This is a genomic window from Salegentibacter agarivorans (assembly GCF_900113135.1).
GTDB classification, from domain to species: domain Bacteria; phylum Bacteroidota; class Bacteroidia; order Flavobacteriales; family Flavobacteriaceae; genus Salegentibacter; species Salegentibacter agarivorans.
On the sequence record NZ_FOOH01000013.1, the window covers coordinates 1 to 115343 of the forward strand.

Consider the following 115343-nt stretch of genomic DNA (forward strand, 5'->3'; position numbering starts at 1 on the left):
TTGCTAAGATGGCTTCAGAATGGAGCCAGATGCAAGAGATCGACTTTCAATATATTCAACCCGGGAAACCAACCCAGAATGCTTTTATAGAGAGATTCAATGGAACATATCGAAGAGGCGTTCTCAATAAGTACCTCTTTGAAGATCTCAATCAGGTAAGGGAACAAACCGAGACCTGGATGGAAGATTACAACAACGTAAGACCACATAATGCATTGGGAAAAATGGCGCCCGTAGCATACGCGAAAAGTCATTCTCCTGGCGGTACCGCCAGGAGAATGAAAAATGATATTTTTGGACAATCAAGCAGTTCTAATTAGGGGAAGCTTACATTAATAATTTAATACGAGAGGCCTTCCATTCTATATTCCAAATTTACAAATAGACCAATATTCGGTGTTCTCCGGACTTAAGGTTAAAAGCTTTCGCTTTTTGTTTTGATTCAATTTTGTTTCCATCAACTTCAATATTATTTCCTTCTAAAAAAACTGTAGCCGTACTATTGGGAGGAATTACCACATCATATTTTACCACCCCATTTTCTAGTTTTTCCCATTTTGATAAAATTTCTCCATAAGGCCCTTCATATCTGGCTTCAAAATGATCTAAGTCTTTTACAAATTTAGGCTTCAGTAGTACATTCTTAAATCCGGGATTTTCGTGATCAGGAAAAATCCCTCCCAGTGCTTTAAAAAACCAGGCACTGATCTCCCCAAACATGATATGATTCCTGGAAAGATCGGAATCTGCACCAATATCCCAGTTCTCCAGCAAGGTGGTCGCTCCATTCTTAATCCACCATCCCCACGAGGGATAAGTCTCTCTGGATGCTACCTCATAAGCGAGATCTTTATATCCATTTTCACTGAGCGCATTTAAAATAGTCTTTGAACCCAGTAAGCCCACATTGATATGTTTCTCATCTTCTATTACTTTTGCAGCAAGATTCTTCGCCACTAGTTCTTTTTGGTTTGCTGGAACAATCCCCCAATATAATGGAGCGCTTAATTCTGTCTGGAATCCACTTCCATAGATCCCTGTTTCTTTATTCAGGTATTTCTCATTAATAGCTAGTTTGATCTTTTCAGCCAGATCGCTATACTTTCTATTATCCTCTTCTTTACCAAGAAGTTTGGCTGTCTTTGCCAAAATATTTGCATCTACATAATAGTAGATAGAGGAGGTTAATTCAACCGGAGTTTTATCCTCTACTGGAACCCAATCACCCAATCCCCAGTCCGTCAAGCCAGAAGGACTGATTTCTGTAATGTGATCTACATATAGTTTTATATTATCGTAATTTTCTTCCAATGCACGACTGTCTCCATAAAACTGGTATAGTTCCCAGGGTATTATTGCGATGGTACTGGTCCAATCAGGACCATTCCCCCAATCATACCCCCAGCCCCAAGTAGGGATAATAGAAGGCAACACCCCATTTGGCTGCTGCTCATCCCTATGGTCATCCATCCATTTTTCATACACTGTAATTCCGTCATAATTATATAAACCCGTTTCTATGGCTATATGAGCATCCCCTGTCCAACCGTTTTTTTCTCGCTGAGGGCAATCTGTTGGGTAGCCAAAAAGATTGGATAAATATGAAGCATTGGTGGCTTCCCATATTTTATTGATTATCTCATTTGAACTTTTAATTTTTCCCACTTGAGGCACATCACTATGCATAAAAATACCGGTAAGATTCTCTTTATGTAATTCAATAGGTTTATTGCTTTCTACTTCCACATACTGAAAGCCCTTATAATTGAATTTAGGCATAAAGGTTTCTTCTCCATCTCCCTTTAAAGTGAAAATATCGGTTTGAAATGGGTCAGAATCGTCCATAGGCCTGTAGTGAACATTGATATTGGACATATCAATAGCCCCCATGCTATCCAGTTGTTCCGCATGGGTGATCCTTAATTCCGTGTTTGGTTCTCCTTTGAGCTTTATTTTGCTTACACCGGAAATATTACGGCCCAAATCAAAGATGTATTTCGTATCACTAACTTTTTGTACACTGACCGGTTTAATTTCTTCTGTATTTCTAACAGGGTGTAAGCTTTGTGCCACAATGTTATCTGAAGGGGCTTCAGTCTCTATCGCATTTTTCCATGCAGAATCCTCAAAATCAGAAGAGTTCCAGTCGGTTTGTTCTAAATTTGCATTATAATGTTCGGCGGTATAAATACTATTAAAGGTAATGGGGCCGGTTGCGGTTTTCCAGTCGCTATCGGTAACAATATCCTCTGAAGTCCCATCCCTATATTGAATTTTTAAATTCATTAAAAACCTGGGGCGATTACGCCACTCGGCTTCGTGAAAATTCCATACAGCGGTAGATTGATGATTGTACCATCCATTTCCTAAAATAACCCCAAGGGCAATTTCATCTTCCTCCTGAATTTGTTTTGTTACATCGTGGGTAACATAGAGGTTCCTTTTATCAAAACGGGTGTAAGTTGGGTCTAAGCGATTATTCCCTATTTTATCCCCATTAATATGTAGTTCGAATAATCCCGCAGCAGTGATATACGCAGTAGCTTTTGTTACTTCTTTAGTAATATCAATTTCTTTTCTAAAATAGGGCGCCGGTTTTAAATCAATATCATTTAAATCGGTAATCCACGAACCTTTCCACTCTTCGTTCATTATTCCGGTTTCAAAACTGGCGACTTCTGAAGTAGCGCTCACAGCATTATCTTGGTCCAGTACTTTTATTCTCCAGAAATATTTAGTAAAAGGATTCAGAGAGGGACCATCGTAAACAGCAAGATTAACGGAATCTCTTACAGTTCCTGATTGCCAGATATTACCTTCTCCTTCTGAAACTGCTATGGAATCTGTTCCTATGTACATTTCATAGGCTACTTGGTGTACATTTTTATCCTCTGTTGCTATCTTCCATCTAAACCTTGGTTTTTCTGTATCTATACCAATAGGATCTTTTAGGTATTCGCATACAAGGTCAAATACTTTTACATCTTTATTCTCTTCGTTTTCACAAGAACTAAACACCAAAAAGATTAAAATAAATATTCTTAATTTTAAAAATTCAGTCTTCATATTATTTTTTCTAACTCCTTAGAGGTTTACTCATCAGTTTTCTATGGTGAAATTATATATACCTGAACCAGTTTCAACGATCACATTTCCTGTTTCATCTTTATTAATAATTACATCATTAAGTGAGGATAATGATCTATTTCCCTCTTTAATAGATGAAATCTCTTTCGTTGGTAGGTGAATCTTCGATGTAGTATTAACGGGGATTTCAAATTGCATTTTTATTTTTCCTTCATCCTTTTTCCAAAAAGATTTGATTTTTCCATAATAAGTTTCTAATTCTCCATTTACCATAGTCAAACCTTCATTTTCATATTGAGCTTCTACTTTTTCTGATACTAGATTGTTGTTAGTATGAGGTTTAAAAATTATTTTTTTATAACCCACTCCTTCTGGATCAGTTGCGCTATTTATTCCCGAAAGCGTTTTGTACATCCAATCACCAATAGCTCCATAGGCATAGTGGTTAAAAGAATTCATACTGGGGGTTTGGAAGCTGCCGTCTGGCTTTCTCCCATCCCATCTTTCCCATATAGTGGTGGCTCCTACGGTAACAGGGTATAACCACGAGGGGTAGGTTTTTTGCATAAGTAAAGTATATGCCAAATCATGATGACCAAACCTAGTAAGAACATGATTTAAATATGGGGTTCCTAAAAATCCGGTAGTTAAGTGGTATCCATAATTTACAATATTATCAGCTAAGCGCTTTGCCGCTTGACTCCTTAGATTTTCAGGAAGCATATTGAAATTAAGTGCTAGAACATATGCAGTTTGTGAACTTGAAACCAATCGACCGTTTGGTGTAAGATATTCTTTAGCAAACGCTTTTTTTATTTTTTTTAGTAATTCTGAATACTTTTTTACATCCTCTTCTTTTCCTAAAACCTCAGCAGTATTTATAAGATTTTGAGTAGAATGAGCGAAGAAACATTGTGCAATTAAGTACTTATCGGTTAATGCCGCCCTGCCATCGTTATCATCCTCAGGACGGTAAAACAGCCAGTCTCCAAAATGAAAACCAGTGTTCCACAAATTATTTTCACTTTCGTTTTCCATATATTGTACCCAGCCTTCCATACTTTTATATTGTTCTTCCAGTACGCGTTTATTCCCATACATGGTATACAAATCCCATGGAATAATGGTTCCTGCATCCGCCCAACCAGCAGAACCAGTAGCGTCATCTCCTAAAACGTTTGGGATGACATGAGGAATACTCCCATTTTCTAATTGTTCAGAAGCAAGATCTTTTAACCATTTCTCAAAAAAGTTATTGACATGCATGTTAAAACCCGCCGTGCGGGAAAACACTTGTGCATCACCTGTCCAGCCTAATCTTTCATCTCTTTGAGGACAGTCTGTCGGTACATCTAAAAAATTTCCTTTTTGCCCCCATTTAATATTTCGTTGTAATTGATTTAGCGACTCATTTGAAGTATAAAATGAGCCTGTTTCATCCATATCTGAATATAGAGCAACTGCAGTAAAATTTTCTGGTTTTATATATTCATTCGCAGCTTCCACCTTAACATATCTGAAGCCCTGCCAGGTAAAGTGTGGAAAAAATATTTCCTCTCCCTCTCCATTTAAAATATATGTGTTTTTCTGATCTGCTCCTCGAAGGTTTGCTGTATAGAAATTCCCGTCTTTATCTAATACTTCGGCATGGTATAGTTTTATGGTGTCTCCTTTCTTACCATTGACTTTCACCTTTACAAAACCTACTAGATTTTGACCAAAGTCAAGTACAATTTCGTTTTTTGGCGTTTTAATTATCTCTTTAGGCTCAAAAGTTTCTTGCTTTTTAACTGGTTCATTAAGAGTAGCAATTAAATTATCATAACCAAAACTCTCTACTCTTACATTATACCATTCAGAATCATTAAAACCGGGCCTCTTCCATCCTTTTTCAATTTTAGAAGCATCGGCCATTTCACCATCGTATATTTCGGAACTTTGTATGTGACTTTTACTAGATTTCCATGAACTGTCGGTAGTGATTAAATCAGTTGAACCATCGGTATATATAACATTAATTTGCATTAAAAGGCTTATATTATCGCCGTATAAATTATTATTATCCTCCCAGGCTAAAGCACCTCTGTACCACCCGCTGCCTAATATTGCTCCTACTGCATTTTCTCCGTTTTTTACCATTTTAGACACATCATACATCTGATATTGAATTCTTTCATCGTAATTAGTCCATCCAGGAGTAAAGTATTCATCTCCCACACGCTCACCGTTAATATAAGCTTCATACAATCCTCTTGAAGTTATAATGGCAGTAGCAGATTGAATATCTTTTTCTATGTCAAATTCTTTTCTGAATATTGGGCTTGGTCTTTTTCCTGAGTTTTCAGAATAGGATGCACTTATCCACTTCGCATCCCAATCATTTTTATTCAGCAAACCCATTTGCCAATAACCAATTTTACTCCAATTTGAACTTTTCCCATTTTGATCCCAAACTTTAACTCTCCAGAAATATTTATTAAAAGAAGTCACGGTTTCCCCGCTATAAGGAATATGCACTGATTGTGGAGAATTAACTTTACCACTATCCCATAGTAGTCCTTCTTCATTTTCTAAAGAATTTTTAGTACCAGCAACTTGAATTTGATAAGCAGATTGTTTTACATTTCTCTTATCAGAAGATAACTTCCACGTAAACTGGGGATGAACAATATCGATTCCCAAAGGGTTCCTTCTATTTTCCAGTAAAGTTTCCTCAACTTGAATGTTTTGTGCAAATAATATTTGCACAATAAACATAAATGACACTGTATAAATTAATTTTTTCATAATAGTTGGTTTTAAACTCTTACTGAGGGTTTTGTTCTAAATTATTTAAAGTTACTTCTCTTTGCGGAATTGGTAGTAGTAGTGAATTATCATCAATCTCATAAGCTCCAGATGGGACAATATCCCCTCTTATTTCTTTTTCCTCTTCACCATGAGTATTCATTATTTCCACGATATTATCCCTACGAAGTAAGTCATACCATCTGTGATTTTCAAACGCCAGTTCTACTCTTCTTTCTTGAAAAACAGCCTCTCTAAATTCATCTTGATTAGTTACTTCAGTCGAATTAATATCTTCTAAACCAGCTCTATTACGGACTTGATTAACTAAATCAAAAGCTTCTCCATCAGCTGAAAAGCCTTCTTCATTTAAACTTTCTGCCAACATCAACAAAACATCAGCATATCTTAATGTAGGAAAATTAACACTTGTATTTCCACTTAAATCAAACCCAAAATTATATTTAGACACATATGGTTGTTCAACAAACACCCCATTTTCATCCATAAACCCTAACGATAAAGAAGCTTCTTTTCTTAAGTCTCCTTCTTCATAGGCTTGAATCATATCACGAGTAGGGTGATTCCACCCACTTCCTGCTGCCAGAGTAGGCATTTGCGGATCCCCTGTAACAAGGTTACCTGAGTTATTTGGTGCGAACTGATATAGAAATGTACTCCCTAGCCCTTCTTCGGATCCTAGATACTGAACGGAGAAAATAATTTCTGAGTTGTCCGAATAATTGGGGTCAAAGATTTTTCGGTAACTATCGGAATCACCTGATAAAAGGCTATATTCAGTTATTTCTTGTAAAACGTTTACTGCTTCAGAGTAACTCCCCTGAGCCATATAAGCTTTTGCTAACATAGTTTTTGCTGCTCCTGAAGTTGCCCTCCCCCTATTGGCATGACCAACAGTCGGCAAATTTTCAACAGCTATAGTGAGATCCTCAATAATTGAATTAAAGATTTCCTCTTTCGATGCTCTGCCTTCAGAATGAGCATCACTAGGATTTGTCGTACTTACTAATTCTAATGGTATTCCCCCAAATTGTTGTACTAGGTGATAATAATAAAAAGCTCTTAAAAATCTTACTTCTCCTTTATACTCTTTTTTCTGTTGCTCCTCCAGATCAGAAATCCCATCGATGTAATCAAGTACAGTATTGGCTCTGGCAATTCCCGTATAGGATTTTTGCCAAAAAGTTTCAAGTGGGTCTACCGCTGACGCTGGAATTAGAAAATAGTCTACAAGGTCCCTATTCTCAAGACCTCTATCTGCATTATAATACTGGAAAGTTGTGTTATCAGATCTCATTTCTCCAAACAACCAATATTCCAGAGTAGTTAGATCTCTCAAAGGTACATACGCTCCAATTACAGCTTGCTCCATTTGTGCAGCTGTTTTAAAAAAGGAAGCATCTGTAGTATTAGATTCAGGATCTAACTCCAAAAAATCATCACTACAACTGCTTAAGGTTAACATCAAAGTACTAATCCCTAAAAGTTTAAAACAAAACTTAAGTGTTATCATATATTTAGCTTTCATAATCTACTTTTTTAAAATGAAAAATTCAATCCAAGAATAAATGTCCTAGCCAAAGGATAGGAGGTAAAGTCAACTCCAGGAGCAAGTGTAAGGCTCCCACCTCCCCTATTTGCCGAATTAGCAACTTGAGGATTCCCCCTACTATAATCGGTAATAATAAAGGCATTGTTAACACTACTATAAATCCTAGCTTGCTTAATAAAACCATTTTCTTGAAAAAAAGATTCAAAACTATAACCTAAAGTTAAATTCCGCATTCTCAGAAAAGAGGCGTCCTCCACCCAACTCGAATTTACATCGCGATAAGGAACTCTCCCCCCATTGGTGGTAGGTGTCACACCATCACCTGGTTCCTCTGGAGAGCGCCAACGATCCAAAACATCTGTGGTTACATTGAATATCCCATCAATATTCTTTAAGAATTGATTTGCTCCGACTAATATATCCCCACCATACTGACCATCAATGGCTGCGGTAAGGTCAAAATTTTTATAATTAAAAGAATTAGTGACACCAAAGGTGAAATCTGGAGTAGGATCCCCAATAATAGCGAAATCGTTAACTGCTTCAATTAATCCATCATTATTAATATCCTTATATTTTATAGATCCAGGTACTGCAGATGGATATTGTGGAGAATTGTCTAAATCTTCCTGGTCAGTATACACTCCTTCTAACACATACCCATAAAACTGTCCAATTGGTTTTCCTACTTGTGTAATATGAGTTGGATTTCCTTCACCACTTCTTCCGGCTAGAATGAAGTTGTTATCACCTTCTAACGATAACACTTCATTTCTGTTGAATGCTATATTAAAGTTAGTATTCCAGGTGAATTCCCCTTTAATATTTTGAGAATTTAATCCTATTTCCAATCCCTCATTCAATATTTCACCACCATTAATTGTAGCAAATTGAAATCCAGATGTAGACGGGATCTCCGTATCTATTAACATATTATTAGTGGTCCTTCGATAGTAATCAAAAATGAAGCTCAATCGATTATTCAGGATATCTCCTTCAACACCAACATCTAATTGGTTGGATTCTTCCCAAGTTAAATTTGGATTTCCGAGAGAATTTAAAGCCCTTCCATATGCAATGCTGTTTCCTGATACATAATTTGAAGATCCTATTGTTGCTAAGTGTGTGTAATTTCCTATATTGAAATTACCAGATAATCCATAGCTAGCCCTTAGTTTTAAATTTTCAAAGAAAGAGTTTTCCATAAAAGATTCTTCACTAATTTGCCAAGCAGCACCTAAGGAAGGAAATGTGCCATATCGTTCCTCATCCCCAAACCTGGAAGATCCGTCAGATCTTATTGTCGCAGTTAATAAATATTTGCTTTTGAAGTTATAATTCACTCTGGCAAAGTAAGATAATAGAGCCCATTCCTGAATTATTTCATTCCAACCGTTTATACGTCCTGCTGCACCAATTGTTTGGACTTCATCATCTGGAAAATCTGTTGCGTTTAAAATTATATTTTCACTTCTTTCTTTTTGTGTTTCGAAACCAGCCGTTAGATCTAAAGAATGATTATCATTAATATATCTGTTATAGTTCAATAAAACCTGAGACGACTGATTAAGTCTATTTGAACGATTTAAATTTGCACTAGGTACGATTGGAGGAGGGAGATTGGTTGCTCCAATGAAACTAGGGATGAATTGTGAGCTTTGACCATTTGAATAATCTGCCGTATAACTATACTTCGCTTTAAAACCTTCGAAAACCTCTAATTCCGCAAAAACAGTTCCTAATCCTCTAAAATTTTCTATTTCAGTTCCTGCAAATTCGAGACTATTTAAAGGATTAGGATTCTCATATAATCCTGAACCGCCAACGAAAGGAGTCCTATTACCGTTTTCATCGGTAACCGGAACAGTAGGGTTTAACCACTGAGTGGATCCTACCACATCAACAAAATCACTTTCAGTATTATTTGTATCTTGAATACTAAAAGTTGGAGCCAAATCAATTCCCACTTTTAATCTATCAGTCAAGTTGGCTTCTAAACTAGTGCGTATGGTATATCTTTCAAAACCGGTGTATTTTATTACTCCTTCTTGATTAAAATAACCCAATGATAAAGCCCCTCTTAAATTATCGCTTCCTCCACGGACATTAAAATAAACATTATGCTGCGGAGCTGTTTGTAAAATTGTTTCATACCAATCTGTTCCTTCGCCATACATTTCTGGGTTTTGGTATTCCTCTGGAATGTTCGCATCAGAAGCCTGTCCACCTGCAGCTATAGCAGCATCTTCTCTTATTTCTTTTTGAAACTGTGCAAACTGCCTTCCATTTAGTAAATCTGGTCTTCCTTTGTCAGGAACTTGCTGAAAGCCTGTATATGTGTTAAAATCAATTTGTAATTTACCGCTTCTACCTTGTTTCGTTTCTATAATGATTACACCATTTGCTCCCCTAGACCCATATATAGCAGTAGAACTTGCATCTTTTAAAACTGAAATAGATGCAATATCATCAGGATTTAGCAAGTTTAAGGGATTGCTTGTTTGATTAAAAGAATTGCTAATAGGAAAACCATCAATTACTACCAAAGGATCTGAATTAGCTCCGATTGAACCAGATCCCCTAATTTTTATTCTAGCCGCACCTCCGGGTGTACCTGTCACAGTACTCACTTGCACACCAGGTATTTGACCTGCTAATTTTTGATCGACGGAAGCTACAGGAATATCTTTTATCTCTTCTGATTGTACTGTAGCCACGGAACCGGTCAAATCCCGTCTTTGCTGCGAACCGTATCCAACCACAACTACTTCAGATAATTGCTCATCATCCGGAGAAAGAGTTATATCGATATCCGTCCTACCTTCTACTGGAATTTCTAAGGTCTTAAAGCCTAAAAAAGAAACTACTAAAGTAGCATCCGTAGAAGCTTGTAAACTAAAATCGCCATCAAAATCGGTAACGGTACCATTTGTGCTTCCTTTAACAAATACATTTACTCCAGGCAAAGGCATATTGTCATCGATTGATGTTATATTACCTCTAATTGTAATTACCTCTTGCGCTTGTAATGGAATAGCTAGACATATAGCAATTCCTAAAAAGTAACATTTTAACTTTTCTTTTAATTTCATATCCTGTCGATTAATACATTATTTACAAATTCTTAACATTCAAACTTATTTAGTTCTATTCAAGAAGGTATCCTGTACTATACTGCTCTAAGAATTTTTTGAAAAATGTATTCGAACTTTACTGAAAAAGAATAGCTTGCGAAATTAGTACAATGAGTATGAAAGATTATATACCGATAATCCTTTAGAGGTAGGTTTTTAAAATCAAAATTATTACTAGATTAGTAATTCGGAAACTGCAAAACGAAGTATGAATCTTATTTAATTAATATATAGAATTAGATTTAATCCAAATTTAGATTCCTCTTTATCCTAACGATACTTTCTTTAAGATTTCTAAAGATCGATAAAGGGAACAGGCTTGTAACAACTGGCCTCCATTCATTCGATCCTGCTTTTTATATTTATCCGGGTGTGGGTTCCGGCCGTCGTCCACCTATAATTCAGACCACTAAGCCCTTTTTCAAAAGTTTCTAATGTGTTGTTCTTTACAACTCGGGGCCTGAAAATTTTGAAACGAGAATTATTACCACATCCCAGGGAAACATGATTATAATAGCGAGCCTCATATTCATTATCATTTTTTTTCTATTTCTCTTAAACATCCCACATTTTTAAAAAACAATCTTTTCACCGTCAAATCCTAAGATTTCTGCTTTCCAAATGATTAATTGCAGATCACGCTTTTTGAAGACGGCCTTTAAAGCTTTTTCCGTAACTATTTAGATGAATTTTTTGTCACCTATATTCCATCCAAACTTTAGTAAGGGTTTAAAGATTTACCATCCATAAAAAATTACGAAGGCCGTGAAACGAATTTTTCGCCTATCAGGGTTACATATAACTTCAAATTGGTCACCATCTACTGCCATTTGATCTGAATTTCTAAATATCGGTAAGCAAACTAGCTAAAGCAGCACAGTACAGGATGAAGAAGATTTTGCTTTTTCCTTTTTTTAACATCTGTTATCTGGATGAATTGGGTATATTTTAACTTTTAAGATATATCTACCTTCAATAGAGATGTGGATTAAAAAGCTCAATAAAAATCGAAAAATTAAAATAAACAATGAAAGCTATATTGACCAAATATCTAGTGAATAAAGTAACCGTATTGCTTCTGGTTGTATTACCACTTTATGCGTGCAACGATAAAGAAGACCTGAAAAATGATTATCCAGCAGTTTCTATTGAAGAGTTAAGGACGAACTTTAAAACACCTCCTGAAAATGTAAAGCCTTGGACCTATTGGTATTGGATTAATAATCATATTTCTAAAGAAGGTATTACTAAAGATCTGGAAGCGATGGCTGAGGTAGGGATTGGAGCCGCTCTTATAGGAAATATTTTTCTAGATGATATAGCTGCCGAAGAAGGGGAAGTGTCAGTGTTAAGTCCGGAATGGAAAGAATTAACCCAACATGCCATACGGGAAGGTGATCGAGTGGGAGTAGATATCGGTTTGTTCAATAGTCCAGGCTGGAGTCAGTCTGGCGGACCCTGGAATGATGAATCCAATTCAATGCGGTATCTTACTTCTTCAGAATTAAAAGTTGAGGGAGGTAAGAGGATAGAAAAAAAATTAGAAGCTCCAACTGATGATTTTGAAGATGTTAGTGTTTTGGCAATTCCTTCGAGAAATGTAAAAAGCTATCAGGAAGCCTTTAACATTTCTTCAGATAAGAAAATTTCCAATTTAAATAATTTAATGGATAATGATACAGCCACCACTGTTTCACTTTCTGATCTGGAAAATGTGACTTTGCTGCTCGAGGCTGAAGAAAATCAAACTTTGCGAAGCTTAAAAATTTATCCCTCCAGATCCACTTTAATGATGGATGTAAAACTCCTGGCAGAAATAAATGGTAGTTGGGAAGAAATTCGCAACTTTGAATTTGATCGCAGAAGTGCAATGGATCAACTTGGATATGATGATTATCCGCCTGTTGTGGTTTCCTTTCCAGAAGTAAATGCTAAAAAGTTTCGGATAGAATTGAGGAATATTAACGCCACTCTTAACAGTAAAGAAATCGGTCTTTCAGAAATTCAAATTTCTTCCATACCTCAATTGGAATATTACACTGAAAAACAACTTGGAAAAATGCATCAAACCCCTTTGCCTTTGGATGATGCTTATAGATGGCCTGATCAACAGGAGCCTTCTGGTGAAGGTTTGCTCCTTACCAGCGATAGCATTATTGATATTTCGGATAAACTTTTAGAAGACGGAACATTAAATTGGGATGTCCCTGAAGGGGAATGGACTATTCTTAGAACGGGGATGACAACCACGGGCATAACCAACTCCCCTGCCGCATCTAATGCTAAGGGATTGGAGGTAGATAAGATCAATAAAGAAGCGTTGCAGCAACATTTTGATGGTTTTGTAGGAGACATTCTTGAGTCTATGCCGGCCGAAGAACGTAAAGCCCTTAAATATGTAGTGGCCGATAGCTACGAAACCGGGAGTCAAAACTGGACTAATGACTTTGAAGATACTTTTCAGGAAACCTATGGCTATGATCCTATAATTTACCTGCCGGTAATGACCGGGAGAATAGTGAATTCCGTGGGAGAATCTAATCGTTTTCTATGGGATCTTAGAAGACTTATCGCGGATAAAGTTGCAGATGAGTACGTTGGCGGACTAAGGGAAATAAGTGAAGAAAATGGATTAAAATTATGGCTTGAGAATTATGGCCACTGGGGCTTTCCTTCTGAATTTTTAAGGTATGGTGGGCAATCGCATCTTGTAGCAGGTGAATTCTGGGCTGAAGGAGACCTAGGAAGTATTGAGTGTAGGGCAGCTTCATCGGCTGCCCATATTTACGGGAAAACCCAGGTTTCTGCAGAATCCTATACTGCTGCCGGAGGTCATTTCATGAGGCATCCGGGTAGGCTGAAAATCAAGGGTGACTGGAGTTTTACGGAAGGAATAAACCATCCCGTTTTTCACGTTTATATCCAGCAGCCCTATGAGGATAAGGTTCCAGGAGTAAATGCCTGGTTTGGGACAGAATTTAACAGGCATAATACATGGTTTACTAAAGCTAAACCCTGGGTAGATTATCAACGTAGAAGCCAATATATGCTTCAACAGGGAAAATATGTTGCAGACGTTGCTTATTTTATAGGTGAAGATGCTCCAAAAATGACAGGGGTAATGAATCCTGAATTGCCTGCCGGGTATTCCTTTGATTATATTAATGCCGATGTAATAATGAACCGTTTAAGTGTAGAAGATGGAAGGCTCACGTTGCCGGATGGCCTATCCTACAAGATACTTGTTTTGCCTGAGGTGGAAACGATGCGTCCAGAGGTCCTTGAAAAGATAGAAGATCTCGTGTCTCAAGGAGCTGTAATAATGGGCAATCCACCGAAAAAATCGCCCAGCCTTCAAAATTATCCTGAAGCCGATGAAAAGGTTGAGAAGCTTTCAAAAGAATTATGGGGAGAAAATGATGAAAATATAGAAGTAGTAGATTATGGAGAGGGCAGAGTTTTTCCATATAAAGATTTGGATCAGACTTTGGTGCAGCTTGGAACTGTGCCGGATTTTAAAACAGATACAGAACAACCTGTTCTTTGGATTCACCGACGTTTGGCTGATAAGGATATATATTTTATTACCAATCAAAGTGAGGAAAGAATCTCATTTGATGCATCTTTTAGGGTGAAAGACATGCAGCCTGAAATTTGGGATGCTACCACAGGTACTACTAGAGCCTTACCCGAGTTTTCTGAAACTGACCACTACACGCAAATTCCCTTACAACTTGAGCCTGCTGAAAGCGGATTTATTGTCTTTTCTAAAGGTAAATTCAAGAGTGAAAGTGATCAGCCTCAAAATTATGAGTCGGCCAAAACTCTTACAACAATTGATGAAAAGTGGGATGTACAGTTTAAAAATGAAAAAATTGGTATCAACAAAGAAATCGCGATGGATGGGTTGGAAGATTGGATAGAGTCTGAGGACAACGATATCAAGTATTTTTCAGGAACTGCGAATTACCGAAATACCTTTAATTTGGAAAAAATCCCATCAGCAAAAAAAATCTTTCTGGATATCGGTAAGGCAGATGTCCTGGCAAATATTAAAATAAATGGATCTGAAGTTGGAGGCTTATGGACAGCTCCCTGGAGAATTGACGTAACTGAGTATTTAATTGAAGGCAAAAACGATGTGGAGATAGAGGTTACAAACCTCTGGATAAATCAATTAATCGCGGATGATAGGAGAAGGGAAGGTGAGAAGAAGACCTGGGTTTTAGTTGAAGAAACCTATAACAGCGCAAATTCATTGCAGCCATCTGGGTTAAAAGGACCTATAAAACTCGTGAGCTTTGATGGAATGTATAGTCGTCAGGTTTCCGATAAGGAATATTAAATAAACTTAAAGTTTAATTCTATTTTTTCCGGCTATTGCTATGCTTAGATTAATATTTTTACAAGAAATAATGAAAATGCCCATTCAATCTCTTTATTTATTCTAGGAGGGTAAATATCCCGAGGCTTGCCTCGCATGATAAAATAGTAATCTTTGAGCGTGAGTTAAACTAAACATTTTCATAAAAGTAAGAATGTATCTTTGTTTCCATTTGGTATGTTCAACAAAGTATGACCGATTAGTATTGAGTACCAAAATTGATCACGTATTAAAAAGGACTTGCATTGAAATTGAAAATAGATGAAGTTCCCTCTGAAGGTCAAAATGATATTTATTGGCATTTTTTTCGGCGCGAAATTGTTATGTCGATTTCAGGTGCCGATGGCTGGCAGATCGGACCAATGGCATGGCTAAGTTAATATGCGCTAAGGTTCAATGTTTTGTATGGTAACGAATCTATCAAAATAGAATCTTATGGGAGTTCTTGAACTGGCTGAAAAAAACCTTCCAACTAGATTATGGAGTATTGAGGGTGAGTCATCTAAAAGATTTTAGCGTGAATATTGAAACTGAAATAGAAACCCCTGAAAAGCTAAAATAATTAAGTAGAATTTCAATTGCTAAACACGCTAAAGAGCTTTGTGAGATTTTAATGAAATCAGACAGAATTTCTTTCTATATACTTGAATACGTTTTTAACCTGCTCTTTTTTATTTTTTAAAACCATATAGGCTGCAGATTCTCCCATAGTTTTAAAATCTGTACTAATCACCGAAATCCCTAAAAGCTCTTTTAATGGAGTTTCATTGTACGATATTATACCGATATTTTTACCAAGGACCAGCCTCTTTTTTCTAACCTGACGTACTAAATTAACCAAATCTCTCTCTTGAATGGTTATGTAAACATCTTTACTTTGAAGATCCATATCTTCGTATATTTCTTCTAGAATTTCAAAATCCAAATCATTATCCCAGCAAAATTCCTGAAAACCACGCAAAATCCTCTTTGGATATGGATTAGAATTTTTGCTGGGATACACTAATATTATCTTATCGTATTTATTAATTTTTTTTAGACCTTCCTTTAAAGCATTATAAATATCATTTTTAAAATCCTGATAAATGGCACCATATTCACCTGAAATACCGGGTTTGGTGTTATCCAACATAACAAGTCTGTCCTTGGGAATTCGTTCCAGCACTTTTAAAACATTAGCTGTATAACTAACGTGCTTAGAGTTTTCATCCCTGAAATGAGGCATAATTACATAATAGTCATAAGCACCAATGTTTCTTTCTAGTGCTTTAATAAATAAAGATTCATCACAATGATAAATAAACATATTTACATGGCCGTTTATCCCTAGAGTGTTTACGAATGAGTCGTAAATCATCATTTTGTATGTACTCGGCTTATTAACTAAGAAAAAGACATTAATTTTTGCTACAAGATCAGTTTTATTGATATAGAAACCTTTTCCTTTAACAGAAACAATTATTTGACGGCTCTTTAATATTTTATATGCTTTATCTACTGTGTCTCTAGAAAGATAACAGGTTTCACTAAGTTCATTTATTGAGGGTATCTTTTCTCCTATTTTTAAATTTCCTTTCGAAATATCATTAATAACAGAATCTACTATCTGTTTGTATTTTGGAACCCTTGAATTATCGTTAATTTTTATCTGAAAAGTATGAATCATGGGAATAGCTAAAGCATTCGTATATATCATTAAACGGTTATCAAATTTAATATAATTTTTAAGAGTAAAGTTTAAAATATAAAAGTGATAAATGATATAGCAGTACACTACAGGATACTACCCTATAATTTATAATTTACTTTTGAGGTATTAAAGAAATTTTTTGAAATAATTATGGAAAAAACTTTTAAGTACGTAGACTATCTCTGGGACGATAAAAAAGCTGCAGACCTGGGCGATGACCAGGTTGCATTATTTCTATATAGATCTAATATCCTCGGTGCAGATTTAAGAATTACTAACTACGGCGGTGGAAATACCAGCTGTAAAACAATAGAAAAAGATCCTTTAACCAATGAAGATGTTGAGGTTATGTGGGTTAAGGGGTCTGGTGGAGACATCGGCACTTTAACCAGGGAAGGTATTGCCGGATTATATACCGAAAGATTAAGAAACCTTAAAAAGGTTTATAAAGGTATTATGGATGAAGATCGTATGGTGGGGCTTTTTAACCATTGTATTTACGATTTAAACAGTAAAGCACCATCCATTGATACTCCTTTGCACGGTCTTCTTCCGTTTAAACATATAGATCACTTGCATCCAGATGCACTTATTGCTGTGGCGGCAGCAAAAGATAGTGAACAAGTAACCAAAGAAATTTGGGGAGATACAATGGGTTGGGTCCCATGGCAACGTCCTGGCTTTGATCTTGGTCTTCAGTTAGAAAAATGCCTGGAGGAAAATCCAGGAATTCGAGGAATAGTACTTGGAAGTCACGGACTGTTTACGTGGGGAGATACTTCTTATGAATGTTATATTAACAGTCTTGATGTTATAGAAACTGCTTCAGAATATATTGAGAAAAAGGTAAAAAACCAGGGAGAAGTTTTTGGAGGAAAGAAGGTAGACAGCCTTCCTTCGTCTGAAAGAAAAGAAAAAGCAGCAGAGTTGCTACCGTTGCTTCGCGGTCTGGCCTCTTCCGAAAATAGAATGATCGGACATTTTACAGATAGTGATGCCGTACTGGAATATATAAATAGTAATGATCTTGAAAGGCTAGCTCCTATGGGCACCTCATGTCCAGACCACTTTCTGCGAACAAAAATTCAGCCTCTAATCCTGAAATTAGATCCGTCTGCCGATCTTTCCGATCCAGAGGCAGTTCTTAAAAAATTAGAACCAGATTTTAACCAATACCGTAAGGAGTATAAAGAATATTACGAAAATTGCAAACATGCTAATAGTCCGGCAATGCGAGACCCTAATCCGGTAATTATTATTTACCCGGGGGTTGGAATGTTTAGTTTTGCTAAGAATAAACAAACGGCAAGAGTTGCCAGTGAATTTTATGTAAACGCCATAAATGTAATGCGTGGTGCAGAGGCTATAACTGAATATACTTCCCTGCCTCGCCAGGAAGCATTTGATATTGAATACTGGCTTCTGGAAGAAGCAAAATTGCAAAGAATGCCTGCTGAGAAACCACTTTCCAGAAGAGTTGCTATTGTAACTGGAGCAGCTGGTGGTATTGGTAAGGCAATAGCCGATAAAATGGTAGCCGAAGGCGCAAATGTGGTGCTAACCGATATCACCAAAGAATCTTTAGAAGAGGCTGTTAAGACTTATAAAAAAGACCAGGTGAGCAGTGTGGTTTGCGATGTGACGGATGAAGCTTCAATTATCGCTGCTTATAAAGAGGCGAATCTCGCTTTTGGTGGAGTGGATATAATTGTACATTCTGCCGGCTTGGCAATCTCAAAATCTTTAGAAGATACTAGCATGAAAGACTGGAACCTGCTTCAGGATGTGTTGGTTAAAGGTCAGTTTTTAATGGCACAACACGGAGCTGCTGTGATGAAAAAGCAAGGATTTGGAGGTGATATTATCAATATTGCCAGTAAAAACGGAATTGCCTCAGGGCCTAATAACGTAGGCTACGGTACTGCAAAAGCGGCACAACAGCATATGTCCAGATTATTGGCAACAGAGTTGGGCGGAGATAAAATTAAAGTGAATATTGTTAATCCCGACGGTGTTATTGTCGGTAGTAAAATATGGGAAGGAGCCTGGGCAGAAGGTCGTGCCAAAGCTCACGGTATTAAGGTAGAAGACTTACCTAAGCACTACGCAAAACGCAACCTGTTACAGGAAATTATTTTACCCGAAGATGTGGCAAACGGAGTTTTTGCATGTATTGGAGTGCTTGATAAAAGTACCGGAAACACAATAAATGTAGATGGAGGAATGGCCAATGCTTTTGTGAGATAATTAGAGATAATCAAATAAAAAACCTCATAGATTTTATATCTCTGAGGTTTAATTTTAAAAGAAAATATCGCATAGGAAATGAAAATAACCACTGATAGGATTTCAGAATTCAATAAAAGCAATCATTCTTCTTATAAGACTGAACTTGATTTTCTTAAAAATAAATTTGTCAAAAAAGGAATTGATGCTGAAGAAATCATTTCAAAAGTAGCCGATTTCCAGGTAGCCATTCCCAGCTGGGCATTAGGTGCAGGTGGCACGCGATTTGGAAGATTTTCTTATGGTGGGGAGCCTTCTTCATTGGAACAAAAACTGGATGATATTGGTGTTTTGCACGCGCTTACCCAATCGGCTGGAGCGGTTTCTTTACATATTCCGTGGGATATTCCTAAAGATGTAAATGCCATAAAGGAGAAAGCCCAAAGTCACGGGATTGTTTTTGATGCAATGAATTCCAATACCTTTCAGGATCAACCCGATGCAAAAGAAACTTACAAATATGGTTCCTTAAGTGCAGTAAATGATGCCTCGAGAGATTATGCTGTTCAGCATAACCTGGATGTAATTAAAATAGGGAAAGAATTAGGTTCAAAAAGCCTTACCGTATGGTTGGCAGATGGGGCTAATTTTCCAGGACAAAATAATTTTCAAAAAGTATTACAAAATACAGAAAACAGTTTAAAAAGCATTTACGGTAAAATGCCTGAAGACTGGAAAATGTTTATTGAATACAAACCCTACGAGCCTAATTTCTACAGTACCGTTATTCAGGATTGGGGCACTTCTTTTATGCTTGCCAACGCTTGTGGGGACCGTGCCCATACATTGGTTGATTTAGGACACCATCTACCAAACACCAATATTGAACAAATCGTAGCCACTTTAATGCTGAAGGGGAAACTTGGAGGTTTTCATTTTAATGATAGCAAGTATGGCGATGATGATATTACCGTTGGTTCCATCAAACCATATTCTTTATTTCTTATTTTTAACGAATTGGTATACGGGATGGAAAACAATCCGCAAAACCCGGATTTGGCCTGGATGATAGATGCCAGCCACAATACCAAAGATCCGCTGGAAGATCTGTTGCAATCCCTTGAGGCTATATTAATTGCTTATACTCAGGCGCTTTTAGTAGATCAAAAAGCTTTAAAACAAGCTCAGCAGGGAAACGATGTTGTTACCTGCCAGGAGATTCTACAGGACGCCTATAGGACTGATGTTCGTCCTATTATAAGAGCAGCCCGGGATAAATCTGGCGCCGCCTTAAATCCTTTAAGTGCCTATCGAAATTTAGAAGTTCGAAAAAATCTAATTAAAGAGCGAGGAACAAAATCAATAGCAACCGGACTTTAAAAAGGATTATAAAATGACAAAAGTTAAAGTAACCGCTGTTTTTGATATTGGTAAAACCAATAAGAAGTTCTTTCTTTTCGACAAGAATTATAAAGAAGTTCTCCGTGAATATAAGCGTTTACCAGAATCTAAGGATGAAGATGGTTATCCGGCAGAAGACTTAGTGGAACTTCAAAACTGGATGAAATCTATTTTTGAAACAATTCTGGAGAAAGATGAATATAATGTAAAAGCTGTGAATTTCTCTTCCTATGGCGCCAGTTTTGTTCATTTAGATCATAACGGCAAAGTGCTTACACCCCTTTATAACTATACAAAATCGATTGAAAAATCGGTAGCTGAAGAATTTTATAAAAAATATGGCGATGAATTATCTATTGCAACCCGAACCGCATCACCACAGTCTGGATTTTTAAACTCCGGAATGCAACTATACTGGCTTAAAAAAACTAAGTCTGAACTATTCAGCAAAATAAAATATAGCCTTCATCTTCCGCAGTATTTATCTTATTTATTTACCGGTATTCCGGTAAGTGAATACACCAGTATTGGCTGCCACACTAATTTGTGGGATTATAATAAAAAGGATTATCACGATTGGGTTTATAAAGAAAATATAGATAGAAAATTAGCTCCTTTAGTGCCAACCTCGGCGAGTATAAATACTTCCTATAAAGGTCAGAAGTTAAAAATTGGGGTAGGTATTCATGATAGTTCTTCAGCATTGCTGCCTTATATTCTTAGTAAAAAGAAACCATTTTTATTGTTATCTACCGGAACTTGGAGTATCGCTTTAAATCCATTTAGCAAAGATGAGATTACCAGAGAAGATATAAAACATAACTGCTTAAATTATCTTCGGGTTGATGGAAAACCGGTAAAAGCATCTCGATTTTTTATGGGTAATGAATATAGGTTGCAAGTAGAAAAATTAGGTCAATATTATGGAAAGGAATATGGTTATCATCGCGAAGTTAAATTTGATAGAGAACTTTATTTAAAATTGATTGAGAGTCCTTCTATCTATTTTAAATTTGAAGGTATTTCTCTTCAGCGTAAAAAATTACATAAAACTGATCTTGAACCATTCAAAACTTTTGAAGAAGCTTTTCATCAATTGATGATCGAGTTAATGGAATTGCAGATACAAACGATTAGAAAAGCCATAGGAAATTCTGAAATCAAAACGATTTACATCGATGGTGGATTTACAGATAATGATGTTTTTATGAAATTAATGTCCCATCATTTTAGTGAATTCAAAGTTCTTGCTACTCAATCTCCCTTAGGTTCAGCCCTTGGTGCGGCTATGGTAATATCAAATAAAAAAGTGAAGGCTTCCTTTTTAAAGGAGAATTACCGCATGAAGAAACTTGTACCTTTATTACTCAACCAAGACTAAAAATTATGGCTTTTCCTTTTAATACTGAATATCCATCTATTGAATCCCTGCGGGAACGTGCGAAAAAAAGAATGCCTGGATTTGCCTTCGAATATCTTGACGGTGGATGTAATGAAAATATAAATATTCGCCGTAATACCGATGAAATCAGAGAGATTCAGCTGAAGCCACGATACCTTAAAAATTACAATACCTCAAAACTTGAAACCGAACTATTCGGGATAAAATATGATGCCCCATTTGGGATTTCTCCCATTGGGTTGCAAGGAATGATGTGGCCTAATGCTCCGGAAATTCTTGCAAAAGCATCTTTAAAGCATAACATACCATTTATTTTAAGCACGGTAACCACAACAAGTATTGAACGGGCCAGTGAGCTTACAGAAGGCCGCGCCTGGTTTCAATTATATCATCCTACAGAGGAATGGTTACGAGATGATATTCTAAAACGTGCTCACGCTGCCGAAGTTCCTGTCTTAGTGATTTTGTGCGATGTGCCAACTTTTGGTTACCGTCCCAAGGAAATCAGGAATGGTCTCGCAATGCCACCACAAATGAATTTTAGGAATATTCTGCAGGTTATGGGAAAACCGGCCTGGGCCGCCCAAACTTTAAAACTTGGTCTTCCCAATTTTGCTACGATGAAACCTTATATGAAAAACGGAATGAGTATTAAGCAGTTGGGAAAATGGATGAACGCAACATTCTCCGGTAGGCTTAATGAAGAAAAAATAAAGCCTTTGCGCGATTTGTGGAAAGGTAAATTAGTCCTAAAAGGAGTAGTTTCCGATGAAGATGCAGAAGAAGCTATCCGTCTTGGTTTTGATGGAATTATCGTTTCAAACCACGGGGGACGACAGCTGGACGCGGGAGAATCTACTATAAAACCTCTGGCTCATATTTCAGAAAAATATGGAGATCAAATAAGTGTGATGATGGATAGCGGAATTCGTTCCGGACCGGACATTGCCAGGGTGATGAGCAGTGGAGCCGATTTCAGCTTTTTAGGAAGATCTTTTATGTATGGAGTTGGCGCCCTGGGTGATAAAGGAGGGGATCATACCATTGCCATGCTTAAAATGCAGTTGCAGCAAGTTTTAGAACAGGTATGCTGCGAGAACGTAAAGGATTTACCAAGTTACTTAGTGAAATAGTAAACTGGATAGAAATTGAATAAATATAGACCATAAAACCCAACAATAAATAAAATGAGTGAAGCCCAAACTGAAACGGAAGTCTCAGGCGAATTTGAACGCCAAAGTGTACCCAAATCCAAATGGAAGGACTGGAAAAGTTTTTTGGGAATGTACGCCGGGGAGCATGCTGCCGGAACGGAATTTGTTATTGGACCATTATTTCTAACGACTGGCGTTAGTGCTTTCGATTTGATTGTAGGCTTATTGATTGGTAATTTTTTAGCGGTTTTGAGCTGGAGATTTTTAACAGCGGAGATTGGAACAAAATTTAGGTACACGCTATATTTTCATCTGGAAAAAATATGTGGTACTCGTTTAGTCACCCTTTACAACCTGGCCAACGGACTCTTATTCTGCTTCCTGGCCGGTTCTATGATTACTATTTCAGCAACTGCAGTGGGTATTCCCTTTGATATGCAAATGCCCCGTCTAACAGATACCATGCCCAACAGCTTGACCTGGATTATAATTGTTTTATGTATCGGTGCGGTTATTTCAGTTATTGCTGCCAAAGGTTATAATACCGTGGCAAAAGCGGCGAATTGGATGTCTCCCATCATTGTTTTGGCATTTATAGTTTGTGGAATTGTAGCTTTATTTCAACTTGAGGTAAATAGCTTTACTGATTTCTGGAATATTTGGGGGGAAGGTGGTGAGCCATTCCCCGGGCAGATAAAATATACATTTTGGCACGTAGTACTTTGGTCCTGGTTTGCCAATGCCGCGATGCATATTGGAATGTCAGATCTTTCTGTATTCAGATTCGCAGAGAAACCGAGCGTGGGCTGGACCACTGCGGGAGGAATTTATGTGGGTCATTATATTGCATGGATTGCCGCTTGTTTATTATATGCAGTTTATTTACAATCGCCCGAAGCTCAGGTTTTTGTGACCAATGGGGAAGCACCACCGGTAGCTCCCGGTCCATTGGCTTATAATGCGATTGGGGTATTTGGAATTTTAGCAGTAATCCTGGCCGGTTGGACGACCGCAAATCCAACTATTTATAGAGCGGGACTTGCATTTCAGGCAATTATGCCCAAAGCATCTACTTTTTGGGTAACCATCACTGCCGGCGCGGTTGCTACAATTGCCGGTTTGTTTCCTGCCTTCGCAATGAAATTACTCGATTTTGTGGCCATTTATGGTTTTATTCTCGCACCAATTGGGGCGGTTATCGTCTTTGAATATTTCTTCGGAAAAAAAGTAGGAATTCAAACCTTCTATGCTGAAAAAACCGGCATAAAATTTAACCAGGCTGTATTCTGGGCCTGGGCGATTAGTTTTGGTGTCTTTTATACGTTATCAGTTCAGTTTGATATTTTTCTCTCCTTCTTAACTTTACCCGCCTGGATATCTTGTGGAATATTATTTCTGCTATTTAGTAAATGGTACCAGAAAAATATGACGTAGAAATTTTAAGTGTTTTTTTTACGCTCAAATTTTTCACTATGAATTTTGAGCTGAAATAGAGGATCAATCTCAAAAGTTAAGGAGGAATTGAAGTAAAGTTTGATATTTGCAAAAAAATAGACTTGGATAATTACCTTGATTTAATAAAGAGTAAGAAAGAAATAGAGACCCTTCATCTCTATTTTTAAGAACGTAATATTCCCCCCAAAGAACAATTCTCCCAGGTTTTAATCTCAAACTTTCATAAGGAAAGAACTCTATTCAGGACTTTTCCTTGCGGGGAAGCACGGTATATCTCCGCGTAAAACGCTGAAGATGAACTAATAAAGATAACGGAGAGATCCCCCCAAAGAGATCGGAAATTAGTTGATCAGGGAACTCGTACGACCACACAGTTTGTTGCTATTTTAAAACAAATTAATCAATAATAAAGCGCTCCCTTTAGAGTCAACGGTAAAGAATTAAAACGGTAGAATAAAAATTATCTCAGTGAATTTAAAAAGGGGAAGGAAAAGAAACACGCCAGAGAATGGCTGGTTTTCCCTAGAACCAGTTAAGAGGTATTTTTAATGAAAACACGGAGGTTAAAATAGCTTACACCAAGCTGGTTCATTGGTATTGAGATGCCGAAGAGTCAGGCTTCAAAGCATATAATACCGCTAATTCCTTTGGTTTGAACCACAGATCCACCTTAAACTACTTCAAGACCAGAAATACAAATGCTTCTGCAGAATCTTTTAATGCCAAAAATAAAGCCTTTAGAAGTCAATTTAGCAGAGTGAACAATGTAGAATTCTTTCTGTATAGATTAACTATTATTTTTGCTTAAACACAACAATTAGGCCTGATTCAATAAAAGGCTTCCTAAATGTTGTACATATGTTGTACCCAAGAAGAAACAAAAAAGCCTTACATCTCTGTAAGGCTTGATTTTGTTGGTGGTCCCACCTGGGCTCGAACCAGGGACCCCTTGATTATGAGTCAAGTGCTCTAACCAGCTGAGCTATAGGACCAATTCAGGTATTTCAACAATACCCGAATTTTAGGAGTGCAATATTATGATATATTTTTAACTCCTGCAAGGTGAAATGCAATTTCTTAATTTCTTGCTCCTTCTCCTTTGGGGAGGGCTGGGGAGGGGCTTTTTTCCTGGCATAATTCTACCAAAACCCCGTGAGAACTTTTAGGATGCATAAAAGCCACCAGCTTATTATCGGCGCCCTCTTTAGGTTCAGTATTTATCAGCTTAAAACCTTCATTCTCGAGTCTGGCAATTTCAGCTTTAATATCATCTACCGCAAAAGCTATATGATGAATTCCTTCGCCGCGCTTGTCAATAAACTTAGCAATAGGACTTTCAGAGTTTGTAGCCGCTAATAATTCAATTTTACTTTCTCCAATTTTAAAGAAAGAAGTGCTAACGCCTTCACTTTTTACTGTTTCGGTTTTATAATGCTTACTGCCAAAAACCGCATTATAAGTGGCATTGGCCGCTTCAATATCCTTCACTGCAATCCCAATATGTTCAATTTTCTTCATTTTTCATTTTTTAAATAGATAAAGCAAGTTAAACTTCTAATTTTATATATTCAAAATGGGTAAACTTCTATAAATTTAAAAAGATAACACAACATCTTTACTACAATAGGTTAGGTAATACTTAGGTTGCTTTTGAATAAGTTCACTTTGGCCTATCGAAAATTTATCGTGAAATTTGAAGTGAAGTTTCCGTAAAATTTTAGGCTGTTTAAGCCAACATAAATTTTCATGTAAACAGCAGCTTAATTGGCGAGTTCTTAAAATTTAGATAAAGATTCGCAAGCCTAGATTTTTTTGGTTCGTTTTTTCATCAATGGAAAAAATGAACAAGTCAAATATTTAAGAATAGTATAATTCAAAATTAAGACTTGTACGCATAGTTTTTTACATTTAGGAGTATACCAATTTATTATAGTATTTTTGCCTTATGGAAGAGACAAACAGACAAAAGAAAATAGGAGGAGTTTTGCAACGCGATCTAGCCGATATCCTGCAAAAGAACCTTAAAGATGCCGGGAGAACAGGAGTGATTATTTCGGTCTCTAAAGTGAAAGTAACTACAGATCTTTCTATCGCGAAGGCTTATATCAGTATTTTTCCGCAAAAACACGCGCAGGAAGTTATAGAGGAAATAAACCTTGGCAAGTCTAAGATAAAACACGAAATGGCACAGCGCACCAAAAACCAGTTGCGAAAAATGCCGGAAATTAATTACTACCTGGACGATTCTCTGGATTATATAGAAGGTATAGAAAAATCTATTAAAGGCGAAGAAAACCCAATCACTGATCCCGATCTTCTGGAACGCCGGAAAAAATCTTAATTTGAAGTTCCCCTTCTACATCGCCAGGCGCTATCTTTTTAGCAAAAGCAGCAATAATGCCATTAATATTATTACCATTATTGCCGCCATAGGCGTTTTTGCAGGGGCTTTTTCATTATTTATCGTTCTTTCAGGGTTCGCCGGACTAAAGGATTTTAGCCTTTCGTTTTCCAATAAATTTGACCCCGATTTAAAAATTCTCCCGTCAAGCGGAAAAACCTTTCAGTTCCCTGACAACAAAGCCAATCAACTCGCTGAAATTGAAGGAATAGCCAATTTCAGTAAAACCATTGAAGAACGAATTTTTCTAGATTACCGAAATAAAAATCACACGGCTTTTATAAAAGGAGTTGATGACAATTTCCGGCAGGTCACCCAAATAGACAGTGCGGTTTCGGGCTCTTGGTTAACCAATAGTGAGGCCCAGGTGGTTGTGGGAAACAGAATTTCCCGAAAACTGGGACTTAGTATTTTTAATTACCAAAATCTTTTAAATGTAATGGTGCCACGCCCAGGAAAAGGGCAAATTACCGGTTTAAATCCAGGGCAGGCGTTTAACCAGGAAAAAGTGATTGTTAGCGGAATTTATAGTGTAAACGAAGAACTGGACGATAAATATGTATTCTCCAATCTTAATTTTGCCCGAAATCTTTTAGAATTAGATGAAAATACATTTTCTGCCATAGAAATTAAAACAACTCCAAATGCAGATACCGAAGCGGTAACCGCTGAAATAATAAACCTTTTTGGCGACGATATTATCGTAAAAAACAGGGCACAACTCAACGAGACTCTTTATAAAATGCTGAACACCGAAAATCTAGCGGTATATCTTATTTTTACGCTGGTTTTGATAATCGCACTTTTCAATGTTGCCGGTTCTATTATTATGGTGATACTCGATAAACGGGATAACATTAAAACACTATATAACCTTGGCGCTTCAGAAAGTCAGATCAAGCAAATTTTCTTTACCCAGGGAATCCTTATGACGATTACAGGTGGGGCCATTGGTTTATCAGCTGCAGTTTTATTGGTTTACCTACAACTACAATTTGACCTTGTTATGATCACTCCCAGCCTGCCCTATCCCGTAGCCATTACTTTTGAAAACATTCTAATCGTGATATTTACCATAGGAATTCTAGGGCTTATCGCTTCATTTATAGCGGCGGGTAGTAGTAGAAAAGCTTTAAAAGCGGTTTAGATTAAGCTTAGTGTTTCTGCCACGAATTCACGAATATTTTTCCAAAAAGCTCCCCTACTTTTTGAGGAGGGGAATGAATTCAGCGTAGCTGAAGAAAGGGGTGGTTGTACACCAACAAATAAGAACACAAAAATTCTGCAACATGGAACCCCTCCGGCCCACGGCCACCTCCCCTTGAAAATAAGGGGAGGAGCTTTTCATATTTTTCAAATGAATATTCGTGAATTCGTGGCTTAAATTGATTAAGCAAACTGGAAATCTGAAAAATCCCTTTCTACCTCATCAAAGGCGGCAAAGACATCTGCAGCATCGTCGCTGGTTACCATTTTCATGCGGTGTTCTTTGAAGTGGGGGATTCCTTTGAAATAATTGGTATAATGGCGGCGGGTTTCAAAAACACCCAGCTTCTCCCCTTTCCAGTCGATAGCCATTTGTAGGTGACGCCTTGCAGCATCCAGGCGTTCCAGCATATTTGGAGGCGGTAAATGTTCTCCGGTTTCAAAGAAGTGCTTTACTTCTCTAAAAAACCAGGGATATCCAATACTGGCGCGACCAATCATTGCACCATCGAGTCCGAATTTATCTCGCATCTCTACCGCTCTCTCGGGCGTATCAACATCGCCGTTTCCAAAAACCGGAATATGCATTCGTGAATTATTCTTTACCTCGGCAATTGGTGCCCAATTCGCTTCGCCCTTATACATTTGAACACGAGTTCTCCCGTGAATAGAAATGGCCTTGCAGCCCACATCCTGAAGTCTTTCTGCAACTTCAACGATTTTAATAGAATCGTTATCCCAACCCAAACGGGTTTTTACTGTAACGGGTAAATTGGTATGTTTTACCATGGCTTCGGTAAGGGAAACCATAAGATCTATATCTTTTAAAATACCGGCACCGGCACCTTTGGAAACCACTTTTTTCACCGGGCAACCAAAATTAATATCAATAATATCGGGGCCAGATTTCTCTACAATTTCTACCGATTGTAGCATAGATTCCAGGTTGGCTCCAAAGATTTGGATGCCTACCGGGCGTTCTTTTTCGTAAATATCAAGTTTCATGGTACTTTTCGCTGCATCGCGAATAAGCCCTTCTGAAGATATAAATTCGGTATATACCACATCGGCGCCCTGCTCCTTGCAAAGCGCACGGAATGGCGGGTCACTCACATCTTCCATCGGTGCCAACAGCAACGGGAAGTCTCCTACATCTATATTTCCTATTTTAGCCACTTCGGTTTATTTTGGAGTGCAAAAGTACAAAAAGCCCCCTAACCCCCAAAGGGGGAATTTAAGTCGGCTCTTCTATAAATCCTCATCCTGTTCCGAAGCTTCGGGATATTTCAGGATCTAACAAGATATAATTGTAGTATAGGCTTAAGAGCTGAAACAAGTTCAGTTTGACGGAATAAAGGATATCCGGCCTTTTATAACCTATTCCTTTCAACGGCGTCTATGCTGCGTTGGTTGTCTTCCAGTCTAAAGTTTCCGAAGTTATATTTAAATCCAACCCGCACATAGCGCATTTCTTCTTGCGCGAAATAGGAATTATCCTGGTTTAGATATTGCGAAGTTAACCTGGTATTGGTATTATTAAAAATATCGTTGATATTCAGGCTTAATTCTGCGCGATTATTCCATAAAGTTTTTCTTACTCCAAGGCTTAAAGTTGAAAACGGGTCAAAATTATAAGAACCGGTAATATAATCTGAAACGTAGGTAAAGCTTAAATTTCCTGAAAAAGTTCCGTCTTTTGACAGCGTAAATGAATTATACAACTGTCCAAAAACAGCATCAATTTCGTTGGTAACTTCTGCATTATTGCTTTCTACCGCTAAAAATGTATTCTCTTCGTGAAAAAGGGAAGCATATAATTGTGCATACCACCAGCCGGTAATTGATCTGCCGTGCAAAATGTCGAGTCCGTAGCTTTTACTTTCCAATAAATTGGCCTGCAACCTTCTAATGGTTAAGTTCTGATTGTCCTGAAAAGCTAAACTTGCAGGTGATCTTCCATTATCACGATAATACACATCGAAAAAATACTGCCCTAAAAGCGTATAATTCAGATTAATATTATTGCTAATTGCCGCACGTAAATTCGGGTTTCCGGCGTTAAAATCGTTTTCATTTAAAAAATATCTAAACGGGTTTAAACTTTCATAACGTGGGCGTTCAATTCTTCGGCTATAATCCAGCGTAAAACTATGATTATCTGAAGCTCGATATTGCAAATATGCCGTTGGGAACAATTCAAAATATTCCTGACGGTTTCGCTGATTTGTTGATAAAGACACTCCCAAAAGATCGGTATACTCTCCTCTTAAACCAACTTGCGCACTCCATTTTTCCCAATCCCTGGAGGTATTAATATAAACCGCAGAAACTGTTTCGTCATAATAAAAATCGTCTGAAAGATTATCATACAAATCGTCCAGGCTTTCTGCATTAGAAAAGTTGATCCCACTGTTAGAATTTATATTTGAAACCTTTGCCCCGGCATCGAAACTCATTTCGCCTAACGAACTATTAAAATCCAGTTGACCGGTAAAAATCTCTATATTTTGTCCCGAGGAAGTATTGAAATTGATATTTTGAACATTTTCACCGGCTGAATCAAAATAATTAGTGGCGACCTTTTGGTCACGCTCCTGGTTAAACCTGGTATAATGTGCCGCTGCCGAAAAACTACCTCCATTTTCAAGTTTATGGGTATAAGTTAGATCTAAGCCAATGTTATGTTCATCGGTACCAACCTCACTATCGGTCATAAAGTTTGAAAAAGCCGTATTTCCCTGTGTAGTAATATCGGTTCGCACCGAATTATCAAAAGTCTTGTCGGGTGAGAAAAAGAGGTTCGAAGAAAAACTTAGTTTATTTTTTTCATCGAAATCATAATCCAAAATCACATTCGCATTATGTGCCTGCGAGCGCGTAACTCTTTCAAAATCGCTTTCCCATCTTTGACCAAATTCTTCATTTGGACTAAAATTTATATAACTATCGTCTCGTTTTATCTCTTTCCGCGGACTAAAAGTATAATTCGCAAAAACGTTAAGCTTATCGCCTTTCCAATAGTGACTGGTTCCAAATTGGTATTTTGGAACAATTCCCTGCGTGTAAGCACCTTCTAAACTTCCCTTATAACCGGGTGAAATGGCAGATGTGGTATTGATATTTAGAATAGCACCACCTTCAGCTTCGTAACGTGCCGGCGGATTGGTAATCACTTCAATAGACTTTATATTTTCTGCCGAGTAACTTTGTAAAAGGGTTTGTAATTCATCTGCAGTAAGTTGCACTTTTCTGTCATTAATATAAACCGTAACTGAAGAATTTCTAACCTGTAATTGGCCTTGCGCTATAATCACCCCCGGGGTTTGTCTTAAAATATCCCAGCTGCTTCCACTGGAAAGCGTAGAATTTTCAACATCAAAAGTAATGCGGTCTATGCTTCGGGTAATTTTTGGTTTACGGGCGTTAATGGTTACTTCCTCTAAATTTGAAGCGCCCTCTTTTAAGGTAATCTTTCTTATTTTTTTATCTGAATTGACCGAAATTTGCTGAAGATATTCTTCATAGCCTACAAAACTTACTTTTAACAAATAATCGTTTGATGCAATTTCCTCAAACAAAAACTCACCATTATCTTCTGAAATAGTTCCCTTATATACCGATGTAGAATCTTCGGCATTTAATAATATAACATTCGCAAAAACAATAGGCTCATTGGTTTCGGTAACCAATTTACCCTGTATAGTGTGCTGGGCAATTAGAGAATTTGTAAATAAAAAAAGTAGGGTAACTGGAAGTGGGAAAAAAGTTTTGGTCATATATATTGAATGGTCTTTAAGGAAAAATCAAACAAATATATACTTTCTTAAATAAAATGTAAAAGTTTTAAAGAATCTATTCGCTAATTCAGAATTATTCTCAATGGCAGCAATAAGACTGGGAGATTTATTCTATCGCATCATACAAAACCTGCTGAATATTGGTTCTGGTATTTAATTGGTAAAGCCTTGTGTTTTCCCGTGAAGGCAAAACCCTGTTTGAAAGAAAAAGATAGAGTAAATCTTCTTCGGGATCTACCCAGGCGTAAATTCCGGTAAATCCGGTGTGTCCAAAACTGGCTTTGCTGGCATCTTTTGCAGTGTTGCTACTTTCTCCCTTGTATTCTAAATATGGCTTGTCAAAACCTACCCCACGGTGATTATCATTTTCTGGAAATTGTGCCGTACTCCATTCTTTTAAAGTTTCTTCTTCAATATAGCGCTCTCCGGCATATTCGCCCATGTTCAGGTACATTTGCATCAGTTTTGCCAGGTCGTTGGCATTAGAAAATAGCCCGGCATTAGCCGAAACTCCACCCATCATAATCGCACCTTCATCGTGTACCATCCCATGAATGGTTTTTTTTCTGAATAAATAATCGTGTTCTGTAGGTACAATTCTACTTTTTTCAAAGCGTTCCAGCGGATTATAACCTAGAGTTGTAGCGCCAAGTTTATCGTAAAAATTTTCATTGATATATTTTCTGAAATCTTCTCCACTAATTTCTTCAACTATAGAAGGAAGCAGGTAAAAAGTTAAACCCGAATATTTATATTTTGCCTCGTCTTCCAGCTCAGATTTCTTGATGGCTTTAAACATCTTCTTTTGGTAATTACGATGTAGCCAAAGATCTTCACTCACTTTAATAGGAAACCTGGCAGAAGAATCTTTCTTAAAAGTATACCATTTAAAGCTTCCATTTTTGCGCAAGGTGTTTTTCCAATAAGGAATCCAGGGTTTAAACCTGGCCTGGTGCGTTAGAATTTGCCGAAAAGGAACGCCCGCTTTATTCGAGTTTTTGAAGTACGGCAAGTAGTCATCTATCCCGGCCTCTAAATCAAATTTTCCCTCGTCCTGTAATTTCATTAAAGCCGGTAAAGCCGAAGAAATTTTTGTTACCGAAGCCAGATCGTACAAATCGGTTTTCTTAACTTTTATGGTATCGCTGTATTCGTGGTAACCGTAAGCTTTGTGTAAAACGATTTTCCCATCTTTAGCGACTAGAATTTGCCCTCCCGGCGTCGCTTTTTTTTTAATAGCTTCCTGCATTAAGGAATCTACACCGCCAAAAAGTTTTTCAGAATTCATCCCTGCATCTTCGGGCAGGGTATATTTAAATCTTATTTTTCCTTTAACATCCATCCCGTCTCCCGACTTGAATTTCTCACCAATACTCACCGGAAGTCTTCCGTTTGCTCCTACTCCACCAAAAATAAGTTGGGCTGCGAGGTCTTGTGTGGTTTTGGTATCCTGATAAGTTAAAATTAAACCGGCTGCATTTTCAATTTTATCCAGTTTATTTATGGAATATGGATTTTTAAAATAGCTGAAAATTGTAAGTTCTTTTGCGGCAAGTTCTGCAATGAAATCCTGTACAGGTTTCGAAAATTTCATGGTGTTTCTAGGAAAACGGCTATCGTCGTGAATTCCACCAATTACAAGGTTATATTCTGAAAGTTTTTCTTTGATTTTTTCGATTTCCGAAGCTTTTGCATCAGCTTTTAACTGAAAGTTTTTTACTTCGGTATATAAATTCAGCGTTTTCTGAAATTCGGTTTGTTTGGAAGCTCCAAAAGAGACTGAAGCTATCTTTAAAGTATCAAGCTTTCTTAAAGGCAGTATACTTTTTTCGTTTTTCAATACGGTGAGTGAAGCTTCAACCAGTTTTCTGTTAAGAAAGTTAGCTTCCGCTGTATTGATCTCTTTCAGGATATTTTTAGGACTTTGCGCTTTAAATTCATTCAAACCAACCCATTGTTTTACCGCCAGAATTTTTCTTACCCGTTCATCTAACTGTTTTTGAGAAATTAATCCTTGCTTAATGGCTTTATTTACTTCCTCAATAGCTTTTGGAACATCTTCTGTAAACTCTAAGAGATCGTTACCCGCTAAAATAGCGTCTTTATCTACAATCCCGGGTTCGTTTCCCTTGGTTACGCCTTTCATATTCATCGCATCGGTCACGATTAAACCTTCAAAACCTAAACTATCTTTTAAAATTCCGGTGATGATAGATTTTGATAAGGTAGAAGGAACCCCGGTAGAATCCAGTGCCGGAATATTTAAATGCGCCACCATTACGCCGCCAATCCCGGCGTCTATCAATTCTTTAAAAGGGTACATTTCTAAGGAATCCAATCTTTCAAAAGGATGATTTATCTGCGGAAGCGCATAATGGGAATCAGTATCGGTATCTCCGTGGCCGGGAAAATGTTTAGCTGTGGTTAGCAGATTCGCATCCTGCATCCCACGCATATAAGCGATTCCTTTTGCGGAAACATTTTCTTTATTTTCCCCAAAAGAGCGGTAATTAATCACCGGGTTATTCGGATTGTTATTTACATCTACTACTGGGGCAAAATTAAGATGAAGCCCCGTACGCTTTATTTGGCGGGCCACTTCCTGCCCTAAATCGTACACTAAACTATCGTCACGAATTGCACCGAGGGCCATTTGATAAGGATAACTAATGGTATTGTCCAGTCGCATTCCAAGTCCCCATTCGGCGTCAATCGCTCCCAATAATGGAACTTCGGAAGCTAACTGGTAATCGTTCATCAACTTTAATTGAGTTTCAGGATCACCCTGGAAAAATATTAATCCGCCAATTTTTTGTTCGTTAATCAGTTTTAGAATTTCTTCTTTATGAGCATTATCCCGGTTAGAATAAGCCGCCACCATAATAAGTTGCGCAATTCGCTCTTTTGGAGTAAGCTCTTGCATTATAGAGTCAACCCATTTGCTGTTGGTATATTGAAGAAATTCCGGAGATTTCTTAACCTTTTCCTGGGCCTGAAGTGTAAGCCCGAAAAAGGCCATTAAAAAAATGAATAAGCGTGATATTTTATTTCTCATTATTCAGCAATTGAATTTATACTTTAATATAGATACGTTTTTTATGTAACCAGTAACCCAACAACCACATAAGCAGCATATAAGAAATGGCAAACAGCAGCGAGGCGTTATAATTGTTTAGCCAGCTAAGATATAAGTTTTCATAAAGCCATGGTTTGAGTGCCTGCCCATTAACATAAATAATATTCATAAGCATTACTACCAGGCCAGACATTACAAAAACAAACAAAGGATTTTTTCCAAAAGCCTCGAAGAAAGTCGTCCATTTCTTAAAATTGAAAATTTCAATGATCAAAATTAAGGCCGAAAGTATTAAAAGCGTCCACCCCGTACTGTAAATTACGTAAGAGCTGCTCCAAATAGGTTTATTTATAGGAAACCAAATATCCCAAATTTGCGCTATAATCAATAGCACGACTCCGTAAACACTTAACTTGATTACCGTAGAAATATTATTTCCTGATCTTTGAATAAAAACGCCAGCCACATAGCCAGCAATTACATTCACAATTGCGGGAAGCGTACTTAATAAACCTTCAGGATCAAACGAGAGGCCATAACCTTTATAAAGATTGGCATCGTTAAATATTAATCGGTCAAACTTCAGCGCAGCATTATGCTCTAAAGAAAGCGGATTAGGCTGATCGCCAAAAAACCACATAACAGCCCAATAGCCAAGTAAAATTAGGCTTCCAAAAATGATAGATTTTTTCAGTTTTAAATAATGAAGAATTAGCGAGCCAAAAAGATAGCAAAGAGCAATGCGCTGCAAAACTCCCATAATTCGCATATTCGCCAAATTCTTAAAAACCAGTTCGCCTTCCTGTCTAAATACAAACGGAAATGCGTTTAAAAATAACCCGATAAGAAAAATAAGTGCCGCCCTTTTAAAGACCTTTCTTAAAAATACGCTTTCAGAAATGCTTTCATATTTACGTAGGCTAAAGCTCATCGCGTTGCCAATTACAAATAAGAAAGAAGGAAAAACCCAATCGGTTGGGGTAAATCCATCCCAGGGAGCGTGTTTAAACGGCGCATAAATATGTGACCAGCTCCCTGGCGTATTTACCAGTATCATTAGCGCTACGGTAAGTCCGCGCAATACATCTAAAGCTAAATAACGCTGGTTTTTTCCGGTTTTTGCTTCCTTAAATAGTTTATTGACTTCAGTCATTCTTCTTTATGGTACTCCTAAAAGCTGAGGTTTAGATTTAAAAATTCAAGTTTATAATACCCTATAAAAGTATAAATTTCGATTAAATAATCAATCTTTTATAAAAAAATCGAAAAAGTATTTTTAAAAATAATTTTTTTATATACTTTTAAATTCAAAATAAATTCATTTTTTTAAAAGCTTAAAACAAACTATTAATGCTTTTATTTTAAAATATGACAACTCAAACTATGCCAACAGATCTACATGACTTTTTTATAGATGAAAAGAAACTATCTAATATTAATAATGTAGAGCGAAAGAAATTCCTTCAGAAATTAAAGATTATAAAACATCTATTTCTGAATGGTGAAACCTCAAACGCCGAAGTTTGCCAGCGCTTTAATGTAAGCCTACCTACTTCCATGTCTCTGCTCAATCAACTTATTGAGGAAGGCATAGTGATAAAAAAAGGTAGGGGGAAATCTGAAGGTGGCCGTAAACCAGACCTTTACGGACTTGTAGAGAATTCGTTTTTTGTGGTGAGTATTCATATAGAACGGTTTAGAATTAAGTTGGCAGTAATTGATAATAACCATACCATTCTACACGAACAATCCTGGCCCGCAGAGATTTCTACAGATTCTAATATTGTAGATCTCTTATTTGAGTGGACCCAGAAATTATTAAAAGAAGCTAAAGTGAAACTGGACCAGGTAATGGGTGTTGGTATAAGCATGCCTGGACTGGTTTCGGCTGAAGCGGGCAAAAACTTCACCTATTATCTAAGCGAACAGGAGCCCGAATCACTTAAAAATAAATTTGAGAAAAAGTTTAAAAAGCCGGTGGCTATTTTAAACGATGCAAAAAGTGCTTGTTTAGCTGAATTTCGATTTGGTACAGCCAAAAACAAGAGTAATGTTCTGGTAATTTCTATGGACTGGGGTATTGGCCTGGGAATTATTATGGGCGGCAGGATGCACAGCGGCGAATCGGGTTTTGCAGGCGAATTTGGACATATCCCAATGACAGAAGATGGGCTGCTTTGCCACTGCGGGAAACGCGGTTGTTTGGAAACAGAAGCATCGGGACTTGCCCTTGTTAGAAAAACCAAAGAAGGTTTAAAAGCGGGACAAACTTCGGTATTAAATAAACTTAAGAAGGAAGAGTTAGAAAAACTGGAGCCAGAAACTATTATTAATGCCGCAAACCGTGGCGACCAGTTTGCGATAAATGTACTTTCTGAAATAGGAATAAACCTTGGAAAAGGTATCGCAATCCTCATTCAAATCTTTAATCCCGAATTAGTGATTTTAGAAGGAAAAATAGCCGAAGCTAAACAGTTTATCACCACTCCAATTCAACAATCAATGAACACTTACTGTATGATGCAGCTTAAGGAACGCACCAAAATAGAACTTTCTACCCTGGGTGCAAATTCCAGTTTATATGGCGGTACCATAGCAGTAATGGACGATATTTTTAAAGACCAGGTTAGCCTGGTGAAATCCCAAATTAGTTAAAAAATTATGGCCAGATTAAATCTTTTAGAAGAAACACGTTTTGAAAAACTACCGGTAAAAGTTTATGAAGATGAACATATTGCCTCAAAAAAGGTAGCTAAACGAATTGCAGATCTTATTAGACGTAAACAAGACAAGCATGAAAATGCCGTGTTGGGCCTGGCTACAGGCGCCACCCCGGTAGAAGTTTACGAAGAGCTAATTAGAATGCATAAAGAAGAAAAACTTAGCTTTAAAAACGTGATTACTTTTAACTTGGACGAATATTACCCCATGCAGCCTGATGCTAAACAGAGCTACGTGAAGTTTATGGACGAAAACCTTTTTAACCATATAGATATAAAAAGGGAGAATATTCATATTCCAGATGGAACCCTGGCCAAAGAAGATATTACCGATTATTGTCTCGCCTATGAAAATCAAATAGGTGCTGTTGGCGGTTTAGACCTTCAATTATTGGGAATTGGTAGAACCGGTCACATTGGTTTTAACGAACCGGGTTCAGCACCAAATTCAGGAACGCGTTTAGTAACATTAGACGATCTTACCCGAAGGGATGCTTCGCGAGATTTTGGCGGAAAAGAAAATGTACCTACCAAAGCCATTACTATGGGAATTGGTACTATTTTTAAAGCAAAAGAGATTATTTTAATGGCCTGGAGCAAGAAAAAAGCTCCAATTATTAAAAAAGCGGTTGAAGGAGAAATGTCTGGAAATGTCCCAGCAACTTACCTTCAGCTTTCAGATAATGTAGAATTTATTTTAGATGAAGATGCGGCTTCAGAGTTAACAAGATTTAATACGCCGTGGTTAGTAAAAGACTGTTCCTGGAATAAAGCGCTTATTAAAAAAGCGGTAATCTGGCTTTCTTCCGAAGTAAAAAAACCAATCCTAAAACTTACTGACGAAGATTACAATAATAACGGAATGGCGCAACTTGCCACCGAGCAAGGCCCCGCCTACGATATTAATATAGATGTATTTAACCAGTTACAGCACAGTATAACCGGTTGGCCAGGAGGAAAACCAAATGCTGATGATACCCAGCGCCCGGAACGTAAAAGCCCTGCAAAGAAACGTTCTATTATTTTCTCCCCACACCCAGATGATGATGTGATTTCTATGGGCGGAACTTTTATTAGGCTGGTAGACCAGGGCCACGATGTTCACGTAGCTTACCAAACTTCAGGGAACACCGCTGTTTGGGATACCGATGTGTTACGTTACGTAGAGTTTGCCATAGATTTTAAGAAAAGTACCGGGGAAGATACCGAAAAGCTGGAGGCTACTTACGAGAAAATGCGTGACTTTATCGATAAGAAAGAGCCTAACGAGATAGATTTAGATGAAATAAGAGATGTAAAAGCTTTTATTAGAAAATCTGAAGCGATTGCAGGTGCCCGTTATGCCGGCTTAAAAGATAAAAATATTCATTTTATGGCCCTGCCTTTCTATGAAACCGGGAAAAAAGTAAAAAATCCAGTAACCAATAAGGATGTTGAACTTACCATGGAATTATTGAAAGAGGTAAAACCTCATCAAATATTTGCCGCCGGCGATTTTGCCGATCCTCACGGGACTCATATTGTATGTTTTAGGATTATCCTGGAAGCTATGAAAAGGCTTAGAAAAACTGAATCCTGGACCAAAGACTGCTGGTTATGGATGTATCGTGGCGCCTGGCAGGAATTTGAAGTGCACGAAATTGAAATGGCCGTACCGCTTTCTCCCAAAGAAGTACAACGCAAAAGAGACGCTATTTTCCAACACCAGTCGCAAAAAGACAGGCCGGTATTCCCTGGCGATGATGAACGGGAATTCTGGGTACGAGCAGAAGAGAGAAATCGCGAAACAGCCGAAAGTTATGATAAACTGGGATTAGCGAATTACGAAGCAATGGAAGCCTTTGTAAAATGGAAATTCGAATAGATCAATGAAAAAATTAATTCCTGTTTTTTATTTAATAATGGCCTTGGCTATTATTTCCTGCGGAAGTAACCCTTACGCAAAAACCAATCGTTTACATAAAAAACAGGCAAAAGCTTACGGTAAACAATTACAGCAGTTCCCCACCCCCGAAAACCAGAAAGAATCCGCACTCAATTATGGTGACTACTGGGTGGGAACTACTAATTTTAACCTGAGAAAACCTAATTACGTGGTAATTCACCACACCGCTCAGGATTCTCTTGGACAAACATTAACCACTTTTACCCTTCCCAGAACACAGGTAAGTTCGCATTATGTAATTGCCAAAAACGGTGAAATTTTTCATATGCTAAATGATTACTACCGCGCCTGGCACGGTGGAATTGGGAAATGGGGAAATAATACCGATTTAAATTCTTCTTCCCTGGGGATTGAAATTGATAATAATGGGAAAGAAGAATTTACCGATCTTCAAATAAATAGTTTAATTGAATTGCTTAAGGAAATTAAGGAAAAATACAGTATTCCTGATGAAAATTTTATTGGCCATTCCGATATTGCACCCTCAAGAAAAGTAGACCCCAATGCTAATTTCCCCTGGAAACGTTTAGCCGAAGAAGGTTTTGGGTTATGGTATGATGAAGCTGAAGTAGAAAATCTAAAACTGGAAGCCGAATTTTTTAAACCGAATCCATTGGCGATTAACCTCAACAGCCGACTTAATACCCGAATTCCTTTTATAGATAAATTAGTTTTCCCTGAAGTAATTCCCGCCGATTTCAATGTTGAAAATGCTCTTAAAATTATAGGCTTTAATACGTCAGATCTGGAGGCTGCTAAAAGCGCTTTTAAATTGCATTTTATTCAGGAAGATTTAAACCAACCTTTTGGTAAGCACGATCTTAAAGTACTTTACCAGCTGCATAAGAAGTATTTGTAGGCACCTATTTTTCAGAAATAAAACAATTTAAAAATTAAATAAGGCAATTTTATGAGTCATATTGGTAAGTTTATTTTGCTTCTTTTGTTTTTCAGTAGCTTTTCACTTTTTGCACAGCAAATTTCTGAAAATGAATTAGCTATTATTCAAAGAAAAGATTGGAATGCCCAAAAACCGGTTATGAAAATGAAGTCGCATAAACCGGAATTTATTACCATTCACCATACAGGGATGCCTCAAAAACCGGAACTTTCTATAGAAAAGAAACTGCAGGCATTGCAAAATTTCTCCCAAAAAGATTCCCCAATGGCCGATGGTAGTATAAAAAAAGCCTGGGCAGATGTTCCTTATCATTTTTATATTGCAACCAATGGTAAAATTGCTGAAGGAAGGGAGATAAAATTCCAGGGCGATTCTAATACTGACTACAACCTTGAAGGGCACGTACTAATTGTAGTAGAAGGGGATTTTAATAAAGAAAAAGTGCTACCTCAACAATGGGAAAGTTTAAAAGAACTTATCTTTTATATTTCCAGCGAATACGAAATTTCCCATAACACAATTAGCGGCCATAAAGACCAGGCCGAGACCAGTTGTCCCGGAAACAACCTATATCAAAAATTGTCTCAATTAAGATAACCTCCTAAAATTTATTGTTATGAAAGCACCTAAATTAATCATCAGCATTTTAGGTCTTTTACTTTTTTTACCCCTGCAAGCCCAGGAAATAAACCTCAACTGGCAGCCAAGAAAAGATCTAAACATTAACCTACCGGCATCCATAAAGATTTATGATGCTTATGGAACTTTACCCGATAATAATCCCGTAAGAGCAATGTATGCTCTCGTAGACTTGAGTGACGAAAATCTAAAATTACGTTCTCTTGGCAGCAATACCATTAGGGAAACCACTAAAGAAACTTATAACAGAGGAAATGGAGTTTTGGCAATAAATGGCGGTTATTTTGCTTCAAATTCTTCGGTAAGTACTATTATTCAGGATGGGGAGGTTATTTCACCTGGACCCAGCGGTGAAATTTCCAGGGGTGCATTTGGAATGAAAAACGGAGAGCCGGAAATCGCCTGGGTGAATTCCGGGGAAAATGATATTCCAATGAAATTTGCTTCTCCAGATATTAATTCAGCTTCAGAAAATTGGGATGTAAGCCAGGCAGTTGGTGGCGGGCCAGTTTTATTGAAAAACGGAAAAATAAATGTAACCGATAAAGAAGAAGGGTTTAAAGGAAGCCATTTAGACCGGCATCCGCGAAGTGCCATTGGCTACAAAGACAAAAACACCCTAATTATTATGGTGGTAGACGGGCGGCAGGAAGCCAGTGCGGGAGTAAGTTTAGGCGAATTAGCACAATTAATGTTAGAGGTTGGTGCTAAAGATGCAGTAAATCTAGATGGTGGCGGATCTTCGGCAATGATCGCTGCCAACGAAATAGTAAATATTCCTGCAGATATTACCGGCGGAAATCGGAATAGTTTAAGGAAAAATGCGGGAGCTTTAGTAATCGCTGAAACCCAGGTGCCGCAACGCCCAAAACCAATAATTTTTGATACCGAAGACAGGAATTATTCTGAAACAGGAATTTGGAACAGCTCAAACCATTCAAATTATTATGGAGAGAGCGCCTCCCGGGTAGCCACTTCAAACAATCTAAATAAAGCTTTTTATACTTTTGAAGATATTAAGCGAAATAATTACCAGTTAGCCGCCTGGTTTAGCGTAAACACTCAAAGAAATTCTGAATTTGTAAATTATATTTTACATAGCGAAGGCAAAATCGATACCCTTAGCATTAATCAAAAATCTCTCAATAATTTAGGGAAATGGAATGTATTGGGAAATTTTGAAATTGGCCCCAGGGATACCCTGGAGATTATAGGAGCTGCCGAAGGAAAATTTATTACAGATGCTATAAGGTTAGTCGCCAAAAAAGATTCTCCAGTACTACCCAAACGCGGAGATTTACGTATCGCTGTAATTTCAGATTTAAATTCTGGATTGGGTGCTGCTAATTACGAATGGCAGGTTGATAGCATAATAAATAGAATTCCGAAGGTTTGGCAACCAGATTTAGTTATTTGTGGTGGCGATATGGTAGCGGGAATGGGAGTTTCTGAAACAGCCCAACTACAAAAAATGTGGAATGGCTTTAAAAAACATATTATAGAACCCCTTCATAAAGAAAAAATTCCTTTTGCTTTTACACTGGGCAATCACGATGGCCCAAGAAGCTACCCCGTAGAACATAAATTTGCCAAAAACTTCTGGAAAGAAAATATTGACAAAACAGGCCTGCATTTTATAGATGAATCTAATTTCCCAAACTACTATTCGTTTATAGCCAAAAACAACTTTTTTGTTTCCTGGGAGGCTTCTTCTTCAAAAATCACGGAAGAAAACCTTGAATGGCTGAAAGAACAATTTCAAACCCCTGAAGCTAAGAATGCACCAAATAGATTTGTAATAGGCCATATGCCACTTTACAGCGTAGCCCAGGAAAGAGATTCAAAAGGTAATGTACTGGAAAATGCTAAAGAACTCCAGCATCTTCTTGAAAAATACAAGGTGAAGACCTATATAAGCGGGCACCAGCATGCTTATTACCCGGGGAAAAGAGGAAAAGTGGAATTCTTAAATACGGGCGCTGCCGGTTCCGGCCCTCGTTCCTGGTTAACCCAGAGCCGAGAACCCGTAAATACTATAACGATTATGGATATTTTTAATTCAAAAGATTCTATTGTTTATAGTACTTATGATATAAAAAAAGACAAAGCTGCAGAGATGAGCTTATTTGAAGAAAAGACTTTACCTTCTGCAATGATAGGTGTAAACGGCTATATGTTGCGTAGGGATATCCCAGACAGTCAAAAATTTAAAGCTTTCCTATCTTCTTTAAATTCCAATGCAGAAAATATTGCCGGCATAGCTCAGGTTGAAGCTAAAATTAAAAACGATAAGCTTAAAATTTCAGGAAGCTACTTCAATATAACTTCAAAATTTTCTGATAAAAAACCCATAGGTATCTATAAAGGAAGACATACCGAAAAGGGCGAATTGCTGAAAGAAGTGAAGCTCAAAGCATCTTCTCCCGGAAGTGGTACCTTTTCTACTGAACTAAAACTTACTGAAGAAATTAAGAGCTATCTTAATTTTGGTGGCATTTATATTCAAATAAATACCGAAAAAGGAAATTTAAGAGCTCAATTATTACCGACTCAAAATAAAGCACCAGAACCTGCTAAAATCACTTCTCATTACCCGAAGAACACTTATGCAATACGCGATATTGAGGCTCTCTACGAAATAAAATGGAGCCAGGCCTTAGATGAAAACGGGGATTTTGTAAGTTATATCTATCAACTATCACCTAATAAGGATTTTTCAGAAATAATTCTTCAGAAAAAAACAGGTAGGGAAACCAGTTTGAAAATGACAGAAAAACAATGGTATGACCTCCTTGAAGATTCTGAAATTGGTGAACAGGTAAGCTTTTACCATCGTGTGTTGGCAAGTGACGGTAGCAATTTTTCCTACTCTGCTCCTACCACTCTAAATTTGATAAAAACTAATGAAGCCTTAGATGATCTTGCGCAAATACCCGCTCCGAAATATGCCTACAAAGGAAAAACAGCTGAATCTGGTGCTGGCTATGGCGCCGAATGGGATCACGAAGGCAAACTATGGCTGGCTGATTACAACCGTGGGTTGATTATTCAAAATTCAAATGATAAAGAGACAGATTTTTCACCCTTAACTTCAGTAGAGATAAAGGGCGAGGTCTATAATTTAAATCCTGTCAACGGAATTGGAGTAGATGTGGACGGAAATATTTTAGTAGGAATTAACCGCAGATTAATTAAGATTGATTCGAAAACCGGGAAAGGGCTTGCTGTTTGGGAAGCACCTAAAGGCGCACGAGCAATTACAGCACCACGCGCAGCTAAAAATGGAGAAATATACGCGATGTCGCTCTTTGGAGAAGATCCAAACTATGTACTAAAACAGCAAGGAGAAACTTTTAAACTGCTAAGAACTCTTGAACTAAAAAATAGAAATTTATCGCGAACTTTTGCTATGACTCAGGATGGCAAAACACTTTTTTTTCCCGATCCTGGCAGCCCTAAGATCCAGGTTTATAGTAGCGAAAATGCTAAAGACTATACTAAGAAGGAGGATATTACCAGCATTTCTGCAGGCTCTAGTGCAATACAGGTTGTAGATAATGCCATTTATTCCGCTGTACGTTCCAGCGGAATTTCGCCTTCGAGTATTCACTATAGAAATGAAGAAAAACAGCAAATGTGGACTTTAGAATTACCTGAGGTTAATGGTGCAGAGCCTCGGGGCATAGGAGTTTCAAAAAATGGGAATACTATAATTTTCTGCAGCTGGGATAAAGGTGGCGGTTATTACGTATTTGAAAAGCTTGGAGAATAAATAGCAAAAAAAACCTCACAGGTTTCGGAAACCTGTGAGGTTTGAGTAAATAACATCGTAGATCTTGAAACGATTTCAGGATCAAAGCTATAAGAGCTTCTTTAAAAACTTCACATCTTCACTTCTTCAGCTTCTGAAGTAGTAAAAAGATCGGTATTTTTAAGGTAGATTAAGCCTTTATCTTCTTTGTTTAAAATCCGTTTGGTTCTTAAGTAGCGATTGTAATTATATTCATCAAAATCTTCGGCTTCGGTATCAAAATTACTAATATGAACCTCGCCCATTGAATGAATAAACTTGTTATCACCAATCCACATTCCTACGTGAATTACGCGTTCTGAAGTAGAATCGGTGGCCGGTTTTCCAAAGAAAAGCAAGTCGCCTTTTTCAAGATTTTCAAAGTTTTTATCGGTATCTACTACATCTCCGGTATGAATTTGCTGCGATGCATCACGCGGAATCACCATTCCGTTTAGAAAATATATGGTTTTAGTGTAACCGCTGCAATCTACTCCTTTAGGAGAAGTACCGCCCCATAAATAAGGTAATCCCATCAATTTATGTGCAGTAGCCACCAAATCTTCTTCAGTTTGATCTAAAGATGCCAGCCATTCTTTATAAGGCTGAGCGTAGGCTTTCTCTACAAAGGCTTTTTTCCCATTTGGATATTCTACCTTATAAAAATTATTTTGTTCGCTTATAAGCTCTAAAATGTTCCCAGCTACAAGATCTGAAACTGTTTGAGAGTCTGAATTTGCTTCGGAATAAGAATTACCCGTAGGCTCGGTAAAAATTAATTTTTCCTGAGATTTCCAATTAGCAAATTCTTCTTCAGTCATATTTTCAATTCCGCCGTAATCTACCCAGGCTAAATAACCTTCCGGAGTTTGAACAAAATACCAACTTCCTTCTTTTTTATAAACCTTAAGCGGCATTCCCAGGGTTGCCTGAGTTACCAATTGCGCCGAATGTTTTGGTTCATCTCTTAGATTTGCCACTGAAATTTTTACAACTCCACGAATCTTATCTTCCAAAGCTTCAGTATCTGGAAGTACCTGAATGCTATCGGTAAACTTGATATTTTCTGACTCTAGCTTTTCTTTTAAAGAATTTACCGCTTCAGGGTCATTAGATTCTCCTCTCAGAATATAGGTTTCTCCATTTTTTTCGGCTGTAACTTCAAAGAGTGCAACCCGTCCATCTGGTGCGTAGTTTTCTTCTACTTCTACTATTTGGTTTTGAAGCGGATTTTCTTCTTTTTTCTCTTCTTTCTCATCGCAGGAAGCGAATAAGAAAAGCGTTAGTAAAAAGGGTAAATAAGGTTTTATTAAATTCATTATTTCAATTTTAGTTTCTTGTTTTCGCCACAAATTCACGAATGATTTTTACTTTTTGGGAAGCTTAGATTCTGAAACGATCCCGAAGCTTCGGGACAGAATGACGTAATATTTCTATTTCTCATACAATTCAACCCCGGTGCCGTTTCTTTTAGGGAAATGTACTTTTTCGTCATAGACTTTTACGCCATCGGCGATATCATTTTTAATTAAAAGTCCGCCGTCCATATCTACATAATCCAAGAGCGGCAATAATTGTGCGATGGCTGAAATTCCCACGGTAGATTCGGTCATACAACCCACCATTACTTTTAAACCGAGTGATTTTCCCTTTAGAATCATTCTTTTTCCGGGCGTTAGTCCGCCGCATTTGGTAAGCTTAATGTTTATTCCGTGAAAATAGCCTGCGCACTTTTCAACATCGCTTTCTTCAATACAACTTTCATCGGCAATAAGTGGCAAAACCGATTCTTTATAAAGTTTTTCCATTCCCTCCCAATCATTGGCTTTTAAGGGCTGTTCCAAGAATTCAACATTTAATTCTTTTAAGGCTTTGGCATTTTCAATAGCCTGATCTACCGTCCAGGCGGCGTTAGCATCTACCCGGAAAATTGAATTTGTATGTTTCCGCAGTTCTCTAACAATAGCTACATCATCTTCGGTTCCGAGTTTAATCTTGTAAAGTGGCCACGGAAATTCTTTAATTTTCTGAACCATCTTTTCTACAGAATCTATCCCGATAGTATAGTTGGTAAGCGGAATATTCTTTAAATCCAGCCCCCATAATTGATAAAGCGGTTGGCGATTTCTTTTTCCGTGGAGGTCATGCATAGCCATATCCAATGCACATAGCGCAAATGGATTTTCTTTTAAATGCGGATAGGTTAACTCCCATAATTCCTCAGGTTCCAGGAGAATATTTTCAGCAATTAAGTCTTCAATATTAAGAATATCGGCCTGCATTTTTTTAATCGTAACCCCGTAATAGGAAGTTGCTGTAGCTTCTCCATAACCGGTAAACCCACGGTCGCTTAAGGAAACGATTAAAGTTGGCTGAACATCCCTGGAACCGTGACTTATGGTAAAGGTGTTTTTTAGTTCCAGGTTGTATGGATGAAATTTTAGTTCCATTTTCTTAAAAATTTAGTCAATAGAAACCTCATCGGTTTTAGCTTTGTATAGGGCGAAAAGGCCTAACATGGTAATTGCGGCGTTGACCAACAAAATTTCAAAACCAAACTGATAGCCGTTTAACCAGGCTTCAGAATTGAAATCTAAAATTACTGAAATTACCGGTGATAAAATGCATACTACGGGTACCCATTTATCCCTAACCGGATTTTTACTCAATAAACCATAAGCGAATAGCCCCAGAAGTGGTCCGTAAGTAAAGCCGGCAACTTTAAATACGGCGCTTACCACGCTGCTATCATTTAGCGAATTAAAAACTATAATTACAATAAACATTAATATGGTAAAGCCAATATGAACCAGTAACCTGGTCTTTTTCTGATTTTTTTCCTTTTTCTGAATATCTAAAATATCAACACAAAACGAAGTGGTAAGTGCTGTTAATGCTGAATCTGCACTGGAAAATGCCGCGGCGGTAATTCCTAAGAGGAAAACAACACCGGCGAGAATTCCAAAGTGATTTAAAGCTAGTAACGGATAAAGATCATCTGTTCTTTCGGGAATGGCTATTCCCTGGTCCATCGCGTATTTGTAAAGTAAAACTCCCAGGGCTAAAAACAATACAGTAGAGAAGAAAAATACGATAGAAAACCAAAAAATATTCTTTTGTGCTTCCCCTATACTTTTACAGGTTAAATTTTTCTGCATCACATTTTGATCAAGTCCGTTCATGGCGATGGTAATAAATATTCCCGCCAGAAAACTCTTGAAAAATGCATTATTAGAGCGCCAATTCCAGTCGAAAATCGTAGATTTTTCGCTGTTAGCCACCGTTGCGAATACATCGGTAAATTTAAGTCCCATATGGTCTACGATCATAAAAATACTGATCACCACAGCTAACAATAAGAAAGTGGTTTGTAGGGTATCTGTCCAAACAATGGTTTTAATTCCTCCTCGAAATGTATACAACCAGATTAAAGCAATGGTGATCATTACCGTTACCCAAAACGGAATTCCAAAAGCATCAAAAAAAGCGATTTGCAACACCAATGCCGCTAAAAATAATCGAAAAGAAGCACCTATTGTTTGGGAAATAAGGAAAAACGAAGCCCCTGCATAATAGGAGTTTTGCCCGAAGCGATCTTTTAAATATTCATAAATTGAAATTAATTTCAATTTATAGAACAACGGAATTAAAACAAGAGCAATCACCGCATATCCTACCATATTCCCCATCACAAATTGCAAATAGGTCCAGTTGGAATTACCGACTTCCCCGGGAACAGAGATAAACGTAACGCCAGAAAGGGTTGCGCCAACCATCCCATAGGCTACCAGGAACCAGGGCGATTGCCTGTTTGCGGTAAAAAAGGTATTGTTATCGGCTTGCCTTGAAGTAAAATGACTAATAGCCAGTAATAAAACAAAATAACCGGCGATTACTCCAAAAACGAGGATAGGGCTCATAAATGATTAATTTATTTCAATTTCTATAAATTCGCTCTGATTACCGGTGCGATCTACAGATGTAATTCCAATTTTTTGAAGTTTAGTTTTCTTCCCTCCTACTTCTTTCTGCAAATCCTGACTTCTTTTTTCGGAATTTAAAATTTTATAATCCCAGTTTCCGGTTTCGTATTTAAAGTATAGCACCCATTTGTGAATATCTTCATCATTTTCAACTCCCCAGGTCATTTCAATCTTATCAAGATTTTCATTCACCGTGACATTTGGAATTTCCGGTGGGGTGTTATCTAACCAGGGACTTGGCGGAACCAGGGTTTTCTTTCTGTAAGGTCCTTCTTTTATAGCTTTTGCCAATTCCTTATTTTTCAACAAGGGACCTATACTCCAATGCACGGCCCCTTTGCTCTGCGGAAGCATTCCGCGGGTAATCATAATTTGATTGATCACTTCGGTAATATGCATTTCGTCACCTTCCCCACCAACATTCATTCCCGGCCATAAATGGCGTTGTTTGGTGTTTTCACTTTGCCACCAGCCCAATAATTCCGGAAAACTCTGCCCAAGCTGACTTATTTTCCAGTATAACTGTGGGGTGTAGTAATCTATCCAACCTTCGTTTAACCAAAGTTTAGCATCGGCATATAACTTATCATACTGGTCGTAACCCTGAACAGATTCAGGATATCCCGGGCGCCAAATCCCAAAAGGACTTAAGCCGAATTTTACATGGGGTTTTTCTGCTTTAATTTCCTCGTAAATTCTTTTGATAAAAACGTTAACGCTTTCTCTACGCCAATCGCCACGAGAAAGTTCCCCGCCAGCAGCCTGGTAGGCCCTCCAGCTCTTATCATCTGGGAAATCTTTGCCGTTATTATAAGAATCGTAGGGATAAAAATAATCGTCAAAATGAATCCCGTCAACATCATAGCGCTTTACAATATCCATCACTACTGCCGAAGAACGATCTTGTGTTCCTTTTTGAGCAGGATCCATCCACCACATTCCATTTTCCAGTTCCACAACAAGACCAGGATTGGTTTTAATGACCGATTTTTCACTGATTTCTTTCCCGGTTGTATGATGAGCACGATAAGGATTTAACCAAACATGTAGCTCTAAACCGCGTTCATGAGCAGCATTAACCCAAAATTTAAGCGGGTCGTAATAAGGATCGGGAGCTTTTCCCTGTTCTCCGGTGAGATAATAAGACCAGGGCTCTATTTCACTGTCGTAAAGAGCATCGGCCTGCGGACGTACCTGGAATACTACTGCATTAAAATTGTGTTCTTCTAAAAAATCTAAAAGTTCAAGGGCTTCTTGTTGCTGTGCTGAAGTTGAAAGACCGGGTTTACTGGGCCAGTTGATATTGGCAACGGTGGCCACCCAGGCTGCCCGGAATTCTTCAATATTTTTTGGAGTATTTGGATCCCATTTAACCTCATCTTCTTCTGGAGTTGCTGGAGCTTCAATTTCCTCTGGGATTTCTTCAACAACCTCTTCAGGTTCAGGTTTTTCCTGTGGTTGAGGTTGAGGTGCATCTTTCGCAGTTTTACAGGAAAAGAAAAACATACATAGTACAAGGAGGCATAGAATGGATTTTTTCATAATTAGGGATTTGGAATAATTAAAGAAAAGTCCTTCAGAATTAATTCCGAAGGACTTTCTAGCTAACTCATATTAAATATATTACCAACCTGGGTTTTGTTCCAGTTCTACTCCCTGATCTCTATACAATGTAATTTGATCTAATGGAATAGGTTCAAGATAAACTCTGGGGTCGTCAAAAGTTCTTAAGGATTCTTCGGCTGAAGCTGGGATTAAATAACCTTCATCTCCTTCTGTTACTTCAAGGTTTTCAAGATCTGCATCAGGATAATTTGATTTGTCTATCCAGGCTCCACGATTGATATCCGGGTACTGAACCATATCTGTATATTCCAGTTTTTCCCAGCGCTTAAGATCGTCTAACCTAAATCCTTCAAATATCAACTCTACCCTTCTTTCTCTACGAATTTCCCAAAGAATAGGAGCAACATCTGGATCTCTTTGGGGATCATCGTAAGTTTGGCCGTTAACGGCCGGCTGATCTCCAGAAACTTCAAGATGCGGAATATTAATTCCAGGTCTGTCTCTTAATACATTAATAGATTTGTCTAAATCTTCCTGGGTAAATGCTGCCCCGCCTACTGTAGAAAGCTCGTAAGCAGCTTCTGCATAATTAACAAGGATTTCTCCATAACGAATAATTGGTGCATCAGTAGGGTTTAAGTTAGAGTTTCCTCTAGGCTCATCTTTAATATCTTCATTTAAGAATTTGTGAGCAGCATATCCTGTGGTAGAATAATTTGCATCTATACCATTAATTCTTAATTCATCTGAAACAAAAGTTTCATAAATTCTAGGGTCACGATTAGCCATTACGTTTTCTATACCTCTGTCTCCCTGATATTGATCAGAAATACCTATAGGTAATCCATCATCTGCTAAGTAAGCTTCAATTCCATCTTTAGAAACACCTGTTTGAGGCTCCATGTTATTGTAACTATTTAGAGCGTGGGTTATCATACCCTCTTCATATTCTCTGTAAAGTAGAACTTCAGGGTTTCCTGAAAGATCTAAAGAATTGAAAACTTCTCTATAATTTCCTAATGAATAGTTGCCGGATTCAATAACCTGTTCAGCTGCCCATTTTGCTGCTTCCAGATATTCAGCGGCTTTTTCATTATTATTCTCATGGTATTTTTGCCAGGTTCCTTCATATAAGAAAACTCTTGACATAAAACCTAATACCACATCCCTGTCCACTTCAAGACCATCATTCTCCACATTTTCTCTTACATTTTCTGCCGCAAACCGGAAATCTTCCAAAACCCGATCCATAACAAAGGTTCTATCATCACGTTTTTTATATAAAACCTCATCTTCATTTTCAGAAAGTTCTTCTTCATAATAAGGAACATCTCCAAAATCTTTTACAAGGTCATGATATTCTAAACCTCTAAAAAATCTACCAATACCTGTCCAGTGGTTAATGGCTTCTTCTTCCATATCTACCCCCTGTACACGATCTATAAAAATGTTTGCTTTACGCACCCAGGCAAAGGTCCACCCTCCACCGGAAGTTGGAACCTGAAGCGTAAACCTTGGTGGATTTGTAGGTGCAAAATCATCATTTAACGATTGTCCTGTAAAATATTTTCCCCAGGTATAACCTGAGCCATACCCTGAAAAATATGCGGTATAAAATCCGTAAGCAAAGGTTTTCACATTCCCTTCACTGGACCAGTAAGTCTCGTCTACAAGGACATCCTGTGGAGGAGTATCCAGAAAATCTTTTTCACAACTTGCAACACCTACCGCAAGAAAGAAAAGAATGAATATTTTATTTGTTATTTTCATTTCAACTAAGTTTTTAAAATTAAAGCGTTACCTGAACTCCAATAGAAAATGATCTTCTAAAAGGATATACACGGCCAAAAGTTGATGTATCATTTAAACCTGCTGTAGTATAATCTACTTCTGGATCTACAGGTATCTGAGCTCCTGTAAATTCAAACAGGTTTTCACCACTTACATAAAGTCTAAATCTTTCTACCTCAAATTTTTCGGTTAGAGAAGTTGGAATGGTATACCCAAGGGTAATGTTCTTCATTCTCAAATAAGACATATCCAACAAATATTTAGATTGTGGTAAAAAGTTCATAGCGTTATTAGACTGTCCCTGGTCATTAGGTCTTGGATAATATGCATTTGGATTTTCTGGTGTCCAATAGTCTAACTGATGCTCATACCAGGCTTCTCCATAACGATATCCCGGAATGAAAACTGGTCCATTAGCCCAGAAATCACGTTTTCCAACACCTTGCATAAACATATTAAAATCAAAACCTTTCCAGTTTGCTCCTAATTGTAATCCATATTGGTATCGAGGTGTAGAATTACCAATTCTTTTCATATCCCCGCTATCACCTACTGTTCTAGAACCAAAATCTACAACGCCATCACCATTTAAATCCTTGTATTTTATGTCACCGGGTCCATACTCAAACCAACCGTTTGTTTCAAAAATTTCCTGAGAAGGAATTCCATCAACTAAATTTCCATCTGAATCAAAATCGTCTTCGGTAAAAAATCTATCGGTTTCGTAACCCCAAATTTCTCCAAGCTCTTTACCTTCATAATAAGAATTAATTCCTTCGGTAGTATTGGCAAATTTGGTTACTTTTTCAGTGAAATCGGTTAAATTTCCTTTTGCATTAATGCTAAGTCCGTTATCAAAAGTATGATTAAAATCAACTTCCAATTCCCAACCGCGGGTTTGGATTTCACCAAAATTCCTTATTGGAGCCGAAGTTCCAAATGAACTTGGTAAAGTTACACCGGCACTATGCATATCACTTATGGTACGCTCATACCAGCTAAAACTTGCTCCTAATTTATCTTTAAAGAATCTGGCATCAAAACCAAGGTCTAAAGTAGTAACAGTTTCCCAAGTTAAATCTGCCGGTAATGCACCCGGTGTACCGGTAGCTAACTGGTTTTCACCATCTATTAACCATCCAGAATTATACGAAGACATTGTTCTGTAAATATTAGAAATTAATGCATTTTGATTACCTACAGAACCATAAGAACCTCTTATTTTAAAGAACGATAAAGTAGGCTTTAAAGAATCCATAAAGTCTTCCTGGGTTACAATCCAACCGGCAGACATTGATGGGAAAAAAGCCCATTTTTCATCTGCAGAAAGCCTGGAAGAACCATCATATCTACCATTAAGATTTAAAAGATATTTATCTTTATATGAATAGTTTATACGAGCAAAAGCACCTAAAGTGGTCCAGTGTTCTCTGTCTCCACCTACAAACTGATCACCTGTAGCTAAGTCTAACTCTCCCTGTTCAGGATTTAAAAGGTCTCTTCTTTGAGAAGATTGAGCCCATAATTCAAATTCTTCAGCATCACCACCCACTGTAACTTCAAAATCGTGATCATCAGCTATATTAAGATCATATGTGGCAAAAGCTTTTGCCGTATTCCTTCTACTCCAGGAAGAATTATAAACTACCCTGTCATAAGCAGGACTGGTGTAAGGTTCATAAACCAAATTTGGACCAGTAGCCCAGAAGTTATAAGCCGAAACAGAGCCTCCAACCTGGTGTTCATGTCTATCTACACCATCATGAGTATAATCAAAATTAATTGCCAGATTTTCTATTGGATTAATAGTAGTTCCTAAATTAATTCTGGTTAGTGCCCTGTTATTCTCGTTCATATTAGCTTGGGTAACTTCATTAATATGGCTTCTAAAAGGATTACCTTCATATGTTCCATATGGATAGTATGCCGGCCATCTGGTAGTATAATACCAGGCATCATAAGTTGCAGAGCCAAAAGCAAAAGGCTCTGTAGTTCTGGTATTTGTGTAAAGGACCTTAGCCCTTACATCCATCCAGTCAGTAATAGAAGTGTTAACACTTAAGTTAAGGTTATATCTTTCAAATTCATCAGGGTTTGTTTTATAAACACCTCCCTGTTCTAAATAACCCAAACCTACGTAGTAATTTGTTTTTTCACTACCTCCGGAAACTGACACATCATGTTTTTGTTGTGGAGCCCATTCTTTAACAAACATTTCCTCCGGGTTCCATGGTCGATAGAAAAATAATCTACCATCCCTAATTTCAAAATCACGTCCTTCTACCATTTCTGGTCCAAGATCCTGACCTCCATAATTAGTTTCCCAATCCCTCATTCTTTCAATAGCGGTATCATCTAAAAACATATTAACCAGTCCAAATGCATCCAAGGAAGGGATTCTTCTTCTCACCGCAGCAAAAGCCATTTCAGCTCCCTCAGCCGCAGGTGCTACCGTGGGTGTATTAGTTGGTGTAGACCAGGAAATGTTATTTGAGTAATTTACAGTTGGTGCCTGGCTTCTTCTACCATTTTTAGTAGTAATCAAAATAACCCCCCAGGCAGCTCGCGCTCCATAAATAGAAGTGGATGCCGCATCCTTTAAGACAGAAATATCTTCTATATCCTGTGGGTTAATAGATTGAAGGCTCGAAACCTCTACGTTATCTACTAAAATTAGAGGTTGAGCTCCACCACCACCGGGACTTAAGGTTCCTACATTACCACGTAGTCTAATGGTTGGGTTCTGACCTATTTGACCCGTTGGAGCAGTAATTGTAACCCCGGGGCTTGCACCCTGCAATCCTCGTGCAACATCTGTAATTGGTCTTGAATCTAAAACCTCTGCATCTACAGTAGAGATTGCGCTTGTTACATTACTTCGTTTTTGACTACCATAACCAACTACTACAACCTCATCGAGGCCTTCGGTATCGGTTTGCATAGTAATGCTAAAGTTAGTTTGATCTTCTACGGTAATTTTTTGTTCTTGAAATCCCAAAGACGAAAAAACCAGTACTATACTGTTATCATCTGGAATACTCAAAGAAAATTGTCCGTCAAAATTTGTAACAGTTCCTGTTGAAGTGTTCTCTACAAATACATTTACCCCTGGAAGAGGTATCCCGTCTGTATCAAAAACTTCACCAGTAACTTCTCTCTCCTGTGCCCAAGCCTGAATTGAAAATAAGCAGACTAACACTAAAATAGATTTACGAAAACGTTTTCCCATCATAATACATTAACAATTAATTATGAAACAAACATATCATATAAATTTTTTAATAGCAACTAAAAATTGCAATAATCTACTTATTTTGCCGTTTTTTTTGCTCTAGTATCCTAATTTTTGCTATTTTTAATTGCACACACGGAATTTTAATAAAAAAATAGTTTTATTTTAAAAACTCTTAATTCAGAAATTTTAACATATTAATTTGATTCAAATTAATTTTGTTATATACTGTTCTTTAATCCAAAAACCAGTTTCAAAGATCTAATATGAAAAAAACAGAGCGCCATCGAATTATTCTTGACGAAGTACATTTACATAACAGGGTTCTACTAAGTGATCTAACCAGAACTCTTAATGTATCTATGGATACTGTACGAAGGGACCTTATGGAACTGGATAAATTAAAACAGCTTAAAAAAGTTCACGGAGGTGCGGTTTCAAATGGATTTAATATTCATTCCGATAATACTCGGGAGGTGTACGAATATGAAAATAAATCTATTATTGCAAAGAAAGGAGTCGAACTTCTAAACCATCGCGATGTGGTGCTTATTAGTGGGGGGTCTACTAATTTAGAACTTGCAAAATTGCTTCCTAAAAAGATGAATTTAACTTTCTTTACTCCAAGTCTCCCTATGGCTGTAGAACTGCTTAATAACACCTCCAAAAATGACGAAGTACATCTTATTGGAGGAAAATTATCCCGCGGCTCGCAACTTGCGGCAGGAGGAAGTGCAATTAACCTTTTATCGGAAATCACAGTCGATATCTGTTTTTTAGGCACAGGTTATATGGATATAAAAAAAGGTGTTACCGAACTGGATTGGGAGGTCGCCCAAATGAAAAAGGCAATGGTTAAATCTTCCAAAAAATTAGTTTCACTTACCATTTCTAAAAAGCTAAACACCTATAACCGTTTTAAAGTTTGTGATACGATTGCTGTAGATACACTAATTACAGAGTTAGAACCTAACTCACCAGAACTACAAAAATATAGAAGTATAGGCCTGGACTTATTATAGAGATATTAAAAACAATTAATACCTGAAATTAAGTAATGCCATTGTAGAAAAGTTACAACATTATATTTCGTAAAATATTAATTTTCATATTTTGCCAGTACATTTCGTACACTTTTGTATGTTTGAAGCAATCGTGCGGCTTCAGCTTCATCTACATTTAGTTCCTCCATGATCATCCTAGTTCCGCGACCTACCAATTTCTTATTGGAAAGTTGCATATCTACCATTTTATTGCCTTTTACCCTACCTAGTTTTATCATTACACTGGTTGAGATCATATTCAATACCAGCTTTTGCGCAGTACCTGCTTTCATTCTTGTACTGCCGGTTACAAACTCAGGGCCAGTAACCACCTCTATAGGGAATTCGCTTGCTTTGGCCAAGGGACTTCCGGAACTACAGGTTATACACCCGGTAACAATTCCTTTAGATCGCGCATCCTTAATTCCGCCAATAACGTATGGAGTAGTACCTGATGCAGCGATCCCTACCAACACATCTTTTTCTGAAACATCAAACTTCTGAAGATCTTTCCAGGCCTGATTGGTATCATCTTCAGCATTTTCTACAGCATTTCTTAACGCAATATCACCCCCAGCAATTAAGCCAATAACTAATTCATCTGAAACACCAAAAGTAGGAGGACATTCGGAAGCATCTAAAACACCCAGTCTACCACTTGTTCCAGCTCCAATATAAAGTAATCTCCCACCGGCCTCCATTTTAGGTACTATAGCATCAACTAATCTTTGAATTGCAGGAAGTTCTTTTTCAACACTTTCTGGAACGGTTTTATCTTCCTTGTTTATATTGTGAAGCAGAGTTGAAGTACTCATTTTCTCTAAATCATTATATTTAGAAGTTTTTTCAGTTTCGGGATTATTATTCTCCATTTTTTAGGTTTAATTATAATATACCTCGATCTATAATTCGAGGGTAAATTTTTTAAATAAAATATCTGAAATAATTTAAAATTTAGATTTAGGCATAAATTCTGAAAAAACACCTTTATTTCTATCGCTGTTCCATTCTACCTCTGGAGTTCGAAAGTAATGCACATCCATAAGGTCCAGTCGCAATCCATGTTCACTTAATCTTTTTATAAAGTTTTTATAATCTTTATTTTCTTCTTCACTCCAACCCACTTCTGCCATCGCAATTGTTCGCGGCCAAAACCTATCATCGGCAGCTTCATTAGAAAGTACCATCTCGGTCCAAACCGGAGCCTCTACCCCTATTGTATTTGGGTTTTTCACCTTAAAGGTATAAGCATCTTTTAAAGAAACTCCATCTTCCTTGCACCAGTTATTGGTCATTTCCTGTCCCGGCACGTTGGCGTGATCATAATAAAAACTTGAACAAATAGATTCTATTATAGGCGTATTCACTACACTATTGGTTTTCCCATTCCAACGCTGACTAATCAATGTACTATCTACCTGTGCCTGGGTTACTTCTTCCCATCCAATGGTTGTTTTTCCTAAACCTCGAACAATAGAATCTGCTTTTATCACAAATTCTTTATAGCGTTCATCTTCAATTTCATCTCCTCCAATATGCAAATAATCTCCCGTAGTAATTTCGGCCATTTCGCTTAAAACCGTTGCAACAAAATCGTAGATCTCCGGTTTATCCAGGCATAATTTGCTCCAGCCCACTGTGTACTCGTGGAAAAGTTGTGGAGGAGTTGCCAACCTGGGTTCAATATTTGCAAATTCGTCGCAATTCAATTCAGGATACGCCATTAATGCAGAATAAATATGGCCGGGCATATCAATTTCAGGAACTATTACAATATTTCTCGCTGCGGCATATTCCTGGATTTCTTTATATTCTTCCTGGGTTAAATACCCGGAACGACCGCCTTTTACAGCGCCTTTACTTCCCAGTTCAGTTAGTTTGGGTTTTTGTTTTATTTCTATTCGCCAACCCTGGTCATCGGTTAGGTGCAAATGAAGTCGGTTTAATTTATAAACAGCCATTCTGTCTAGATGCTTTTTAATATAATCTGGGCCAAAAAAACTACGGGCAATATCCAGCATGGAACCACGCCACTCGTATTTTGGACTATCTGAAATACTACCCTGCGGAAGTTTAATTTCTTCTGAAACTTTTTTATTTTCAATTTCAGCCGGGAACATTTGTCGTATGGTTTGAATTCCATAGAAAAGTCCTGCTTCCGAAGCTGCTTCTAAACTAACCACACTAGAAGATATATTCAAATTATAACCTTCTTTCCCCAGGGTTTCTTCAAGATTTGGATCAAGATTAAGGCTAAAACCGTTACAGTTTTCGCCTTTCATAGTATAACTTTGCGTATAAGTATTTTTCAACAATCGCTGCAGCCAGGCAGCCGATGCTTCTGCACCGGAATTAAAACAAACCACTGTCCTTTCCTGGAGTGTAAAGAAACCTTCTTTCCACTCAATTTCTGCCGGCTGCGGAATGATTGCCGGTTTTTCAGTTTGGGATTCTTGTGCGGATAAACCCCACTGAAATAACACTAAAAAAACTAAACTAACACTTAACTTTAAACTTTTCATTATAACAATATTTTACTCGATAATCGAAATTTATAAACTCCAGGACCAACCCAGAAATCAGAGATTATTTCTCCGAGGTAATTTACTTTATTTTATGCCCTTTTGCAGCAAAAAACCAGATATAAAGGTAACTTGGGATAACTATCCAGTAAGCCGATTGCGGATCAAAAGTATCTGCCAGGTAACCATAAATTAGCGGTAAAATAGCTCCACCGGCAAGGGCCATAATTAAAAATGAAGATCCCATTTTAGTAAATCTTCCCAGGCCGTGAAGTGCTAAAGGCCAGATAGCCGGAAATACCAAAGCATTTGCCAAACCTAAAAGGGAAATACAAAGCACTGAAATATACCCATCAGTAAAAATTGCAGCTAACCCGAGTATAATTCCAAGTATCCCCGAAATTTGCAAGGCTTTCTGCTGACTTATATATTTTGGAATAGTTACCGTACCAATTAAGTAACCTACAATCATTGCAATTAAAGTATAAGTGGTAAAATATTTAGCCACATCTGTTGCAATATCATGCCCATCACGTGCATAACTTATTACAGTATCTCCTGCAATTACCTCTACTCCCACATACAGGAACATCGCCAGAGTTCCTAATAATAAATTTGGAAACTGAAGCACACTGGTCTTGCTTTTATTAGCAGCAGCAAGGGTATCATCTTCTCCATCGGTTTCAATTTCAGGCAAAGCTGAATAATAAATAAGCACCGATAATCCTACCAAAATTACAGCCATAATTATATATGGTGTAATCACGAGTGAAGCGAGTTCATCTAATTCAGCAGCTTTTGCGGCGGCACCCATTCCTTCTAGCCTTGCTTCTACCGCATCCATATTTTTCAGCAAAATTGCACCGAAAATAATTGGAGCTAAGGCACCTGCAACTTTGTTACAAATTCCCATAATACTAATTCGCTTCGCTGCACTTTCAATTGGCCCCAGAATAGTGATATACGGGTTGGCAGCAGATTGTAGTAACGCCAATCCTGTTCCCTGAACAAATAATCCAAAAAGGAACATTGCGTAGGTTCTGGACATTGCAGCTGGAATAAAAATTAAAGCACCTATGGCCATAACTATAAGTCCCAGGGACATTCCGTTCTTAAAACCTATTTTCTTTAAAACCCAGGCTGAGGGGATTGCCATTACAAAGTAAGAAATGTAAGATGCAAAAGCTACGAGGTAAGATTCAAAATTGTTTAACTGGCTGGCTGTTTTTAAAAAAGGAATAAGCACAGAGTTTAGCCAGGTAACAAAGCCAAAGATGAAAAATAACACCCCAATTATAACAATAGATCTACTGGTGTTGTTCTGGTTGGTTGCGGTTTTAGCTGCCATAGGTATTTATCTTATATAAGTTGAGAATTTATTTTTGGGTTAAACTTAACGCCTTTTAGCAAAATTCTAACATAATTGTTTCTTACAAAAAAAAGAAACTTTTTTACAACCACTACACACTTAAGTAAGTTTTTTTATAATTAACTAAAAGATTAACCATTTTTTTATTTAAATGAATTATTCGAAAAGCGATAATTTCTAAAATCGGTTTTCCATATTCTTATTATCTATCTTTCTTTTTAGGACTATGAAATAAACTATATTTGTAAACTTAAATTTGTTGATTACCTTTTAAGGCATTCAATTATTAAAAATACCCGATGAAGCATATTAGAAACTTCTGTATAATCGCCCATATTGACCACGGAAAAAGTACCCTGGCAGACCGTTTACTGGACTTTACCGGTTCTGTAACCGATCGTGAAAAGCAGGAACAGCTCCTGGATAGTATGGATCTGGAACGTGAACGTGGCATTACTATTAAAAGTCACGCCATACAGATGGATTATGAATATGAAGGAGAAAAATATGTTTTGAATCTTATTGATACTCCGGGACACGTAGATTTTTCTTACGAAGTTTCCCGTTCTATCGCAGCTTGTGAAGGTGCTTTATTAGTGGTTGATGCTGCTCAAAGTATCCAGGCACAAACTATTTCTAACCTTTATTTAGCCCTGGAAAACGACCTTGAGATAATTCCCGTACTTAACAAAGTAGATTTACCAAGTGCAAACCCAGAAGTGGTAAGCGATGATATTGTAGATCTTCTGGGGTGTGAATATGAAGATATTATTCCTGCAAGTGCAAAAACAGGGCTGGGAATAGAGGAAATTCTGAAAGCGATTATAACCCGCGTTCCGGGCCCACGCGGGAAAGTAGATGCTCCTCTAAGAGCGCTTATTTTTGATTCGGTTTACAATCCATTTAGAGGTGTAGAAACCTATTTTAGAGTTATTAACGGATCGATTAAAAAAGGCCAGAATATTAAATTTGTAGCTACCCAGAAAAATTATTTCGCCGATGAAGTAGGAACTTTGCGTTTAAAGCAATTCCCGCGGCAGGAAATAAAAACGGGCGATGTAGGTTACCTTATCACAGGAATTAAAGATGCCCGCGAAGTAAAAGTTGGGGATACTATTACCGATGCTAAAAATCCTACTACCGAAGCTGTAGCAGGGTTTGAGGATGTAAAACCTATGGTTTTTGCCGGTATTTATCCAGTAGATACAGAAGATTATGAAGAACTAAGAAGTTCTATGGAGAAACTTCAGCTTAATGACGCTTCCCTGGTATTTTTACCGGAAAGTTCTGCTGCATTAGGTTTTGGTTTCCGTTGTGGATTTTTAGGAATGTTACACCTGGAAATTATTCAGGAACGGTTAGAACGTGAATTTGATATGACGGTAATTACTACCGTACCCAACGTATCTTACCACGCTTTTACAAATAAAAACCCAGATGAATTAATCCTGGTTAATAACCCATCTGATCTGCCGGAACCTTCGTCACTTAACCGTGTAGAAGAACCTTATATTAAAGCTACTATAATCACTAAAGCTGATTATGTAGGGAATGTAATGTCGCTTTGTATTGAAAAAAGGGGTGAAATTACTAACCAAACGTATCTTACTACAGAAAGGGTTGAACTTTCTTTTGATATGCCTTTAGCTGAAATTGTTTTCGACTTTTACGACAGGTTAAAAACCGTTTCCCGAGGTTACGCTTCCTTCGATTATTCGCCAATAGGAATGCGCCAGTCAAAACTGGTTAAAGTAGATGTTTTATTAAACGGAAATGTTGTAGATGCGCTCTCTGCACTACTCCACGTTGATAATGCTTACGATATTGGTAAAAAAATGTGTGAAAAACTGAAGGAGTTAATTCCAAGACAACAATTTGATATTCCAATCCAAGCTGCAATTGGTGCAAAAATTATTGCTCGTGAAACCGTAAAAGCGCTTAGAAAAGATGTTACCGCAAAATGTTACGGGGGTGATATTTCCCGTAAACGTAAACTTCTAGAAAAGCAGAAAAAAGGTAAAAAACGTATGCGCCAGGTAGGAAATGTGGAAATTCCTCAGGAAGCATTTATGGCAGTTTTGAAGCTAAATGATTAGAAAATTAATTATAAGCTAATTTTGTATCTTTAGTTTAAAATGAAGGACTATGGATCTTGTTACCAGAAAATATAACTTAATTCAAGAGCTCACTAAAGTCAAAGATGAGCATGTTATAGAAGTTATTGAAAAAATTCTATGTCCAGAAATTACAACTTCTCAAAAAGAAGAACTGGATAAGAGAATTAAAAGTTTTGAAAAAAATCCCGAAAATCTTTCAGATTGGGATAGTTTTAAAGAAACCTGGTAATGGCTTTTTCGGTTAAATTCTTACCTGAGGTTAAAACCGATCTGACGGAAGCCAAAAAATACTACTTTAAAAAAGGAGGAAATCCACTTTCAGAAGATTTTAAAGCAGAAATAAATTCTGAAATCGAATATATCCGCAAATTCCCTGAACATTATCAGGTTCAATACCAAAATCTAAGGCGAGCTTTGGTTACAAAATTTCCTTATGCAATTTTCTATCAAATTTCAGAAAATACATTAATTATTTTCGCAGTTCTTCATACAAGTCAGGAGTATAAAAAAGTTCACAAAAGAAATGATTAATTTCAAATCTCCCTGAGAGCAGGGATGTTTTTCTGTTTTATACATTTTCTTAATTTTGTAAGTCTACCATCTAAAAACTAAAAAAATGGCCGGACATAGTAAATGGGCAAATATAAAGCACCGCAAAGGTGCACAGGATAAGAAACGTGCAAAGCAGTTTACCCGAGCAATTAAAGAGATTAGTGTGGCTGTAAAAGAAGGCGGCGGACCCGATCCTGAAGCTAATCCCGCGCTGCGTAATGCCATTTCTAATGCCAAGGGTGTGAATATGCCCAAAGACACTATAGAACGCGCTATAAAGAAAGCCAGCGGCGCTGATGCCGATAATTATGAACTCGTAACCTTTGAAGGTTACGGACCCAACGGAATCGCGTTCTTTATTGAATGTACTACCGATAATACCAATAGAACCGTGGCTTCAGTTCGATCTACTTTTTCTAAAAATGGTGGAAACTTAGGAACCAATGGTTCACTGGAATTCCTATTTGATAAAAAAGGAGTATTTACCATTGAACGGGAGAAAATAGAGATGAATCTCGAAGAATTTGAACTCGAACTTATTGAAGGTGGCGCTTCAAAAATTGAAAAGGAAGATGATTATATCACTATTTATACCGATTTTAATGATTTCGGCTTAATGGCTTCTAAATTAGAAGAATTGGAAATTGAAGTAAAATCTTCTGAAGTTCAAAGAATTCCTATGAATACTGTAGAATTACCTGTGGAAGACGCCAAAAAAATCCTGAACCTCGTTGAAAAATTTGAAGACGACGACGATGTTCAAAACGTTTATCACAACATGGAAATTACCGATAACTTAATGGAAGAAATGGAAAAAGAAGCTTAATTATTTTTCCTGCTCCTGTTCTTCTCTATCACCCTCTAAAGCGTCAACCGTTTCCTCTTCATCTATGGTTTCGTTGTAATCTTCTTCTCCTTTTTCTTCACGCTGAATTTTCTTTCCTAGGTAAACTAACTGAAATCCTTCCTCAATCTCCACATCTGAGCTGTGCGAAGGTATAATAGTTAACCCTCCCTTGTTATTTTTTACAAATAGCGGAATAATATCAGGATCGGTCTTAGAAATTTCAATTAAGCCTTCATAATGTTCCTTACTGTTAAGTACTAATTCATGGATCTTAGGATAACTTCTGGAAACTTCGGTTAGCTTTATATAATCATCGGTATGAGAAAATAAACCTTCAGCCGGGTTCTTCTCGGGATTATTCATTTCATCGGCAGTAATAACCCTAAACGACCCGTTTTCTCCAAACTGCTTTTTAAATTTTGTTATCGCCGTTTTATTAATATCACTGTTTCCGGTCATGGCCATTAAATAACCAATATCATTCAGTTCAACATTATTCATTAGATCATCTGAATAAACGCTGCCTTCAATGGCATCAATCCCCAAATCCCGGGCTTTCTTTACATTATCAGAATTATTATCCAGGAGCACTACGTGCCGCTCATTATCGTGTAAATATTTTCCTATTAATCTTGCTATAGATGAAGCTCCAATAATTAAAATTCCCTGTGAATCTTTTATAAAAACTCCTACCAAACGTGCAAAAAGCCTTGCCGTGGCTGCATTTAATAAAACCGAACAAAGCACGATCATAAAAACTAAAGGAGTAATATATTCGGCGCCGGCAATACCTTCACGCGCCAATCGTAAGCCGAATAAAGAGGCAATACCGGCGGCTACAATACCGCGAGGTCCCACCCAGCTAACAAATGCAATTTCATTGACTTTTAAACCTGAACCCAGGGAACTTAAAATTACTCCCAGGGGCCTTATTAGTAAAACCACCACTCCAAAAAGAATAAGAGAATTCCAGTTAAAAACCAGCAACAGCTCTTCAATTTCAATATTTGCTGCTAATAAGATAAAGAGTATAGAAATTAATAAAACACTTAGTGACTCTTTAAAATACAGTAGTTCTTTTATATTGGGTAATTTTTGGTTTCCCATAACCATTCCCATAATAACCACAGCCAGAAGTCCGCTTTCGTGGGCAAATGTATCGGCTAATACAAAAACTCCCAGTACGGTTGCAAGGATAAAAACATTGAGTAAATAGTGCGGAATTATCTGCCTTTTTATTAAAAAAGCCAACAAATGGGCGAATGTGAACCCAAATGTAAATCCAAAAAGTAAAATCTTACCAAATTCAATTAATGCTGTTTGAGTAAAATCCTGTCCTCCTTCAACCCTAATAAATTCAAACATTAAGACCGAAATAAGCGCACCAATGGGGTCAATTAGAATTCCTTCCCATTTTAGAATCGAGGAAACATGTGATTTTAAAGGAATATTCCGAAGAATTGGGGAAATAACCGTAGGACCGGTTACAATAATTAAGGCTGAAAATAAAAAGGAAATTTGCCAGGAAAGATCAAATATAAAATGCGCGGCTAAACCTGCACCTAAAAAGGTGACCACTGACCCAACGCTGATAAGTTTTAAAATTACCGGACCAATATTACCAACTTCACTCCTTTTAAGGGTTAATCCTCCTTCAAAAAGAATAACTGAAATGGCTAGAGAAACGAAATAAAACAAACTTTCCCCAGGGAATAAGCCTTCAGAGCCGTTCCAAATAGGTTCTACCCATTTGGTACCATCTTCACTAATTAAAGTTGAAATGGGCCCAACTAAAAGGCCAATTAAAATAAGTGGTAAAATTGCCGGGGTTTTAATCTTCCAGGCTAACCACTGGGCCAGGATTCCCAATATTACCAAACTTGCAAGTTCTAACATGCGTTAATTATTTGAGCTATAAATTGCTATTTACAAAAATAGGTTGATTTAATGGCAACTCTCTAAGGATTTCAGGCTTTTTACTGAATAATTGAGTTTTAAATGTTTCACTTCCTTCCTCAATCTTTCAATATTTCTTGCTTCGAATCAGATTATTTTTCTTTGAATATCTCTTAGAGGTACTCCGTTTAGTTTAATTTCAGAATATCTAATAAATACGATTTATAGTCATTTAACATAAATAAATATCTGTAATTAGTGAAAATATTGATATTTTGTAGGTTCAACCACCAAAATATTCTTTATGGAAGAATTAAATATTCTTAGTCTCCTAATTATTTTATTCAGTGCATGGTTAGGAGGCTCTGCCGCAAAAAAATTAGGATATCCCGCAATTCTGGGAGAGCTGATTATAGGAATTTTACTTGGTCCCGCCCTATTGGGAATAATGGAAACTTCTGAAATGATTAACGTCCTGGCCGAAGTCGGTATCATCCTGCTTATGGTTTATATAGGGATGGAAATTAATTTTAGGGACCTTGGAAAAGCTTCCTGGCCCGGGCTTTTAGCCGCTATTGGTGGTTTTATCGTGCCTTTTGCACTTGGTTATTATTCCATAATTTATTTTGGAGGGACGCAAATGGCAGCAATTTTTGTGGCAATTGCGGTTGCCGTCACCTCGCTCGCAACTAAAAGTAGAATACTCGTAGATTTAAAACTTCTCAATACCCGAATTGCTTACGTTCTTATGGCCGGTGCCCTTATTTCTGATACGCTCGCTCTGGTGATTTTCGCAGGAATTGTAAGTTATGTAGACGCCGGGAGTATTGATACTCTTGGCTTGGTTTGGGTTGCGGGCAAAGCAATCTTATTCTTTGTTTTTACCGCACTTGCAGGAATTTATTTATTACCGCTATTAGGTAAATTTTTAATGAAGTCTAACTATACCAGTAGAACGCTACATTTTACCATAATTCTAATTATTGTACTGGGTTTTTCTGAATTAGCAGAAGTAGCTGGATTACATAGTATTCTTGGAGCTTTTATGGCCGGTTTGTTTATTCGTGACGGTGTTTTTAACAGGCAAATTTCAAAAGATATTAACCATATATTTCACGATATTTCTATAGGTTTTCTGGCGCCTATCTTTTTTGTTTCAGCAGGATTTAATGTCACCCTTGAGGTCTTTCAAACAGATTTACTTATGCTTATAGTTGTAACAGTGGTTGCTATGGTAGGTAAAATCCTTGGTACTGCACTTTTTTACCTTCCCAGCGGTTATGGTTGGCGAGAAGGTATTGCCGTAGGGACCGGAATGAATGGGCGTGGCGCCGTAGAAATTATAATTGCAGGAATTGGCTTACAAATGGGCATTATTACAAGCGAAATTTTCTCTATACTCGTTTTTATGGCCATTTTCACCACCCTTACAGTCCCACTTTTCTTAACCTGGACTACAACCTGGCTAAGAAATAGAAACGAATTAGTACATCAGGAATCAAGATCAGGTTACATAATTTTAGGTGCCAATCCGCTTGGTTTGTATATGGCGAAACAACTTCAGCAAAAAGATGATGATGTGATTATTATAGATGCCAACCGCGAAATGGTTGCCGAAGCTAAAAAACAGGGCTTTAATAGTATGTACGGTAACATTTTAAAAGAAGAAACCCTGGAAGATGCCAAAGCCATAGAAAAAGGCACTTTTATAGGACTTACCGGCAATAGCGAAATAAACTTCCTGGCCGCACAACTGGCAGACGATGCATTTTATATCCCAAATAAAATTGTATTGGTTTCCCCAAGTGAAAGCGGCACCGATGTAGATATGCTTGATAAAATTAATGCTACATCCCTTTTTGCCAATAAAACTGAATTAAAACCCTGGGCAGCAAAAATTAGCAATGGTAATTTTGAAGAGAAAACATACACGGTAGAAGAAGAAATTTCTACTCGTGAGTGGGTAAAACAGCATAAAGACGATAAAAACTCTATTCTTCCATTTTTTATTGTTAATACCGAAGGAATTAAAAGACCTTTCCATTATAACGATACTATAGATGAAGGAGAAAAAATAATTTACCTGGAATAGCATAAATTTTAACCTCTTAAATTTTTGAAACATGCCTGCTAATAGAAATTTAGCAGCGCATGTTTTTTGCTTTTAGTAATTTGCAGAACCTAAACTGAATATTATGAAATTATACCCTATAGAATCTGGTAATTTTAAATTAGATGGTGGTGCTATGTTTGGTGTAGTCCCAAAAAGCCTGTGGAGCAGAACAAATCCTGCTGATTCTAATAATATGATAGATATGGCAGCCCGTTGCCTGCTTATAGAAGACGGGGATAAATTAAGTCTTATAGACACCGGAATGGGCGATAAACAAAGCGATAAATTCTTTGGTTTTTATTATCCCTGGGGTGATCATTCTTTAGATAAGTCGCTTAAAAAGTACGGATTGCACCGTGATGATATTACCGATGTTTTCCTAACACACCTTCATTTTGACCACGTTGGAGGCGCCATAAAATGGAATAAAGACAAAACCGGGTATGAACCGGCTTTTAAAAATGCGAAATTCTGGAGTAATAAAGATCACTGGGAATGGGCAACAGAACCTAATGCCAGGGAAAAAGCTTCGTTTCTTCCTGAAAATATCCTCCCTATGGAAGAAAGCGGTCAGCTACATTTTTTAGATCGAACTGAGAACAAAAATTTCATACAATCTCAGGAATTTGATTTTGGCGTGCTGTTTGTTGATGGACATACCGATAAACAAATGATTCCGCATATTCAGTATAAAGATAAAACCCTTGTTTTCATGGCAGATTTATTGCCCACAGCCGGACATATTCCTTTACCATACGTTATGGGATTTGATACCCGGCCGTTACTAACTTTAACCGAAAAAGAGACAATTTTAAAACAAGCGGCAAATAAAGGTTATTATTTGTTCCTGGAGCACGATGCTCACAACGAAATTATCACTTTAAAAAACACCGAAAAAGGAGTTAGGTTAGACAAAACCTTTACTTTTAATGAACTTTTTAATTAAGTTGAATTCTGTATAAAATCAAATTAATTTTTCAGATAAATTAAATTCAATAGAATAAATGAAAATACCCTTTTTAAAACCAGCATTAATAATGGGAAGCGCCCTTATTTTAGCTTCCTGCGGAAGCGGCTCCCCAAAAATTGTTTCTACCCCAATTGCGAATATAGATTCTATTCCGCTTAAAATTACAGATCTTACTGATACTCAACTCCAGGGTTGGGGCGGGGCCGATCTTGTAAATGATACTATTCCGGGAATGAGCGTTGATAAAGCTTATTCAGAAATTATTAAAAATAACAAAGGACAAAAAACTATCGTTGCCGTTATAGACAGCGGCGTTGATATTGAGCACGAAGATCTTGATGGTGTAATCTGGACCAATACCGATGAAATTCCCGGTAATGGAAAAGACGACGATAATAATGGCTATATAGATGATATGCACGGCTGGAACTTTCTTGGTGATGCTGTAAAAGAAAATATGGAATACACCCGTATTTATAAGCGTTTAAAGCCAAAATATGAAGGTAAATCGGCTAGTTCTATAAGTACAGCAGATCGTGCCGAGTATATATACTACCAGGAAGCTAAAGAAGAATACGAGAAAGAATACGCTGAAACGGTACAGAGCAAAAACCAGTACGAGCAAATTAAAAAGCAATTGGTAGCAGCCCACCAGGCTGTTTCTTCGCAACTTGGTAAAGAAGATTATACTAAAAAAGAGCTTAATGAAATGGAAGCTACCGGGCAATTGGCACAGTATAAAGCCATGTTGCAGCAAATTCAAAATAATGTAAACGAAAATATTCCTGAAGCCTTAGATGAATTGGATGAAGGTATTGACTATTATGCCGGTCGTTTAGATACTCATTTTAACTTAGAATTAGATGGCCGCGCGCCGGTAGGTGACGATCCATATGATATTACCGATACAAACTATGGGAACGCCAATGTTATGGGACCTTCACAAGATAAAGAAGATCTTAAGCACGGCACCCACGTTGCGGGAATTATCGCTGCAGAAAGAAATAATAATATGGGTATTAACGGTGTAGCCAATAATGCTGAAATTATGGTTTTACGTGCCGTACCAGATGGTGATGAATACGATAAGGATATTGCCCTGGCAATTCGTTATGCCGTAGATAATGGCGCAAAAGTGATTAATACTAGTTTTGGAAAGTATTTTTCACCTAATCCAGAGTGGGTTACAGAAGCCATTCAATATGCTGCAGAAAACGATGTTTTAATAGTAAATGCCGGAGGAAATGAAGGTCTTAATTTAGACGAAAACACCGTTTATCCCAACGATCAAACCCCTGAAGCACCCCAGGAAATTTCCGATAATTTCTTAACGGTTGGTGCTCTTAATTTTGACTACGGTTCTCAACTGGTAGCCGATTTTTCTAACTACGGAAAAACAAATATTGATGTTTTTGCTCCGGGAACTAAGATCTGGTCTACAACGCCAAATAATGAATACGAATATTTACAGGGTACCTCTATGGCTTCACCAGCCGTGGCCGGGGTAGCTGCAATTATTCGTTCATTTTATCCAAAATTAAGCGCTGCGCAGGTTAAACAAATTATTATGGACAGTGGTTTAACCACTAATGCCAATGTAATTGTAGGTGGCGATAGAAGCAATACTAAGGATTTTAAAGAATTATCTACATCAGGTAAAATGGTAAATCTTTATAATGCCCTTATTTTAGCTTCACAAACAAATTAGAATTCAAGTAAACTACCTCTGTGCAAGCCAGAGGCATAAATAGGAAAAAATATTTTAATTTCGAGGCAAGCCTCGGAGCATTTAAATCTCGATTATCGAGTAATATTTTGATCATAAAAACCACAATTAAATGAAGAAATTATTATTAAGTCTGGCCTTTGTTGCAACCTCCCTGGCCAGCGCCCAAAACAACACCAGCTACTGGCAACAGCACGTAGATTATAAAATGGAGGTTAACATGAATGTTGAAAACTTTCAATATACCGGTACACAGGAATTGGAATACACCAATAACTCACCTGATACTTTAGATCGCGTTTTTTATCATTTATATTTCAATGCTTTTCAACCCGGAAGTGAAATGGATGTGCGCTCTACAAGCATACAAGATCCAGATAGAAGGGTAGGAGACCGTATTTCTAAATTAACCGAAGATCAACAGGGTTATTTAAGAGTTTCCAGCCTTAACCAGGATGGAAATGAGCTTTCCTATGAAGAAGTTGGAACTATTTTGGAAGTAGAACTGGACGAACCTATTTTACCGGGAGAAAAAGCTACTTTTAATATGGAATTTAAAGGCCAGGTGCCCGAGCAAATTCGCCGTTCCGGTAGAAATAGCTTAGAAGGTGTAGCGCTTTCTATGAGCCAGTGGTTTCCAAAAATGGCAGAATATGATTTTGAAGGCTGGCACGCAGCGCCTTACATTGGCCGTGAATTTCACGGAGTTTGGGGCGATTTTGACGTAAAACTTACGATTGATAAAGACTATACTGTAGCTGCTTCAGGATATCTTCAAAATCCAGATGAAATTGGTCACGGCTATTCAGATGAAGAAATAGAAGCAAAAGGTGACACGCATACCTGGCATTTTGTAGCACCAAAAGTGCACGATTTTACCTGGGCCGCAGATCCTGATTATATTCACGATAAAAGAACTGCTGAAGACGGAACTGTACTTCATTTTTTCTATAAAGACAATGATGAAATAAAGGAAAACTGGAAAAATCTTCAGGAGAAAACCGAAGATTTACTAATATTTTTCAATGAAAATATAGGCCCTTATCCGTGGGATCAATATACCGTAGCACAAGGTGGCGATGGGGGAATGGAATATGCCATGTTAACCTTAATTACAGGAGAACGTAACTTTGGAAGTCTGGTAGGTGTAACTGCTCACGAACTTGCACACGCCTGGTTTCAACATTTAATGGCTACAAATGAAAGCAAACACGAGTGGATGGACGAAGGTTTTACCAGCTATATTTCCAGCCGCGGAATGAACCAGGTTATGGAAACTTATGCTGAAAACCCACATACCGGTTCTTACCGCAGCTATATGGGATTAGCAAATTCCGGGATGGAGCAACCACAAACCACCCAGGCAGATCGTTATGCACTAAACGCCGCTTATGGAGCATCAGCTTATTCTAAAGGCGCTGTATTTTTAGCGCAATTAGGTTATGTTATTGGAGAGGATAACCTTGATAAAACCCTAAAACGTTACTATGACGAATGGAAATTTAAACATCCAACGCCAAACGATTTTATAAGAATTGCCGAGAAAGTTTCAGGAGCAGAGTTAGACTGGTATTTAAACGACTGGACGCGTACTACTAATACTATAGATTATGGAATTAAAGAAGTTACCGAAACAGATGAGAATTCGACTAAAGTAACTTTAGAAAGAAAAAAATTAATGCCTATGCCTATAGATCTTACCGTTCGTTATACCACTGGCGAAGAGGAAATGATCTATATCCCGTTGCAAATAATGCGTTGGGAAAAATATGCAGAACACGAAAACTGGACCGTAGCAAAAGATTGGGCCTGGGCCTATCCAACTTACGAATTGAACATAGATAAACCACTTAGTGAGATTGAAAGTATAGAAATAGACGAATCTCAACGAATGGCCGATGTAAACAGAGATAATAACCTTTATACTGCCGAAGAAACTTCAGAAGAAGAAGAACAGGAGTAGTTTTTCGAAATATTTAAATTAATATTTAGACCTCACAGGTATAAAACTGTGAGGTCTTTTTTTATATCAGTTTTCCAATCGTCCTTCTGTCCCGAGGCTTCGGGATTATTTCAGAATCTAAGCCTGTTAGAACTCCGAACAAATTTCGGAGCAGGCTCTGAAACAAGTTCAGGTTGACGTAGAAAATAACTATAACTAAATAGGCTCTGAATTCTATTTATTTCCGCTTAAATTCTTCATTTCATCATAGAGAACTTAAAACTATCCTTACTTTTGAATTATGGATGAAAGTTTTGGAAAAGACGAAAAATTAAAGAGCATAAAGCTCATAGATATATTATTTCAGGAAGGGAAATCGGTTAAAAAATATCCTTTAAAACTCATCTATCTTCCCATTACCAATCCTGAAATTAAACATTTTAAAACCGGGGTTTCAGTACCTAAAAAGCTGGTAAAAACTGCTGTTGGCCGCAACCGTATTAAACGTTTGATGCGGGAAGCTTTCAGAAAAAATAAGTATCTTGTAACCAGCAACTTCACACAACCTTATGCTTTGATGTTTATTTATATTTCCAGGGACGAAATTAGTCTGGAAGACCTAAATAAAGCAATGATAAAAGTAATGGAGAAGTTTAATGAATCGGAAAATAAAATAAGCTGAATTTCTATAAATCGGCTTAAATCACCTCAGGAAATTTAATCTCGATTATCGAGTAAAAAATATTGAAAAATGAAAAAGAAACTCGCCAAAAAAATTGCGGTAGTTACGATGGGTGCTACATTAATTTTCAGCAGTTTTGGTTTTAAATCTGATTTCTTTGAGATCGCCAAACAGATTGAAATTTTTACCACGCTTTTTAAGGAAATCAACATGAACTATGTTGAAGAAACCAATCCCGCTGCTTTAATGGATACCGCGATTAAAGCGATGCTGGCAGATTTGGATCCTTATACCAATTACTGGAACGAGCAGGATGTAGAAGCCGCAAGAATCAATAATTCTGGTGAATACAGCGGTATTGGAGCCACAGTACAGGTAATAGAAGATGCTTTATTGATTATGGAACCTTACAGAGGTTATCCCGCCGATGAAGCCGGTTTAAAAGCCGGGGACGAAATTATTGAAATTGAGGGAATAAAAGTAGCCGATTATACCGATGATGTTGGAGAATTACTCAATGGCTCTCCAGATTCGCAAATTAATATCAAATATCGTAGACAGGGAGAAATAAAGTCAACCGAGCTTACCCGGAGTGCCATTAACTTAAAAGCAGTGCCTTTTTATGAACTTTTGGACGAAAAAACCGGGTATATAGTACTTTCCCGCTTTAACGCCAAAGCTTCTTCAGAAACAATAAGGGCTTTAAAAGATCTAAAAAACCAGGGTGCAGAAGAAATTATCCTGGATCTTAGAGGAAATCCCGGAGGCTTATTAACTGAAGCTATAAACGTGAGTAATATTTTCCTACCAAAAGGTGAATTGATCACCACCACCAAATCGGTTATAGAAAAATATAACAAAGCTTACCAAACCCAAAAAGAACCTATAGATACGCAAATTCCGTTGGTGGTTTTAGTGAACGGACGTAGTGCTTCCGCTAGCGAAATTGTTGCTGGCGCTATTCAGGATCTGGATAGAGGAGTGGTTGTAGGTGCCAGAAGTTTTGGAAAAGGCCTAGTGCAGCGCCCTAAAGAACTCGCTTACGGTACCCAGCTTAAAATTACTATTTCCCGTTATTATACGCCTAGCGGAAGGTGTATACAGGCTTTAAATTATGCTGAAAGAGATGAAGAGGGGAAAGCGATAAAAAGAGCTGTAGAAGATTATAACGAGTTTAAAACCCGTAATGGACGCAGCGTTTTTGATGGCGGCGGAATTTCTCCCGATGTTAAACTGGAAACCTCAGAATACAGTAATATTACCAATGCACTGCTAGCACAGAATGCCATTTTTAATTTTGCTACCGAATATTATTATAAAAATGACTTGAAAGATCCTGAATCATTCGAGTTCACCGATGCAGATTTCAACAATTTTAAATCCTTCTTGAAAACCTCTAATTTCGACTATAAAACCGCTACAGAACAGGAACTTGAAGAACTACTTGCCATTGCTTCCAAAGAAGGTTATGAACAGGATATTTTAGGTCATTATAAAAGTATTTCTACTGAAATTGAAGCTCAGAAGAAGAAAGAATTAGACGAGAAGAAACACGAAATAGTAAGTATTTTAACCGATGAGATTATAAAGCGCTATTTCTATAAAGAAGGCTTGTATGAGTATTATGTAGATCACAATCCTGAGATCCTGGAAGCTAAATCTATTTTAAACAATAACCAGCGTTATTCAGAAATTTTGCAATAATTATTTTACCATCGCGATATGTGGAATTCCATCTTCAAGATAGCCTTCGCCTATTTGTATAAAACCATGGCTTTCGTAGAAATCGGTTAAATATTGTTGCGCAGAAAGTTTGATATTATCGGTTTTAAAACGCTCTTTAATAGCTTCTACAGAAGCTTTTAGAATAAGATGCCCATAAGCATTTCTACGTTCCGATTCTTTAACCAGAACCCGGCCGATAGCGGCTTCTTCAAAATAAAATCCTTTATCAAAACAGCGAGTATAGGCAATTACTTTTCCATTCTTAACTCCTAAAATGTGTAATGCATTTTGATCTTTACCATCTATATCCTGGTAAACACAGTCCTGTTCTACTACAAAAACTTCAGACCGAATTTGTAATATCTGGTAAAGCTCTTCAAGACTAAGTTCGTTGAAATTTTTAATAAGAATCTCCATATGTTTCTAATGAATATTTTATTCAGAAATAATAAAAGAAAAGACTGTTTAAACAGTTTTAAACAGTCTTTTCTATACATACAATAATATATCTATTTTTCAACCGGAATCTTATCCACTCGTTTTTGATGTCTTCCACCTTCAAAAGAAGTTTCCAAAAAGATTTGAACCATATCTACTGCCTGGTGTTCTGAAACAAAACGAGCGGGAATACTCAAGATATTAGCATTATTATGTTCTCTGGCCAGTTTAGTGATCTCACCCGTCCAGCACAAAGCAGAACGCACACCCTGGTGTTTATTAGCAGTCATATTTGCACCATTACCACTACCACAAATAATAATTCCAAAATCTACCTTATTGGTTTCAACATCATCGGCTACGGGATGTACAAAATCTGGATAATCTACACTATCATCACTGTTAGTACCATAGTTAATAACTTCTATACCCTTGTTTTTCAGGTAATCAACAACTCTTTTCTTGTATCCGGTACCGGCGTGATCGTTTCCTATTGCAATTTTCATAATTAAGTTTTTAGCTGTCACAAAGGTAAAAAAACCTCTTAGTAACAAGGTTATTTTCAATTGTTAATTACTTTTTAAATATCCTTTAGTATCAAGGGTTTAGTATTGACATAGCATTGTGGATAAGCATTGATGAGAAACTGAGAAACTTATTTGCGGTATTCAAATTAAATTTCAATAGCAAAATATCTACGAGTAAATCAAATTATAAGTCTGTTATTTTTAGCAAAGTTATCAGCATATAAAAACAGGTTGTGAACACTAAATTCATTTCAATTTATCCCGATTAGATATTAAGATTTGGTTATCAACTTTTGTTAAGTAAATATTAAAATAGTAAGATTTCCAGTCTTTTAGAACTTTAGAAGTATGTTAATAAGTTGTTATCAAAATAAGCTAACTTAAAAACCAAATAAACCTCAAAAAAATTATTCTACAAGTTAACAGACTATAATAATCATTAGTTTTAATTTTTATAAAAAGAAGAAAAAAGAATAATAATATATAATGTTGATAACATTGAATGCTATCTGTAAAAATTGAAATTTGAGTTTGGAATTTTAAAGTTTAACCTTATAAAATATAAGCCTCTGGAAATGAGTTAAATTGGGAATTATAACTTTTAAAATAAAAAAGCTTAAAAAACTAAAAATCAGTTATTTAAATGTATTTTGTATAGGATATAGTTTCTACTGAAAAACTTATTTTTTCATCCGTATAGAGCTTGGCAGATTTAATATCTACCTGGCTTTTTTTATTTAAGGTGAGGTTTATAGAAGCTATAAAACCTATTAATCCAAGTAGGAAGATTAAAACGAAAAGGAACGATATTTTATGGGCTTTTTTCATAGCAACTTGATTACCAAATGTTGCAAATATATCGAATATGTATTGCAGCAACTTTAAATTAAAATTAAGAAAAAATTAAGATTTGAGATATGTAATTTATTTGAAGTATCAAAAAACGGGGGATTTTACCCAGTACGAAATTTATGTTAAGGAAATGTAAAAATATTTTGTAATAGAATAATTTTCAGAGCGCTTAACAAAACTTTAATCGCAAATAGATGTCATGTAATGCAGAAGCCGTAATTTTATACTTTAAATATTGAAATGAGTAAAAAGAATAAAAATAAATCCCAACACCAGGGTGACCTTGCCAAAAGTATAATAGATATCCTTAGAAAGGAACCTGGAAAAACCTTTAATCATAAGCAAATTGCCGCTAAACTTGGAGTGAATGATGCTACAAGTAGAAATAATATTATTAAAAAATTAGCCCAGTTAACTGCAAAAAAACAGATTGAAGAAGAGGAACGTGGAAAGTTTAAAATAAGTAAGAAAAGTAACGATTATTACAACGCCGTGATAGATATGACCACAAAGGGTTATGCCTATGCCCTGGTAGATGAGTTAGAAGATGATGTTTTTATCTCTCCCAAAGATCTTAATACGGCTTTTAACGGTGATGAAGTAGAAATATATATTTATAACAGAAAGCGAAATAAAAAATCTGAAGGAGAAGTAACCCAAATTTTAAAGCGTAAAAGAACCGAATTTGTTGGTGTGCTTGATATGCAAAAAGATTTTGGTTTTGTTGTTATTGGCGATCCAAAAATGTATACAGATGTTTTTGTGCAGAAAAACAAAGTGGGCGATGCTAAAAACGGCGATAAAGTAGTTGTGGAAATTGAAGAATGGCCAGAGAAAGCCGACTCTCCTTTTGGTAAAATTATTCAGGTTTTAGGTACTCCCGGTGAACATCATACCGAGATACATTCAATCCTGGCACAATACGGTTTGCCTCACGAATTTCCGAAAGAAATAGAAGATTTTGCCGATGAAATTGATACTTCAATTCAACCCGAAGAAATTAAAAAACGTCGCGATATGCGCGATGTTTTGACGTTTACCATAGATCCTGCAGATGCAAAAGATTTTGATGATGCCCTGAGTTTTAAAAAACTGGATAATGGAAATGTGGAAATAGGAATTCATATTGCCGATGTTTCGCATTACGTACAACCGGGAACCATTTTGGACGACGAAGCTTACGAACGTGCAACATCGGTGTATTTAGTAGATCGCGTGGTACCAATGCTGCCTGAAGTACTTTCAAACAACGCCTGTTCTTTAAGGCCAAACGAAGAAAAATATACTTTTTCGGCAGTTTTTGAAATCGATAAGAGTACAAAAGTGGTGAATGAGTGGTTCGGGAGAACCGTAACATATTCTGATGCACGGTTTGCTTACGAAGAAGCTCAACAGATCATAGAAACGGAAAAAGGAGAAATTTCTGAAGATATTTCTATCCAGGATAAAGCTTATACGGTGAAAGATGAAATTGTTGATGCTGTTTTAACTATGAATTCAATGGCTAAAAAGATGCGTTCCGCAAGAATGCGTCAGGGTGCAATTTCTTTTGATAAAGTGGAAGTTAAATTTCAATTAGACGAAGAAAATGAACCTGTAGGTGTTTATTTTAAAACAGCCAAAGATGCCAATAAACTTATTGAAGAATTTATGCTTTTAGCCAACCGAAAAGTGGCTGAATTCATTGGAAAACGAGAACAAAAGAAAACCTTTATTTATCGTTGTCACGACGAACCCGACGAAGAAAAACTTGTTTCTTTAAATAGCCTGGTTTCCAGGTTTGGTCACGGATTAAACCTTAAAAACAGGAAAACTGTTTCTTCTTCATTAAATCAATTGCTACAGGATGTTCAGGGTAAAAAGGAGCAAAACTTAGTAGATACACTGGCCATTAGAACAATGAGTAAAGCCTATTATGGCACCGAGAATATTGGTCATTATGGTTTAGCTTTCGATTATTACTCGCATTTTACTTCGCCAATTAGAAGATATCCAGATGTGATGGTGCATCGTTTATTGCAGCGTTATTTAGATGGGCAACCTTCAGCAAAAGAAGAAGAATATGATGAAAAATGTCATCACAGTAGTGAAATGGAGAACCTTTCTTCTAATGCCGAAAGGGATTCTATTAAATATATGCAGGTGAAATTTATGATAGATCACCAGGATAAAGAATTTGTGGGTGTAATTTCTGGAGTAACCGACTTCGGGATATTTGTGGAAATTATAGAAAATAAATGCGAAGGAATGATTCGTCTTCGCGATATAAAAGGCGATCATTATGATTTTGATGCCGATAATTACGCTATTGTAGGTAGAAAAACCAAAAAGTCTTACCAATTGGGAGATGAAGTAATAGTAAAAGTGAAAAATGCCGATTTAGTAAAAAGACACTTAGATTTTACACTTATCGGAAAAAATGAAGAGTAAATAAATTTCAGAAAAAATAGAACCTTATCCTGTCCCAAAGTTTCGGATTATTTTAGGATCTAAGTTGACGAACATCTTAGAATTTAAAAATAAATTCAGGATAAAGGAAAAGACCTTCGGGCAGACTTAACTATAAAATTTTTTAAAGATGAAAAAATATCTTTTTATACTGTTTTTAATGAGTGTTGGTATGCTAAGCGCCCAGGAACTCACCCAGGATTTAGAAGATTTTAATGAAATTAAAGTCTATAATGGTTTGGATGTGATTTTAAAAGAAGCAAACCAGAATAAAGCCACCATAACCGGTGAAAACCGCACCGATGTAAAATTCAAAATTGATAATGGCGTTTTAAAAGTGCGAATGAGTATTGATGAAATATTAGATAATGATAATACTCAGATCACAATTCAGTTTAAAAAACTTGATAAAATTGATGCCCGCCAGAATGCTTCCATAAAAGTTGATTCTAAATTAAAACAGGATCTTCTTCATTTAAATGCTTCAGAAGGGGCCGATATTTTTGCTGATGTAAAGCTTAATAAACTATATGTTGATTCAAATACTGGAGGTGAAATTGAGGTTGAAGGTAAAACCGAAGATCAGGAAATAGCTATTAATACCGGTGGAAAATTCTTCGCAAAAAATTTAAAGTCTGTAAATACCAAAATTAGTATCAAAGCCGGTGGTGTTGCAGATATTACTGCCAGCGGAAATGTAGAAGCAAAGGTAAGGGCGGGAGGTACCGTAAACGTATATGGTAATCCTAAAACTTTAGATCAAAATACCCTGTTTGGCGGCAAAATAATTAGAAAAAACTAAAAAGTCTACATTTGTAAAATAATACAATTGTATGTTTCAGGATGTATTAGCAGCCCTACCCTTAGGTCTTTTTTTGGCATTTTTACTTGGTCCGGTATTCTTTGTGTTACTGGAAACTGCTGCTATTAAAGGCTTTAGAGCCGCTTTTGCATTTGACTTAGGTGTTATTTTAGCCGATATTGTATTCCTTTTTGTCGCCTATTTAAGTACTACCAAACTACTCGCCAGCATAAAAGATGATCCTGCACTGTTTATCTTTGGTGGTATGATTCTAGCCACTTACGGGGTAATGAGCTTTGTACAGACCAAAAAAGTACTTAGGCAAGAAGATGATACCCCAGAGATAAGAAAACTCAGTAAAAGCGATTATATGGGTTTAGCAGTAAAAGGATTTCTGTTGAATTTCATCAATATTGGTGTCCTGGGTTTTTGGTTAGGATTAATTATCGTTTTTGGGCCAAAACTGGATATGGAACAGGATCGTATAATGGTTTTCTTCGGAAGTGTTTTAGGAACTTATCTCGTTTTAGATGTTTTTAAAATTTTACTCGCCAAAAAGTTAAACCGAAAATTAACCCCAAACCGAATCTATCTTATGAAAAAGGGGATTAGTATAATGCTTATCGTTTTTGGCGGAATGCTTATTTTCCAGGGACTCTTTCCTAACCAGGTTAATGGAATTAAAGATCAAATTGAAACGATTACTCCAAACGATACCATTAAGAATTAAGTATAAACCTTGAATTTTGCGTATAAAAAAAGCCCCTTAGAAAAGGAGCTTTTTTTGAGGCATCGAGCGGATTCGAACCGCTGTACAAGGTTTTGCAGACCTCTGCCTAGCCACTCGGCCACGATGCCCTGTTTATTTAAGGGTTGGCAAATGTAATAAAAATTTATAGTTTAAAAAATAAAACTAATCAGTGCTATTCAGGAAGATTTAGTAAACTAAAATTAATAAAATTTAGTTCTTAAAATAATCTTTTCTAAATATTGAAAACCAAAAAATTAGCGTGATTTACTTCTAATTACACTAACCATTGCCACATTCCCACCAATAGGCGGATTTATTTTTGAAACTTCAACCTTTGCTTTTTGTACTAAAATTATTTCATCTAAAACTCTTTTTAAAATACGTTCGGCTACGTTTTCCAGAAGTTTAGACCTAATTGCCATTTCTTCTTTAACAATTTTGTTTAAATGTACATAGTCTATGGTATCTCCAAGAGAATCGGTCTTGGCAGAATGAGATAAATCGCCTTTCACCTTAAGATCTACCCGATAATCACTTCCTATTTTTCCTTCTTCATCAAGACAACCGTGATAGGCAAAAACCCTGATGTTTTTTAATTTTATACTTCCCAAAAGATTATTTTTTACTCAATTATAGAGATTATCTTATTTAAATTATTCCTGAAATTCAGGGATCCTCAGCTTGCGCGATGGAGTTTACAAAGATAAGCGGGTAGGTGCTTTAATTCAATTTTATTGCCCTGGATTTTATTATTTTCCTCAAAGATTTGAATTTGAGTTCTACTTAATCAAAATATATTATTTCTTGTCTGGCAAAGCTTGGGTGCGGCGACCTATTTTTTGGTAACTTTGTGGCTTATACCATGTAGGGTTTAATATTTTGAACCCGGATCGAATCTAAAAATAAATGTCTGATTTTAACCTCTTTTACGAGGTTTTTGATTTTAATAAATTATGGCTGAAGAAAAAAGATCGCTCAATTTTATTGAGCAAATTATAGAAGAAGATCTTCAAAATACCCACAAAAAAGAAGAACTAAAATTCAGGTTTCCGCCTGAACCCAATGGTTATCTTCATATTGGGCACGCGTCTTCTATTTGCTTAAATTTTGGTTTAGGAGAAAAATACAATGCGCCCGTAAACCTTAGATTTGATGATACAAATCCTATTAAGGAAGAGCAGGAGTTTGTAGATGCTATAAAAGAAGATGTTTTGTGGCTTGGCTTTAAATGGGAAAAAGAATGTTATGCTTCAGATTATTTTCAGCAGTTGTATGATTGGGCTGTAGAAATGATAAAAAATGGAGATGCTTATGTAGATAGCCAGACATCAGAAGAAATTGCGCTTCAAAAAGGGACTCCAACCGATCCAGGGAAGGAAAGTCAATATAGAAATCGTTCTGTAGAAGAAAACCTGGACCTATTTGAGAAAATGAAAAACGGGGAAACTCCAGAGCGAGGTCACGTTTTACGTGCAAAAATAGATATGACTTCCCCAAATATGTTAATGCGCGATCCTGTAATGTATCGCTGTTTGCATAAAAATCATCATCGTACTAATGATACCTGGAAAATTTACCCAATGTACGATTGGGCACACGGCGAAAGTGATTTTATAGAAAATATTTCGCACTCTTTTTGTACGCTGGAATTTTTACCGCACCGCGAATTATATAACTGGTTTGTTGAAAAAGTAAGTAAGGAAGGCGAATTAAAACCGAAACAAAGAGAATTTGCTCGCAGAAACCTAAGCCATACAGTTGTTAGTAAACGTAAACTGATGCAATTGGTAGAGCAAGGCGTGGTTAACTCCTGGGACGATCCCAGAATGCCAACAATTTCGGGTTTAAGAAGACGAGGTTATACACCAAATTCAATCAGGAAGTTTGCCGATTCTATTGGGGTTGGAAAGCGTGAAAATATGATTGATGTTGCACATTTAGAATTTTGTGCGCGGGAAGACCTTAATAAAACAGCACCAAGAGTTATGGGTGTTTTAGATCCTGTAAAATTGGTGATTACCAATTATGAAGAAGGAAAAGAAGAATGGTTAGAAGCAGAAAACAACCCGGAAGATGAGTCGGCCGGAAGCAGGGAAATTCCATTTTCAAGAGAACTTTATATTGAAAAAGAAGATTTTAAAGAAAGCGCAAATCGAAAATTTTTCAGGTTAACCCTTGGGAAAGAGGTGCGATTAAAGAACGCTTATATTATTAAAGGTGAGGAAGTGGTAAAAGATTCCGAAGGAAATATTACCGAAATTCATTGTACTTACGATCCTAAAAGTAAAAGTGGTAGTGGCACCGAAGAATCTAAGCGAAAAGTAAAAGGAACCTTGCATTGGGTTTCTGCTAAGCACGCATTAGAAACTGAAATAAGGCTTTACGACCGCTTATTCAGCGTAGAAAATCCCGATGGCGATAAGGAAAAAGATTATATGGAATTTGTAAATCCAGATTCACTGGAAGTAATTAAAGGTTTTGTAGAACCTAGTTTAAAATCGGCAGGAATTCAGGATAAATTTCAATTTCAACGTATAGGATATTTTTGTGTAGATAAAGATTCAAAAGAAGGGGAACCAATATTTAATCGCACCGTTGGCCTAAGAGATTCGTGGGCAAAAATTAAATAAGCTGTAATCCATTTGGTTAAGTGGCTTTTTAAGAATATTTTAGTAAAGCATTTTAACATATTAACCGGTTATTAACAGCATAGCCTTAACCCATCTTGTATCTTTGGGTTTAGTATTAACTTAACTAAAAACTATTATGGCAAATACAGGAAGTACACTATTAGCATTAATTACCGGAGCTGCAATTGGAGCAGGAGTAGGTTTATTATATGCTCCAGATAGCGGTGAAAAAACCCGTAAAAAATTAAAAGACGAGTCTAAGAAAGCTCAGGATAGATTAAATAAAAAGTACACAGAGACTTCTTCTAATCTAACCGAAAAAGCTAAGCAGGCTCGTGTAGACTTTGAAGCAAGATTAGAAGAAACTCTTTCTTCGGCAAGTCATAAAGCAGATGATATTCTAACTGCAATGGAAACTAAATTAGAAGAGCTTAGAAAGCAAAACGCCAAATTACAGAAAGATGGTAAAGGAGGCGATTCTAAAGACAAACCAAATAAAGCAGTAGTATAGAAATAATTTTATGGCATTTGAAAAACTATCCAGAAGTATTGACGAGCTAAATTATAATTTGAAGGCATTTGCCCACAGCAATGCTGAATATTATAAACTTGAATTCTTTAAACAAGCCATGAAAGGGGCCATTGGTCTTGTTCAGGGGCTTTTGTTGGGTATTTTTTTCATCTTTGCCTTAATTTTACTCTCAGTAGCTGTCGCTATACTTATTAGTGAGGCTATTGGTACACCAAGTTCCGGTTACTTTATTGTAGGCGGATTCTATTTTCTATTATTCCTGGGAATATTATTCTTCGGAAGAAAACCAATTGAGAAGATTCTGTTAGTAAAAGTTTCAAGAAAATTTTTTAACGATTAAGCACTATGAAGGAATATAGTTCATTCAAAGAAATAGATCGGGATTTAAAAATTCTGAAACTTCAAACCAAAATAGACCAGGAGGAGATCAAATTGAATATAGAGCGTACTAAAAGTGCTATGTCTCCCTTATCTCTTATGGGAAGTATGGCAGGATCTATTTTGCAAAAAGCCTTTATCCTTAAAGCTGTAACAAAGCTTACAGGGCTAAAAAAGGTAACTGCTAAAGTAAAAGGTTAGAAAACTTCTTATAGATATTATAAGGGTTTGAAAGTTTGTTTATTATTCCCGTCAACCAGAACTTGTTTCAGGTTCTAAAATGTTAGATTCTGAAATAAATTTAGAATGACGTAGGATTCAAAAACAAACTTTCAAACCTTTTTTATTTAGGCAGGAAGAGGTTTTAATTATTACCTTCTCGAATCATCCTGATTCTTTTTCTCCTGTTCAATTTCTTCGTTTTTCTTACGCATAGCTTCCCCGATCTGATTAGAAGCCGTAAAAGAAGCCACCATATTATTTAGCATATCGCTACCGGCCTGGGGCGAATTCGGTAATAAAATAAGGTTACTGTTGGTTTCTTCACCAATGGCTTGCAGTGTATCGTAATGCTGCGTCACCACAATTAAAGCCGAAGCTTCCTGGGAGTTTATCCCTACATTATTCAGCACATCCACGCTTTCTTCAAGTCCGCGGGCAATTTCCCTTCTTTGATCGGCAATTCCCTGTCCCTGTAAACGTTTACTTTCTGCTTCAGCGCGTGCTTTAGCAACAATTCGTATTCTTTCGGCCTCTCCTTCATATTCTGCAGCCACTTTCTCGCGTTCTGCCGAGTTTATTCTGTTCATAGCATGTTTTACCTGCTCATCTGGGTCAATGTCTGTTACAAGCGTTTTAATGATGTCGTAACCATAATCCTGCATAGATTCGTTGAGTTCTCTATTAACAGCGATGGCGATATCGTCTTTTCGTTCAAAAACATCATCTAAGATCATTTTAGGAACTTCAGCCCGCACCACATCAAAAACATAAGACGTGATCTGGTCTGACGGACTTTCAAGTTTATAGAAAGCGTCGTAAATATTAGTTCTAATTACCTGGAATTGCACCGATATTTTCAGCTTAACAAACACGTTATCCTTGGTTTTGGTTTCTACCAGAACATCCAGCTGTTGTACTTTTAAATTGATTCTACCGGCAATTTGATCTATTACAGGAATCTTTAAATGAAGACCGGAATTTTTAATGCTTTTAAATTTTCCAAATCGTTCAAGGATCGCAGCTTTTTGCTGGCGCACAGTGAAAATTCCGCTGAAAAGAATCACCAGAAATAAAACAATAATAATGGGGATGAAGACGTAGCTAAGCATAATTTTTAGGAGATATAAGTTGATTCTCCCAAGATAGTGAAAGTTTGCTTAGGTATACTGAAGAGGTGATAACAAAAAAGGCTGTTTAAAAAATATATTAAGACGTCATCCTGAACTTGTTTCAGGATCTAACATGTTATAATTTGAAACATATTAGAAGCTGAAACAAGTTCAGCTTGACGAAGTTTTGTAACCCCTCAAACAGCCTACTTTTATAAGTATACCTAAATTATTTTAACCTAAAGTTTTTATCGCTTTTTCCAGACGGGAAATGGTTTCTTCTTTTCCAATCATTTCCGCGATTTCGTAAAGGTCTGGGCCTTGCATAGCCCCAACTAAGGCTAATCTAAAAGGTTGCATTACTTTTCCAAAACCAACTTCTTTTTGTTGGATCCAGGCTTTTACTTCGGCCTGAACGTTTTCAGCCTTAAAATCTTCCTGTTTTTGTAAAACCTGAATTAATTCCTGCATTAGATCGGCTGTATCATCCTTCCATGCTTTTTTTGCATTTTTAGGATCGTAAGAAGTAGGGGCGAGGAAGAAAAAATAACCCTGGTCCCAAATATCGTTTACGAAAACAGCGCGTTCTTTCATCAAACTAACTACCTTTAGAACGTAGTCTGAAGAAACTTTAACTTCTTTTTTCTCAATTATTTTTTCCAGCTTTTCAGCGACTACTTTTTCATCTGCCTCGTGCATATAATGTTGCTGAAACCACTTGGTTTTTTCAGGATCAAATTTAGCTCCGCCTTTATGCACACGGTCTATTTCAAAAGCTTCAACCAGTTCGTTCAGTTTAAAGAATTCCTGTTCTGTTCCCGGGTTCCAACCTAAAAAGGCCAGCATATTGGTAACGGCTTCGGGGAAATATCCATCTTCTCTATAACCTGCAGAAATTTCTCCGGAATTAGGATCTTTCCATTCCAGCGGAAATACTGGAAAACCTAATTTATCTCCATCTCTCTTGCTTAATTTTCCTTTTCCCTGCGGCTTCAAAATGAGCGGTAAATGCGCAAATTTAGGAGCGTCCCATCCAAAAGCTCTGTATAACATAAAGTGAAGCGCCAGCGAAGGCAACCACTCTTCCCCACGTATAACGTGGGAGATTTCCATTAAATGATCGTCAACAATATTGGCCAGGTGGTAAGTTGGCATTCCATCACTTTTAAATAAAACCTTATCATCTAAAGTGCTTGTGTCAATTTCCATTTCACCACGAATTTCATCTTTAATATGAAGATTTTCGTCTTCAGGAGATTTAAACCTGATCACGTAATTCTCATCGGCATCTAATTTTTCTCTAACCTCGTCTTCAGAAAGTGCAAGGGAATTTTGCAATTTCATTCTATTATGCCAGTTGTAGATAAAGGTTTTGCCTTTCTCTTCGTGGTCTTTTCTATGTGCGTCTAATTCTTCAGCGGTATCAAAAGCATAATAAGCCTGGTCTTTTTTCAGGAGTTCTTCGGCATATTTTCTATAAATATCTTTGCGTTCACTCTGGCGGTATGGGCCGTAATCACCTTCTTTTCCGGGACCTTCATCAAAAGGAATTCCGCACCAATTAAGAGATTCAACAATATAATCTTCGGCACCTTCAACGTATCGGTTTTGATCGGTATCTTCTATACGCAACACAAAATCTCCCTTGTGTTTTTTGGCAAATAAATAATTATATAAAGCTGTTCTTACCCCGCCAATATGCAAAGGGCCGGTTGGACTTGGCGCAAAACGCACGCGAACTTTAGCAGACATATCTAGTTTTGTTTTTAACCACAAAGATACAACCTTATTAAACGAAACCTAATGAGAGTCGCATCAATACTCCGGAAATCACTCCGCCAAAATTGTTGTATTTTTAAGCTTCAATTATGGAAAATTACAATCAAATAAAAAGAAAACTGGCGGCCTTTATCAGGAAGTTTTACCTGAATAAATTGCTGAAAGGAATTATCTTATTTCTGGCCATTGGCTTGCTTTATTTCCTAAGCGTCTTGGCGATAGAACATTTTCTATGGTTAGAACCTTCAGCAAGAACCTTTTTATTCTGGATTTTTGTTGGAGTTGAGATAATGCTGTTGGGATATTTTATTATAATTCCGTTGACGAAACTTTTTAAATTTTCCAGCGGAATAAATGATGAAGATTCTTCAAGAATTATCGGCGCGCATTTTCCTGAAGTAAACGATAAATTGCTGAATATTCTTCAGCTTAAAAAATATTCGCAACAATCTGAATTATTATTAGCGGGGATTGAACAAAAGTCGGCCGAACTAAATAAAGTTCCATTTACCCGCGCTGTAGATTATAAGGAGAACCGGAAATACTTAAAATACGCCTTATTTCCAGTAATATTAATTTTAGGACTTTTAGTAACCGGAAATATTAAGTTGATTGCTTCGCCATTAGATAGGCTCGCAAAATATAATACCGAATTTGAAGCACCGGCGCCTTTCCGGTTTATAATTTTAAACGATTCTTTGAAAGCCAGGGAGAATTCAGAATATAAAATAATAGTAAAAACAGAAGGAAATATCACTCCCGAAAAGCCTGAAATTTCTTATAACGGACAAACCTATTTTTTAAAGCAAGTTGCCCCGGGAAGTTTTGAATATACTTTTAAAAGACTTCAGAATAGTGTGAATTTTAGGTTGAGTGCCAACGGCATAAATTCTAAAGAATTTACCCTTGAAACCCTAAAAGTACCTAAACTTTTAGATTTTAAAATGAAGTTTGAATATCCTAATTACATAGGAAAGCTTAACGATAGTTTAAGTGGTTCAGGGAATGTAAATGTACCGGAAGGCACAAAAATCACCTGGAATTTTAATACAAGAAATACCGAAATTCTCAATTTTAAGACTGAAGATTCTTTAGTAAAACTTTCTACTGAAAACTCAGATTTCCAATATTCCCAGGCGGTTTATTCCCGCTTGGATTATAGTGTTAGCACTTCAAATAAGGCTATTAAAAACTTTGAGGGTTTAGATTATTCCATAAACGTGAACAAGGATGAAAATCCGGTAATTGAAATTCAACAGAAACTGGATAGTATAGATAATAGTACACAATATTTCTATGGAAAACTTTCTGACGATTACGGTTTAAATAGGTTGAATTTGGTTTATTACATTGAAAATAAAGAAGATAGCCTTCGAAAAGATGAGGTTTCGATCTCCAAAGCCGCTTTTGATGATTTTCATTACACATTTCCCGGAAATTTGGATTTGGAACCCGGAGAAACCTACAATTTCTACTTTCAGCTTTGGGATAATGATGCGGTGAATGGAAGTAAAAATACAAAAACTTCAACCTTTAGTTTTAGAAAGAAAACAAGTGAAGAAATAGAAGAGGAGAAGTTAAGACAACAAGGTGAGTCTATAAATAATTTGAGTGAAAGTTTAAAAAACATTAAATCTTCAGAAGAAGAATTAAATGAACTAAACCGCTTGCAAAAGGAAAATGAAAACCTGGATTATAATCAGCGTAAAAAGCTTCAAAACTTTATTCAACGACAAAAGCAACAATCTGAAATGATGCGTAATTATTCTGAAAAACTTAAAAATAGTTTTGAAGAAAATGAGCAGGAATTAAATTCAGATTCTCCTGAAAAAGATGAACTCAAAAAACGGTTGGATAGAAATGAAAAACGCCTTCAGGAGAATGAATCGCTATTGAAAGAGTTGCAAGAAATAGCCGATAAGATTAACCGGGAAGAGTTGGGAGAAAAACTGGAAGAACTTTCTAAAAGAAATCAGAGTGAAGAAAGAAGTTTAGAGCAGCTTTTAGAATTAACCAAACGCTATTATATAGAAGAAAAGCTTCAAAAATTGGCGAGAGATTTGGACAAACTTTCTGAAAAGCAAAACCAATTGTCAGAAAATTCTGATGCAGAATCTTTAGTAGAACAAAAGAAAATTTCTGAGGAATTTGAAAAATTTCAGCAAGAAATGGATCAACTGGAAGATGATAATAATGATCTACAAAAGCCGACAGATTTACCGCGTGAGGAAGTTGATGAAGAAAGTATAGAAAAATATTTGAATGATGCCGAGGAAAATTTAGATAAAGGAGACAGGGAAAAGGCAAAAGAAAAACAGAAGAATGCTGCGCAGCAAATGAAGGAAATGAGCCAAAAAATGCAACAGCGTGCTATGCAGCAAAGTGGAGAAGAACTAAAGGCCGATATTGAAACCCTTCGACAAATATTAGATAATTTGGTAACATTTTCATTTCAGCAGGAGGAGCTTTTGGAGGATTTCAGTAAAATAGATATCAATAATCCGGGATATGCTGCCAGGCTTAGAAGACAAAACGATCTCAGGGAAAACTTTAGCCATATTGATGATAGTTTATATACCCTTGCGCTTAGCAATCCTATGATCACCGAAAAAATTACTAAAAGCTTAACCGATATTGAATTTGATATCGATAAATCTCTTGAGCGGCTTTCCGAGAATCAATTACCCCAGGGAACCGCGAGCCAGCAATATGTGGTAACCGGCGCAAATGATTTGGCTTATATGCTAAGTGAAATTCTGTTGATGATGCAACAACAGGCCAATCCGCAGTTAGGAAAAGGGCAGGGGGAGAATTCGGAATTTCAGCTTCAGGATATTATTAAGAAGCAGCAGGAAATTAATAAAGAATTTCAGGAACAGGGAAAACAGCAAAAAGGAAAGCAGAATGAAGGGAAGACACCCGGAGAAGGAATGGGAGAAGGGGATATGGAAGGCTTGTTTGAGATTTATAAGGCTCAGCAGGAACTGCGGGAAAGCTTACAAGAATTAAATGAGAAAGAAGGTTCGCAACAGGGAAAGCAAATTGAAGAGCAAATGAAAGATGCCGAGGAACAACTTTTGGACAAAGGTTTTGATCCTGAAAACCTTCAGAAATTGCAGCAATTGGAACACGAATTGATGGAATATGAAGACGCGCGTTTGCAACAGGGAGAAAATAATAAGCGAGAGTCTGAAACCAATCTTCAGCAGTTTGATAACACGACTAAAGATCAAAGTATTAAGGCTAAAGAATATTTTAATTCTATAGAAATTTTAAATAGACAAAGCTTACCTTTGCGCGAAATTTATAAACAGAAAGTAAGAACCTATTTTGAGCGAACAGATAATTAATTTTTATTCGGAAAATGATTTCGAGTTTCAGGAGGAAAAATCTTTTGATACCTGGATTAGAAAAGTAATCTCATCAGAAGAGAAACAGCTTGGCGAGATAAACTATATTTTTTGTGACGATCATTATTTGTATAAGATTAATCTCAAATTTTTGGACCACGATACTTATACCGATATTATCTCTTTTGATAATTCTGAAGGAGATGAATTGAACGGTGATATTTTTATTAGTACAGATCGTGTTACTGAAAATGCAAAGGAGTATAATGTTGATTTTTCTGAAGAACTTAAAAGGGTTGTGATTCACGGGATTTTGCATCTCTGTGGTTATCCAGATAAAACTGAAAGTGAAGCCGCTTTAATGCGACAGAAGGAAGACGAAAAGATTGCATTGTTCCACGTGGAACAATAAATTTAGAAAGAAGAATTTTTATGTTCGAAAGTGAATATGATGTTATTGTAGTAGGTGCCGGTCACGCTGGAAGTGAAGCCGCGGCCGCAGCCGCCAATATGGGTTCTAAAACCTTGTTGGTGACGATGAACCTGCAGAATATTGCGCAAATGAGTTGTAATCCTGCGATGGGTGGGATTGCAAAAGGTCAAATTTTGCGTGAAATTGATGCGATGGGTGGTTACAGCGGATTGGTTAGTGACACCAGTGCCATTCAGTTTAAAATGCTTAACAAATCTAAAGGGCCTGCGATGTGGAGTCCAAGAGTGCAAAGCGACAGAATGATGTTTGCCGAGCATTGGAGACTTAGATTGGAGCAAACACCTAATCTAGATTTTTATCAGGAAATGGTTGCTGGTCTGATTTTAGAAGGCAACGAACTTAAAGGTGTAAGAACTTCTTTAGGGTTGGAAATTCGTGCTAAATCTGTGGTGCTTACCAACGGTACCTTTTTAAATGGATTAATTCATATTGGAGATAAAAATTTTGGTGGTGGTAGAGCGGGAGAAAAAGCTGCTACTGGAATCACAAAAGATCTTGTGGATGCAGGTTTTGAATCTGGTAGAATGAAAACCGGAACACCTCCTAGAGTAGATGGCAGATCTTTAGATTATTCTAAAATGGTGGAACAGCCAGGGGATGATGTTCCTTCTAAATTTTCTTTTTTAGATGAAACCCAACCATTAAAAAAACAGCGTTCCTGTTATATGACTTACACCTCTCCAGAGGTACATGAAATTCTTAAAGATGGCTTTGAAAGATCGCCAATGTTTAATGGACGTATTCAAAGTATTGGACCTAGATATTGCCCAAGTATAGAAGATAAAATAAACAGATTTGCAGATAAGGACAGGCATCAACTTTTTGTGGAACCCGAAGGATGGAATACGGTAGAAGTTTATGTAAATGGCTTTTCTACTTCGCTTCCCGAAGATGTTCAATTTAAAGCTTTAAAATCTGTAGCCGGATTTGAAAATGTGAAATTTTTCAGACCTGGTTACGCTATAGAATACGATTATTTTCCACCAACACAGTTGAAACATACATTGGAAACCAAGTTGGTTGAGGGACTGTATTTCGCGGGTCAAATTAATGGAACTACAGGTTACGAAGAAGCCGCTTGCCAGGGATTAATGGCTGGAATAAATGCGGCTCTAAAAGTTCAAGAAAAGGAGGAATTTATCATTAAGAGAAATGAAGCATACATAGGTGTTCTTATAGATGATCTTATTACAAAAGGTACAGAAGAGCCTTATAGAATGTTTACTTCCCGTGCTGAATACAGAACTTTATTACGTCAGGATAACGCCGATTTTAGATTGACCGAACGCTCTTATAAATTAGGTTTGGCTTCTGAAGAACGTATGCGAAAAATGGAAGAGAAGAAAGAAAAGTCTTCTGATTTTGTGAATTTCCTTAAGAATAAAAGTGTTTCTCACGAGGATGCAAATCCTATTTTAGAAGAGAATAATTCCTCTCCAATGAAGCAGAGTGATAAGATCTTTAAAATATTTTCTCGTCCAAATATTACGATGGAGGATGTTCGAAATTTCCCCGGAGTAGAGGAATATATTCAGGAGAATAATTTGAATACCGAGATTTTGGAACAGACCGAAATTCAAGTAAAATATTCTGGATATATTGAAAAGGAAAAGAACAATGCCGATAAATTGAATAGGCTGGAAGATGTAAAAATCCCTAATAGTTTTGATTATTCTAAGATCAAATCTATGTCTTTTGAGGCACGGGAAAAACTAAATAAAATTCAACCAACATCAATTTCACAGGCATCAAGAATAAGCGGGGTAAGTCCTAATGATATTTCCGTTTTATTGGTTTATATGGGAAGATAATTTTAAAAGTTCCACGTGGAACAATTTTCTTTTTATCAATTAAATCGCTATCAGATTTTAAAATAATTCGAGAAAGCTTTTAATTTTTTTAGTAATTATACTTTGCCAAATTCCTTTTAATGAGCGATAAAAATTTTCATTTAACCTGTAAAGATCATTTAGTTTCTGGGGAAGAATTTCAATTACAAAAGAGAAGTGATTTTGAAATATTAGAAACGATTCCAAAACCCGAAAATCTTTCGGCTTACTACGAAAGTGAAAATTATATTTCTCATACAGATTCAAGTAAAAGTCTTACCGATAAAATTTACCAGGCGGTTAAGAATTTTATGCTGCTGCAAAAATTGAAATGGGTCAATAAAGTTGCTAAAGGAAATAACTTATTAGATATCGGTGCCGGAACCGGAGATTTTTTACAAACTGCCAAAAGAAAGAAATGGAATATTGAAGGCATTGAACCAAATGCACAGGCAAGAAAGTTAGCGGCTGAAAAAGGGATTGAGCTTCAGCAAGAATTATCTTTCTTTGATGAAAATTCTTTTGATATAATTTCTATGTGGCACGTTTTAGAGCACGTTCCAAATTTCGATTTTCAGGTAAAAGAATTGTATCGCTTATTAAAACCAAATGGGGTAGCGGTTATTGCGGTTCCGAATTTTAAAAGTTTTGATGCCGAATACTACAAAGAATTTTGGGCGGCTTACGATGTGCCCAGACATCTTTGGCATTTTTCTCAAACTGGAATTACCTGGTTGTTCGAAAAACATAATTTTGAAAAGATTAAAACCAAACCTCTTCTTTTTGATTCTTTCTATGTGAGTTTACTTTCAGAAAAAAACAAAACAGGAAAATCAAATATGCTAAAAGCTTTTAAAACTGGTTTGGAATCAAATTTAAGAGCACAACGCACTTCAGAGTATTCTTCTCTTGTTTATTTCTTCCAGAAAAGCTAAAAAACGCATTTTAAGCTCATTTAAGCCTGTTTCGGCTTCATTATCATATACAATCAGGTTTATTTTGAGAAACAAGTTTATTTCTAAGCTATTTAATTCATTTTTTATCTATTAAATTTATTATTATAATTTTATATATAAGAATTTCTTATACATACTTCATAAGTCAGTTTTGATTTAAATCGAAAATTTAACTTTCATACATTTGCGGCAAACAAATTCAATTAATGATGAAAAAACTTTTAATGATTTTGGTAGTTGCTGTTTTGCTTACTTCCTGTGACCAGGAAAAAACGGCTTATGTAGATACCACAAAACTTATCCAGGAGTACAAAGAAATGAAAGATGTTGAAGCTGACTTTACTTCTAAATCAGATTCGGTAAAAAAACAATTAGATTCTATTGCCAGAGGGTTTCAGCAGGAAGTTCAGGCTTATCAACAGGAAATGAATTCTATGTCCCAGGCGCAACGCCAGGAAAAAGAGCAGGAATTAATGCAGAAGCAGCAAAGAATCCAACAGCAACAGCAAATGCAAGGCAATCGTCTTAGAGAGCAGAGCGATGCTGTTATAGATTCTATTGTAGATAAAGTAAAGGAATATGTAGCAGATTACGGCGAAGAGAATGGCTACACCTACATTTTTGGTTCTAACGAGTCTGCCAACATTATGTATGCGAAAGATGGGAAAGATCTAACCCAGGAAATCCTTGATAATTTGAATGAGACTTATAACAAGAACTAGGCTTAAGTTCTGAGTTTTTAAAAAAGGTCTGAAAAGTAATTCTTTTCGTCAAGCTGAACTTGTTTCAGCTTCTAAGTTAATTTTAACCTAGATCCTGAAATAAATTTAGGATGACGGGTTTAGAAAACTTCTCAGACCTCTTTCTATTTTAAGACATTAAGTAAACTCCAAAGATCACTACGATAAAGTAGCCGGTTAAAGTAAAAGCACCAGCGTAATCTTTAGCAATTCTTTGTCCGAATAATAACATTAAAAGCGTGATAGCAGCCAGGACGCAAGAGTAAAGCGCTATTGTAGGATCATTATAAGCGATTAGCCAAATTATTCCCAGGATAGTGGCAAAACCTGTAATGATTTCAATTATCATAATTATTCCCACCATAAGCGGCACCTGCCCGGCAAGAAATGTTCCTGAAAAATGATCTTTTAACCAGCCGGTATTTCCTTTCCAGTCTGCAGCTTTATCTATCCCAGATTGCAAAAATGTAATTAGAATAAATAATAGAATAAGGATTTCGGTAATATTTGCGTAAAGGTTCTCCATAATTTTAAGCGGCTTTTTTATGTAAATATCGGGTTAGTCTTATAGAAAGATCGGTGAGTATAATTTTTGCATTTCCGTTTCTTTCAATATGATAAATGGCTTCTTCAAGAGCTTCTATAATATCTTTTATATTATTTCCGTGAACAAAAGGCGCAAATTTCTCCAGTTTAAATCCAGGCGTCGCCGGTTCAAGATATACCAGTTTTTCGGCTTTATAATTCAGCATTAGGGCCTGGCGGAAAAAGTCTATACAATACAATAAAAAGCTCTTTTGAGATTCCCTGCCCATTCCTGCAATTTCTTCGCTCCAGGCGATAAGTTCAAGAACTGTAGATCGATTTCCTTTAGCTTTAAATGCACTACGCACCCAATTGATAAACCAGGTTTCAAATTGCTGATCTCCGCTATCTTTTTGCAATAAATGCAAAGCGCGGGTATAACTACCGTTGGCCTGGTGGGCAATTTTTAAAGCCTCGGGCTTACTACAATTTTCATTTTTTTCTAAAAATGCGGCAATTTGATCTTCCGGTAAAGGAGGGAAGTGTAATTTCTGGCAACGAGACCTTATGGTTTGTATAATTTGCTCTTCATCTTCGGTAACTAAAAGAAACAGCGTATTGTTTGGTGGTTCTTCTATTAATTTCAGCAATTTATTGGCAGCCGCGGTATTCATCTTTTCGGCCATCCAAATAATCATAATTTTAAATCCGCCTTCATAAGCTTTTAAGGAAAGAGATTTAACTACTTCCTGGGCTTCATCTACACCAATTTGACCTTGTTTATTTTCTATTCCAAGTTTTTGGTACCATTCAAATAAACTTCCGTAGGGATTGGTTTTTACAAATTCCCGCCATTCTTCTAAAAAGTAGGAAGAAACAGGATGTTTTTTTATTTTTTGATTGGCAGCAACTGGAAATGCAAAATGAAGATCGGGATGCGCCAATTTTTTAAATCGTTCATTACAATTGCTGTTTCCAGAATTGTTTTCTCCTTCCTTATTTTTGCAAAGTATGTATTGCGCGTAAGCAATAGCCAGAGGTAAAGTACCACTACCACTTTTTCCTACAAACAACTGTGCGTGGGGAACCCGGCCATTCTCTACCGCTGTGGTAAGATGTTTCTTTAAATGCTGTAAACCTATTATTTCTTCAAAAAGCATAAGCAAATATAAAATTTATATACACTTTAATGTCTTCGGAAAAATTTATATTTGTAAATAGCGTATGCTGAATAAAAGCCGATTGGGCTTAATCTTAATCAACCAAACCATATTTTTGGTTCTAAAAAATGAAATGAAAAATGAAGACTTTAAACGATTTTAATTTTAAAGACAAACAGGCATTAATAAGAGTAGATTTTAATGTTCCATTAAATAAAGATCAGGAAGTAACTGATGCTAATAGAATTGAAGCTGCAAAGCCTACTATTCTTAAAATTTTGGAAGATGGTGGGAGCGTTGTTTTAATGTCGCATCTTGGCAGGCCAGAAGGCAGAGAAGAAAAATATTCTTTAAAACATATTGTGAAAAAAGTCGCAGAGGTTATTGGGGTAGAACCCAAATTTGTGAACGATTGTGTTGGAGATGAAGTTAAAACTGCAGCCGATAATTTACATCCAGGTGAAATTTTATTACTGGAAAACCTTAGATTTCATAAGGAAGAAAAAGGTGGGGACGAAGATTTTGCAAAACAACTCTCGCAACTTGGAGATATTTATGTAAACGATGCCTTTGGTACCGCACACCGTGCTCACGCATCTACTACTATTGTTGCCAAATATTTTGACGATAAATGCTTTGGATATTTATTGGAAAAAGAAATTAAAAACCTTGATAAGGTACTTCACAGTAAAGAAAAGCCGGTAACTGCGGTTTTAGGTGGCGCTAAAGTTTCATCTAAAATCACCGTAATTGAAAATATTCTTGATAAAGTAGATCATTTAATTATTGGTGGGGGAATGGCCTATACTTTTATCCTTGCCAAGGGAGGTAAAATAGGAAATTCTCTTGTAGAAGAAGATAAACAGGAATTAGCTCTGGAGATTCTTAAAAAAGCCGAAGCCAAGAATGTACAGGTTCATCTTCCCGTAGATTCTATAATTTCCGATAGTTTTTCTGAACAGGCTTCTACAGATACCGCTAAAATCAATGAAATTCCCGATGGTTGGATGGGACTTGATGCCGGGCCAGAAAGTATCCAAAATTTTGATGCAGTAATCCAGGAATCAAGAATTATTCTTTGGAATGGGCCGCTTGGTGTATTTGAAATGGATAAATTCTCAAAAGGAACTATTGCTTTAGGAAATTCTATTGCTGAAGCTACCCAAAATGGTGCTTTCTCTTTAGTAGGAGGTGGAGATTCTGTAGCCGCGGTTAAAAAATTCGGTTTTGAAGATAAAGTAAGCTATGTTTCTACAGGCGGTGGTGCTATGTTAGAAATGTTAGAAGGAAAATCATTGCCCGGTATTGAGGCAATAGGGAAATAAAACGTACTAAAATCTAAGATTTTACGTTCTTTTTTAAATATTGAATAATTATGGGCAGGTATATAATTTTATCTCTTGTATTCCTTTTTGGGATTAGCCTTCAGGCGCAGGAAGAGGAGAAGGGGAAGCAGGTAGAGAAAGCTAATTTTAGGGTGCAGATCTTCCAGAAGGTAGATAGCAATGAAATTATTCTTGCTCATCCCGACCCGGAGTTCAAAAATAAGTTACCAATTTCGGCTGTGATCAGGGATTCTTCTGCGGTTTCGTTAGAAGATCTTCCCCGCGCAGCCAAAATTGATTCTGTTTGGAAAGCACAGCTAACCAATTCAGATCTTTTTGATGAGATGTATAAAAGCATCAGGGAACAGGATTATGAAGATGAAGTAAACAAAGAGCTTCCCACCGATACTTTAAAAGCCAGGTTAGCGAAATTAAATGCCCGCACGCCGTTTAACGTAGAATACCATCCCGTACTGGAAAGTGTTATTAATTCCTATTTAAAACGCAATAAGAAGGCTATGGAGCGTCTTATGGCGTTAAGTGAATACTACTTCCCAATGTTTGAGCAACAGCTGGATCGTTATGATATTCCGCTGGAGATAAAGTACCTGGCCATTGTAGAATCGGCTTTAAACCCAAGAGCAAAATCCTGGGTGGGCGCTACGGGCCTTTGGCAATTTATGTACAGAACAGGAAAAGCTCACGGACTTGATGTAAGCAGCTATGTTGATGACCGTATGGATCCGCAAATGTCTACGGAAGCCGCTGCAAAATACCTGGCAAACCTCTATAAATCTTTTGAAGACTGGGATTTGGTTTTGGCTTCTTATAATTCTGGTCCGGGAAATGTTTCAAAAGCAATTAGACGTAGTGGTGGCTCGAACAATTATTGGGAGTTAAGACGATTTTTACCACGAGAAACTGCAGGATACGTTCCTGCTTTCCTAGCCACACTTTACCTTTTTGAGTATGCCGATGAACACAACTTCCAGCCGCAAGGGCCGGACATTGCCTTTTTTGAAACCGACACAATAAAAGTAAAAAAGTTGATCACCTTCGATCAAATTTCTAAGGTTACCGGGGTAGAAAAAGAAATGCTTCAGTTTTTAAATCCTAGTTACAAACTGGATGTTATTCCATTTGTAGAAGATGAAAATTATATGCTAAGGCTTCCGGCCACCGTAAGCGGTGCTTTTGTAAGTAATGAAGCTGCTATTTATAATTTTGCCGAAGAAGATATTAAAAATAAAGCAGCAGCTTTTCCTGAGTTTGTAAAAGCAGATGAACAAATAAGGTATCGTGTAAAAAGCGGTGATTATTTAGGAAAAATTGCAGAACGTTACGGGGTTGGAGTAAGCAGTATTAAGCGATGGAATAATTTAAGAGGTAATAATTTAAGAATAGGGCAATATATTACTATTTATCCGCGAAAGCTCGGTACAGAAGCTCAAAATACATCTACGGCAAGTAGCCAAAACAATAAAGAAAAAACCTATACCGTGAAGAAAGGAGATTCGCTTTGGAGTATTTCCCGTAAGTTTCCGGGAGTTACGGTACAGAATTTGAGGGCTTGGAATGATATGGGTAATAACAGCCTAAAACCCGGGATGGAACTTAAACTTTCCAAGGGTTAATCATTTCAAACCAAACTAATAAAAATGAAAAAAACATTATTCCTTCTATTCAGTTTAGTTTTTCTCGTTTCATGTAACGAAAACGGCGATAAAACAGAAGAACGTATCCTTTCAGACTCTTCCGGAAATATTAATCAAATCACCCTAATTATTGAGAACGAATTATGGGAAGGCCCGGTAGGCGAAGCCATTAGAGATAATTTTGCAGCTATGGTAGAAGGATTGCCCCAGGAAGAACCATTGTTTTCTTTAAGCCAGATACCGCCAGAAACCTTTAGCGGATTTGTTAGAAAAAATCGTTCTTTTATTTCCGTTCAGGAAGGGAAAGAGGCTGAAGCCAGAATTATTAAAGATCTTTATGCCCGGCCACAAACCGGTGCAATAATCTCTGGAGAAAGCGAAGAAGAACTAATTCATATAATTAATGAAAGTTCAGAGAAAATGGTTTCTGCCTTTAAAGAAACTGAAATGAAGGAGAAGCAACGCCGAATGAAAAAATCGCTTAAAAAAGATGGAAAGCTGGAAGAAAAATTCGGTTTATCCTTAGATTTTCCATCGGCTTATAGATACGCCTTAGAAGAAGAAGATTTTGTTTGGATTAGAAAGGAAATTCCAAAAGGAAATATGGAAATTCTTATTTATGAGGTACCCATCAGTCAAATTGAAGCCGACACCAATACTATTGGAAATATTATAAAAATGCGCGATTCTATTGGAAAAGCTCATATTCCCGGCCCTACTGAAGGAACTCATATGATTACCGAAGAAGCTTACGCTCCTTATCTTTTTGAGACAGAAATTGATGGTAAATTCGCGTATGAAACCCGTGGAACCTGGGAAGTAAAAGGCGCTTTTATGGCGGGACCGTTCTTAAATTATGCAATTAAAGATGAAGCCAATAATCGCTATTTGGTAGTAGAAGGTTTTGTTTTTTCTCCCTCAAGAGGCAAACGTGATAATATGTTTGAAATAGATGCTATCCTGCAGTCTGCAGATATTAAATAGCACAAATTAAAATACAAATAAAAAGCCCGAACTTTAAAATTCGGGCTTTTTTTATAAGGTAGTTATTGTCTATTTCTTTTCTTCTGAAAAGTTCTTATCATCAGAAGTAACTGGCTTTTCGCCGTTTTCGTCTTTAGAAGCGTCTTTAAATTCTTTAATTCCACTACCTAAACCTCTCATCAATTCAGGAATTTTTCGACCTCCAAATAGTAGCAATATTACCACAACAATTAAGATAATTTGCGGGGCACCAATAGCTAATGGTAAAATAAGTGCATTCATAACGTATAATTTTGATATTACAAACTTAACAAGAATTAAATAATTACAACGTTAATATGGCTTAAATTTAAGTTTTAGTTGTGGGGTATTATAAAACGGGAAGGCAATTTTATTGAAAATCTTATTTTTTCTCTCTAAAAGATCCAATTTGGACCTAAGTTTGAGAACTTCACTAAACAGCCGAAAATTTTAATTTAACTTTGTAAATGTAATATGGCAGAAAATAAAAAAGAGAGAAAAAAATTCACCAAAAAGTTACTTCATAAATACCGAATGGTAGTTTTGAATGAAGATACTTTTGAGGAAAAGCTTTCTTTTAAATTAACCCGCCTCAATGTTTTTGTAACGATCACGCTAAGTGCAATAATTTTAATTGCAGCCACTACTTTTATAATTGCTTTTACTCCGCTTAAAGAGTACATACCCGGCTATTCTTCGGCCCAGTTAAAAAGACAGGCTTCTGAGCTGGCTTATAAGTCAGATTCCCTTCAGCAGGTTTTAAAGCTGAATAATCAATATTTAAGTTCAATTAAAAATGTACTTACCGGGAAAGCAGATACCTCCAGTTTAAGTAGAGATTCTATGGTAGAAAACCCTATAATGGGCCAGGAAATTGAAGCTATAGAACCTTCCCGGGCAGACTCCCTGTTACGAGAAGAAGTAGCGCAGGAAGACAAATACAATGTTTTACCCTCGGCTACAGATAATATTGACTTTTCTCTATTTCCGCCGGTAAAAGGTTCAATTTCTGAAGCTTATGATGCTAAAGAAAAACATTACGCAGTAGATATTGTAGTTGCAAAAAACACTCCGGTTAAATCGGTGGCCGATGGGCGTGTAATTTTTGCAGAATGGACTACAGAAACCGGTTATGTAATAATTATTAAGCACGAATATGGCTTATTGTCGGTTTACAAACATAACGCATCTATAGCCAAAGAACAGGGGGAGAATGTAAGAAGGGGAGAGGTAATTGCCACTGCAGGATCTACCGGAGAATACACCACCGGCCCACATTTGCATTTTGAACTTTGGAACGAAGCCGTGCCTGTAGACCCTACAGATTATATTGATTTTGATTAATAAATCACGACCTTTGTAGCACCAAAGGTATTTCTGAAATTTAAAATACCAATTAATTCAATAAACCTATGTCTTTAAAGTCGTTTGGAGCAAAGATTTTTGCCAATTATATACGCAAAAAAATAGATAAATGGGCTTCCCAACCTGAAGCCACTCAGCACAAAGTATTCAGGGAGCTTATTGAAAAAGGCAAAGACACGCAGTTTGGCAAAGATCACGATTTTAAAAACATCAAAACTTATAAAGATTTCATCCAAAATGTACCAATTCGCGATTACGAAGAATTGCGCTTTTATATAGATAAAATGGTAGCTGGCGAAGAAGATATGTTATGGCCGGGTAAACCTTTATACTACGCAAAAACTTCTGGTACTACAAGTGGTGCCAAGTATATTCCACTTACAAAAGATTCTATGCCTTCGCACATTAACGCGGCCCGAAATGCGATTTTATGTTATATCGCTGAAACCGGAAATGCAAAATTTGTAGATGGAAAAATGATCTTCCTCCAGGGAAGTCCGGAGATGGAAGAGAAAAATGGAGTAAAATTAGGTCGCTTATCAGGGATCGTGGCGCATTACGTGCCTTCCTATCTTCAGAAAAATAGAATGCCCAGCTGGGAAACCAATTGTATTGAAGATTGGGAAACCAAGGTAGATGCCATTGTAGAAGAAACCCGAAACGAAAATATGAGCGTTATTAGCGGTATTCCATCCTGGGTGCAAATGTATTTTGAAAGACTTCAGCAAAAAACCGGGAAGAAGGTTGGTGAGCTTTTTCCTAATTTCGATTTGTTTATTTATGGCGGCGTAAATTATGAACCTTACCGTTCAAAATTTGAAAACCTAATTGGTAGAAAAGTAGATAGCATTGAACTTTACCCGGCTTCAGAAGGATTTTTCGCTTTTCAGGATAAACAAACCGAAAAAGGAATGTTACTGCAACTCGATTCCGGTATGTTTTATGAATTTGTAAAAGCCGATGAATTTTATGAAGAAAATGCGAAACGGCTTACTATTGGCGAGGTAGAAACCGGTGTAAATTATGTAATATTGGTTTCTTCAAATGCCGGTCTTTGGGCATATAATATTGGCGATACGGTGCAGTTTACAAGCACAAAGCCTTACCGGGTAATTGTTTCAGGCAGGATAAAACATTTTATTTCGGCCTTTGGAGAGCACGTTATTGCCAAGGAGGTAGAAGAAGCTATTCAGGAAGCCACTGCAGCTACAAATGCAAGAATTAGCGAGTTTACCGTGGCACCGCAAATTACCCCAGAAAATGAAGAATTACCTTACCACGAATGGTTTGTAGAATTTGAAAAAGAGCCTGAAGATTTATCTAAATTCAGTAAAATTCTGGATAAAAGTCTTCAGCAGCAAAATTCTTACTATTTTGATCTTATTAAAGGAAAAATTCTTCAGCCATTAAAAATATCAAAAGTTCCGGAAAATGGTTTTCAGCAGTATATGAAATCTATTGGAAAACTGGGCGGACAAAATAAGTTGCCGCGCCTGGCCAACGATCGTAAAATTGCTGAAGTCCTGGAAAAAATTATAAAAGCATAACAAAAAAATGATAAACCTAAAATTACTAGGCCGTACCCGCGCCCAAGAGAGTACCCACGCGATAGAGCGTATGTATATTACAATGCGCCACCTTTTTAATCGTGGTTTTTATAAACCTATGGGCGTTTCGGGAGAGACCTTAAGGGAAGCTTTACTTATACTTCGCCCCGAAATTTACGGCTCTATAGCCGATGATAAAGCTGAATTAAGCGGATTACTTTATGTTATAGACCGTTTACCAAAAGGAATTGAAGAATGCAGGTTTATAAATCTTACCAGTGATGAAGGCTATGGGAATTCGCATTTTAAGCCTATTGTTCCGCCAAAGCGCCGGCGAAACTGCTATAGGATAGACGATGAGCAAATGAATATTGAAATAACCCGTGGCCGTTCTGAAATCTATGATATTCTTACACACCTTACTTTTCTGTTCGTAGAATCTCATAAAATAATGCGTCGCGTAATTATAGATGAAGAAGGTAGCGTTACCAGAGATTGGCAGAAACTGGAAAAAGCTGTTTTGCAGGAAGAACCTTTAGACCAGGCACAACGCGAAATTGCTTTAACTCACACCGCCAATATTTTAGGCCGAACTTTCTTTGAAGTTCAGGATATTTATCCAAAATTCTCATTACCGGGAAATCCAGAACGTTTCTTAAATATAATCTACTGGTTAGGGAAACTCGCTATTGCAGAAACCATAAATAACGATAAAAGGATTATTACTTTTAGTCCCGTTTTAAGAGAACGCTTAGGGCACCATATTCACGGTGAAATTTGGGCCGATAACATTAAGCAACATCTCATAAAAGAGAATTTAATGCACCGCCCTTTACACATTATTAGTGCGAATATGCATAGTGTAATGAACACGCTTTATACTCCTTCAGCCTTAAAAACCGAACTTAAAAAGAAAAAACCACTGGAGATTTACGAATTGCTTAGTAATACTGCCAACGGCGATTTACGCAGCAAAGTAATGAAATCGGCTTTAGATAATGGGATGACGTTTTTAGATGATAAAAGCGGAACCAATATAGATGTGCAAATCTTTGATACAGCTAAACTAAACGGTAAATACGGAAGCTGGGATATTAAAACCGAAGAAGAAGCTCCGGTAATTATCGTGATGGATTATGCTTTTGGTGAGCAGGCTTATGAAACTATGGATGAACTGCTGAAACCATACAATTTTGAAGGAAATGAGATAAAAATGAATGTAGAATCTATCTCCATTATGGGAAAAGCCGGTATCCTGGAAGGAGGAAAAGGAGATATTATGATTCCTTCTGCACATTTATTTGAAGGCACCGCAGATAATTATCCGTTTAAAAATGAACTTAGTCCGGCCGATCTTGAAGGTAGCGGAATTGATATTGTAGACGGTGCTATGATCACTGTTTTGGGAACTTCGCTTCAAAACCGGGATATTCTTAAATTTTTCCACGATTCTACCTGGAATGTTAGCGGGCTTGAGATGGAGGGCGCACATTACCAAAAAGCCATACAGGCGGCTTCCAAATTACGCGGAAGCATAGATAGCGAAGTTAAAGTTAGATATGCCTATTACGCCTCAGATAATCCGCTGGAAACCGGTAGCACCCTGGCATCAGGAGGACTTGGAACTACCGGGGTAAAACCCACTTATTTAATTACTGAAAAAATCCTGGAACAAATCTTTAAATCTTAGTTTATGAAAGTTGAAGAATCACCATTAAAAGACTGTTTTATTATAAAACCCGATATTTTTCGGGATAAAAGGGGCCTTTTTCTGGAGAGCTATCACAAGAAAAAATTTATAGAATTAACCGGGATAGAAAAGGAATTTGTTCAGGATAATCAATCTATTTCCAAAAAAGGGGTTTTACGTGGGTTGCATTATCAAACCGGGGAATTGGCACAAACCAAGTTGGTACGTGCTATTTATGGCAAAGTGCTGGATGTGGTGGTAGATTTACGGCCAGAATCGCCAACTTTTAAACAAAGTTTCAAAATAATTCTTGACGATGAGAATTTATATCAGCTCTATATTCCAAAAGGATTTGGGCACGGCTTTGTAACCCTGTCTGAAACTTCGGTTTTTGCTTATAAATGCGACGAATATTACTATCCGGGTTACGAAGCAGGTGTTATTTTTAACGACCCCGATTTGGCAATAGACTGGGGCTTTCCTGAAGAAGATATGATAATCTCAGATAAAGATTTAAAACAACCGCGATTAAAAGAGATTTTTAAATGAAAAATATTCTCGTTACCGGTGCCAATGGACAATTAGGAGCTTGTTTTAAAAAGATTTCGGGGAATTATCCTAATTTTCATTTCGTTTTTAAATCTTCTGCAGAAGCTGATATTACCAATAAATCGAAATTACAGAGACTTTTTGCTGAGGGGAATTTTGATTGGGTTATTAACTGCGCAGCTTACACGAATGTTGAAAAAGCCGAATCTGAAGAAGAGAAAGCCTTTAAAATTAATGCTGAAGCTGCCAAACATCTCGCTGAGCTTTGTAATGAAAATCAGGCGAAATTAGTTCATTTTTCCACCGATTATGTTTTCGACGGGAAAGCTGAAAAACCTTATATAGAAACCGATAAGACAAATCCTATTAACGTCTATGGCGCTTCAAAATTAAAGGGAGAACAGTTAATCGCTGAGGTTTTAAAAGAACATTTTATTTTAAGGACTTCGTGGCTGTATTCAGAATTTGGTCATAATTTTTATAAAACTATCCTTCGAAAAATAGACGAAAAAGCTGAATTAAATATCACCACTTCTCAAACCGGAACACCAACAAATGCTAATGATCTGGCTAAATTTGTTTTGGAAATAATCGCTTCAGAAAATAATGATTTTGGCTTGTATCATTTCAGCAATTTGGGCGAAGCTACCTGGTATGGTTTTGCAAAAGCAATTTTAGAATTTACGGGAAATTCAGAAGAAATTCGGTTAAACGAAAGCAACAATTTTAAAACTATTGCCGCAAGACCGGAATATAGCGTGTTAGATAAAAATAAAGTTCAGGAGAAATTTCATAAGAAAATTCCGGAATGGAAGGCAAGCCTTAAAGCACTCATCCTTTCGTAAATCTCATAAAATTTGAGTAATTTTCACACAAACTTCAGGAATGGCAAAAAGAATACTCATTACCGGGGCTGCCGGCTTTTTAGGCTCTCATTTATGTGATAGGTTTATTAAAGAAGGTTATGAAGTTATTGCAATGGATAACCTTATTACCGGAGATTTAAAGAATATCGAGCATCTTTTTAAACTGGATAATTTCGAGTTTTTTCATCACGATATCACCAAATTTATTCACGTTCCCGGTGAGTTAGATTATATTCTTCATTTTGCTTCTCCTGCAAGTCCCATAGATTATTTAAAAATTCCCATTCAAACCTTAAAAGTAGGTTCGGTGGGGACTTTACATTGCCTAGGTTTGGCAAAAGAAAAGAATGCCAGGATTTTGATCGCTTCTACCTCTGAAGTTTATGGGGATCCTCAGGTTCATCCACAAAATGAGGAATATTACGGAAATGTAAATACAATTGGACCACGCGGAGTTTATGATGAGGCCAAGCGATTTCAGGAATCTATAACAATGGCTTATCACAGATTTCACGGTTTAGAAACCAGGATTGCGCGTATTTTTAATACTTACGGTCCCAGGATGCGATTAAACGATGGTCGGGTAATTCCTGCGTTTATTGGTCAGGCCTTGCGGGGTGAAAACCTCACCATTTTTGGTAATGGCTTGCAAACGCGCTCGTTTTGTTATGTAGACGATCAAATTGAGGGAATTTATCGTTTATTATTAAGCGATTATCCAGATCCTGTGAATATTGGAAATCCAGATGAAATCACTATTAAAGATTTCGCCGAAGAAATTTTAAAACTTACCGGAACCGAGCAAAAAGTGGTTTATAAAGAACTTCCGGAAGACGATCCTTTAAAAAGACAGCCAGATATTAGTCGGGCAAAAGAGGTTTTAGGCTGGGAGCCTAATGTTTCCCGTAGTGAAGGAATGAAAATTACTTACAATTATTTCAAAAATCTAAGTCCCGAAGAATTAGAGAAAAGCGAGCACAAAGATTTTTCCAATCATATAAGGCGATAATCAAGTTATGGAGAATCTCCTGGTTTCAGTAATTATGCCCGCTTTTAATGCGGAAAATTTTATTGAAGCTGCGGTAAATTCTGTAATTGTTCAAACTTACTCCAACTGGGAATTGTTTATTATCGATGATGCCTCAACAGATACTACGCTTTCTAAAGCTGAAAAATTTGCAAAGCAAGATTTCCGAATTAAAATACTTCAAAATCAAAATAATTTCGGCACAGGAATAAGTCGAAATAAAGGAATTAAAGCCGCTCAGGGCGATTTTATAGCTTTTTTGGATGCAGATGACCAATGGAAACCGGGAAAGCTGGAAATTCAGCTTAAATTGATGCAGCAGCAGGATGTTGCGGTTTGTTTCTCCAGTTATTTACAAATAGATGAAAATGGAAATACCAGAAACGAAATTATAGAAGCACTGCCCGTTTTAACTTATCAAAAATTGCTTAAATCAAACTACCTCGGCAACCTCACGGGGATTTACAATACTAAAAGACTAGGAAAGATCTACGCCCCTGAATTAAGGAAAAGGCAGGATTGGGCACTTTGGCTGGAAGCCGTTGAAAAAGGTGGGCCGGCGATAGGAATTCAAAAGTGTTTAGCAAAATACCGGGTGAGAAAAGGCTCTATTTCAAGAAATAAAGTTGAGATGCTTAAATTTAATTTCAACATTTATCACAAGTTTTTAGGTTTTAGTTTCCCTAAAAGCCTTAGTTATATGCTGGTTTTTCTAAAGGAACATTTCTTTGTTAAGCCTAAACAGGTAAAAAAGATTTAGAATAATTTACGTCATCCTGAATTTATTTCAGGATTTATGTTTTGGCCAACCACCCTTTTCTTCAGCTTCGTTAAATTCATTCCCTCCTTTATAAGTAGGGGAGCTTTTTATAAATATATTCGTGAATTCGTGGCCGAAAAACCGGGGGAGTTTTTACCAGGAAATGCTACAAATCTGAAGTAAACTGCTTTAATTTCCCGCTTTTACTACGGGTAAGTTTATCCTTTCTTTCAAAAATCACCTTTAGATTTTTACCCACGTAGGTTTCAATGGCCATTAAAATTTTTTGCTTTTGGTTTTCAGAAAAATCAATTTGACTCACATACTCAATTTTAAAAGAATCCTGGGTATTTTGATTAATCACAAACTCCTTGATACTGCCATTATCTTCAATAATGCTTTTGGTTACATAATAAAAAGTAAGTCCCGGCACCACTTTCCCATCGGGAAGGGTGGCGATATCATTTGTTCGCCCAATTAATTTCTCAAGAATTGGCTTTTTCAAGGTGCTTTTTTTTGAAAGTACGCCGGTATCTCCAATATCGTACCTAATCATTGAATGGGCTTTATTATACAATGAAGTAATTACAATTCGTCCTTCAGTGCCATTTGGTACAGGATTGTTATTCTTATCAAGAATTTCAACAAAAAGATCTTCTGAATTTACTATCCATTCATTTTCCTTATTTTCAAAGGCTATAAGGCCAACTTCACTGGCGCCATATTCGTTCACTACAGGAACTCCAAAAACTGCTTTCATCAGTTTTTTATCTTCTTCAAATAACCTTTCAGAAGTGACTATAGAAAGTTTTAAATTGGGGCAAACTTCTTTTAAAATTAGGTTTTTGTTTTTAAGAAATTTTGCGAAAAGCAAAACTGCGCTGGTGTACCCGTTTATATAGCTAAAGTTTGATTTTTGAAAACGCTTCAGAAATTTTTCCATTTTCTTCTCGCTCAGGTCAAAAATGGGGAATCTTCGCCGTAGACTAATTCGGTCTTTAATTCGTTCCTGGATATTTCCGTAGAAATCTAGTGGAATTCCATAAAACCTGGCCTGTAAAGATTTGTTGAGATCAATATCGTGCCATTGGTAACGATCCTGAAATCCTGCCCAGCTTAGTGCGTGGGCAAATTTATCTTTGGCGAAAATAAAGGGCGTACCGCTGCTGCCCGAAGTTTTTCCGATATAAGCAGTGGATTTAGAAAAACCTTTGCTCAGGCGGTTTTCAAGTTTTTGCTGTAGATCGGTTTTGGCCATTACCGGCACTTCGTTCCAATTAGAAAATGAACTCTTTCCGAAGAAATTTTTATAAAAATGATTATTATTTAAGTGATATTCAACAATTTCCCAGCGTTTTTCACTAAGGTAATATTCATAATTTTCTGCGGGAATTTTCTGTATTTCCTGTAGTACTTTTTGCGCCCGGTTTATGGGAAATTTATTAAGCTGCAACGAAAGTTTAAACCAGTCCAAGGGCGAAAAAGCTTTTTTATAAGAAATAATTGGTGCTTCAATTTACAAACAATTATTTTTGGTGCATAACTAAAATGACTTCAGGATGAAAATTTTAATTCTCGGCGCCGGCGGACGCGAACATACATTTGCTTACAAACTGGCTCAAAGCCCAAAATGTTCTCAACTTTTTGTGGCACCGGGTAACGCGGGAACCGCTGAAATTGCAGAAAACATTGATCTAAAAGTAACCGATTTTAAAGCGATTAAAGATTTTGTGCTGAAGGAAAAAATTGAAATGCTGGTAGTAGGTCCCGAAGATCCTTTGGTAGAAGGAATCACCGATTTCTTTGCGGAAGATGATGCGCTAAACAGCGTAAAAGTTATTGGCCCATCTAAACGAGGGGCGCTTTTAGAAGGAAGTAAAGAGCGTGCAAAAGAGTTTATGGCGATGCATAAAATTCCAACCGCGACCTACGAGAGTTTTACCGAAAAAAGCCTTGAAGCCGGAAAGGAATTTTTGGAAACTTTAAATCCGCCGTATGTTTTAAAAGCCGATGGACTCGCAGCTGGAAAAGGAGTTTTAATTATTAACGATCTGGAAGAGGCTAAACAGGAACTTCAAAATATGCTGGCCGAAAAGAAATTTGGGGCGGCCAGCGCCAAAGTGGTCATTGAAGAATTTTTAGACGGAATTGAATTAAGCGTTTTTGTACTTACTGATGGGAAAAATTACAAAATCTTACCAACCGCCAAAGATTACAAACGAATAGGAGAAGGAGACACCGGCCTAAATACAGGCGGAATGGGCGCTATTTCTCCCGTTCCATTTGTAGATGATGAATTGATGCAAAAAATTGAAGAACGCATCGTAAAACCAACGGTTAATGGTTTGCAGGAAGAAGATATAGACTATAAAGGTTTTGTTTTTATCGGTTTAATTATGGTGAAAAACGAACCTTATGTTATAGAATATAATGTGCGCATGGGCGACCCGGAAACTGAGGTTGTACTGCCCCGAATTAAATCAGATTTAGTAGAGATTTTTGAAAAAGTTTCTGAAGAAAAATTAAATGAAATTTCTTTAGAAATAGATGAACGTGCAGCCACAACGGTAATGTTGGTATCTGGCGGTTATCCTGAAGCTTACGAAAAATCTAAAGAAATCACAGGGTTTGATAAAGTTGAAGATTCCATAGTTTTCCACGCGGGAACCAAATTTGAATGCGATAAAGTAGTAACCAGTGGTGGAAGGGTGATTGCGGTTACTTCTTTTGGGAAAGATTACAAAGAAGCACTAAAAAAATCTTATCAAAATGTAGAAAAGCTACATTTCGATAAGATGTATTATAGAAAAGATCTTGGCTTTGATTTATCCTAAAAACGAGTGTGCTGTAGGATCACGATCTTCATCATTCACTTCGTTGTAGTGCTTTAATTGCTTCATCCAATAAGCAAAAGCAGCCAAACCAACTAAAATAAAGATGAAGTTTAAGGCGTTTGCAGCCCACCAGGAATCAAGCTCCAGCGATCTTAAAGCATCTAAAGGAACAAATAATATTTCCTCGAATAAATAGGCGATACCTTCAAATATATCTCTTAACATTTTTAGTGTATTTTAAGTTCAAATTATTTCAAAGCGATATTAAATTACCTTTGAAGGCGTTCAATAACTAACTTTGGTGTATTTAAGATTACAAAAATATAAAAAACCACAATGCTAACAAGCTTTTTTGGCAAATCAAAACCGGTAAATGGGGTTGCGATCACCGTTTTTCTCATTATATTTTTTATTATCGCTAATTTTAGGGAGTGGTTTTTAGATTTTAACCTATTATTTTTTCTTGAAAAACTGGCGGTTTTATTATCACTTATTTTAAGTGTTTTTACCCTTAATTTTATTGCCAAGAAAAATGAACTTACCCAGCGTAGTGCCTATAAAATCTTGTTTTTTGTAATTTTCACAGCTTCATTTTTTGCACTTTTAAGAAATCACCAGGTGATATTTGCCAATTTATTGGTACTACTGGCTTTTAGAAGAATTATTAGCTTAAAATCTAAAAAAGTAATGCAGAAAAAGGTTTTTGATGCTACCTTTTGGATTTTTATCGCATCACTTTTTTATTTTTGGTCTATTTTATTCCTGGTGGTGGTGTATGCTGGGATCTTATATTATCTTCCAAAACCTAAAAACTGGTTAATTCCCCCAATTGCAGCTTTAGCGGTTGCGCTCTTAACGCTTGGTTTTCATATTATTGCTTACGACCAGTTTTATACATTTTCGCAGTGGTTTGAATGGAGTAATTTTGATTATTCCAATTATCAAAACCTCGAAATTCTTATTCCCGTAAGTATTATTTTGACTTTGGCACTTTGGACACTTGTCCAGTTTTTTGCAGTGGTGAGCAAGGCAAGCGTCTCCATGAAGCCTTCCCTAAACCTGGTTTTGCTAAGTTTTCTCACCGCGGTGGCGGTTGCTATTTTTGCGCCTACCAAAGATGGTAGCGAACTTATTTTCTTTTTTGTACCGCTTAGTATAATCACTTCTATTTATTTTGATCAAAGAGAAGACAAAGTCTTTCGGGAAGTTTTGCTGGTTTTGCTTATCTTAATGCCTTTGTGTATTCCTTTTATTTTTTAAATGAATTTACCGGCAATTTAGACCGAATTAAAAAAGCGCTGCAAATACCAGTATCGCTGGTTTCGTAAGCAAATTAATTCGTGGGACAGGCTGTCTTCCTTTGTTTATTCTACTTCAAATTGGGATAAATTAAACGAGCAAATTGCCTTAATTATCGCTACTGAAAAGTTAGACGAAAAGCAATTTTTCCAGTATTGCAGTAATCTTACAACTTCTGGAGTGCCATGGCCGTGGAGCATATATTTGCCGAAATGAAAGAAGTTATTCCCAATAAAAACCCAAAAAATCGAAAAATTGATTTTAATTTCTTAGGAAATGATTTCGATTTAAAAACAAGTGTTTTCCCAAAAGCGTTTAGTCGTTCCCTTGAATTTGCAAAAAATAATCCTGAAACTCTGATTTCCTGGTTATATAAAAACCAAAGCAAACAAAGCCGTTTTCATCTTGAAAATCGATTATTCTTAATAGTTTATGCTGAAGATGGACAGCATTGGAAGATAAAGGCTGAAATTTCTTTTTTGAAGCAGGTGATTGAAAAATATGTTGCTATTTTTGAAAATTCACAACTAAAAGAATTCCAATTTCAGCAAGGAAAAACCACTTTTGCTGACGTGATCTGGGCAGTAAAATGAATTATATAGGTTCTAAACATAAGCTTGGTAATTTTATAAAATCTACGGTAAAAGAAGTGGTTGGCGAAGATCTGTCTCAAATGGTTTTTTGCGATCTTTTTGCCGGTACAGGCAGTGTGGGCAGGAATTTTAAAACTTCGGTAAAATCGGTTCTTGCTAACGATGTAGAATATTACAGTTATGTTTTACTCAAAAATTATATTGAAAATCATCAGAAATTAGATTCTGAAGACCTCCTCGTTAAATTAAATAAGCTGGAAGGAAAACCGGGTTTTATCTTTGAAGAATACAGCGAAAACGGAAAATCTAACCGACTTTATTTTTCTGAAGCAAATGGAAAGAAAATTGACGCGGTTAGGCAGCAAATTGAAAATTGGAAATTGAATAATGAAATAGGGAAAAACCAGTATTTTTTCCTTTTAGCTTCATTATTAGAAAGTGCCGATAAAGTGGCAAATACCGCTTCAGTCTATGGCGCATTTTTAAAAAAGGTAAAACTTTCGGCCCAAAAAGAATTAGTATTAAGACCAGCAAACTTTGATTTTACAGAACATTCCCACCGGGTTTTCCAAAAAGATGCCAATCAATTAATTAAGGAAATTGAAGGGGATATTTTATACTTAGATCCGCCCTACAATGCACGCCAGTATGGCGCGAACTACCATATTTTAAATACCATCGCAAAATATGATACCTTTGCACCACAAGGTAAAACCGGTTTGCGAGAATATTATCGATCAAATTATTGTAGCAGGACAAGAGTTGAAAATTCTTTTAAAGATTTACTGGAAAATGCAAATTTCAAATATATTTTCTTCAGCTATAATAACGAGGGTTTAATGCCTTCAACAGAAATAAAAAAAATAATGAGTCGTTTTGGAAATTACGACCTGGTAACCAGAAATTACCAGCGTTTTAAGGCCGATAAAACCGAAAACCGAAACCATACGGCCATAAATACAACAGAATATTTACACATTTTAGAAAAAAAATAATTTATGTTTTCAGATAAAGCAAATAAGATTTTTCAGGAAGTAATAGAAAAATATCACGAAAAAGATACGGTAGAACAGCCATTTACCAATCCGTACGACAGCGAAAATGAGTTGATTGAGCATTTATTATACAGGAAATGCTGGATAGATACAGTGCAGTGGCATTATGAAGATATTATTCGCGATAAGCACATAGATCCTGTAGATGCACTGGCGCTAAAACGCCAAATAGATGCGTCAAATCAGGACCGAACGGACACAGTGGAATATATTGATAGTTATTTTTTGGAAAAATTTAAAGATGTTAAGCCAAATGAAGATGCTACAATAAATTCTGAAAGCCCGGCCTGGGCTATAGACAGGCTTTCAATTTTAGCGTTAAAGATTTATCATATGGAAGAGGAGGCTAATAGGGAAGATGCCTCACAGGAGCACCAAATGAAATGTAAGGCTAAACTTGATGTTTTGCTGGAGCAACGCGTAGACCTTTCTACCGCGATAAACCAGCTGTTAGAAGATATTGCTGCCGGGAATAAGTATATGAAAGTTTACAGGCAAATGAAGATGTATAATGACGATGAGTTAAATCCTGTTTTAAGAAAAAAATAGCGCTTAAAATTGTTTGAAAATGAAGAAGAAGACCTCTTTTAATAAAAGAAATTCTCCCCTTTCAGGAGAGATTCCACAGGCTGAGGGGGCTTCTCATATTTTGGTTATTCGCTTATCGGCGATGGGCGATGTGGCGATGACGGTACCGGTATTACGGGTGCTTAGCGCCACTTATCCACATTTAAAAGTTACGGTTTTAACCCGCGGGTTTTTTGAACCAATGTTTAAAGGAATTCCGCGGGTTTCTGTTTATGAAGCCGATGTTAACGGAGTGCATAGCGGCGTATTTGGTCTCTGCCGACTCGCAAAAGATTTAAGGGATCTGGGAATTGATAAAGTAGCCGATCTTCACGATGTTTTGCGAAGCAATATCTTGAAATCGGTGTTCTATATGTTTGGGATTTCAGTAAAACAAATTGATAAAGGCCGAAGTGAAAAGAAGGCCTTAACCACTGAAAACAATAAGGTTTTTAAACAATTAAAATCCACCGTACAGCGCTATGCCGATGTTTTTGAGGCTTTAGGTTATCCGTTAGACCTCAAAACCCACAAATTTCCTGAAAAAGAAAAAATTTCAGAAAAGATAAGAACACTGGTTGGCACCGAACCTAAAAAATGGCTTGGCATTGCACCCTTTGCCCAGCACAATTCTAAAGCCTATCCAGCAGATTTAATGGAAGAAGTTTTAGGGAGATTAAGTGAAAATTCAAAGATTAAAATTTTGCTTTTTGGCGGTGGAAATAAAGAAAAACAACAACTGGAAACCTGGGCGGCCAGATTTAAAAATACTCTTAGTATTGCCGGAAAACTCACTTTAGCCGAAGAACTCGCACTTATCTCAAACCTGGATGTCATGCTT

At 36.8% G+C, this 115343-nt stretch carries 83 protein-coding genes and 2 tRNA genes (1 of these 85 running past the window's edge); 53 read left to right on the forward strand and 32 right to left on the reverse strand.

All coding sequences use genetic code 11. The annotated features are described in order from the left end of the window. Positions 1-320: integrase core domain-containing protein (locus BM084_RS10735; protein ID WP_143083649.1), on the forward strand; the 320-nt coding region annotated here is incomplete at its 5' end. A 55-nt stretch (positions 321-375) separates the two neighbouring features. Here the strand turns inward: BM084_RS10735 and BM084_RS10740 are convergent. From BM084_RS10740 to BM084_RS10755, 4 genes are read right to left on the reverse strand one after another with little or no spacing between them, the layout of a single operon-like run. Then, on the reverse strand, positions 376-3066 hold the full coding sequence (locus tag BM084_RS10740) for an alpha-L-rhamnosidase (RefSeq protein WP_093304684.1): 2691 nt from the start codon (positions 3064-3066) through the stop codon (positions 376-378). Positions 3067-3099: 33 nt separating this feature from the next. Further along, positions 3100-5874: an alpha-L-rhamnosidase gene (locus BM084_RS10745; protein WP_093304686.1), complete on the reverse strand. Its 2775-nt coding sequence runs from the start codon at positions 5872-5874 to the stop codon at positions 3100-3102. 19 nt (positions 5875-5893) lie between these two features. After that, entirely contained in the window at positions 5894-7423 is a 1530-nt protein-coding gene (locus BM084_RS10750) for a RagB/SusD family nutrient uptake outer membrane protein (protein ID WP_093304688.1), read from the reverse strand. An 11-nt stretch (positions 7424-7434) separates the two neighbouring features. Beyond that, entirely contained in the window at positions 7435-10539 is a 3105-nt protein-coding gene (locus BM084_RS10755) for a SusC/RagA family TonB-linked outer membrane protein (protein ID WP_093304690.1), read from the reverse strand. Between the two features lie 1069 nt (positions 10540-11608). Here BM084_RS10755 and BM084_RS10760 point away from each other — a divergent pair. Continuing rightward, entirely contained in the window at positions 11609-14926 is a 3318-nt protein-coding gene (locus BM084_RS10760) for a glycosyl hydrolase (RefSeq protein WP_093304692.1), read from the forward strand. Positions 14927-15584: 658 nt separating this feature from the next. Here BM084_RS10760 and BM084_RS10765 read toward each other — a convergent pair. Then, positions 15585-16661 carry a GntR family transcriptional regulator gene (locus tag BM084_RS10765; RefSeq protein ID WP_245764366.1) on the reverse strand — a complete coding sequence of 359 codons (1077 nt, stop codon included), beginning with the start codon at positions 16659-16661 and terminating at the stop codon, positions 15585-15587. 144 nt (positions 16662-16805) lie between these two features. Between BM084_RS10765 and BM084_RS10770 the strand changes: the two genes are divergently transcribed. The 5 genes from BM084_RS10770 (at position 16806) to BM084_RS10790 (ending at position 24272) form a co-directional block, all read left to right on the forward strand. After that, a complete protein-coding gene (locus tag BM084_RS10770; protein ID WP_093304694.1) occupies positions 16806-18902 on the forward strand; it encodes a bifunctional aldolase/short-chain dehydrogenase in 2097 nt (698 codons plus the stop codon). Positions 18903-18980: 78 nt separating this feature from the next. Next, positions 18981-20261, forward strand: a complete 1281-nt coding sequence (locus BM084_RS10775; protein WP_093304696.1) for a sugar isomerase — start codon at positions 18981-18983, stop codon at positions 20259-20261. Positions 20262-20274: 13 nt separating this feature from the next. After that, a complete protein-coding gene (locus tag BM084_RS10780) occupies positions 20275-21663 on the forward strand; it encodes an FGGY-family carbohydrate kinase (protein ID WP_093304698.1) in 1389 nt (462 codons plus the stop codon). A gap of 5 nt (positions 21664-21668) precedes the next feature. Next, positions 21669-22817, forward strand: a complete 1149-nt coding sequence (locus tag BM084_RS10785) for an alpha-hydroxy acid oxidase (protein ID WP_093304701.1) — start codon at positions 21669-21671, stop codon at positions 22815-22817. Between the two features lie 54 nt (positions 22818-22871). Further along, the gene (locus BM084_RS10790; RefSeq protein ID WP_093304703.1) at positions 22872-24272 is read left to right on the forward strand and encodes a purine-cytosine permease family protein; all 1401 of its coding nucleotides are present in this window, start codon (positions 22872-22874) and stop codon (positions 24270-24272) included. Positions 24273-25208: 936 nt separating this feature from the next. Here the strand turns inward: BM084_RS10790 and BM084_RS10800 are convergent. Then, positions 25209-25285, reverse strand: a tRNA-Ile gene (locus BM084_RS10800). Positions 25286-25370: 85 nt separating this feature from the next. Continuing rightward, the gene (gene mce / locus BM084_RS10805; RefSeq protein WP_075325407.1) at positions 25371-25811 is read right to left on the reverse strand and encodes a methylmalonyl-CoA epimerase; all 441 of its coding nucleotides are present in this window, start codon (positions 25809-25811) and stop codon (positions 25371-25373) included. A 427-nt stretch (positions 25812-26238) separates the two neighbouring features. Here mce and rbfA point away from each other — a divergent pair, with 427 nt between their 5' ends. Both rbfA and BM084_RS10815 read left to right on the forward strand, forming a co-directional pair. Continuing rightward, a complete protein-coding gene (rbfA, locus tag BM084_RS10810) occupies positions 26239-26634 on the forward strand; it encodes a 30S ribosome-binding factor RbfA (protein WP_037318333.1) in 396 nt (131 codons plus the stop codon). A 1-nt stretch (position 26635) separates the two neighbouring features. Further along, on the forward strand, positions 26636-27841 hold the full coding sequence (locus tag BM084_RS10815; RefSeq protein WP_093304708.1) for an ABC transporter permease: 1206 nt from the start codon (positions 26636-26638) through the stop codon (positions 27839-27841). Between the two features lie 242 nt (positions 27842-28083). Here the strand turns inward: BM084_RS10815 and dusB are convergent, their stop codons facing one another. The 4 genes from dusB to BM084_RS10835 all read right to left on the reverse strand — a co-directional run bounded on the left by dusB (position 28084) and on the right by BM084_RS10835 (position 35926). Beyond that, positions 28084-29076: a tRNA dihydrouridine synthase DusB gene (gene dusB / locus BM084_RS10820; protein WP_075325405.1), complete on the reverse strand. Its 993-nt coding sequence runs from the start codon at positions 29074-29076 to the stop codon at positions 28084-28086. 194 nt (positions 29077-29270) lie between these two features. Next, complete coding sequence (locus tag BM084_RS10825) at positions 29271-31676, reverse strand: outer membrane beta-barrel family protein (protein WP_093304710.1); 2406 nt, start codon at positions 31674-31676, stop codon at positions 29271-29273. A gap of 127 nt (positions 31677-31803) precedes the next feature. Next, positions 31804-34752 (reverse strand): serine hydrolase domain-containing protein, encoded by a 2949-nt coding sequence (locus tag BM084_RS10830; RefSeq protein WP_075325403.1) that lies wholly within the window; start codon positions 34750-34752, stop codon positions 31804-31806. Positions 34753-34768: 16 nt separating this feature from the next. Beyond that, on the reverse strand, positions 34769-35926 hold the full coding sequence (locus tag BM084_RS10835; protein WP_075325402.1) for an acyltransferase family protein: 1158 nt from the start codon (positions 35924-35926) through the stop codon (positions 34769-34771). Between the two features lie 215 nt (positions 35927-36141). On the opposite strand from BM084_RS10835, the gene BM084_RS10840 reads away from it, so the two are divergent. From BM084_RS10840 to BM084_RS10860, 5 genes are read left to right on the forward strand one after another with little or no spacing between them, the layout of a single operon-like run. Continuing rightward, positions 36142-37428, forward strand: a complete 1287-nt coding sequence (locus BM084_RS10840; protein ID WP_232228889.1) for an ROK family transcriptional regulator — start codon at positions 36142-36144, stop codon at positions 37426-37428. Positions 37429-37434: 6 nt separating this feature from the next. Further along, a complete protein-coding gene (nagB, locus tag BM084_RS10845) occupies positions 37435-39357 on the forward strand; it encodes a glucosamine-6-phosphate deaminase (RefSeq protein WP_075325400.1) in 1923 nt (640 codons plus the stop codon). Between the two features lie 4 nt (positions 39358-39361). After that, positions 39362-40297 carry an N-acetylmuramoyl-L-alanine amidase gene (locus BM084_RS10850; protein WP_075325399.1) on the forward strand — a complete coding sequence of 312 codons (936 nt, stop codon included), beginning with the start codon at positions 39362-39364 and terminating at the stop codon, positions 40295-40297. A 51-nt stretch (positions 40298-40348) separates the two neighbouring features. Next, entirely contained in the window at positions 40349-40936 is a 588-nt protein-coding gene (locus BM084_RS10855) for a peptidoglycan recognition protein family protein (RefSeq protein ID WP_083634130.1), read from the forward strand. A 19-nt stretch (positions 40937-40955) separates the two neighbouring features. Further along, a complete protein-coding gene (locus tag BM084_RS10860) occupies positions 40956-44750 on the forward strand; it encodes a phosphodiester glycosidase family protein (RefSeq protein ID WP_093304713.1) in 3795 nt (1264 codons plus the stop codon). A gap of 110 nt (positions 44751-44860) precedes the next feature. Here BM084_RS10860 and BM084_RS10865 read toward each other — a convergent pair whose 3' ends face one another. The 6 genes from BM084_RS10865 to BM084_RS10890 form a co-directional block, all read right to left on the reverse strand. Further along, positions 44861-46087, reverse strand: a complete 1227-nt coding sequence (locus BM084_RS10865; RefSeq protein ID WP_075325397.1) for a C40 family peptidase — start codon at positions 46085-46087, stop codon at positions 44861-44863. A 114-nt stretch (positions 46088-46201) separates the two neighbouring features. Then, complete coding sequence (locus BM084_RS10870; RefSeq protein ID WP_093304715.1) at positions 46202-47218, reverse strand: dipeptide epimerase; 1017 nt, start codon at positions 47216-47218, stop codon at positions 46202-46204. Between the two features lie 12 nt (positions 47219-47230). Next, the gene (locus tag BM084_RS10875; protein ID WP_075325395.1) at positions 47231-48688 is read right to left on the reverse strand and encodes a sodium:solute symporter; all 1458 of its coding nucleotides are present in this window, start codon (positions 48686-48688) and stop codon (positions 47231-47233) included. A 6-nt stretch (positions 48689-48694) separates the two neighbouring features. Next, positions 48695-50293, reverse strand: coding sequence for a glycoside hydrolase family 10-like protein (locus BM084_RS10880; RefSeq protein ID WP_075325394.1), 1599 nt, complete (start codon positions 50291-50293; stop codon positions 48695-48697). 81 nt (positions 50294-50374) lie between these two features. After that, a complete protein-coding gene (locus BM084_RS10885) occupies positions 50375-52087 on the reverse strand; it encodes a RagB/SusD family nutrient uptake outer membrane protein (RefSeq protein WP_093304717.1) in 1713 nt (570 codons plus the stop codon). A gap of 19 nt (positions 52088-52106) precedes the next feature. Then, positions 52107-55307: a SusC/RagA family TonB-linked outer membrane protein gene (locus tag BM084_RS10890; RefSeq protein WP_232228888.1), complete on the reverse strand. Its 3201-nt coding sequence runs from the start codon at positions 55305-55307 to the stop codon at positions 52107-52109. A 299-nt stretch (positions 55308-55606) separates the two neighbouring features. Here BM084_RS10890 and BM084_RS10895 point away from each other — a divergent pair, with 299 nt between their 5' ends. Further along, the gene (locus BM084_RS10895) at positions 55607-56362 is read left to right on the forward strand and encodes a DeoR/GlpR family DNA-binding transcription regulator (protein WP_075325392.1); all 756 of its coding nucleotides are present in this window, start codon (positions 55607-55609) and stop codon (positions 56360-56362) included. Between the two features lie 77 nt (positions 56363-56439). Here BM084_RS10895 and murQ read toward each other — a convergent pair whose 3' ends face one another. From murQ to BM084_RS10910, 3 genes are all read right to left on the reverse strand, one after another. Next, entirely contained in the window at positions 56440-57255 is an 816-nt protein-coding gene (gene murQ / locus BM084_RS10900) for an N-acetylmuramic acid 6-phosphate etherase (protein ID WP_075325391.1), read from the reverse strand. 75 nt (positions 57256-57330) lie between these two features. Continuing rightward, a complete protein-coding gene (locus BM084_RS10905; RefSeq protein WP_093304719.1) occupies positions 57331-58905 on the reverse strand; it encodes a beta-N-acetylhexosaminidase in 1575 nt (524 codons plus the stop codon). A gap of 82 nt (positions 58906-58987) precedes the next feature. Beyond that, a complete protein-coding gene (locus BM084_RS10910) occupies positions 58988-60253 on the reverse strand; it encodes a sugar MFS transporter (RefSeq protein ID WP_075325389.1) in 1266 nt (421 codons plus the stop codon). 320 nt (positions 60254-60573) lie between these two features. Here BM084_RS10910 and lepA point away from each other — a divergent pair, with 320 nt between their 5' ends. From lepA to BM084_RS10930, 4 genes are all read left to right on the forward strand, one after another. Then, on the forward strand, positions 60574-62370 hold the full coding sequence (lepA, locus tag BM084_RS10915) for a translation elongation factor 4 (protein WP_075325388.1): 1797 nt from the start codon (positions 60574-60576) through the stop codon (positions 62368-62370). A gap of 49 nt (positions 62371-62419) precedes the next feature. Beyond that, positions 62420-62620 (forward strand): addiction module protein, encoded by a 201-nt coding sequence (locus BM084_RS10920; RefSeq protein ID WP_075325387.1) that lies wholly within the window; start codon positions 62420-62422, stop codon positions 62618-62620. Further along, entirely contained in the window at positions 62620-62922 is a 303-nt protein-coding gene (locus tag BM084_RS10925; RefSeq protein ID WP_075325386.1) for a type II toxin-antitoxin system RelE/ParE family toxin, read from the forward strand. Before BM084_RS10920 ends, BM084_RS10925 begins: the two co-directional genes overlap by 1 nt. An 85-nt stretch (positions 62923-63007) precedes the next feature. Next, the gene (locus BM084_RS10930; protein WP_075325385.1) at positions 63008-63769 is read left to right on the forward strand and encodes a YebC/PmpR family DNA-binding transcriptional regulator; all 762 of its coding nucleotides are present in this window, start codon (positions 63008-63010) and stop codon (positions 63767-63769) included. On the opposite strand, the gene BM084_RS10935 is transcribed toward BM084_RS10930, so the two are convergent. Continuing rightward, positions 63770-65686, reverse strand: a complete 1917-nt coding sequence (locus BM084_RS10935) for a cation:proton antiporter (protein WP_075325384.1) — start codon at positions 65684-65686, stop codon at positions 63770-63772. A 304-nt stretch (positions 65687-65990) separates the two neighbouring features. Between BM084_RS10935 and BM084_RS10940 the strand changes: the two genes are divergently transcribed. The 6 genes from BM084_RS10940 to BM084_RS10965 all read left to right on the forward strand — a co-directional run bounded on the left by BM084_RS10940 (position 65991) and on the right by BM084_RS10965 (position 74823). After that, on the forward strand, positions 65991-67778 hold the full coding sequence (locus BM084_RS10940) for a cation:proton antiporter domain-containing protein (protein WP_075325383.1): 1788 nt from the start codon (positions 65991-65993) through the stop codon (positions 67776-67778). A gap of 103 nt (positions 67779-67881) precedes the next feature. Further along, entirely contained in the window at positions 67882-68745 is an 864-nt protein-coding gene (locus BM084_RS10945; RefSeq protein WP_093304722.1) for an MBL fold metallo-hydrolase, read from the forward strand. A 58-nt stretch (positions 68746-68803) separates the two neighbouring features. Then, the gene (locus BM084_RS10950) at positions 68804-70477 is read left to right on the forward strand and encodes a S8 family peptidase (RefSeq protein WP_093304725.1); all 1674 of its coding nucleotides are present in this window, start codon (positions 68804-68806) and stop codon (positions 70475-70477) included. 130 nt (positions 70478-70607) lie between these two features. Continuing rightward, entirely contained in the window at positions 70608-72458 is a 1851-nt protein-coding gene (locus BM084_RS10955; RefSeq protein ID WP_075325380.1) for a M1 family metallopeptidase, read from the forward strand. A 280-nt stretch (positions 72459-72738) separates the two neighbouring features. Next, positions 72739-73119 (forward strand): ribonuclease P protein component, encoded by a 381-nt coding sequence (rnpA, locus tag BM084_RS10960; protein ID WP_093304728.1) that lies wholly within the window; start codon positions 72739-72741, stop codon positions 73117-73119. Between the two features lie 69 nt (positions 73120-73188). Further along, entirely contained in the window at positions 73189-74823 is a 1635-nt protein-coding gene (locus BM084_RS10965; RefSeq protein ID WP_075325378.1) for a S41 family peptidase, read from the forward strand. Here BM084_RS10965 and BM084_RS10970 read toward each other — a convergent pair whose 3' ends face one another. Then, positions 74824-75261 carry a GNAT family N-acetyltransferase gene (locus tag BM084_RS10970; RefSeq protein ID WP_075325377.1) on the reverse strand — a complete coding sequence of 146 codons (438 nt, stop codon included), beginning with the start codon at positions 75259-75261 and terminating at the stop codon, positions 74824-74826. Between the two features lie 92 nt (positions 75262-75353). After that, positions 75354-75788 carry a ribose 5-phosphate isomerase B gene (gene rpiB / locus BM084_RS10975; protein WP_075325376.1) on the reverse strand — a complete coding sequence of 145 codons (435 nt, stop codon included), beginning with the start codon at positions 75786-75788 and terminating at the stop codon, positions 75354-75356. A gap of 1113 nt (positions 75789-76901) precedes the next feature. Between rpiB and rnr the strand changes: the two genes are divergently transcribed. From rnr to BM084_RS10995, 3 genes are all read left to right on the forward strand, one after another. Continuing rightward, positions 76902-79091: a ribonuclease R gene (gene rnr / locus BM084_RS10985; RefSeq protein WP_075325374.1), complete on the forward strand. Its 2190-nt coding sequence runs from the start codon at positions 76902-76904 to the stop codon at positions 79089-79091. Positions 79092-79239: 148 nt separating this feature from the next. Then, positions 79240-79911, forward strand: a complete 672-nt coding sequence (locus BM084_RS10990) for a head GIN domain-containing protein (RefSeq protein WP_075325373.1) — start codon at positions 79240-79242, stop codon at positions 79909-79911. Between the two features lie 31 nt (positions 79912-79942). Beyond that, on the forward strand, positions 79943-80641 hold the full coding sequence (locus BM084_RS10995; protein WP_075325372.1) for a LysE family translocator: 699 nt from the start codon (positions 79943-79945) through the stop codon (positions 80639-80641). Between the two features lie 57 nt (positions 80642-80698). Here BM084_RS10995 and BM084_RS11000 read toward each other — a convergent pair. Then, positions 80699-80769: transfer RNA gene (locus BM084_RS11000), tRNA-Cys, on the reverse strand. 147 nt (positions 80770-80916) lie between these two features. After that, entirely contained in the window at positions 80917-81273 is a 357-nt protein-coding gene (folB, locus tag BM084_RS11005; protein WP_075325371.1) for a dihydroneopterin aldolase, read from the reverse strand. A gap of 342 nt (positions 81274-81615) precedes the next feature. On the opposite strand from folB, the gene BM084_RS11010 reads away from it, so the two are divergent. From BM084_RS11010 to BM084_RS11025, 4 genes are all read left to right on the forward strand, one after another. Beyond that, positions 81616-83292: a glutamine--tRNA ligase/YqeY domain fusion protein gene (locus BM084_RS11010; protein WP_093304734.1), complete on the forward strand. Its 1677-nt coding sequence runs from the start codon at positions 81616-81618 to the stop codon at positions 83290-83292. A gap of 136 nt (positions 83293-83428) precedes the next feature. Continuing rightward, positions 83429-83803 carry a YtxH domain-containing protein gene (locus BM084_RS11015; protein WP_075325369.1) on the forward strand — a complete coding sequence of 125 codons (375 nt, stop codon included), beginning with the start codon at positions 83429-83431 and terminating at the stop codon, positions 83801-83803. Positions 83804-83813: 10 nt separating this feature from the next. Next, on the forward strand, positions 83814-84164 hold the full coding sequence (locus BM084_RS11020; RefSeq protein ID WP_075325368.1) for a phage holin family protein: 351 nt from the start codon (positions 83814-83816) through the stop codon (positions 84162-84164). A 5-nt stretch (positions 84165-84169) separates the two neighbouring features. After that, the gene (locus BM084_RS11025) at positions 84170-84403 is read left to right on the forward strand and encodes a DUF6327 family protein (RefSeq protein WP_075325367.1); all 234 of its coding nucleotides are present in this window, start codon (positions 84170-84172) and stop codon (positions 84401-84403) included. Between the two features lie 170 nt (positions 84404-84573). On the opposite strand, the gene BM084_RS11030 is transcribed toward BM084_RS11025, so the two are convergent. Together BM084_RS11030 and gltX are read right to left on the reverse strand one after the other, a co-directional pair. Next, positions 84574-85533: an SPFH domain-containing protein gene (locus BM084_RS11030; RefSeq protein ID WP_075325366.1), complete on the reverse strand. Its 960-nt coding sequence runs from the start codon at positions 85531-85533 to the stop codon at positions 84574-84576. 234 nt (positions 85534-85767) lie between these two features. Beyond that, positions 85768-87285 carry a glutamate--tRNA ligase gene (gene gltX / locus BM084_RS11035; protein ID WP_093304736.1) on the reverse strand — a complete coding sequence of 506 codons (1518 nt, stop codon included), beginning with the start codon at positions 87283-87285 and terminating at the stop codon, positions 85768-85770. Positions 87286-87401: 116 nt separating this feature from the next. Between gltX and BM084_RS11040 the strand changes: the two genes are divergently transcribed. The 5 genes from BM084_RS11040 (at position 87402) to BM084_RS11060 (ending at position 94662) form a co-directional block, all read left to right on the forward strand. Beyond that, on the forward strand, positions 87402-90662 hold the full coding sequence (locus tag BM084_RS11040; protein ID WP_093304739.1) for a DUF4175 family protein: 3261 nt from the start codon (positions 87402-87404) through the stop codon (positions 90660-90662). Then, complete coding sequence (gene ybeY / locus BM084_RS11045) at positions 90655-91074, forward strand: rRNA maturation RNase YbeY (protein WP_075327876.1); 420 nt, start codon at positions 90655-90657, stop codon at positions 91072-91074. The genes BM084_RS11040 and ybeY overlap by 8 nt, the downstream gene beginning before the upstream one ends. 20 nt (positions 91075-91094) lie before the next feature. After that, positions 91095-92966 carry a tRNA uridine-5-carboxymethylaminomethyl(34) synthesis enzyme MnmG gene (mnmG, locus tag BM084_RS11050; RefSeq protein WP_093304742.1) on the forward strand — a complete coding sequence of 624 codons (1872 nt, stop codon included), beginning with the start codon at positions 91095-91097 and terminating at the stop codon, positions 92964-92966. A gap of 119 nt (positions 92967-93085) precedes the next feature. Continuing rightward, complete coding sequence (locus tag BM084_RS11055) at positions 93086-93919, forward strand: class I SAM-dependent methyltransferase (protein ID WP_075325362.1); 834 nt, start codon at positions 93086-93088, stop codon at positions 93917-93919. 227 nt (positions 93920-94146) lie between these two features. Beyond that, the gene (locus BM084_RS11060) at positions 94147-94662 is read left to right on the forward strand and encodes an OmpH/Skp family outer membrane protein (protein WP_317040666.1); all 516 of its coding nucleotides are present in this window, start codon (positions 94147-94149) and stop codon (positions 94660-94662) included. A 148-nt stretch (positions 94663-94810) separates the two neighbouring features. Here the strand turns inward: BM084_RS11060 and BM084_RS11065 are convergent, their stop codons facing one another. Together BM084_RS11065 and BM084_RS11070 are read right to left on the reverse strand one after the other, a co-directional pair. Continuing rightward, positions 94811-95206, reverse strand: coding sequence for a DoxX family protein (locus tag BM084_RS11065; protein WP_093304744.1), 396 nt, complete (start codon positions 95204-95206; stop codon positions 94811-94813). 4 nt (positions 95207-95210) lie between these two features. Further along, a complete protein-coding gene (locus BM084_RS11070; protein WP_093304747.1) occupies positions 95211-96365 on the reverse strand; it encodes a DNA polymerase III subunit in 1155 nt (384 codons plus the stop codon). A gap of 140 nt (positions 96366-96505) precedes the next feature. Here BM084_RS11070 and BM084_RS11075 point away from each other — a divergent pair, with 140 nt between their 5' ends. Genes BM084_RS11075 through BM084_RS11085 form a run of 3 tightly spaced genes read left to right on the forward strand, consistent with a single transcriptional unit; the run spans position 96506 to position 100329 of the window. Continuing rightward, positions 96506-97690 carry a phosphoglycerate kinase gene (locus tag BM084_RS11075; RefSeq protein WP_093304750.1) on the forward strand — a complete coding sequence of 395 codons (1185 nt, stop codon included), beginning with the start codon at positions 96506-96508 and terminating at the stop codon, positions 97688-97690. 50 nt (positions 97691-97740) lie between these two features. Beyond that, positions 97741-99324, forward strand: a complete 1584-nt coding sequence (locus BM084_RS11080) for a lytic transglycosylase domain-containing protein (RefSeq protein WP_093304753.1) — start codon at positions 97741-97743, stop codon at positions 99322-99324. Positions 99325-99348: 24 nt separating this feature from the next. Next, positions 99349-100329: a DUF4837 family protein gene (locus BM084_RS11085; protein WP_093304755.1), complete on the forward strand. Its 981-nt coding sequence runs from the start codon at positions 99349-99351 to the stop codon at positions 100327-100329. Between the two features lie 69 nt (positions 100330-100398). Here BM084_RS11085 and tatA read toward each other — a convergent pair whose 3' ends face one another. Next, the gene (tatA, locus tag BM084_RS11090; RefSeq protein WP_075325355.1) at positions 100399-100611 is read right to left on the reverse strand and encodes a twin-arginine translocase TatA/TatE family subunit; all 213 of its coding nucleotides are present in this window, start codon (positions 100609-100611) and stop codon (positions 100399-100401) included. Between the two features lie 213 nt (positions 100612-100824). Here tatA and BM084_RS11095 point away from each other — a divergent pair, with 213 nt between their 5' ends. The 7 genes from BM084_RS11095 to BM084_RS11125 all read left to right on the forward strand — a co-directional run bounded on the left by BM084_RS11095 (position 100825) and on the right by BM084_RS11125 (position 108154). Further along, on the forward strand, positions 100825-101694 hold the full coding sequence (locus tag BM084_RS11095) for a M23 family metallopeptidase (protein ID WP_075325354.1): 870 nt from the start codon (positions 100825-100827) through the stop codon (positions 101692-101694). A 68-nt stretch (positions 101695-101762) separates the two neighbouring features. Next, complete coding sequence (locus BM084_RS11100) at positions 101763-103262, forward strand: GH3 auxin-responsive promoter family protein (RefSeq protein ID WP_093304758.1); 1500 nt, start codon at positions 101763-101765, stop codon at positions 103260-103262. A 7-nt stretch (positions 103263-103269) separates the two neighbouring features. Beyond that, positions 103270-104952, forward strand: a complete 1683-nt coding sequence (locus BM084_RS11105; RefSeq protein ID WP_075325352.1) for a DUF6909 family protein — start codon at positions 103270-103272, stop codon at positions 104950-104952. A 3-nt stretch (positions 104953-104955) separates the two neighbouring features. After that, the gene (rfbC, locus tag BM084_RS11110) at positions 104956-105501 is read left to right on the forward strand and encodes a dTDP-4-dehydrorhamnose 3,5-epimerase (protein WP_075325351.1); all 546 of its coding nucleotides are present in this window, start codon (positions 104956-104958) and stop codon (positions 105499-105501) included. Continuing rightward, positions 105498-106346, forward strand: a complete 849-nt coding sequence (gene rfbD / locus BM084_RS11115) for a dTDP-4-dehydrorhamnose reductase (RefSeq protein ID WP_075325350.1) — start codon at positions 105498-105500, stop codon at positions 106344-106346. Before rfbC ends, rfbD begins: the two co-directional genes overlap by 4 nt. A gap of 40 nt (positions 106347-106386) precedes the next feature. Next, a complete protein-coding gene (locus BM084_RS11120) occupies positions 106387-107376 on the forward strand; it encodes a UDP-glucuronic acid decarboxylase family protein (RefSeq protein WP_093304760.1) in 990 nt (329 codons plus the stop codon). Between the two features lie 7 nt (positions 107377-107383). Continuing rightward, a complete protein-coding gene (locus BM084_RS11125; RefSeq protein ID WP_075325348.1) occupies positions 107384-108154 on the forward strand; it encodes a glycosyltransferase family 2 protein in 771 nt (256 codons plus the stop codon). A gap of 166 nt (positions 108155-108320) precedes the next feature. On the opposite strand, the gene BM084_RS11130 is transcribed toward BM084_RS11125, so the two are convergent. Then, a complete protein-coding gene (locus BM084_RS11130) occupies positions 108321-109628 on the reverse strand; it encodes a phenylacetate--CoA ligase family protein (RefSeq protein WP_075325347.1) in 1308 nt (435 codons plus the stop codon). 85 nt (positions 109629-109713) lie between these two features. Between BM084_RS11130 and purD the strand changes: the two genes are divergently transcribed. Next, on the forward strand, positions 109714-110988 hold the full coding sequence (purD, locus tag BM084_RS11135; RefSeq protein ID WP_093304763.1) for a phosphoribosylamine--glycine ligase: 1275 nt from the start codon (positions 109714-109716) through the stop codon (positions 110986-110988). On the opposite strand, the gene BM084_RS11140 is transcribed toward purD, so the two are convergent. Next, complete coding sequence (locus BM084_RS11140; protein ID WP_075325345.1) at positions 110980-111213, reverse strand: DUF6341 family protein; 234 nt, start codon at positions 111211-111213, stop codon at positions 110980-110982. The genes purD and BM084_RS11140 overlap by 9 nt on opposite strands. A gap of 111 nt (positions 111214-111324) precedes the next feature. On the opposite strand from BM084_RS11140, the gene BM084_RS11145 reads away from it, so the two are divergent. The 5 genes from BM084_RS11145 to BM084_RS11165 all read left to right on the forward strand — a co-directional run. Continuing rightward, the gene (locus BM084_RS11145; RefSeq protein ID WP_093304765.1) at positions 111325-112248 is read left to right on the forward strand and encodes a DUF6427 family protein; all 924 of its coding nucleotides are present in this window, start codon (positions 111325-111327) and stop codon (positions 112246-112248) included. A gap of 251 nt (positions 112249-112499) precedes the next feature. Then, positions 112500-112880, forward strand: a complete 381-nt coding sequence (locus tag BM084_RS11150; protein WP_143083650.1) for a hypothetical protein — start codon at positions 112500-112502, stop codon at positions 112878-112880. After that, positions 112877-113875, forward strand: a complete 999-nt coding sequence (locus tag BM084_RS11155) for a DNA adenine methylase (RefSeq protein ID WP_075325342.1) — start codon at positions 112877-112879, stop codon at positions 113873-113875. Before BM084_RS11150 ends, BM084_RS11155 begins: the two co-directional genes overlap by 4 nt. Before the next feature lie 3 nt (positions 113876-113878). Further along, positions 113879-114484 (forward strand): DUF4254 domain-containing protein, encoded by a 606-nt coding sequence (locus BM084_RS11160; protein WP_093304768.1) that lies wholly within the window; start codon positions 113879-113881, stop codon positions 114482-114484. Between the two features lie 121 nt (positions 114485-114605). Continuing rightward, positions 114606-115343 carry the 5' portion of a glycosyltransferase family 9 protein gene (locus BM084_RS11165; RefSeq protein ID WP_075327875.1) on the forward strand. 258 nt of this gene lie beyond the right edge of the window, so the window shows 738 of its 996 coding nt (coding positions 1-738); its start codon is at positions 114606-114608; the stop codon falls past the right edge of the window.

What these genes read in the sequence shown, in the direction of transcription:
- BM084_RS10740 (WP_093304684.1), bottom strand. Translation starts at nt 3,066, where the DNA reads ATGAAGACTGAATTTTTAAAATTAAGAATATTTATTTTAATCTTTTTG.
- BM084_RS10745 (WP_093304686.1), bottom strand. Translation starts at nt 5,874, where the DNA reads ATGAAAAAATTAATTTATACAGTGTCATTTATGTTTATTGTGCAAATA.
- BM084_RS10750 (WP_093304688.1), bottom strand. Translation starts at nt 7,423, where the DNA reads ATGAAAGCTAAATATATGATAACACTTAAGTTTTGTTTTAAACTTTTA.
- BM084_RS10755 (WP_093304690.1), bottom strand. Translation starts at nt 10,539, where the DNA reads ATGAAATTAAAAGAAAAGTTAAAATGTTACTTTTTAGGAATTGCTATA.
- BM084_RS10760 (WP_093304692.1), top strand. Translation starts at nt 11,609, where the DNA reads ATGAAAGCTATATTGACCAAATATCTAGTGAATAAAGTAACCGTATTG.
- BM084_RS10765 (WP_245764366.1), bottom strand. Translation starts at nt 16,661, where the DNA reads ATGATATATACGAATGCTTTAGCTATTCCCATGATTCATACTTTTCAG.
- BM084_RS10770 (WP_093304694.1), top strand. Translation starts at nt 16,806, where the DNA reads ATGGAAAAAACTTTTAAGTACGTAGACTATCTCTGGGACGATAAAAAA.
- BM084_RS10775 (WP_093304696.1), top strand. Translation starts at nt 18,981, where the DNA reads ATGAAAATAACCACTGATAGGATTTCAGAATTCAATAAAAGCAATCAT.
- BM084_RS10780 (WP_093304698.1), top strand. Translation starts at nt 20,275, where the DNA reads ATGACAAAAGTTAAAGTAACCGCTGTTTTTGATATTGGTAAAACCAAT.
- BM084_RS10785 (WP_093304701.1), top strand. Translation starts at nt 21,669, where the DNA reads ATGGCTTTTCCTTTTAATACTGAATATCCATCTATTGAATCCCTGCGG.
- BM084_RS10790 (WP_093304703.1), top strand. Translation starts at nt 22,872, where the DNA reads ATGAGTGAAGCCCAAACTGAAACGGAAGTCTCAGGCGAATTTGAACGC.
- mce (WP_075325407.1), bottom strand. Translation starts at nt 25,811, where the DNA reads ATGAAGAAAATTGAACATATTGGGATTGCAGTGAAGGATATTGAAGCG.
- rbfA (WP_037318333.1), top strand. Translation starts at nt 26,239, where the DNA reads ATGGAAGAGACAAACAGACAAAAGAAAATAGGAGGAGTTTTGCAACGC.
- BM084_RS10825 (WP_093304710.1), bottom strand. Translation starts at nt 31,676, where the DNA reads ATGACCAAAACTTTTTTCCCACTTCCAGTTACCCTACTTTTTTTATTT.
- BM084_RS10830 (WP_075325403.1), bottom strand. Translation starts at nt 34,752, where the DNA reads ATGAGAAATAAAATATCACGCTTATTCATTTTTTTAATGGCCTTTTTC.
- BM084_RS10835 (WP_075325402.1), bottom strand. Translation starts at nt 35,926, where the DNA reads ATGACTGAAGTCAATAAACTATTTAAGGAAGCAAAAACCGGAAAAAAC.
- BM084_RS10840 (WP_232228889.1), top strand. Translation starts at nt 36,142, where the DNA reads ATGACAACTCAAACTATGCCAACAGATCTACATGACTTTTTTATAGAT.
- nagB (WP_075325400.1), top strand. Translation starts at nt 37,435, where the DNA reads ATGGCCAGATTAAATCTTTTAGAAGAAACACGTTTTGAAAAACTACCG.
- BM084_RS10850 (WP_075325399.1), top strand. Translation starts at nt 39,362, where the DNA reads ATGAAAAAATTAATTCCTGTTTTTTATTTAATAATGGCCTTGGCTATT.
- BM084_RS10855 (WP_083634130.1), top strand. Translation starts at nt 40,349, where the DNA reads ATGAGTCATATTGGTAAGTTTATTTTGCTTCTTTTGTTTTTCAGTAGC.
- BM084_RS10860 (WP_093304713.1), top strand. Translation starts at nt 40,956, where the DNA reads ATGAAAGCACCTAAATTAATCATCAGCATTTTAGGTCTTTTACTTTTT.
- BM084_RS10865 (WP_075325397.1), bottom strand. Translation starts at nt 46,087, where the DNA reads ATGAATTTAATAAAACCTTATTTACCCTTTTTACTAACGCTTTTCTTA.
- BM084_RS10870 (WP_093304715.1), bottom strand. Translation starts at nt 47,218, where the DNA reads ATGGAACTAAAATTTCATCCATACAACCTGGAACTAAAAAACACCTTT.
- BM084_RS10875 (WP_075325395.1), bottom strand. Translation starts at nt 48,688, where the DNA reads ATGAGCCCTATCCTCGTTTTTGGAGTAATCGCCGGTTATTTTGTTTTA.
- BM084_RS10880 (WP_075325394.1), bottom strand. Translation starts at nt 50,293, where the DNA reads ATGAAAAAATCCATTCTATGCCTCCTTGTACTATGTATGTTTTTCTTT.
- BM084_RS10885 (WP_093304717.1), bottom strand. Translation starts at nt 52,087, where the DNA reads ATGAAAATAACAAATAAAATATTCATTCTTTTCTTTCTTGCGGTAGGT.
- BM084_RS10895 (WP_075325392.1), top strand. Translation starts at nt 55,607, where the DNA reads ATGAAAAAAACAGAGCGCCATCGAATTATTCTTGACGAAGTACATTTA.
- murQ (WP_075325391.1), bottom strand. Translation starts at nt 57,255, where the DNA reads ATGGAGAATAATAATCCCGAAACTGAAAAAACTTCTAAATATAATGAT.
- BM084_RS10905 (WP_093304719.1), bottom strand. Translation starts at nt 58,905, where the DNA reads ATGAAAAGTTTAAAGTTAAGTGTTAGTTTAGTTTTTTTAGTGTTATTT.
- BM084_RS10910 (WP_075325389.1), bottom strand. Translation starts at nt 60,253, where the DNA reads ATGGCAGCTAAAACCGCAACCAACCAGAACAACACCAGTAGATCTATT.
- lepA (WP_075325388.1), top strand. Translation starts at nt 60,574, where the DNA reads ATGAAGCATATTAGAAACTTCTGTATAATCGCCCATATTGACCACGGA.
- BM084_RS10920 (WP_075325387.1), top strand. Translation starts at nt 62,420, where the DNA reads ATGGATCTTGTTACCAGAAAATATAACTTAATTCAAGAGCTCACTAAA.
- BM084_RS10925 (WP_075325386.1), top strand. Translation starts at nt 62,620, where the DNA reads ATGGCTTTTTCGGTTAAATTCTTACCTGAGGTTAAAACCGATCTGACG.
- BM084_RS10930 (WP_075325385.1), top strand. Translation starts at nt 63,008, where the DNA reads ATGGCCGGACATAGTAAATGGGCAAATATAAAGCACCGCAAAGGTGCA.
- BM084_RS10935 (WP_075325384.1), bottom strand. Translation starts at nt 65,686, where the DNA reads ATGTTAGAACTTGCAAGTTTGGTAATATTGGGAATCCTGGCCCAGTGG.
- BM084_RS10940 (WP_075325383.1), top strand. Translation starts at nt 65,991, where the DNA reads ATGGAAGAATTAAATATTCTTAGTCTCCTAATTATTTTATTCAGTGCA.
- BM084_RS10945 (WP_093304722.1), top strand. Translation starts at nt 67,882, where the DNA reads ATGAAATTATACCCTATAGAATCTGGTAATTTTAAATTAGATGGTGGT.
- BM084_RS10950 (WP_093304725.1), top strand. Translation starts at nt 68,804, where the DNA reads ATGAAAATACCCTTTTTAAAACCAGCATTAATAATGGGAAGCGCCCTT.
- BM084_RS10955 (WP_075325380.1), top strand. Translation starts at nt 70,608, where the DNA reads ATGAAGAAATTATTATTAAGTCTGGCCTTTGTTGCAACCTCCCTGGCC.
- rnpA (WP_093304728.1), top strand. Translation starts at nt 72,739, where the DNA reads ATGGATGAAAGTTTTGGAAAAGACGAAAAATTAAAGAGCATAAAGCTC.
- BM084_RS10965 (WP_075325378.1), top strand. Translation starts at nt 73,189, where the DNA reads ATGAAAAAGAAACTCGCCAAAAAAATTGCGGTAGTTACGATGGGTGCT.
- BM084_RS10970 (WP_075325377.1), bottom strand. Translation starts at nt 75,261, where the DNA reads ATGGAGATTCTTATTAAAAATTTCAACGAACTTAGTCTTGAAGAGCTT.
- rpiB (WP_075325376.1), bottom strand. Translation starts at nt 75,788, where the DNA reads ATGAAAATTGCAATAGGAAACGATCACGCCGGTACCGGATACAAGAAA.
- rnr (WP_075325374.1), top strand. Translation starts at nt 76,902, where the DNA reads ATGAGTAAAAAGAATAAAAATAAATCCCAACACCAGGGTGACCTTGCC.
- BM084_RS10990 (WP_075325373.1), top strand. Translation starts at nt 79,240, where the DNA reads ATGAAAAAATATCTTTTTATACTGTTTTTAATGAGTGTTGGTATGCTA.
- BM084_RS10995 (WP_075325372.1), top strand. Translation starts at nt 79,943, where the DNA reads ATGTTTCAGGATGTATTAGCAGCCCTACCCTTAGGTCTTTTTTTGGCA.
- BM084_RS11010 (WP_093304734.1), top strand. Translation starts at nt 81,616, where the DNA reads ATGGCTGAAGAAAAAAGATCGCTCAATTTTATTGAGCAAATTATAGAA.
- BM084_RS11015 (WP_075325369.1), top strand. Translation starts at nt 83,429, where the DNA reads ATGGCAAATACAGGAAGTACACTATTAGCATTAATTACCGGAGCTGCA.
- BM084_RS11020 (WP_075325368.1), top strand. Translation starts at nt 83,814, where the DNA reads ATGGCATTTGAAAAACTATCCAGAAGTATTGACGAGCTAAATTATAAT.
- BM084_RS11025 (WP_075325367.1), top strand. Translation starts at nt 84,170, where the DNA reads ATGAAGGAATATAGTTCATTCAAAGAAATAGATCGGGATTTAAAAATT.
- BM084_RS11030 (WP_075325366.1), bottom strand. Translation starts at nt 85,533, where the DNA reads ATGCTTAGCTACGTCTTCATCCCCATTATTATTGTTTTATTTCTGGTG.
- gltX (WP_093304736.1), bottom strand. Translation starts at nt 87,285, where the DNA reads ATGTCTGCTAAAGTTCGCGTGCGTTTTGCGCCAAGTCCAACCGGCCCT.
- BM084_RS11040 (WP_093304739.1), top strand. Translation starts at nt 87,402, where the DNA reads ATGGAAAATTACAATCAAATAAAAAGAAAACTGGCGGCCTTTATCAGG.
- mnmG (WP_093304742.1), top strand. Translation starts at nt 91,095, where the DNA reads ATGTTCGAAAGTGAATATGATGTTATTGTAGTAGGTGCCGGTCACGCT.
- BM084_RS11055 (WP_075325362.1), top strand. Translation starts at nt 93,086, where the DNA reads ATGAGCGATAAAAATTTTCATTTAACCTGTAAAGATCATTTAGTTTCT.
- BM084_RS11060 (WP_317040666.1), top strand. Translation starts at nt 94,147, where the DNA reads ATGATGAAAAAACTTTTAATGATTTTGGTAGTTGCTGTTTTGCTTACT.
- BM084_RS11065 (WP_093304744.1), bottom strand. Translation starts at nt 95,206, where the DNA reads ATGGAGAACCTTTACGCAAATATTACCGAAATCCTTATTCTATTATTT.
- BM084_RS11070 (WP_093304747.1), bottom strand. Translation starts at nt 96,365, where the DNA reads ATGCTTTTTGAAGAAATAATAGGTTTACAGCATTTAAAGAAACATCTT.
- BM084_RS11075 (WP_093304750.1), top strand. Translation starts at nt 96,506, where the DNA reads ATGAAGACTTTAAACGATTTTAATTTTAAAGACAAACAGGCATTAATA.
- BM084_RS11080 (WP_093304753.1), top strand. Translation starts at nt 97,741, where the DNA reads ATGGGCAGGTATATAATTTTATCTCTTGTATTCCTTTTTGGGATTAGC.
- BM084_RS11085 (WP_093304755.1), top strand. Translation starts at nt 99,349, where the DNA reads ATGAAAAAAACATTATTCCTTCTATTCAGTTTAGTTTTTCTCGTTTCA.
- tatA (WP_075325355.1), bottom strand. Translation starts at nt 100,611, where the DNA reads ATGAATGCACTTATTTTACCATTAGCTATTGGTGCCCCGCAAATTATC.
- BM084_RS11095 (WP_075325354.1), top strand. Translation starts at nt 100,825, where the DNA reads ATGGCAGAAAATAAAAAAGAGAGAAAAAAATTCACCAAAAAGTTACTT.
- BM084_RS11100 (WP_093304758.1), top strand. Translation starts at nt 101,763, where the DNA reads ATGTCTTTAAAGTCGTTTGGAGCAAAGATTTTTGCCAATTATATACGC.
- BM084_RS11105 (WP_075325352.1), top strand. Translation starts at nt 103,270, where the DNA reads ATGATAAACCTAAAATTACTAGGCCGTACCCGCGCCCAAGAGAGTACC.
- rfbC (WP_075325351.1), top strand. Translation starts at nt 104,956, where the DNA reads ATGAAAGTTGAAGAATCACCATTAAAAGACTGTTTTATTATAAAACCC.
- rfbD (WP_075325350.1), top strand. Translation starts at nt 105,498, where the DNA reads ATGAAAAATATTCTCGTTACCGGTGCCAATGGACAATTAGGAGCTTGT.
- BM084_RS11120 (WP_093304760.1), top strand. Translation starts at nt 106,387, where the DNA reads ATGGCAAAAAGAATACTCATTACCGGGGCTGCCGGCTTTTTAGGCTCT.
- BM084_RS11125 (WP_075325348.1), top strand. Translation starts at nt 107,384, where the DNA reads ATGGAGAATCTCCTGGTTTCAGTAATTATGCCCGCTTTTAATGCGGAA.
- purD (WP_093304763.1), top strand. Translation starts at nt 109,714, where the DNA reads ATGAAAATTTTAATTCTCGGCGCCGGCGGACGCGAACATACATTTGCT.
- BM084_RS11140 (WP_075325345.1), bottom strand. Translation starts at nt 111,213, where the DNA reads ATGTTAAGAGATATATTTGAAGGTATCGCCTATTTATTCGAGGAAATA.
- BM084_RS11145 (WP_093304765.1), top strand. Translation starts at nt 111,325, where the DNA reads ATGCTAACAAGCTTTTTTGGCAAATCAAAACCGGTAAATGGGGTTGCG.
- BM084_RS11150 (WP_143083650.1), top strand. Translation starts at nt 112,500, where the DNA reads ATGAAAGAAGTTATTCCCAATAAAAACCCAAAAAATCGAAAAATTGAT.
- BM084_RS11155 (WP_075325342.1), top strand. Translation starts at nt 112,877, where the DNA reads ATGAATTATATAGGTTCTAAACATAAGCTTGGTAATTTTATAAAATCT.
- BM084_RS11160 (WP_093304768.1), top strand. Translation starts at nt 113,879, where the DNA reads ATGTTTTCAGATAAAGCAAATAAGATTTTTCAGGAAGTAATAGAAAAA.